The 87,238-nt window shown below is 30.0% G+C and carries 82 protein-coding genes and 6 pseudogenes; 42 read left to right on the forward strand and 46 right to left on the reverse strand.

Annotated features, from left to right (window positions below; translation table 11 throughout):
* The first annotated feature begins 448 nt into the window (after positions 1-448).
* The 4 genes from QZV12_RS10155 to QZV12_RS10170 all read left to right on the forward strand — a co-directional run bounded on the left by QZV12_RS10155 (position 449) and on the right by QZV12_RS10170 (position 3,009).
* Complete coding sequence (locus tag QZV12_RS10155; protein WP_295621452.1) at positions 449-997, forward strand: 50S ribosomal protein L15e; 549 nt, start codon at positions 449-451, stop codon at positions 995-997.
* Positions 998-1,116: 119 nt separating this feature from the next.
* Positions 1,117-1,554: an RNA-binding protein gene (locus QZV12_RS10160; RefSeq protein ID WP_295621222.1), complete on the forward strand. Its 438-nt coding sequence runs from the start codon at positions 1,117-1,119 to the stop codon at positions 1,552-1,554.
* Between the two features lie 163 nt (positions 1,555-1,717).
* The gene (gene rnp3 / locus QZV12_RS10165) at positions 1,718-2,632 is read left to right on the forward strand and encodes a ribonuclease P protein component 3 (RefSeq protein ID WP_295621225.1); all 915 of its coding nucleotides are present in this window, start codon (positions 1,718-1,720) and stop codon (positions 2,630-2,632) included.
* Positions 2,632-3,009: an Rpp14/Pop5 family protein gene (locus tag QZV12_RS10170; protein ID WP_295621228.1), complete on the forward strand. Its 378-nt coding sequence runs from the start codon at positions 2,632-2,634 to the stop codon at positions 3,007-3,009. The genes rnp3 and QZV12_RS10170 overlap by 1 nt, the downstream gene beginning before the upstream one ends.
* A gap of 294 nt (positions 3,010-3,303) precedes the next feature.
* Here the strand turns inward: QZV12_RS10170 and QZV12_RS10175 are convergent, their stop codons facing one another.
* Complete coding sequence (locus tag QZV12_RS10175) at positions 3,304-5,145, reverse strand: hypothetical protein (RefSeq protein ID WP_295621231.1); 1,842 nt, start codon at positions 5,143-5,145, stop codon at positions 3,304-3,306.
* Between the two features lie 972 nt (positions 5,146-6,117).
* Here QZV12_RS10175 and psmA point away from each other — a divergent pair.
* The 13 genes and pseudogenes from psmA (at position 6,118) to QZV12_RS10240 (ending at position 15,395) form a co-directional block, all read left to right on the forward strand.
* Positions 6,118-6,858, forward strand: a complete 741-nt coding sequence (gene psmA, locus QZV12_RS10180; protein WP_295621234.1) for an archaeal proteasome endopeptidase complex subunit alpha — start codon at positions 6,118-6,120, stop codon at positions 6,856-6,858.
* Between the two features lie 686 nt (positions 6,859-7,544).
* Positions 7,545-8,249 carry a ribosome assembly factor SBDS gene (locus QZV12_RS10185; RefSeq protein ID WP_295621237.1) on the forward strand — a complete coding sequence of 235 codons (705 nt, stop codon included), beginning with the start codon at positions 7,545-7,547 and terminating at the stop codon, positions 8,247-8,249.
* A 153-nt stretch (positions 8,250-8,402) separates the two neighbouring features.
* Positions 8,403-9,245 (forward strand): annotated as a pseudogene (gene rrp4 / locus QZV12_RS10190) (exosome complex RNA-binding protein Rrp4); the annotation flags it as partial.
* A gap of 388 nt (positions 9,246-9,633) precedes the next feature.
* Positions 9,634-10,344, forward strand: coding sequence for an exosome complex exonuclease Rrp41 (gene rrp41, locus QZV12_RS10195; protein ID WP_295621241.1), 711 nt, complete (start codon positions 9,634-9,636; stop codon positions 10,342-10,344).
* An 11-nt stretch (positions 10,345-10,355) separates the two neighbouring features.
* A pseudogene (gene rrp42 / locus QZV12_RS10200) lies at positions 10,356-11,082 on the forward strand (exosome complex protein Rrp42).
* A gap of 543 nt (positions 11,083-11,625) precedes the next feature.
* Positions 11,626-11,895 carry a 50S ribosomal protein L37Ae gene (gene rpl37A, locus QZV12_RS10205; RefSeq protein ID WP_295621244.1) on the forward strand — a complete coding sequence of 90 codons (270 nt, stop codon included), beginning with the start codon at positions 11,626-11,628 and terminating at the stop codon, positions 11,893-11,895.
* Positions 11,896-12,027 (forward strand): DNA-directed RNA polymerase subunit P, encoded by a 132-nt coding sequence (locus QZV12_RS10210; RefSeq protein ID WP_292777583.1) that lies wholly within the window; start codon positions 11,896-11,898, stop codon positions 12,025-12,027.
* Between the two features lie 284 nt (positions 12,028-12,311).
* On the forward strand, positions 12,312-12,803 hold the full coding sequence (locus tag QZV12_RS10215) for a Brix domain-containing protein (RefSeq protein WP_295621247.1): 492 nt from the start codon (positions 12,312-12,314) through the stop codon (positions 12,801-12,803).
* 308 nt (positions 12,804-13,111) lie between these two features.
* On the forward strand, positions 13,112-13,339 hold the full coding sequence (locus QZV12_RS10220; RefSeq protein WP_295621456.1) for a KEOPS complex subunit Pcc1: 228 nt from the start codon (positions 13,112-13,114) through the stop codon (positions 13,337-13,339).
* A 304-nt stretch (positions 13,340-13,643) separates the two neighbouring features.
* Positions 13,644-14,012 carry a prefoldin subunit beta gene (locus QZV12_RS10225; protein ID WP_295621250.1) on the forward strand — a complete coding sequence of 123 codons (369 nt, stop codon included), beginning with the start codon at positions 13,644-13,646 and terminating at the stop codon, positions 14,010-14,012.
* Between the two features lie 66 nt (positions 14,013-14,078).
* Complete coding sequence (locus tag QZV12_RS10230; protein ID WP_295621253.1) at positions 14,079-14,375, forward strand: DUF3194 domain-containing protein; 297 nt, start codon at positions 14,079-14,081, stop codon at positions 14,373-14,375.
* Between the two features lie 370 nt (positions 14,376-14,745).
* Positions 14,746-15,249: a 4Fe-4S binding protein gene (locus QZV12_RS10235; protein ID WP_295621256.1), complete on the forward strand. Its 504-nt coding sequence runs from the start codon at positions 14,746-14,748 to the stop codon at positions 15,247-15,249.
* A 2-nt stretch (positions 15,250-15,251) separates the two neighbouring features.
* Positions 15,252-15,395: a hypothetical protein gene (locus QZV12_RS10240; protein ID WP_295621459.1), complete on the forward strand. Its 144-nt coding sequence runs from the start codon at positions 15,252-15,254 to the stop codon at positions 15,393-15,395.
* Between the two features lie 329 nt (positions 15,396-15,724).
* Here the strand turns inward: QZV12_RS10240 and QZV12_RS10245 are convergent, their stop codons facing one another.
* Positions 15,725-17,104, reverse strand: a complete 1,380-nt coding sequence (locus QZV12_RS10245; protein WP_295621259.1) for a sodium-dependent transporter — start codon at positions 17,102-17,104, stop codon at positions 15,725-15,727.
* A gap of 511 nt (positions 17,105-17,615) precedes the next feature.
* Between QZV12_RS10245 and QZV12_RS10250 the strand changes: the two genes are divergently transcribed.
* From QZV12_RS10250 to QZV12_RS10270, 5 genes are all read left to right on the forward strand, one after another.
* Positions 17,616-18,233: a hypothetical protein gene (locus QZV12_RS10250; RefSeq protein WP_295621262.1), complete on the forward strand. Its 618-nt coding sequence runs from the start codon at positions 17,616-17,618 to the stop codon at positions 18,231-18,233.
* A 144-nt stretch (positions 18,234-18,377) separates the two neighbouring features.
* Positions 18,378-19,313 carry a hypothetical protein gene (locus QZV12_RS10255; RefSeq protein ID WP_295621265.1) on the forward strand — a complete coding sequence of 312 codons (936 nt, stop codon included), beginning with the start codon at positions 18,378-18,380 and terminating at the stop codon, positions 19,311-19,313.
* A 422-nt stretch (positions 19,314-19,735) separates the two neighbouring features.
* The gene (locus tag QZV12_RS10260; protein WP_295621268.1) at positions 19,736-19,996 is read left to right on the forward strand and encodes a hypothetical protein; all 261 of its coding nucleotides are present in this window, start codon (positions 19,736-19,738) and stop codon (positions 19,994-19,996) included.
* Between the two features lie 12 nt (positions 19,997-20,008).
* The gene (locus QZV12_RS10265) at positions 20,009-21,052 is read left to right on the forward strand and encodes an ATP-grasp domain-containing protein (protein ID WP_295621271.1); all 1,044 of its coding nucleotides are present in this window, start codon (positions 20,009-20,011) and stop codon (positions 21,050-21,052) included.
* A 20-nt stretch (positions 21,053-21,072) separates the two neighbouring features.
* Positions 21,073-21,426, forward strand: a complete 354-nt coding sequence (locus tag QZV12_RS10270) for a hypothetical protein (RefSeq protein ID WP_295621274.1) — start codon at positions 21,073-21,075, stop codon at positions 21,424-21,426.
* Positions 21,427-21,785: 359 nt separating this feature from the next.
* On the opposite strand, the pseudogene QZV12_RS10275 reads toward QZV12_RS10270, so the two are convergent.
* Together QZV12_RS10275 and QZV12_RS10280 are read right to left on the reverse strand one after the other, a co-directional pair.
* Positions 21,786-23,165 (reverse strand): annotated as a pseudogene (locus QZV12_RS10275) (MFS transporter).
* A 354-nt stretch (positions 23,166-23,519) separates the two neighbouring features.
* Complete coding sequence (locus QZV12_RS10280) at positions 23,520-24,008, reverse strand: hypothetical protein (protein WP_295621277.1); 489 nt, start codon at positions 24,006-24,008, stop codon at positions 23,520-23,522.
* 264 nt (positions 24,009-24,272) lie between these two features.
* Here QZV12_RS10280 and QZV12_RS10285 point away from each other — a divergent pair, with 264 nt between their 5' ends.
* From QZV12_RS10285 to QZV12_RS10335, 11 genes are all read left to right on the forward strand, one after another.
* Positions 24,273-24,863, forward strand: coding sequence for a TetR/AcrR family transcriptional regulator (locus QZV12_RS10285; protein WP_295621280.1), 591 nt, complete (start codon positions 24,273-24,275; stop codon positions 24,861-24,863).
* Between the two features lie 284 nt (positions 24,864-25,147).
* On the forward strand, positions 25,148-25,393 hold the full coding sequence (locus QZV12_RS10290; protein WP_295621283.1) for a hypothetical protein: 246 nt from the start codon (positions 25,148-25,150) through the stop codon (positions 25,391-25,393).
* On the forward strand, positions 25,362-26,057 hold the full coding sequence (locus QZV12_RS10295; protein ID WP_295621286.1) for an MFS transporter: 696 nt from the start codon (positions 25,362-25,364) through the stop codon (positions 26,055-26,057). The genes QZV12_RS10290 and QZV12_RS10295 overlap by 32 nt, the downstream gene beginning before the upstream one ends.
* A 93-nt stretch (positions 26,058-26,150) precedes the next feature.
* The gene (locus QZV12_RS10300) at positions 26,151-26,285 is read left to right on the forward strand and encodes a hypothetical protein (protein WP_295621289.1); all 135 of its coding nucleotides are present in this window, start codon (positions 26,151-26,153) and stop codon (positions 26,283-26,285) included.
* A 935-nt stretch (positions 26,286-27,220) separates the two neighbouring features.
* The gene (locus QZV12_RS10305; RefSeq protein WP_295621292.1) at positions 27,221-28,417 is read left to right on the forward strand and encodes a geranylgeranyl reductase family protein; all 1,197 of its coding nucleotides are present in this window, start codon (positions 27,221-27,223) and stop codon (positions 28,415-28,417) included.
* Between the two features lie 641 nt (positions 28,418-29,058).
* Positions 29,059-29,292 carry a FeoB small GTPase domain-containing protein gene (locus QZV12_RS10310; RefSeq protein ID WP_295621295.1) on the forward strand — a complete coding sequence of 78 codons (234 nt, stop codon included), beginning with the start codon at positions 29,059-29,061 and terminating at the stop codon, positions 29,290-29,292.
* A complete protein-coding gene (feoB, locus tag QZV12_RS10315; RefSeq protein ID WP_295621298.1) occupies positions 29,289-31,067 on the forward strand; it encodes a ferrous iron transport protein B in 1,779 nt (592 codons plus the stop codon). Before QZV12_RS10310 ends, feoB begins: the two co-directional genes overlap by 4 nt.
* A 118-nt stretch (positions 31,068-31,185) precedes the next feature.
* Positions 31,186-31,398, forward strand: coding sequence for a hypothetical protein (locus QZV12_RS10320; protein WP_295621301.1), 213 nt, complete (start codon positions 31,186-31,188; stop codon positions 31,396-31,398).
* 137 nt (positions 31,399-31,535) lie between these two features.
* Complete coding sequence (locus QZV12_RS10325; protein WP_295621304.1) at positions 31,536-32,156, forward strand: metal-dependent transcriptional regulator; 621 nt, start codon at positions 31,536-31,538, stop codon at positions 32,154-32,156.
* 116 nt (positions 32,157-32,272) lie between these two features.
* The gene (locus QZV12_RS10330) at positions 32,273-32,968 is read left to right on the forward strand and encodes a HisA/HisF family protein (protein ID WP_295621307.1); all 696 of its coding nucleotides are present in this window, start codon (positions 32,273-32,275) and stop codon (positions 32,966-32,968) included.
* Between the two features lie 112 nt (positions 32,969-33,080).
* Positions 33,081-33,260, forward strand: a complete 180-nt coding sequence (locus QZV12_RS10335; RefSeq protein WP_295621309.1) for a hypothetical protein — start codon at positions 33,081-33,083, stop codon at positions 33,258-33,260.
* Between the two features lie 212 nt (positions 33,261-33,472).
* On the opposite strand, the gene QZV12_RS10340 is transcribed toward QZV12_RS10335, so the two are convergent.
* From QZV12_RS10340 to QZV12_RS10360, 5 genes are all read right to left on the reverse strand, one after another.
* Entirely contained in the window at positions 33,473-33,958 is a 486-nt protein-coding gene (locus QZV12_RS10340; protein ID WP_295621312.1) for a RyR domain-containing protein, read from the reverse strand.
* 4 nt (positions 33,959-33,962) lie between these two features.
* Positions 33,963-34,682, reverse strand: a complete 720-nt coding sequence (locus QZV12_RS10345) for a hypothetical protein (RefSeq protein ID WP_295621315.1) — start codon at positions 34,680-34,682, stop codon at positions 33,963-33,965.
* On the reverse strand, positions 34,654-35,856 hold the full coding sequence (locus QZV12_RS10350) for a hypothetical protein (RefSeq protein WP_295621318.1): 1,203 nt from the start codon (positions 35,854-35,856) through the stop codon (positions 34,654-34,656). Before QZV12_RS10350 ends, QZV12_RS10345 begins: the two co-directional genes overlap by 29 nt.
* Before the next feature lie 288 nt (positions 35,857-36,144).
* On the reverse strand, positions 36,145-36,939 hold the full coding sequence (locus tag QZV12_RS10355; protein ID WP_295621321.1) for a metallophosphoesterase: 795 nt from the start codon (positions 36,937-36,939) through the stop codon (positions 36,145-36,147).
* 274 nt (positions 36,940-37,213) lie between these two features.
* Positions 37,214-38,041 carry a hypothetical protein gene (locus tag QZV12_RS10360; protein WP_295621324.1) on the reverse strand — a complete coding sequence of 276 codons (828 nt, stop codon included), beginning with the start codon at positions 38,039-38,041 and terminating at the stop codon, positions 37,214-37,216.
* A 473-nt stretch (positions 38,042-38,514) separates the two neighbouring features.
* Between QZV12_RS10360 and glmS the strand changes: the two are divergent.
* Positions 38,515-40,295, forward strand: a pseudogene (gene glmS / locus QZV12_RS10365) (glutamine--fructose-6-phosphate transaminase (isomerizing)).
* A 145-nt stretch (positions 40,296-40,440) separates the two neighbouring features.
* Here the strand turns inward: glmS and QZV12_RS10370 are convergent.
* The 12 genes and pseudogenes from QZV12_RS10370 to QZV12_RS10425 form a co-directional block, all read right to left on the reverse strand.
* Positions 40,441-40,662 (reverse strand): hypothetical protein, encoded by a 222-nt coding sequence (locus QZV12_RS10370; RefSeq protein WP_295621327.1) that lies wholly within the window; start codon positions 40,660-40,662, stop codon positions 40,441-40,443.
* 120 nt (positions 40,663-40,782) lie between these two features.
* Positions 40,783-41,193 carry a hypothetical protein gene (locus tag QZV12_RS10375; RefSeq protein ID WP_295621330.1) on the reverse strand — a complete coding sequence of 137 codons (411 nt, stop codon included), beginning with the start codon at positions 41,191-41,193 and terminating at the stop codon, positions 40,783-40,785.
* 37 nt (positions 41,194-41,230) lie between these two features.
* Entirely contained in the window at positions 41,231-41,542 is a 312-nt protein-coding gene (locus QZV12_RS10380) for a hypothetical protein (protein WP_295621333.1), read from the reverse strand.
* Positions 41,543-41,576: 34 nt separating this feature from the next.
* The gene (locus QZV12_RS10385) at positions 41,577-42,326 is read right to left on the reverse strand and encodes a HEAT repeat domain-containing protein (RefSeq protein ID WP_295621335.1); all 750 of its coding nucleotides are present in this window, start codon (positions 42,324-42,326) and stop codon (positions 41,577-41,579) included.
* Between the two features lie 13 nt (positions 42,327-42,339).
* The gene (locus QZV12_RS10390) at positions 42,340-42,561 is read right to left on the reverse strand and encodes a hypothetical protein (RefSeq protein ID WP_295621338.1); all 222 of its coding nucleotides are present in this window, start codon (positions 42,559-42,561) and stop codon (positions 42,340-42,342) included.
* 48 nt (positions 42,562-42,609) lie between these two features.
* Positions 42,610-43,062, reverse strand: a complete 453-nt coding sequence (locus tag QZV12_RS10395; protein ID WP_295621341.1) for a low molecular weight protein arginine phosphatase — start codon at positions 43,060-43,062, stop codon at positions 42,610-42,612.
* Between the two features lie 236 nt (positions 43,063-43,298).
* Positions 43,299-43,496 carry a hypothetical protein gene (locus tag QZV12_RS10400; protein ID WP_295621344.1) on the reverse strand — a complete coding sequence of 66 codons (198 nt, stop codon included), beginning with the start codon at positions 43,494-43,496 and terminating at the stop codon, positions 43,299-43,301.
* A 30-nt stretch (positions 43,497-43,526) separates the two neighbouring features.
* Complete coding sequence (locus QZV12_RS10405) at positions 43,527-43,688, reverse strand: hypothetical protein (protein WP_295621347.1); 162 nt, start codon at positions 43,686-43,688, stop codon at positions 43,527-43,529.
* A 155-nt stretch (positions 43,689-43,843) separates the two neighbouring features.
* Complete coding sequence (locus QZV12_RS10410; RefSeq protein WP_295621349.1) at positions 43,844-45,856, reverse strand: hypothetical protein; 2,013 nt, start codon at positions 45,854-45,856, stop codon at positions 43,844-43,846.
* 634 nt (positions 45,857-46,490) lie between these two features.
* Positions 46,491-48,686 (reverse strand): annotated as a pseudogene (locus tag QZV12_RS10415) (elongation factor EF-2).
* Positions 48,687-49,405: 719 nt separating this feature from the next.
* Positions 49,406-51,349 (reverse strand): HEAT repeat domain-containing protein, encoded by a 1,944-nt coding sequence (locus QZV12_RS10420; protein WP_295621352.1) that lies wholly within the window; start codon positions 51,347-51,349, stop codon positions 49,406-49,408.
* A gap of 22 nt (positions 51,350-51,371) precedes the next feature.
* Positions 51,372-51,854 (reverse strand): hypothetical protein, encoded by a 483-nt coding sequence (locus tag QZV12_RS10425; RefSeq protein ID WP_295621355.1) that lies wholly within the window; start codon positions 51,852-51,854, stop codon positions 51,372-51,374.
* Between the two features lie 357 nt (positions 51,855-52,211).
* On the opposite strand from QZV12_RS10425, the gene QZV12_RS10430 reads away from it, so the two are divergent.
* From QZV12_RS10430 to QZV12_RS13725, 3 genes and pseudogenes are all read left to right on the forward strand, one after another.
* On the forward strand, positions 52,212-54,137 hold the full coding sequence (locus QZV12_RS10430) for a pectate lyase-like adhesive domain-containing protein (RefSeq protein ID WP_295621360.1): 1,926 nt from the start codon (positions 52,212-52,214) through the stop codon (positions 54,135-54,137).
* Between the two features lie 31 nt (positions 54,138-54,168).
* Positions 54,169-54,579, forward strand: a pseudogene (locus QZV12_RS13720) (right-handed parallel beta-helix repeat-containing protein); the annotation flags it as partial.
* Complete coding sequence (locus QZV12_RS13725) at positions 54,574-54,936, forward strand: hypothetical protein (RefSeq protein WP_366925563.1); 363 nt, start codon at positions 54,574-54,576, stop codon at positions 54,934-54,936. The pseudogene QZV12_RS13720 and the gene QZV12_RS13725, both read left to right, overlap by 6 nt.
* 245 nt (positions 54,937-55,181) lie before the next feature.
* Here the strand turns inward: QZV12_RS13725 and QZV12_RS10440 are convergent, their stop codons facing one another.
* The 18 genes from QZV12_RS10440 to QZV12_RS10520 form a co-directional block, all read right to left on the reverse strand.
* On the reverse strand, positions 55,182-55,424 hold the full coding sequence (locus QZV12_RS10440; protein WP_295621364.1) for a hypothetical protein: 243 nt from the start codon (positions 55,422-55,424) through the stop codon (positions 55,182-55,184).
* Positions 55,425-55,462: 38 nt separating this feature from the next.
* A complete protein-coding gene (locus tag QZV12_RS10445; RefSeq protein WP_295621367.1) occupies positions 55,463-58,672 on the reverse strand; it encodes a hypothetical protein in 3,210 nt (1,069 codons plus the stop codon).
* A 5-nt stretch (positions 58,673-58,677) separates the two neighbouring features.
* A complete protein-coding gene (locus tag QZV12_RS10450; protein ID WP_295621370.1) occupies positions 58,678-59,133 on the reverse strand; it encodes a hypothetical protein in 456 nt (151 codons plus the stop codon).
* A 63-nt stretch (positions 59,134-59,196) separates the two neighbouring features.
* The gene (locus QZV12_RS10455) at positions 59,197-59,457 is read right to left on the reverse strand and encodes a DUF4062 domain-containing protein (protein WP_295621373.1); all 261 of its coding nucleotides are present in this window, start codon (positions 59,455-59,457) and stop codon (positions 59,197-59,199) included.
* A gap of 555 nt (positions 59,458-60,012) precedes the next feature.
* Positions 60,013-60,519: a hypothetical protein gene (locus QZV12_RS10460; protein ID WP_295621376.1), complete on the reverse strand. Its 507-nt coding sequence runs from the start codon at positions 60,517-60,519 to the stop codon at positions 60,013-60,015.
* 84 nt (positions 60,520-60,603) lie between these two features.
* A complete protein-coding gene (locus QZV12_RS10465) occupies positions 60,604-61,050 on the reverse strand; it encodes a hypothetical protein (RefSeq protein WP_295621379.1) in 447 nt (148 codons plus the stop codon).
* On the reverse strand, positions 61,016-62,215 hold the full coding sequence (locus tag QZV12_RS10470) for an Hsp70 family protein (protein ID WP_295621382.1): 1,200 nt from the start codon (positions 62,213-62,215) through the stop codon (positions 61,016-61,018). The genes QZV12_RS10465 and QZV12_RS10470 overlap by 35 nt, the downstream gene beginning before the upstream one ends.
* Before the next feature lie 120 nt (positions 62,216-62,335).
* A complete protein-coding gene (locus QZV12_RS10475; RefSeq protein ID WP_295621385.1) occupies positions 62,336-63,082 on the reverse strand; it encodes a hypothetical protein in 747 nt (248 codons plus the stop codon).
* The gene (locus QZV12_RS10480) at positions 63,082-63,405 is read right to left on the reverse strand and encodes a protein kinase (protein ID WP_295621388.1); all 324 of its coding nucleotides are present in this window, start codon (positions 63,403-63,405) and stop codon (positions 63,082-63,084) included. The genes QZV12_RS10475 and QZV12_RS10480 overlap by 1 nt, the downstream gene beginning before the upstream one ends.
* Positions 63,395-63,562, reverse strand: coding sequence for a hypothetical protein (locus tag QZV12_RS13730; RefSeq protein WP_366925562.1), 168 nt, complete (start codon positions 63,560-63,562; stop codon positions 63,395-63,397). Before QZV12_RS13730 ends, QZV12_RS10480 begins: the two co-directional genes overlap by 11 nt.
* 393 nt (positions 63,563-63,955) lie before the next feature.
* On the reverse strand, positions 63,956-64,870 hold the full coding sequence (locus QZV12_RS10485; RefSeq protein ID WP_295621391.1) for a hypothetical protein: 915 nt from the start codon (positions 64,868-64,870) through the stop codon (positions 63,956-63,958).
* Positions 64,871-65,262: 392 nt separating this feature from the next.
* Positions 65,263-65,562, reverse strand: coding sequence for a hypothetical protein (locus tag QZV12_RS10490; RefSeq protein ID WP_295621394.1), 300 nt, complete (start codon positions 65,560-65,562; stop codon positions 65,263-65,265).
* 171 nt (positions 65,563-65,733) lie between these two features.
* A complete protein-coding gene (locus QZV12_RS10495) occupies positions 65,734-66,543 on the reverse strand; it encodes an FHA domain-containing protein (RefSeq protein WP_295621397.1) in 810 nt (269 codons plus the stop codon).
* Between the two features lie 140 nt (positions 66,544-66,683).
* The gene (locus tag QZV12_RS10500) at positions 66,684-67,394 is read right to left on the reverse strand and encodes an SIS domain-containing protein (RefSeq protein WP_295621400.1); all 711 of its coding nucleotides are present in this window, start codon (positions 67,392-67,394) and stop codon (positions 66,684-66,686) included.
* Between the two features lie 63 nt (positions 67,395-67,457).
* Positions 67,458-67,607, reverse strand: coding sequence for a hypothetical protein (locus QZV12_RS10505; RefSeq protein WP_295621403.1), 150 nt, complete (start codon positions 67,605-67,607; stop codon positions 67,458-67,460).
* Positions 67,573-68,409, reverse strand: a complete 837-nt coding sequence (locus tag QZV12_RS10510; RefSeq protein ID WP_295621406.1) for an RtcB family protein — start codon at positions 68,407-68,409, stop codon at positions 67,573-67,575. The genes QZV12_RS10505 and QZV12_RS10510 overlap by 35 nt, the downstream gene beginning before the upstream one ends.
* The gene (locus QZV12_RS10515; protein WP_295621409.1) at positions 68,324-68,686 is read right to left on the reverse strand and encodes an RtcB family protein; all 363 of its coding nucleotides are present in this window, start codon (positions 68,684-68,686) and stop codon (positions 68,324-68,326) included. The genes QZV12_RS10510 and QZV12_RS10515 overlap by 86 nt, the downstream gene beginning before the upstream one ends.
* A gap of 150 nt (positions 68,687-68,836) precedes the next feature.
* A complete protein-coding gene (locus tag QZV12_RS10520; protein ID WP_295621411.1) occupies positions 68,837-69,559 on the reverse strand; it encodes a hypothetical protein in 723 nt (240 codons plus the stop codon).
* A gap of 672 nt (positions 69,560-70,231) precedes the next feature.
* On the opposite strand from QZV12_RS10520, the gene QZV12_RS10525 reads away from it, so the two are divergent.
* The 3 genes from QZV12_RS10525 (at position 70,232) to QZV12_RS10535 (ending at position 74,394) form a co-directional block, all read left to right on the forward strand.
* Positions 70,232-71,206 (forward strand): tetratricopeptide repeat protein, encoded by a 975-nt coding sequence (locus QZV12_RS10525; protein WP_295621414.1) that lies wholly within the window; start codon positions 70,232-70,234, stop codon positions 71,204-71,206.
* Positions 71,207-71,307: 101 nt separating this feature from the next.
* Positions 71,308-71,688: a helix-turn-helix transcriptional regulator gene (locus tag QZV12_RS10530; RefSeq protein ID WP_295621417.1), complete on the forward strand. Its 381-nt coding sequence runs from the start codon at positions 71,308-71,310 to the stop codon at positions 71,686-71,688.
* 54 nt (positions 71,689-71,742) lie between these two features.
* The gene (locus tag QZV12_RS10535) at positions 71,743-74,394 is read left to right on the forward strand and encodes a cation-translocating P-type ATPase (RefSeq protein ID WP_295621419.1); all 2,652 of its coding nucleotides are present in this window, start codon (positions 71,743-71,745) and stop codon (positions 74,392-74,394) included.
* A gap of 228 nt (positions 74,395-74,622) precedes the next feature.
* On the opposite strand, the gene QZV12_RS10540 is transcribed toward QZV12_RS10535, so the two are convergent.
* A complete protein-coding gene (locus QZV12_RS10540; protein ID WP_295621422.1) occupies positions 74,623-76,995 on the reverse strand; it encodes a hypothetical protein in 2,373 nt (790 codons plus the stop codon).
* 364 nt (positions 76,996-77,359) lie between these two features.
* On the opposite strand from QZV12_RS10540, the gene QZV12_RS10545 reads away from it, so the two are divergent.
* Positions 77,360-77,917, forward strand: coding sequence for a DUF2115 family protein (locus QZV12_RS10545; RefSeq protein WP_295621426.1), 558 nt, complete (start codon positions 77,360-77,362; stop codon positions 77,915-77,917).
* Positions 77,918-78,358: 441 nt separating this feature from the next.
* Here the strand turns inward: QZV12_RS10545 and QZV12_RS10550 are convergent, their stop codons facing one another.
* Together QZV12_RS10550 and QZV12_RS10555 are read right to left on the reverse strand one after the other, a co-directional pair.
* The gene (locus tag QZV12_RS10550; protein ID WP_295621429.1) at positions 78,359-80,416 is read right to left on the reverse strand and encodes a hypothetical protein; all 2,058 of its coding nucleotides are present in this window, start codon (positions 80,414-80,416) and stop codon (positions 78,359-78,361) included.
* Positions 80,391-82,913 carry a hypothetical protein gene (locus QZV12_RS10555; protein ID WP_295621432.1) on the reverse strand — a complete coding sequence of 841 codons (2,523 nt, stop codon included), beginning with the start codon at positions 82,911-82,913 and terminating at the stop codon, positions 80,391-80,393. The genes QZV12_RS10550 and QZV12_RS10555 overlap by 26 nt, the downstream gene beginning before the upstream one ends.
* Before the next feature lie 346 nt (positions 82,914-83,259).
* Between QZV12_RS10555 and QZV12_RS10560 the strand changes: the two genes are divergently transcribed.
* Positions 83,260-83,925 carry an alpha/beta hydrolase fold domain-containing protein gene (locus QZV12_RS10560; protein ID WP_295621435.1) on the forward strand — a complete coding sequence of 222 codons (666 nt, stop codon included), beginning with the start codon at positions 83,260-83,262 and terminating at the stop codon, positions 83,923-83,925.
* A 448-nt stretch (positions 83,926-84,373) separates the two neighbouring features.
* Here QZV12_RS10560 and QZV12_RS10565 read toward each other — a convergent pair whose 3' ends face one another.
* From QZV12_RS10565 to QZV12_RS10580, 4 genes are all read right to left on the reverse strand, one after another.
* Positions 84,374-84,808: a hypothetical protein gene (locus tag QZV12_RS10565; protein ID WP_295621439.1), complete on the reverse strand. Its 435-nt coding sequence runs from the start codon at positions 84,806-84,808 to the stop codon at positions 84,374-84,376.
* Positions 84,809-84,933: 125 nt separating this feature from the next.
* The gene (pnuC, locus tag QZV12_RS10570) at positions 84,934-85,617 is read right to left on the reverse strand and encodes a nicotinamide riboside transporter PnuC (protein WP_295621442.1); all 684 of its coding nucleotides are present in this window, start codon (positions 85,615-85,617) and stop codon (positions 84,934-84,936) included.
* A gap of 57 nt (positions 85,618-85,674) precedes the next feature.
* Complete coding sequence (locus QZV12_RS10575; RefSeq protein ID WP_295621445.1) at positions 85,675-86,121, reverse strand: cyclophilin-like fold protein; 447 nt, start codon at positions 86,119-86,121, stop codon at positions 85,675-85,677.
* 285 nt (positions 86,122-86,406) lie between these two features.
* Positions 86,407-87,051 (reverse strand): queuosine precursor transporter, encoded by a 645-nt coding sequence (locus QZV12_RS10580; protein WP_295621448.1) that lies wholly within the window; start codon positions 87,049-87,051, stop codon positions 86,407-86,409.
* Between the last annotated feature and the right edge of the window lie 187 nt (positions 87,052-87,238).

The raw sequence follows: 87,238 nt of genomic DNA on the forward strand, positions 1-87,238 counted from the left end.
ACTAGTTTTTTTTATTTTTTTATAGAATTAACTAGTTTTTTTTTATTTTTTTATAGAATTAACTAGTTTTTTTTTATTTTTTTATAGAATTAACTAGAGTTTTTTTTATTTTTTTATAGAATTAACTAGTATTTTATTTTTTCATATTTGATTTTGATTTATTCTAATAGTCTATCAATCTTCTCCCAATTCTAAAATATCTGTTTTTATACAAAAACTTTTTAAATGATTACTATTAAATATTATAATATGTTAGTATATTTGCTGTTTGATAGCAATTTTCTAACAAAAAAATTAAACTCTTATGGACTATAATATTTAGAATTTGATTAATAATTAAATAGCTATTCACTACTCTATTTAAACTAATACACTTAATCAAAAAAAAACCATTTTAAATATTGTCCTTTGGATGTGGCGAAAAGCTGAACAAGAGGTTATATAAATGATGTACAAATATATTAGAGATGCATGGAAAAATCCAGATGAGTCTTATGTAAGAGAACTTATGTGGCAAAGAGCTCCTGTATGGAGAAAACAACCTGCAATCACTAGAATCGACAGACCAACCAGAATTGATCGTGCAAGATCTTTAGGTTACAGAGCTAAAAAAGGTTTCGTGGTTGTAAGAGTAAAAGTTAGACGTGGTGGACGTAGGAAAACTCGTTTCAAACACGGTCGTAGACCAAAAAGAATGGGTGTAAACAAAATTACCATGGCTAAATCTATTCAAAGAATCGGTGAAGAACGTGTAGCTAAAAAATACCCTAACATGGAAGTATTAAACTCTTACTGGGTATGGGCTGACGGAAAATACAAATACTTTGAAGTAATTTTAGTAGACCCACAAAGTCCTTCTATTAAAAACGACCCTAAAATCAACTGGATTTGTGAAAGTCAGCACAGAAGCAGAGCTCTCAGAGGCTTAACCAGTGCTGGTAAAAAAGGCCGTGGCCGTAGAAATAGAGGAAAAGGTAGTGAAAAAAGATTAAAATAATCTTTTTTTAATTTTTCTTTTCTTTTTATTTTTTTATTTTTTAGCTATTTTTATAATAATTCACTTTTTTTACTTATTTTAAATATTTAGATTTATTTTATAATTTTAAAGGTTAAATCATGATTCACAATATTAGATATCGTGTCTTTATCTATGAAAACGAAGACAAAGATGAAATTTTAGAAGCTCTTTTAAATATCTTGCCTACTGCAGAACCAGAAGTGGAAGAGGCTGAAGGTCTTTTAGAAGAGAAAATGCTTATTTTAACTGGAACAATTTCTAAAAAAAGAGAGACCAAGGAATTCCTAAACAATCTCATATCCTCCATTGGAGAAGACCAATTAGTCAAATTGTATAATGACTTAGATAGGAAAATGGATGAAAAGGGAAATCTATTCTTAAGATTATCCAAGGAAAAAGCTGCAGAAGAGCAGTGGGAAATATTGGATGGTGGAGACAGCATTCATCTAAAGATTAAGATTGCTGCATATCCTGCTAAAAAAGAAGTGGCTATAAAAAAGATTTCTGAAATCTTTCCAGATGATATTAAAAACTAATTAATTTTAATTAGGATATTCTGCAAATATTTTGATTTTTTTGCTAATATTAATAAAATACCAAAAATCAATTCAAGTTAATTAAAATATTTTAATTAGTTCATATAAATTATTATATGTTATAGTGTGATTTTTTTTTAAATAATTGAATTAAGGTAATCAAATGAAATTTTATGACATGAATCTAAGAGGGCAGGATTTTGACAAAGATTTGGCTTTAGTTTTGGAAGCCAATAAATTTGGATGGGATTATCTTAATTTAAATTACTTTCCTGAAAATTTTGATAAAGCTATTCAATATAAGGATGATTTAATTGATGAATTGTCTTCTGTTGACTTTAATCAAACCTATAGAAACATAAAGACTAATTTTGAGCATGCCGAGCTTTCTATGGGAATAAATATTTTAAATGCTAATTCCAATGAGATTAGAAAGATAATCAACAAGTATCGCAATAAGTCTAATTACATCAGCTGTTTAGGTGGGGATTTAAAGATCAACCGCAGAGTTTGTGAAAACCATAGAATAGATGTTTTATCAAGGCCTTACTATAAAAGAAGAGATTCTGGAATGAATCATGTTCTTGCAAAAGAGGCTAAAAAGAATAATGTAGCTATTGAATTATGCTTTAAGGATATTTTAAACAATCATCTAAGATATAGGGCTAATGTAATAAGCAGCTTTAAGGAGATATTGATGTTTCATCGCAAATTTCAGTTCCCACTTATCTTAACAACAGATTCCAAAATCCTATATGATGTAAGGTCAACAAGGGATATTGCATGCTTCTTCAAATCAATAGGATTTAGTGATAAGGAGATTTATAATGGATTCTATTACTATCCTAAACAAATCATAGATTTCAATAAGGAAAGAAAGAATATGATCATTCGTGGAGTAAAGCTAATTGACAGTGATGACTTTACTGACACTTACGATAAATTGGAAAGTGATTTGGAAGAATTTGAAGGAATTGAAGGATTTGATGATGATTCACAGGATGAATTCATTTTAGATGATGCTGATGCTGATGATATTGGTGGGAAATATGAAAATGATTTAGGGGAGGAATTATAATGAAATTGAAGGTATTGCCTCCAACATTAAGGAAAAAACATCATTATCTGATTCTTGACATTAAGTCAGAAGTGGAAATCTCTAAAGAAGAGATGCTTCAGTATACAGGGGATGCTTGCATTAGGTACTGGGGAGAGAACCATTCAAGCAACTTTGATTTATGGGTCATGAGACACTATCTTATTGATAAAACCATTCAAAATAATGAAGCTATTTTTAATTATAAGACAGTCTTAAGATGTGGAAGATCTTACTGCAATGATGTAAGGGTAGCACTTTCTACATTAAGAAGATACAATAAGAATAAGGTGGCTATAAATACCATTGGAATTTCAGGAACTATTAAATCTGGAGTTTCCAAATTTATTGAAGAATAATGAATTAAATTTTTTCTTTTGAATTTTTATTTTTTATTGATGATTAGTGAAGGAATTTTTTTCTTTGGAGTTTAAAACTCATTTAAAAAATAAAAATGTTTTTTTTGGATTTTGTAATTTCATTAAAAAATAAAAAGAGATTATCTTATAATGAATATGAGATGATTTAAAGTATTTTAAAAATAAAAAAAGAGAATTATCTTATAATGAATATAAGATAATTTAAAGTGTTTTTTTTTTTCTAATTTTAACCATTTTAAAAAGGTTTTAACTATTTTTAAAAGATAATTTTAATTATTTTTTAACAACATTCACCCATCTGGTTATGGAGTCTACATTAGTATTGCTGATTACTGAACATATGATTGTATGATTTCCTATAGGCAAATCAATATGGACATATCCATTTTTAGATGTTGTTAGCTTGTATGTAGTATAACGGTTAGGGATTGTGTTGTCATATCCTATGCTTTTTCCTTTTTTAGCGTATTTTAGGAAATTATTCACTAACTCCTTTGCAGAGCTTCCATAAACATAGTCCACATGGGTCTTTTTGTTTAAGTATTTTCCTGTGAAGTACATTCCTTTAAAGCTTTTAGGACTGTAATCGTCATCATGAGCTCTTTTTAGCCAAGTTCTGTTAGCTAAATTAACGCTTGTTGTTGGTGAAAAGCATCCTAAAACGAATTGGTTATTATTTTTCTTAAGATAATGCTGATAATAGCTTGATGCCATATCAACAAACATGCCGCTGTCTATTCCTCCTACTAAACTGAATACGCAGACATTCTTGAAATTCTTAACGCTGTATACATGATAGCTAGGACCTATTCCATAGACAATGACCTTATATCCTTTTGCCCTAAGCAATTTAGCCATTTGGTTTAGGCGTTGTTTGTCAAGCTTTTTGTTATAGATATTATCTGAGCTTAATACAATGGTTTTCTTAGTGATTTTCCTTCCTGTTCCAGATGTGAAGTTATTGCATTTTGTCTTTAGCTTAATGCTTTCTCCAACAATTGGATTTCCATTTAGGTCTGTTAGCTTAATGAAATATCGAACAGTCTTTTTTCCATTAAGATTCATTACTCTGCTTTTTGCATTGAGTATTCCAGTATAATTAGGAAGTATTTCGATTTTTGCTGATCGATAGGATTTTATATATCCTTTAGTTCCGTTAAAATTAACTTTTATTTTATAAGTTCCTACAGTTTGGGTTAGTCTTATTTTAACTTTTCCCTCTTCATTTGTAGTTCTTTCATATTTCTTGTCAGCGAAATTTATTGTTAATTTCTTGTTGGCTAATGTCTTGTTATTGTGATAGTAAAGTATAATATGCAAGTATTTTCCTCTGACTATGCCTTTTGAATTGAATCCAATTTGTGTTTTGGCTTTATATGATATGATTGTAATTTCCTTGCTGGTCTTTATGTAAGATCCAGACCCCATATAAATCAGTTCTGTTTTATATTTGCATGGTTTGGCTTTGACATGCAATCTGAATCTGCCATCGCTATTGGTTTTCTTGACATATGTCTTGTTTCTATATTTTATGATTACATACTTTGAAGTAAGAGGATTTCCATTTTCATCATTAAGATATGCATAGAAATGATGTCCTCTTATTATTGCAGTTTTTGGAATTGTAAAATCGGTATTTAGCTTATAAACATTTAATGTAAATGTTTTATTGCATTTTGTATAGTTTTCATCACCTGCAAATTTAACCTTTACAGTATATTTTCCAACATCTGAGCTGATCTTTAGGATTACTCTTCCATATTTGTTAGTAATATTGGAATAGAGCTTTTTATTAAAGTATATGCTTATCTTTTTATTGGCTATTGCTTTGTTTTTTGAATCTAGCAATTGCAATACGAGATTTCTTTCCTTAAGAACTGATTCATTATTTACAATGATTTGTGAGATTTCAGGAATTGTCACATCATTGTTTATAGAATTAGAAACAGTTTGTGTATCAGTTGCTTGATTGGAATTCTCAGTAGTTCCTGTTGATGGAACTTCACTTTGGCTATTTGTATCGGTAGTTTCAGTTATGCTTTCCTCAGAGTTCAGCTCTTCTTCTTCATTTTCATTTATATTTAAGTAATTATTTTCCTTGTCGCAATTTTCCATTTGGTCAATATCTATTTGGCTAGCTGAAATAGTATTGATGCAAAGGATGGAAATAAATAATAAACTAATTATAAAAATTAATTTTTTTATTTAAAATGTTGTTTCCCCCATTTTTATAAATTTGAATGATATTTTTCAATCATAGAATTTTATAGTTTTTAAATTTTTTTAAAAGACATTTAAAAAACATATTTAAAAAGGCATTTAAAAAAATTTTTAATTTGTCGCATTTTCAAGTTTTGAAAAGTTTAATTCTTTTTTAGAATTATTTTTTTTCAAGTTTTTAAAAGTTTAATTCTTATTTATAATTATTATTTTTCAAGTTTTAGATTTAATTCTTTTTTAATAGAATTAATCAGATTTTCAAGTTCCATATATAAATTTATTTTTTATCTTATTTAAATATGGTTCATCAAATCTTTTGAATTTTCATTATTTTTTAAAATTCGACCAATTTTTCTTATTTTAATGAATAAAGCATAGTTCTTAAAAATGGAATTTTTTTCAATAGTCTCTTTTTTTGTTCAAAAATGGTTAAATTCATTGAAATTTTGAAAACATTTATAAATAACTTATATATAATATAATATTGAACAGAAATATCAATAAAATACATATTGCCAAATAACAGAATGTTTGGTTTATTTTTTTAGAATTAATTTAAATATTAGTGATAGATTATGGCTAAATTTTTATTTTTCTTTTTATAGCTGTAGTTTATGTTCAAATGATGAAAAATAATCAAAATGGGATTTAAGGTAAAAATATAATATTGATTTATGATTGGTCTTTTTATTCCAATATGATTATTTCTTAGGATTTGATGAGGCAAAAAAATTTAAGTTTCTAATAAACAGTAAAATGACTAAATTTAAAAATTTATTTGCTTTTTGCTAAAAAAATTAATTTTAAATTAAGATATGTAGTTTATGAATGATTATAGTAAAACTTTGAAAGAAATGGTGATATTAAATGCAACCTTTACAACAACAAAACGCAGGATATGACAGAGCAATTACTGTATTCAGCCCTGATGGAAGACTTTTCCAAGTAGAATATGCGAGAGAAGCTGTTAAAAGAGGAACCACATCTTTAGGTCTTAAATCAAAAGATGGTGTAGTTCTCATTGTAGATAAAAGAACTGTCAGCAGATTAGTTGAAGCAAAATCTATTGAAAAAATATTCCAAATTGATAACCACATTGGTGCTGCAACTTCTGGTCTTGTAGCTGACGCAAGAGCTTTAATCGAAAGAGCACGTATTGAATCTCAAATTAATAAAATAACTTACAATGAACCAATTCTTGTCGGAGGTCTCGCAAAGAAAATCTGTGACATGAAACAAATGTACACTCAAAATGGTGGTGTAAGACCTTTCGGTTCTGCATTGATCATTGGTGGAGTGAATGGTGAAGAAGTTAGATTATTCGAAACAGACCCAAGTGGAGCTTTAATTGAATACAAAGCTACAGCTATTGGATCTGGCGTACAAGCAGCTATGGATGTCTTTGAAGAAAGCTATGAAGATGATTTAAGCCTTGAAGATGCAATCAACTTAGGTTTAGATGCACTTTATGAAGCTACTGAAGGCAGAACAACTCCTCAAAGTGTTGAAATAGCTGTAATTGAAGTAGATACTCAAGCTTACAGAAAACTTTCTGACGATGAAGTATCTGAGTATGTTGAAGCTCTTCTTGAGAGAAATGCTGAATAAGAGGAAGAAGAATCCGAAGAAGAAGCTGAAGAAACTGCAGATGAATCTGAAGCTGAAACTAACGAAGCTGATGCTGAAGAAGAATTTGGAGAAGAAAGTTCTGATGAAGAATAATTTTAAATTATCTTTTCAATAGGATTCTCTTTAATGCTTATTGATGAAAATGTTTGTAAAAAAAGCAATTATCAAAAAAGTTATTAAGAGCAAAACTGTAAGGAAAAACTGCTAAATTCGGCATTAAGTTAATTCTTACAGAGAAATTCTTGAAAGAGCATAAGCATATTGGAAGAATCGTTAAATACATTTAACTGATTTTTCTAATGATTCTATGTTTTAATTTTTAATAGGGTTCTTTATAATTAAGAACTCTTTTATTTTACCTTTTTTAAGGTATTTAAAAGTTCATAATTACATTTTTATTATTTAAATGTATTTTAGGTTTATCTTACATTTTATTTATTAAAATGCATTGATCTATTGTATTATTTTATTGCATTGATTTATTCAATAATTTATTCAATATTTTATTCATTAATTTATTCAATATTTTATTCAATATTTTATACATTAATTTATTCATAAATTAATTCATTAATTAATCATAAAATTATTCATTGATTTATTGCATTATTTTTAAAATGTATTGATAGGCAGTTATCAAATTGTATTGGATTAGGTGAGTACGCATGGTAAATATAGATGATGTTATAATTGCAAGATATGAATCTTTTGGAGAAAAATTTGAAATTTTAGTTGATCCTGATTTAGCTGCAGACTTTAGAAATCCTGATTATGAAAAAGAGATTAACATTGAAGATATTTTAGCTGTTGAAGAAATATTTAAAGATTCCAAAAAAGGGGATAAGGCTTCTGAGGAATCTATGAAAAAGGTATTTGAAACAATTGATGTTTTGGAAGTGGCTGCTCAAATTCTTCAAAAAGGAAATGTTCAACTGACTGCTGAACAAAGAAGACAGATGCAAGAGGATAAAAGAAAACAGGTTATTGCTAAAATAGCCAGAGAGGGTATCAATCCTCAAAATGGTCTTCCACATCCTGCAGTCAGAATTGAAAATGCTATGAATGAGGCTAAAGTTAAAGTTGACCCATTTAAATCTGTGGATGAACAAGTTCAAACTGCTTTAAAAGCAATTAAAGTTTTAATTCCAATTAAATTTGAAAAAGTTAAAAGGGCTGTTAGATTGCCAAGCACAGCTGCAGGCAATGCTTATTCTGCAATTCGTCCATTTGGAAATATTATAAATGAAGAATGGCAACAAGATGGTTCTTGGATTGGAATTGTAGAGATGCCTGGTGGTCTTCAAGATGATTTTAATCATAAAATGGCTTCTATCTCAGGAGGAGAAGCTGAAACTAAATTAATCAATTAATTCTATAATTTATTTATTTGCAAATAAGAGGTTAATGAATAGATTAGGGTTTGTCTATAATAATTATGTCTTTTTATGGAAATCAGATTTAATGTTATAGCTGTTAATTTAGAGTGTTGTTGAATTTAATATACTCTTATGGGAAGTATATGTATGATATATGTGAATGAAAAAGATTTAGTTGTTCCTGGAGAATTATTAGCAGAAGATGATTATTATTCAGGAAGAGGGACCTTTGAAGATGATGGAAAAATATGTTCCAAACTCTTGGGTTTAGTTTCTTTAAGAAATAAGAAAATTAGTGTAATTCCTTTAAAAAGCAAATATCTTCCTAAAAAAGGTGATGTAGTTATCGGTAAAATTGACGATGTCAGATTTTCAATGTGGGGAGTAGACATTAACTCACCATACTCTGGTATCTTACCTGCATCAGAAGTATTTGGAAGAGAGAAAAAGGAATTGAGCAGAGTATTTGATATTGGTGATGTTCTTTTCTTAAGAATCGTCGATGTCGATGAAGTGAAAAAGGTTAAATTAGGATTAAAAGGCCGTGGAATGGGTAAATTCAAAGGTGGAGTTATTGTAGATATTGCTCCTACCAAAGTGCCTCGTTTAATTGGTAAAAAAGGTTCTATGATTAACATGATCAAGGATAAAACCGGCTGTAAGATTGTAGTCGGTCAAAATGGTCTTGTTTGGGTAAAAGGTAATGAAGACATGGAACAAATCGTTAAAAATGTTATCAAATTAATCGAAAAAGAAGCTCATACCTCTGGTTTAACTGACAGAATCAAAAACAAGCTTTGCTTACTTATTGATGGTGAATTGCCTCCAGAAGAAGAAGAGGAAGCAGAACCTGAAGTGGAAGAAGAAGCTTTTGAAGATGGCTTGAAAAAACCTGAACTTCAAGATTTCAGAGAAGAGGTTGAAAAGGAATTAGCTGAAGAAGGATTCTTGGAAGATGAAGCTGATGACTTTGAAGACATTGATGATGAAGACTCTGATGACGAAATGTTTGATGACTCTGAAGATGAGGATACTGAAGATGAAGATATCGAAGAATTCAACGATGATTCAGAAGATGAAGAAGGATTCGAAGACTTTGATGATGAATTAGAGGATGAAGAATCTGAGGAAGAAGATGATGAAGAGGCTGAAGATGATAAGGAAGACAAATCTAAAAAACCTAAATTTTTAGATACCTTTGAATACATAAATGAACAAAAAAAGAAAAATAAGTCTTCTTACGATTTTAGCCGTGCAGATAATTCTAAATCCCCTACTTTAAACATTTCACAAGGAAGAGGTATTTAAGCTGTTGAATTTTAAAATTTATTATTATTGATAATAATTTATATGACTATTAAAATGTGATGCAGAAGAGGTGTTTTTTATTATCTCAAATGACAAAGAATTAAGAGTTGACGGAAGAGCATACGATGAATTCCGTCCAATAAAAATTGAAGCTGGCGTTTTAAAAAGAGCAGACGGTTCTGCTTATTTGGAAGTTGGTGGAAATAAAATTTTAGCATCTGTTTATGGACCAAGAGAATCCTATATTAGACGTTTACTAAAACCTAATACTGGTGTAATTCGAGTAAGATATAACATGGCTCCATTTTCAGTAGATGACCGTAAAAGACCTGGCCCAGACAGAAGATCAACTGAAATTTCTAAAATTGCTGCTGATGCACTCAGACCTGCTTTAATGTTGGAATCTTTCCCAAGATCAATGGTGGATGTATCAATTGAAGTAATTGAAGCAGAAGGAGGAACCCGTTGTGCAGGAATTACTGCAGCTGCTGTAGCATTAGCTGATGCAGGAATTCCAATGAAGGATATTGTAGTAGGCTGTGCTGCAGGTAAAGTAAATGACCAAGTTGTATTAGACTTATCTGAAAAAGAGGATAAGGAAGGACAAGCTGATGTTCCTATAGCAATGATGCCAAGAACCGGTGAAATCACTTTACTTCAAGCAGACGGTAACTTAACTGAAGAAGAATTTGAAGAAGCTTTGGATTTAACTATGGAAGGATGCAGAAAAATTAGCCAACTCCAACATGAAGCTTTAAAAGCTAGGTATAGCTCTGAATAGGTTGTGAAAATATGGATATTGTACCAGAAATTACTAGAAGAAGTATTACAAGACTTATAAATGATGGTAAAAGAGCTGATGGAAGAGCTTGTAAAATTAGGTGACACCCAAGTTATTGTAGGTGTAAAGCCAACTATTGGTGAACCATTTGGTGACACTCCTAATTTAGGTGTATTAATGACCAATTGTGAACTCTTGCCAATGGCTGCTCCTGGATTTGAACCAGGTCCACCTAGTCCTGAATCAATTGAACTTGCACGTGTTGTAGATCGTGGAATTCGTGAAAGTGAACTAGTGGATTTAGAAAAGCTTTGTATTGAAGAAGGCAAAAAAGTTTGGATGCTTTTCATTGACTTGCATGTAATCGATTACGATGGAAATCTCTTTGACGCATCTAACCTTGCTGTAATGGCAGCTTTAATGAACACTAAATTGCCTGTTGCTGAATATATTGATGATGAAATTGTCTTATCTGAAGATGAAACAATGGACTTGCCAATAAGGGACAAATTAGCATTATCTACCTTTGTCAAAATCGGCAATGGATTAATTTTAGATCCTTCATTAGAAGAGGAAGAAATCTTGGATGCAAGAATCACTATCGGTGTAACCGATGAAGGAAATCATGTCTGTTCCATGCAAAAAGGTGGAGAAGCACCTTTAACCAGAGATGAAATCCTTGATGCTGTACATATGGCATTTACCACTAAAGACGATTTGCTTTCCTATTTGGATTAAATATAAAAAGTCAAGTTAATGGATCATTATCTTGACTAATTTTTTAATTTTTAAAATATTTTATATATTTTTTTTAATTCTTTTTTTACAAAATTGTTTTAATATAAATATTTATTGTAAAAAATACTTTAATTTTATATTTTAATTAGGAATTTAAAGATTTATTTTAAGTTAGAATACAAAATAGCTATTTTTTCTAATTAAATTATCTAAAAAACCATTAAGTTTATATACTTTTAATTACTATATTATATTATTAGTTAAATTTATAGCCTAAATGCTGTAATGGTTTTATAATTTTAACAAATATTCTCTTTATTTTAATTATTTTATGTTTCATAATTAGTAAAGCAGATTTTTTTATTTAATCTTATCAATTAAGACAAGAGTATGTCTTATTTACTATCATATTTATTGTTTATCGATTTAAGAAATTGAATCGAGATTATCGATGACAGATTAAATAATATATACGTTAAGCTTTGTAGGTGTTGAAGCTTAATGACTTATTTAATTAATTCAATTTTACTGGAGATATTTTAAATGGCAAGAACAAAAAAAGTTGGTATTACTGGCAGATTTGGTGCTAGATACGGAAGAAAAGCAAAAAGACAAGTTAAGAAAATTGAAGAAAACATGAAAAAGAAACATGTTTGTCCTAAATGTGACAGACCTTACGTAAAAAGAGTAAGTGCTGGAATTTGGGAATGTAAAAAATGCGGTACAGTATTTACTGGCGGTGCATACGTACCTCAAACTCCTATGGTAAAAGCTGCAACCCGTAACATTAAAAGAGTAGTTGGAGGAGAATAATTGTACAGATGTCCTGAATGTGGAACTGAAGTTGACCACAAAGGTTACATGGAAAATAAATGTCCTAAATGTAGATATAGGATTTTATTTAAAAAAGTTCCAGAAGTCAGAAAACTCGTAAAAGCAAGATAGTTATTAAATATTAGTTTTATGATTAATATTTTGAATGATGATTTCGATTGTTGTTCATGATTATCTTTTAATAACTATTTAGCTTAGTGGTTGAAGCCACAACATTTCTATTTTTAATATTTATAGCTATTTAGTTATTTTAGCTATTTTCTAATTTTAATATATTATATTAAAATTAGCATTTTCTTTATTTTAATGTGATTTTTATTTTTAACTGATTTTAACACTATCTATTTTCTAATTCCTGTTAAACAATAAATTAAAAAATATCAAAGAGGATTACTATGCTTATTTCTACTTCAAGAAAACCATCTCAGAAAACCAGAACTTTCTGTAAGAATTTCTCTCATGCTTTCGGCTTTGACTATACCAATAGAGGAAAGAGCAGTTTAAGGGATTTGCTTGTCAAAGCTAGTCAATTAGGTTATGATGGCCTTGTTTTAGTTTATCAGATAAAGGGAAACCCAAGCAAATTGACTTTTTATGATTTGGAAGCTAATGAGAAATTGGCATTGCTTATTTCTGTAAACACTACAAATGAACGTCTTCACATTAAGCCTGAAGACTTAAAGATCAGATCCAGCGTAAGGGAATTAGATATTTTAGCTGAAGTCTTAGGGATTGAAGTTACTACAGAACCTCAGGATTCAAATTACATAAGAATTTCCTATGCAGATTATGATGATGATAAGAACTTTGCAATAATCTATTTTGTCAATAAGAAAGGGGAACAAATAGATTTTCAGATTAATGTAAAAAAGATAGCGGATAATTAATTATTTGCCAGATTGATGTTTAAAAGATAGTTGATAATTAATTATTTGCCAGATTGATGTTTAAAAGATAGTTGATAATTAATTATTTGCTAATTATTTGCCAGATTGATGTTTAAAAGATAGTTGATAATTAATTATTTGCCAGATTGATGTTTAAAAGATAGTTGATAATTAATTATTTGCTAGATTAATGTTTAAAAGATAGTTGATAATTAATTATTGATAGAGAAATAAGAAAATTATTATTTTAAGGAGAGATTCACATTAGCCAAAGCGATATTCTAAAATCAATCAATAGTGATATTGTAATTGATTTTGATTCAGAAGAACAAGCCCAAATTGTTTATGACTCTATTTTGCTTGAATTTGAAACTTCTCCAGATTATAGGTCATCTATGGATTTGAAATTAGAGAACAATCAAATCATTATCACAATAGATGCAGAGGATGCTACTTCATTTAGAGCATCTATCAATTCAGCAATTAAATGGATTAAATTGGCTGTTGAGATTAATGAATTAACTGAGAATTTATGATTAATGGATTGTTTTGTCTCTTGAGATTATGGATTGATTGAGAATTCCTGATTAATGGATTGATTTGTCTTCTGAGATTTAATCTTTTGACTGAATATTGATTTTTTTTAATTTTTTCAATTTAAAGTCTCTTTGAAACAATAGTTTTAAATATAGAACTAATAATATATTATAATATAATGATTTATTAGCTAATGAAATGATAATTTCTAAAAATCAATTATTGTTTTCTAAATTTTTTAAGAATAAAAAATTAAACTAATATAATTATGCAATTATTATAAAAAAGAATTAAGGTGAAAATATGGAAATTCCACAAAATATACAACATCAATTAAACCAATTCCAACAATTACAACAACAAGCTCAAGCTGTTACTGTTCAAAAACAAAATGTTGACATTCAATTAAGAGAAACCGAAACTGCACTTGAAGAACTTAAAAAGACTCCAGAAGGAGCAGAAGTATTCAAATCTGCAGGAAACTTACTTATTAAAGTAGAACGTGACTCTACTTTAGAAGAGCTTGAAGACAAAGTTGAAACTCTTAAATTAAGACAACAAACCATGACCCGTCAAGAAGAAAGAGTCATGAAAAAACTTGAAGAAATGCAAGCAACCATCCAACAAGCTTTTTCTTTTTTTATTTCAAAAATTTTAATTCGTATATTATAAAATTATTTCAATAATCAGAGTTTTGGTTTTGAAAATTTTTTTTATCAAAAAATTTGGTGAGTGAATATGGTATCAAAACTTAAAAAATTATCACAAGAGGATCTTGATGATATTTCAGATTTCTTTTCAGATATTATTGAGAAGAAAATTTTTTCTTCAGTTGAATCTCAAAAAGAAATTTTGGCAATGGATATTAACATCAAAATTGATTATAATGATGAAAATAATGAGCTTGATATAGATGTTGATATTGATATTGACACAGATGAACTATCAAAGTTATCAGATGAAATAATCAATCAATTAATCGAAGAGTCTTACTTAGAACTTGATGAATACATTGATGAAAATTTCAGAGAATGAACACATTATTTTTTCTCAGATTTTAGTGTAAAAATTGTATTGTTTTTTTGAATTTTTTCACTTTTGTTTAAATGATATTTCATTGTATTTTTCATTTTCATTTATATTTTCCATCAATCATTTATCATTTTCATTTTTATTTTTTATTTTTTTAATAATATTATTTCAATAAAATTATTTTTATTTTAATTAGGTTTTTATTATAAAATAATTTTTATCATGATTTTTTATATTTTTATAATTTTAAAATTTCTTTAAAGGTGAGGATATGAAAGTAACAAATATATTTTTTAGTCCATCAGGAACTACAAAAAAAGTGCTTAATCAAATTGCAAGCAACTTTGATGAAGAAAATTAGATCTGTGATTTATTGTACTTTAATGATGCTAAGGAATTTGGCGCTGCTGATGTAGTTATCGTTGGAATGCCTGTCTTTGCAGGAAGAATTCCAAAAACAGCTTCAACAAGATTGTCTAAAATAACTGGTGACAATACAAAAGCCATTGCAGTTGTAAATTATGGAAATGCACATGTAACTGATGCACTGCTTGAATTGGTTGATTTGCTTAAGGAAAATAAGTTTGATGTAATTGCGGCAGCTTCCACTATTAGCCATCATTCAATCTTTGATGGTGTTGCAGTAGGAAGACCTGATGAATCAGATGTGGAAAAAATCAATGAATTTGCACAAAAGGCAATTGAAAAAATAGAAAATGGCGGTTCATTAGAAGCGGAAATCCCTGGAAACAGACCTTATGTTGATTATAAGAAACTTCCATTTGTTGTATCATGTGATGAAAAATGTGTATTCTGTTTAGAATGTGTAGGTGTTTGTCCAGAAAAGGCAATTCCTGATGATGACCCTTTGATGTAGACATTGACTTATGTTCAAGATGCACTTCATGCATAAGCATTTGTCCTGAAAATGCAAGAGGATTTATAGGAGAAGCATTTGAAGCTACTAAACCAGAATTTGAAAGTGCAAATGCAGAAAGAAAAGAGCCTGAATTCTATTTCTAAATCTTTTCTTTTAATATTTTTTTTTAAATAAGTTTGTTTATTATTTTTTTTTAATTTTAATAGGTTTTTTTTTAATTTTAATAGGTTTTTTTTTAATTTTAATAGGTTTTTTTTTAATTTTCTATTAATTTTTACTTTTTTTTAATTGGGTTTATTTTTTAATTTTCTATTAGTTTTAACTTTTTTTTATAGTTTTATTATTCTTATTTTCTATTAATTTTTACTTTTTTTAATAGGTTTATTTTTTAATTTTCTATTGGGTTTTTTGGTTTTAGCTTAAATAAAATGAATGCTACAACAAGGACAAGCACTGTTATGAATAGATAAATCTACATTTTAAAAATATCCATATCTCTCACTAAATCGTAGATTCCAACGATCCACATTACAATCAGCATTAATGGGAGCAAATATTTAAGGGTTAATTTCCATGTTTTTCCTACTTTAAACCTTGAATGCTTGTTTAAGATAGGAATCAGCTTTTCAAAGTCATAATACCATGTAAATATTATTGCTTGAATAGCTATCAGAATCAAAATTCCAAGTTCATTAACAAATGTATCTACAATCTCAACCAAATAACTGCTTATTCCAGTTGAAAACAATAAAGATCCACAGCATGCAATGATAACTAAAACACTGACTCCTTTTTTACGAGACCAGTTGAATTTTTCACAAACTGAATACAATAAAGGCTCAAATAGGGCTAATGATGATGTAAATCCTGCAAAAAGGATTGATAACATTAGTAATGGAGCTATTATTCTTCCAATAGGACCCATCACTTCAAAGACTTCTGGAAGAACTACAAAAATCAGGCTTGTTCCTTCAGTAATCAATTCGGTTATTGGAATTGAGCTTGTTACAGACATGTATCCTAAAATAGAGAATATTCCTATAGCAACGAAGATTTCGTATAAACAATTGGATACAACTACCATTAACACATTATCGATTAATTTAGACTCTTCAGACAAGTATGTTGCATAGGTATAAACCATCGCTTGGCCAATGCTTAATGAGAAGATTATTTGAGCAAATGCAGCAAGCCAAATGTCAATGTCTAAAAGCATTCCCCAATTCGGATTAAGCAGTGTGACCAATCCTAAATGGAAACCAGGTAATGTAAATGAATAAATCAGAATAAAAGACATGATAATGAAAAGCAAAGGCATAAGAATTCTGGATATTCTGCCGATACCCTTATCAACATCCCTATTTGAAACAAACCAGAATAATCCCCACAATATTATAATACTAATGAATGTAGGAATTATCAGATAATCGATTCCAGCTAAATCAGAGGATTCTCCAACATTTGCAGTAAAGAATGCTGCAGGGTTAGTTCCCCATCCAAATGTAAAGCTGTTTAATGGATATACAAAATCCCAACTTAGAATAACCATATAATATATTACAACTATAAAAACAAAGAGCACTAAAATCCAAGCTATTATCTCAAATTTTGGATTAATGTCATGCAACAACTTTGAAAAGCTCTTTTTTGAACTGAATCCCAAACCATATTCCAAGATTAAAAATGGTATTCCCATTACAAGAATTGGAATAAGATAAGGAATAAAGAATGATCCTCCACCATTGTTGTAGAAGACATAGCTAAAACGCCAAATATTCCCAATACCAATTGTTAAACCAACCATTGCAAGAATAAAAGTGCTTATTGAGCTCCAGTGTGATTTATCAGTCATTTGATTACTCCATGTTGATTAGATTTTTAAAATTTTCTAATATTATTTTTTATTTTTTCATTTAATAAGTTTTTGATAATTACATTGGATTCATTATTTTTCTTGGACAAGTGTCTATTAGTAAACTGTATGACTTTATTTTTTTTTTTAATCAGTTTTTTAGTCTATTAGTTAACTGTTATGACTAATTTTTTTAATTAAATTTTTAGTTTATTAGCTAATTGTTATGACTAATTTTTTTAATTAAATTTTTAGTCTATTAACTAATAGTTATGACTAATTTTTTTAATTAAATTTTTAGTCTATTAACTAATAGTTATGACTAATTTTTTTAATTAAATTTTTATTCTTTTGCATCATTTCATTCATTTACATTTAGATAACTTATCTTATTATCAAAATTTTTATATATCAATAAATATACATCTATTAATGTATATTATTTTTAATGAATTATCAGATACTTGAAAATAAAATTTATGCCTTTAAATATTTTATAAAGGGAGATAAAATGAGAAATATTATTGTTGTTGAATGTATATCTACTGGAATAAATTTTGTTGAAGATATTATCAATAGGGGATATAACCCTATTGCATTAGACTTGAAAGTTGCAGAAACTCCTGGTGGAAGAGATTTTGCAGAATTTGTCATTAATGATTATAAAAGAATTCCTTATGATATAGAAATGATTTATGAGCAGGAAACTTTTGAAGAAACCCTTGAGGAAGTCAAAAAATACGACCCTTTATTAATTGTTGCAGGTCATGAAAGAGGAATTATTTTAGCAACAAAATTATCTAAAGAGTTAGGTCTTTTAGGTAATGATGTTGAAAATCTTCCTGCAATGACTATGAAAGACCAAATGCAGGAAAGAATTGCTGAGCATGGTCTTCGTTCAATTAAGGGAAAACTTGTTCACTCTTTAAATGAAGCTATAGCATTTTATGATAATGAGGGTTTGGATGAGGTTGTAGTAAAACCTAATTATTGTGCAGGTTCAACAAATGTTCGTATCTGTTTAAATAGAGATGAGATGATTAATGCAGTAAATGCCTTGTTTAATGATATAAATCATTATGGTGATATGCTGGAAGACCTTTTGATTCAAGAGAGAATCAAAGGTTAAGAATATATTGTAAATACAGTATCTCATAAGGGCACTCATCGTGTAACAACTGTTTGGAAGTACAATAAGATAAGAACTTCCGAAGGAGCTCTTGCTTATGATTCATGTGAAACTGTTAATGAGTTAAGCCTTGGTGAAGCTGAAATGGTGGAATATGCCTATGCTGTTGCAAACGCATTAGGGCTTAAATATGGTCCAATTCATGGAGAATATATGATTGATGAGGATGGACCAGTTTTAATTGAAGTAAACTGTCGTCCATGTGGTGGTAATATGCCTGCAGAGTTCTTGGACAAGATTTCCGGTCAGCATGAAACCGACAGTATCCTTGATTCATACTTAAAGCCGGAACGTTTCAAAGAAAACTTAAAGAGAAAATATGAATTGTTTGCTCATGGTAATCTAAAATTCTTTATTGTTCCATCTGATATGATTGCTCGTTCATCTCCAATGGCAGGAATAAGTAATAGATTAAAGTCTTATCACAGCACTTCCTTAGACACTATTCGTGTCAATGGAATTTTTTATCCTAAAACTGAAGATGTGAATACCAGTGGAGGGGCAGTGTATTTAGTTCATGAAGATAAGACTGAAGTGGACAAAAACCTTAACTTCTTAAGGGCAGTTGAAAGAAATGCTTTTTCTTTAATCCTCAGTGATGAAGCATTGGAAATTCCTGAAAAGAGTGATGAGGAATATTTAAATGAAGTGTTCCCATTGGTTCAACAAACTGAAATGTATGGTACTGGCCTTTTTGTAACTGATCAATTTGTAGAAGGCATAGACATTTTACAGGTAACTGAGGATCAGCTTGACGAAATTTTAGGTAAGTTTGAATTTATCATCATCAACTTAAACAAAAGCTTGATTGGTAAAAAGTCTGATGAAAAGGTAAAGCTATTTTTAGATATCTTTTCAAAAACCAGAACTGGCGGATTCATTTTCATTCCAAAAAACACTTACCAATTAATGGATAATGGAAGAAAAGGTGTTGAAGCTTTAATCAAAGTAGTAGACTATAAGATTGAGCTTCCTCCATACAATGTTAAAGAGATTATTGTAGCTTCTAATCCGAAATAATCTTATTTTTTATTAAAGAGATTATTTTAATCAAAATAATCTTTCTTTAATTTTTTTATTTTTAATTAATTATTATTTCTTTTAATTTTAGAAGCATTATTTAAGTTTATTATATTTTTTTAACTAATAATTAATAGATTCAAAACCATAGTAAAATTTTCATTAACTATATAATTAATAGATTGAAAAGTGTAGTGAAAATTTTCATTAACTATATAATTAATAGATTGAAAAGTGTAGTGAAAATTTTTATTAACTATATACTTAATAGATTGAAAAGTGTAGTGAAAATTTTTATTAACTATATATTTAATAGATTGAAAACCAGTGAAAATTTATATTATACTATAGAATTAACGGATAAAAATATCACATAGTGATAATTTTATAAAATCTTTTTCAAATTAGGTTAGGCGAAAAAAATGAGAAATATTATAGTTGTAGATTGTATATCTACAGGAAAAAATTTTATAGAAGATATTATTAATAGAGGATATAATCCTATTGTATTGGAATTGCAAGTTGCAGATACTGATGATGGAAGGCAATATAATGAATATATTCATGAGGGATATAAGTTAATTAATCATGATTTTGAAATTATTTATGAAAAGGACACATTAGAGGAAAATATTGAGATGGTAAAAGAATATGATCCCCTTTTAATTGTTCCAGGAAGTTAAAGGGGAGTTGTTTTGACAACACAACTATCTCATGAACTAGGTCTTTTAGGCAATCCGATTGAAAATCTTCCAGCAATGACTAGGACGGATAAGATGCAGGAGAGGATTGCGGAATATGGTCTTCGTTCAATTAGGGGACATGTTGTTTATAGTTCAGAAGAGGCTTTGGAATTTTATGATAGCGAAGGATTTAAAGAAGTTGTTTTAAAGCCTACCTACAGTTCAGGTTCTGCAAATGTTCGTATTTGTAATGATAGGGATGATTTGATTGAAACACTCAATCTATTATTCCATGATGTTAATCGTTTTGGAGATCAAATCACTGAGCTTTTAGTTCAAGAATACATAAGCGGTGAAGAGTATATAGTTAATACAGTATCCCATAAGGGAATCCATCGTGTAACAACCGTTTGGAAGTACAATAAAATAAAGACTTCAGAAGGGGCAATGGTTTATGATTCCTGCAGGACTGTCAATGAATTAGACCTTGGTGAAGCTGAGATGGTGGAATATGCTTATCAGGTTGCAGATGCATTGGGAATTCAATATGGTGAGGTTCATGGAGAGTATATGATTGATGATAAGGGGCCTGTCTTAATTGAAGTTAACTGTCGTCCTATGGGTGGAAATATGCCTGCAGACTTTGTAGATAAAATTTCCGGTCAGCATGAAACCGATAGTATCTTAGACTCCTATTTAAAGCCAGAACGATTCGAAGAAAACTTAAAGAGAAAATATGAATTATATGCTCATGGAACATTGAAATTCTTTATTGTTCCATCTGATATGATTGCCCGTTCCTCTCCTATGGCAGAAATGAGCAATAGATTAAAGGCATATCACAGCACTTCATTATCCCCTAATTACGGGGCAAAGTTTTTCAGAAAAACAAAGGATGTAGGTACCAGTGATGGAACTGTCTTTTTTGTTCATGAGGATGCTGCTGAACTTGATAAGAATTTAAAATTCCTAAGGGCCGTTGAGAAAAATGCATTTTCATTAATTCTCTCTGAAGATGAAACTGAGGTTTTAGAAAAGGATGATGAGGATACTTAGATGAAATCAAGCCTTTAGTTATGGAAACTAATAAATATGGTACTGGACTTTTTGTAACTGACCAATTCGTAGAAAACGTTGATATGTTACAGATAAATGTTGACGAAATTGATAAGGCACAAGGAAATTTTGATTTCATTATTATTAACTTAAATAAGGGTTTAGTAGATAAAAATGCAGATGAAAGGGTAAAAATAATTTTAGAGATCTTTTCAAAAGTCAGAACCGGTGGAATCATATTCATTCCTGAAAACACATATCAAATTTTATACACTGGTAGAAGAGGTATGGAAGCTTTAATAGAAATTTTAGGCTATAAGATTGAACTTCCTCCATATAATGTCAAGGACATTATCATTGCTTCTAAACCATGATAATTAGCAGTTTTTAAAAAAGAGATTGATAGATTTATAGCTATCATTTAATTTTTTATTTTTATTTTTAAAAAAAGAATTTAAAATTTAATCTATTTTTTTTTATTATCTTTAGTGGTTTTTTTTATTAAAGAGTTTTATATTTAATCTATTTTTTTTTTATTATTTTTAGTAGTTTTTTAAAAAGAGTTTAAGATTTTATCTATTTTTTTTTATTATTTTTGTAGTTTTTTTATAAAAGAGTTTTATATTTAATCTATTTTTTCAAAAAAAAAGAGTTTGATAAGAAGTAGATCTTATCAATAATTATTTTCTATTTTTTATATTTTTTTAAAATTTAAATATTCTATGAGCTATTTTTATCTAGTAATTTTATGATCTGCTCTTATTCCAATAAATGAAGCGACTATAGATAGTATATTTGTGAAAACACATACTATGAAGATTATTTGTATAGCTCGTACAATTAAGCTTGCATATCCTAAACTAAATACTAAATCACCCATAATCCATGAGAACACTACAGTTAAAAGACCTAAACTCATTGCTTGACCAATAGCTCTGGTTGTTAATTGACCTGCAGATGCAAATGCTGCATCTTTCTCATCAACAGAACTTACAATAGCATTCATGTTTGGAGAGGAGAATAATCCTGTACCTAAAGCTTGCAATGCCATTGCAATTATAATAATATACATTGGAGTATTTTGGTCTAGGAATGATAAGAGTATCATGGAAATTGTAGCTATTGCCATACCAATTGCAGCAAGTTTTTGAGGATGTATCCTATCAGAGAGTCTTCCAGCAATTGGAGCTGTAATAGACATTACTACTGGACTAACAATCAATATAAAACCGGTTAGTTCTGGTCCAAAACCTTTTACATATTGGAAATAGTAATTTATTAGAGTTGTAAAGTTCATAGCAGCAAAGAATCCGAACATTCCAGCTACATTATATGAAGCAAAGGTTTTAATTTTGAATAATCTAACATCGAATACTGGAGATTCTTGTCTTAATTCAAATAAGACGTATATTATTCCTAAAATAATTCCTACAATAACGCATATTTGACCAATTTGTGTTATTAATGCAGAGAATCCATAGATGATTAAACCTATACTAATCATATATAATAGTGAGCCGATTTTATCAATCTTGTCATTTTCATTTGTTTTCCATTCAGGTTTGATTTTAGAGCTGATTAAGTATACACATAATGCTATGAAAATTATTGATACGAAAAATATGGATCTCCATCCAAAGTGCTCAACAAGGAAACCGCTTATAACAGGGGATGCTGAAGTACCTAAATAAACTCCAGTAACAACGAGCCCTAACGCTTTTCCTCTATTCTATTTACTGATTGCTAATGTAAGGATTGCAATTTCACATACATTTACAAATGATGTACCAACAGATTGTACAATTCTGGAAACTAAAAATGTTTCTGTTGAAAATGCAATGACTGATCCAATCAATCCGATTAAAAAGATTGAATTTGAAATAGCTAATGTTCTTTTAAAACCATATTTTCCTGCAATTTGCCCTGCTGGAATTGTAAGCATTGTTGCAATTAATGTATAAATGTTTAAAATCCAGTTTTGAGTAAGGTTATTCATTCCAAATTCTTGAGCAATTGTAGGAACTCCAATAACTACTCCATTTAATACAAATACAGTAAAGAATGATGATATAAATGTAATAATTATCATATATTTTTCTACTTGACTTTGCATGATTTATCCCGCATCCATAATTTATAAAGTATATTTATATATCTATTATATTTTATTTATAATTATTGATATAATTGAGCATATTATGTAAAAATAAGATTTAATAAATTCTTTAACTCATTTATTTTAATATTGTTTCAGTATTAGTTTGTTTATTTTTTGAGTTAATAATTAAAAATTAGTCTTTTTTATGTTGATTATTCTAAACTTAGTATTTTTTTGAGTAAATAATGTTAGAATTAGTTTTTTTTTTTTTTGATATTTTTAAAATTAGTTTTTTTGAGTTAATAATGTTAAAATTAGTTTTATAAATGTAAAAAAATTAAAAAAATAAAAAAAGGGGAAAAGTAAAGATTATACTAATTGTCCGCCTGTAACACCAAGTTTGGCTTGATCTTCATCAAAGGTAGAACCTATGAGATTTCCTGTTTTGGTATCATATTGACGGAAATTACCATCATTGTAGTTGATTTGGTAATAATAACCTTTATCTTCATGTGAATTTTTAACTACATGCCCTGCTGAAACGCCGCTTTCTGATTTTTCAGAGCCTACTGCAACATTAGTAACGGTATCTTTATCATTACTTGAAATAGAGTATGATGATTTGCCGTTATTATTGTTGGCATTGGCATTATTCGAATTAGAATTCGAATTAGAATTAGTTTTTGAAGAGCTAATAGTATAAGTCACATTTTGATTATTATTTGTAATATTTACACTTCCCCCATCTTTAAAATCGCTTACTTTATCTTCTATAACATCAGCTATAGTTGCATCGTCGACCACGTTTTTAGTTGGCTGATTAAAAAGTATTACCCCACAGCCTATGACGAGGATCAAAAAAAATGCACCTATAATGATTTTAAATACATCATCCAAGTTTTCACCTCATCTATTATTATCTTTTAGAAATTATATAAATGTATCTAATTTAGATATTTTTTAATATTTTATATTTCTTTACGAGAATTCTGATTTAGATATTTTTTAATATTTTATATTTCTTTACGAGAATTCTGATTTAGATATTTTTTAATATTTTATATTTCTTTACGAGAAAATTTTGTAAATAATTATATATGATGAATATTAATAATCAATATTATGTTAGGCGAAACTGAGAATACTGAAGAAAAAATTATTAAAGCGGCATTTAAAATTCTTCAAATTGAAGGAGCTGCAAAAGCTACAACTAAGAAAATAGCTGCTGAAGCAGGAGTTAATGAAGTAACTATTTTTAGAAAGTTTGATAATAAGAAGAATTTAGTGGAAGTTACTAAACAATTTTATATGGATAGACTTTTAGAAAAATTGGAAGATAACTTTTCATTTACTGAAGATGAAAGTATTGAAGATTATCTTAAGAGTTGTTTCTATGGAATGTTTAATTTCACAGATGACGATTTTAGTATTATAAAAGTTGCTATGCAAGAAGTGAGAGATGTTCCAGATCGAAAGCTCTTGATTTCACAGATCACAAGCACAATTCTTGGAAAATTAGAAGAATTCTTTAAATTGCAATTAGAGAAAGGTATAATTAAAGATATTAATTCTAAAGCAGTATCAATTATGTGTTTCAGTATAATTTTCCAATCTCTCGTGTTATGGCAAATATATGGTAGTTCCACTGGAATGGAATCAGATTATTATGCTAAAGACTTCTTAAATATTATATTTAATGGAATTAAACATTAATTATTATTTTTTCCATTAATCTAATTTTTATGAAAATAAGTCTTTACATTGGCAAAAATTGCATATCTTGAGTTATGGTTAGTCAGTATTAGGACTGTTTTGCCTATAATAATCTTTTTCTTATTTTTTTCATTTATTAATTATTTTTTTATATAATTTTTTTCATTTCTTCTTTTATTATTAGCTTTATTATTATGTGATTTTAATCTCTTTTTTCAATTTATAAATAAAGTTTTTTTTTAACAAAAAATATATAATATTTTAAAAACATACATTAAAATATTATGTCAAGAAAAATTATTTGGACATTATCAGCAGTATGTTTTTCAATGTCTACCTTATTGAGTTTAGTGGGAATCATTTCTGTAATTCAGATTTATTTCCATGTTTCCATTTATTATGCAAGCTTATATGCAAGCATATTTGCAGGAACATTAGGTGTTTCAAGCTTATTCGCCCCTGCATTATTCTCAAGGTTTGAAAAAAAAGAAAATGATAATGGTTATTTTATTGATTACAGCAGTATGTAATCTATTGGAGTTATTTATTACGGATTATTCAATTTGTCTGATTTTTAGAATAATACCTGCATTTTTCTATCCTATAGCTGTTAGTGCAGCATTAACAATAGTTGGAAAAATCAGTCCAAATGATACTAACAAGGTTGTTTTAGGTATTTCTGCAGGAAGTATATTAGGTCTTTCAATTACTTCCTATTTAGGATTAAGCTATGGATTCCAAGTTGCAATGTTATGGTATGGTTTGATAAATCTTGCATCATTAATATTGACATTTCTCTTTGTTCCTAATTTTGAAGGAAATAAAGAGCCAGTTGTCTTGCAAATTAGCCATGCAAAGTCTAGTAAGTTTTTATTTTCAATAATTTATGTTTTATTTACAGTTATTGGTATAAGCATCACATATAATTATATTTCAACTTACTTATGTACTGTAACTTTAATGAATCCTGAGTTTTTATTCTTCACTTTGCTGTTTATGGGATTAATATCAATGGTTGGAACAACTTTATCAGGATACTTGCTAAGCAAAAATGGAAATCTGACAGTTCTTTTCTATCCTATTGGCTTTGCAGTCATAACATTTATAATTGGATTGCTTGTTAAAATGCCTTTCTTGGAGTTCTGTGCTTTGATGGTCTTTTCAATATTTGACGGATCAGCATATACAGTTTAACAATATTGGGTTACTTCAGCTGTACCTGAGTCTCCTGAGTTTGCAAATGGTATTTTCCTGCTGATGTGTAACTTATCAATATTCATTGGAACAATGATTGGAGGATTTATCATTGATCAGATAAGCATAATGTATATTTTCATCGGTTCTGTTATCATGATGCTTTTAGCAGCTCCATTTGTTATTATTAGAATAAAAACCTCACCTGATGCATCTTCAGTGAATTAATTTTTTAATGCTTTTCACTCTTTTTATTCTTTTTTTATTTTTTCTATTGTTGCGTTTTTTCTAATTATTTTTATTTCAGTATATTATTTTTTTATTATTTTTATTTCAGTATATATTATTTTTTTATTCTTTTGCTTGCTAAAATTATTATTTTTTCCTATTTTATTTAAAAATAATTTTTAGTAATCCTTTTCCTATTTAAGATGCAAGTAAGTACTTACATTCGGAAATATTTAAATATGATTGGTTAGTAATATAGTATTGAAGTTGAATATTCATGATTAAAAAAACTCATTAGAATAAAATGAAAACAATACTTTACATAAATTCTAATATCAATTATTAATCCCGTTCAACGGTTGAATATTTTATTCAATTGTTGTTTTTATCCTCAACCTATAAATCCTTTTAGTTTGATGGGTTTTTTTAATAATGAATATCCTTCATCTAAGTTTTTACCTTTTACTATTTTTAATGAATTTTAACTATTTTTTTCTAAATTAATTATTTTAGTATTAAAATCTTTTTTGATTAATAATTTTAATTGATTTTTACTGTTTTTATTCAGTATTTTCTTTTTTAGATTTTATATGGTGTTTTTATTGTTTTTTTTTAAAATTCATAAGTAATTCTTATAATAATAATTAAAATTTATATACTTTTTTAAAGATAAGAAAATATATAAATTATTTATTATAGATATTTTTAAAAATTGAATTTCTATTATGATGATTTACTGTGTTGAAATTTGATATTGAATTTCTATTATGATGATTTACTATGTTGGAATCTGATATTGAATTGCTAATTTATGATTAAATAATTAGAAATCATTAGCATTCGATTTAATGATTAAATTATTAGAAAATAATTTGTATTTCTATTTAATGATATGATATTAAAATCTAATTGAATTTTTATTTAAAGATGATAATATGTTGGAAACTGATGTTTTAGTTATTGGTGCAGGTCCTGCAGGTTCTGCTGCTGCAAAACATGCAGCATTAGGTGGTGCAGATGTAATCCTGATTGATAAGAAATCTGAAATAGGAACTCCTAAAAGATGTGCAGAAGGAATTTATGACCATGGACTTAAATGGTTGGGAATTGATCCAGATCCTCAATGGGCTGTTCAGAGAATTAATGGAGGAGTCATCATTGCACCAGACAAGACTAGATTAACTCTTGATGAATCAATATTACCTGAAAAAGGATATATTATTGAAAGAAAGGTTTTTGATAAGTATATGGCTATGGATGCAGCAAGAGCCGGTGCTAAAATTATGGTTAAGACAAGGGCAAAGTCCATAACTAATGATGAAGATGCTAATGGCTCATTTTATCTTGTTGATTGTGAACAAATGGATGAAATGATTGAAATAAAGACTAGAATAATTATTGCTGCAGATGGTCCTGAATCTCGTATTGCAAAGGCATTAGGCATTAATTCAACAACAAAACCAGAGGATATGATGGCTGGTGTTCAATATGAGATGGTTGGAGTAAACTGTGAAAGGATGGATTTGGTGGAACTTCATTTAGGTGCCTTTACAAATGGAGGCTATGCTTGGGTATTTCCTAAAGGAGATGACATAGCAAATGTTGGAATAGGCATTAAAGCATCAAGTGAAAAGCTAGCCATTGATTTTTTAAATGAATTTATCCAATCCTATCCTCCATTGCATAATGCTAAAGCAGTAGAGCTAAATGTTGGAGGAGATCCTATTGGTGGAATGATTGAAAGAATCTATGATGATAATCTATTGATTTGTGGAGATGCAGCAGGTCAAGTGGATCCAATAACCTGTGGAGGAATCATTTTAGGAATTCTTGGTGGTATGACTGCAGGTCAAGTAGCTGCTAAAGCTATTATTGATAAGGATTATTCCCATGAAAGATTGAAAGAATATTCTATTAGATATGATGAAATTACACATGGAGCAATTCCTAAACTAAAAAAGGCCCATGATGTTTTTCGTTCATTAAGTGATGATGATCTTAATCAAATTGTCCATGCATTCTATGGTCTTGACTATAAAAATATGGATCCAAAGGATTTTATCAAAGTAGCTTTTAAATTGCCTATACGTCTCGCATTGAAATTAGGAACTATATTTAAAGCTATCTTTTAATTAATTTTTTATATTATTTAATTTTTTTAATTATTTTAATTTTTATATAATTTTTAATTTTTTTAATTTTTCTTAAAGTTTTTATATTTATTTTTTAATTTTCTTTTATTTATTCAATTTTATCTTTTTTTCATATGATAATTATAAGAATGTTATTTTTCACCTTTTCATTTTTTATTAATTTTTAAATTTCATTCCTATAAAAATCAAATAAATTCAAATAAAATTTATAATTTTTCAAGTAAACTTTATATACTATGAAGTATATAATATGTTTAAGGGTTCATTCTCTTTATTTTTAATCTTAGCTAGTATTTTTAAACACAATTGAATAAGAAAAGAGATGAATTCTCTTTTCTTTTCTCCCCATTTTTTTTAGATTGTTTCTCCAAACAATATTTTTTCTTTTTTTTCTTTATTCATTTTTTCAGTTTGTTTTATTAAATTATTCATTTTTTGTATTGTTTTTATAGAAATATTTATATAATCAATAATACAATAATAATTTAGGTATGCCTAATTGTTTATTTGGGGTCATAAATCTTAGTTTATTTATATATGCAATTATATGTGGGTTAAATAACAATTAGGTTTTATTAAAATATTTTATTTAATTTTTTATTAATTTCTGAGAAGATAAAATGAGTAATGAGAAGTCTAAACTTAATTTAAATCATCATGATGTTACTTTCTATAAAAATGTTCTTTTAATCGGAAGTCCTAATGTAGGAAAGAGTTTAACATTTAATAAATTAACTGGTTTAACTGCAATGGTTTCCAATTATCCTGGAACCACTGTAGACATTGATGAAGGTAATTTTACATATGAAATAAGACTGTTCATATTACAGACCCACCAGGACTTTACGATTTGAATACAATCACTGAAGAGGAAAGAGTAGCTAAATTATTGGTATTGGACAAGCGTTTCGATTTGATGGTTCATGTTGTAGATGCTAAAAACATTGAAAAGTCAATTGATCTTACATTGCAATTGATTGATGCAGGAAAGGAAGTCATTCTCGTTTTAAATATGATGGATGAGCTTGAAAAGATTGGAGCATCTGTTGATGCAAAGGTACTATCTCATGAGCTGGGAATTCCAATCGTTTTAACTGCGGCTGCAGAAAATAGGGGATTGGATGAGTTAAAACACACTATTGTCAATTATGATTCAATTGAAGATGAGATATTGAATGAATCAACATCATTGCTTGATGTTGACTATGGTAGGTCTATTGAAATAGCTATTTCTGAAATCAAAGATAATATTCATGGAGAATATCCTGTTTCTAAAAGATACTTGGCTGTTTCATTGCTTGAAGGAGATGAAGATACAGAAGAATTGGTAAGGAAAACTGAAGACTTTAGCCAATTATCTGAAATCATCGATAGGCAAAGGGCTAAATTTGATGAGCCAGTCAAATATTTGACAAAGCTTAAGCTTGCTGATTATGCCAAATACATAAAATCTACTTTTACAACAATAAATAGCGTAAATAATATTGATGAAGATAGCTTTGGCGAAAAATTAAGCAGAATTATGATTCATCCGATTTATGGATTTATTATTCTTGCTTTAGTACTATCCTTCGGTCTTTACCTTTTTGTAGGAGTGCTTGGAGCGGGAATTCTTGTAGACTTTTTACAGGATATTGTATTTGGAAAGTACATTAACCCAATTGTTATAAGTTTGGTGGTTAATAACATTCCGTGGGTTCCTATTCAAGAGCTTATTGTAGGTCCATATGGTATTGTCACTCTTGGTATAACCTATGGTTTTGGTATTATATTGCCGATTGTATCCCTTTTCTTCATTGTATTTTCAATACTTGAAGACAGTGGTTATCTCCCTAGACTTGTATTATTGGTGGATAATGGATTTAAGAGAATCGGTTTAAGCGGAAGAAGCGTTATTCCATTTGTTCTTGCTGTTGGATGTGGAAGTATGGCAACAATGGTTACAAGAACATTGGAAACCAGAAGGGAACGAAACATTGCTACAATGATTATGGCATTGACAATACCTTGCTCTGCACAGCTTGGAGTTATAATGGCACTATTGTCTGCCCATCCAAAGTCTGTCTTGATTTGGTTTGGAATGATTCTACTAAACTTTATAGTAGTTGGTATTCTTGCTAAAAAGTTTGTTCCAGGAGAACAACCAAGTTTCTTTATGGAATTGCCTCCTTTAAGATGGCCTAAGTTTTCTCACATTGCAAATAAGACTTGGACACGTCTTGTAATGTATATTAAAGAGCTAATTCCTATATTTATAGCAATCAGTGTTATTATATGGGCTCTTGATTTGGTAGGTATTTTTGAATTCATTATTGCTGCTGTTCGTCCTCTTGTAAATGCAATTGGTCTTCCTGATCAAACAAGCGCTTCATTTGTACTTGGATTTTTCAGAAGAGACTTTGGTGCTGCAGGATTAATGTCAATACATACTATGTTAACTGGTGTTCAATTGTTGGTTGCATCTATAACCTTAACATTGTTCCTACCTTGTGTAGCTCAATTCATTATTATGATTAAGGAAAGAGGATTTAAATTGGCTTTATTCAATGCATTATTAAGTATTGTCATAGCATTCACGACAGGATTCATTGTAAATTTAATTTTAACCAGTTTGAATGTAGTGTTATAGATGGTTCGGATTTAACTGTTAAGCATGTAAAATATAAAACTTTAGCTATTGATTGGTATTTGATCTGTTAAGCATGTAAAATATAAAACTTTAGCTATTGATAGTTTTGAGGGATAATATGGATGAACAAATAATTGGGAATCAAATAATCAAATGTGAATTCTGTGGATTCACCTTTCAAAGATGTGATGGGATTAACTGTGGTTCCTGCCCTATCAATTGCAAAACAGTTAAATGCCCTAACTGTGGCTATGAGATTTTGCCAGAGTATAAATCTTATAAATTCATGGAAGATGGCGTAAGGAAGATAAAAAATATGATTTTCAAATGATTTTTGATTAAATAATTAAATGGTTTATGTTTTAAAGGATTTTTAAATGGTTTATGTTTAAATGATTAAATGGTTTATGTTTAAATGATTTTCAAATGATTTATGATTTACTAATTTTTTAGGAGTGGAGTTTAAAAATGGATAAAAGCGAAATAGAGCATTATTTGCGTGACATTTGGGTTCGAGAGTTTGAAGATGAAGAGAAATTGCTTGCTGATGAATTCAATGCTGAAGATATTGAAAGGCTTTCCAAAAAGGAATATGTCAAAATAGAGGATGGCTTTGTTAACTTAACTGAAACTGGAGAATATATTGGAAGGTCTTTAGTTAGAAAACACAGAATTGCTGAAAAGGTAGTTGCAGACTTGTTTTTAGCTGATATGAATGAAATGGAAGAGTTAGCAGATCAAATTGAGCATGTCATGAGTCAAGAGGTGGAGGATAATATTTGCAGAATCTTAGGAAACCCTGAAAACTGTCCTCACAACAATCCTATTCCTCATGGGGAACATAATGGCGGATTAACTAATGACTATTCTGTGCCATTGGTGTCATGTCATAGCGGTGAATCCGGAGAAGTTTCTCATATTAAAACAGAAGATGCTCGTAAATTAAGAAAAATCATGAATTTAGGCCTTATTCCAGGTTCTAGAATTTGCCTAATCCAAAAGTTCCCTAATTTTGTATTCCAATTGGGAAACACTCAATTGGCAGTGGATAAGGAATTGGCTAACGAAATATTTATTAAATTAGACTAATAATTTATAATTAACAATCAGATTTGTTCAGTTTGATTAAATTGGACAATGGTCTAAATTTAAGCAATGAGATTTTATGAATTAGCTTTTATTTATTTTCTATTTAGGTGAAAGAAATGTTGGAAATCATTCCTGTTTTAGATTTAATGAACTCTGTTGCTGTATCTGGTAAAAGCGGCAATAGGCAAACATACACTCCTCTTCAAACCATTTATGCATCTTCATCAGATCCTGTTGAAATAGCCACTTCTCTAAAAAGAGTTGATGCAAAGGAAATGTATATAGCAGATTTGGATTTGATTGAAAGAAATGGAAATCATAACATTTACAAAATCAAGGAAGTCAATACCATTTTGCCTGTTATTGTAGATGTAGGTGTAGATAACTTGGAAACATTTGAATTCATGCTTGATTTTGCTTATAAGATTATTGTAGCTACTGAAACTCTTGAATCTGTAGAAGAGCTTGAAAAGATATTTGATAAGTATCCTAAGGAAAGAATCATTGTCAGCATAGATGTAAAGAACAATGAATTATACACTAAACATATGGATTTGGACTTGGAAGGATTTAAGGAAGTCTTAAGAAGAATAGATCCAAATGAAATCATATTGCTTGACATTTCATCAGTAGGTACAGAAGCAGGATTCAATAAGGAACTCCTTGAAAGATTCGATGAATTTAAGGATAAGATAATCTTAGGTGGAGGAATTACAAAAGATGAAATTCCTTTAATCAATGAAATTGGAATCAAGAAGGCTTTAGTTGGAACTGCTTTGCATAAGGGAGAAATAAGCATTAATAATTTTTAATCTTAAAATTTTTTCTATCAAATTTCCTTATTTTTCCTTAAATTTAAATATTAAGTTATATAAAATATTATATGTATAAAGAATTTGATTGAATTTTTATTAAGTGATATTAATGGCAAATGGATTTATTATTATATTTTCACATATTTTACCTTTAATCTTAGGATTTTTCAGTATTTTATTAATGATTAATGGAATAATGGATGAACAAAAACCTGTTACAGTAATAGGTGTCATATTATTCCTAGTTGCATCTTTAAGTCCATTTTTCGTATTACCTTTATTCTTATAATTATTTTGCTTTTTTTATTTTCTTTTTTTATTTCTGTATTTTACATATTTTTCCTATTTTTTTATATATACATTATTAAATTGAAATATCATATAAACATTATTATAATAATGAAGTAAAGCATTTTTAAAAAAATAAGTTAAAAAAATAATTAATAATCAGACATTTAAAAAAAATAGAAATTAAAAAAAAAAGAAATTAAAGATTATAAATTATTTTGTCTTTATAATCTTTAAACCTACTTCTTTGCAGCTAGCAGGCAATTGTTCCATAGTATTTAAGTTAGGATTTTGATAGTCTATATCTAATTCATCCCATGGAACTACCTTAGGGTTTTCTTTGTCTTTTTTCTCTTCACCATAAACATAACCTTCACTAAGTTTTCTTAAATACCAAGCGTTATGTTCTCTTTTAGCTAAATATTCTTTTTCTTTATCATCAAAATAGCTTATGCCCTCTCTTTTATCTTCAATATCAACCACTTCATATTTAAGTTCTTTCAAAAATTTAAGAATTAAGTGAGTTTGCTTATAATTGTTATGCTGAATCTCAAAATCCAATTCATTAAATTCTGGAACTATCAGCTCACCAGATACTGACTTCTTATAATTGTCATTAATCTTAACTGTCAGTTGCTTAATGGTATTGTCGACAATCTTTAATGGATTATTTTTTATCTTGCTTAAAATTAGACTCATGTCTTCAAAAAGGCCTTTTGTCTTTATTTTGAGAATCTGAATTCAATTCCTCATATGGAATTAGATTTGCATGAACATAGAAATTATTCTCCTCATCTTCAATCTTATTGTTTGTGCTGTCTGTACAACCTTCCTCATTTGTAGCCATTAATGCATCAAATTCGTCTTGACTTATTAATTTAGCCTCTAAAGCTTCATATGGAGATAACCATCCAGTATTTATCTTTTCATCCATCCAATCGTCATGTTCAATCTTTGCCAGATGCTCAATTTCCTCTATAGTCAATATGTGTTCATCTCTAGGATCATCCATTGGAACTATTTCACAACCGATTATATTCAATTTTCTCGGGTATTGCTTTATTTGTCTGACACTAGATAGTTTTTTCTTGGCATTCAATTTTTTATAAGGGGTAACCTTATTATTCTTTTTCTTTTCGATTTCATTATATCTTTTATGGCTTGCACGAGCAATCTCCTCTATATTTCTCAGTAGGATTGTAGGAGTTTCCGCTTCAGCTAATGAAATATCTTCCATTGGGCTATCTTGGTCTAAGTTTATATTAATCTTCACTCTCAAGCCCTCTGAAAAAATAGATTTGATATCTAAAAGCTTATTGATTAAATCTTCCTTTTCTTCAGAAAAATTAAGTCCTAATGCACTATTTTTAAGAATGTAACGAATAGTGATCTCGTCATGATCTATTTCTACATTTAATGTCATTTACATGGTTTTTGGCTTTGTCCTTAATTCCAATTGGCTTACGATTCCATTCCTGAAGCTCATCACATAAAATCAATAGGAATGCCAATGGATTTTGATTAGGCTTCATTTGGCCAAATTTAAATTCCTTGTTTTGCATAGTTCCCCTATAATAGTTATGTAATAAGATGGAAGTTGCACTGTTTGCAATAGGATAGAAGAAATAAGCGTACTTTTCAGGGCTTAAATCGTGATAACATTTTTGCATTAATGCAGCATAGGAATTCAAAACAAAAATAGATGAGAAATATCCATGGTCAATGAAATTGTTTTGAGCCATATAATCTACAAAATCATCCAAATGGATGATTAATTTCTTCAGATGTCCGCTTAAGGCATCAAAGTTATTTATTGCCTTTCCATTCTTTACATAGAAATCTGTAAATATTTGATGTGCCATAATGTCAGTTGGCTTATATAAGTCTATGAAATTGGTTTCAGGATAATCTTCTCTATAAACTACCGGAAACCTTGGATCAAGCCTTATGATATAATTCAATTCATTGAAGTTTTTAAAGTTTACAGAAGTATTGATTTTATACTTGTCAGATATGGATTGGCTTCCGTCATTTACAAATTTAGATAATTGTTTTCCGATTATCTCAACAGGATATCCGATGTCATGGAAAAGAGAGGCTATTCCCCAACGATATAAAAACTCCTCATTTGAAAACTTCCCATCTTTGGTTTTATAATATTTTTCATAAGGGCTTTTTATGATGTACCTTTGGAACACATCCCTATATTGTTTATTGCTTGAATAAATGGCTAAACCTAATATGAATACATTTACAGAATGAATAAAATGGTCTCTTTGCTTTTCAATCAAATCTCCAGTATTGTCTTCATAATCTTTCATTAAATTTATTAATTGCAATAATGCATTTGATTCACTTACATGCGTGCTTTTAGTCTTTTTTTCTTCAGATTTGTCTTCATCAGTGATTTGGTAAATCATGAAGAAGTTTTCATAAATTTCATATGCAGTGTATGTGCTTTCAAATTCCAAAAAGCTTTCAATGCTTGCATGTAAAAGGTCTTTATACATATGTCCATTTTTATAATCGTCATAGAGTTCCACTTCATTGAAGAAATTTTTTATGTATTTTATTAAATTATTGTCTCCTTTAGCCATTTAATCACCATGAAAAAATTTGGATGTTTTTTTTTAAAATATTTAATTATTTTAAGTGTATTATGTCTATTTTTCATTATAATCCTTTAAATATTTTTATAAAAAGGATTTTAAATTTAAAAATCTGCAATTTGTTTAAAAAAATAGATATAAAAAGTTGGATTTCTCATATTTAAAAACTAAAAAAGAAAAAGAAAAAAAGTTTAAAGTGATTTATTCTTTTGGATAATAATATGCAATTTCAATCCGAATACCTTATGCAATCAAGCAAATGATTCATATGTCAATTTAATCCGAATACCTTATGCAATCAAGCAAATGATTCATATGCAAAATGTCTTTAGATAAATCAATGTCTAAGTAAACCTTATTGTCAGTGTCAAAGCTTGAAGATATAATCAATTGGTTTCCTAATTTTTCATATCCATTTACTGGACTATGGCCTACAACCATGCATTTGGAACCAACAACATTGAGAAAACTGAATACGTCTCTTTCTGCATATTTTCCCTTGGTGAAAGATGCATTCTGACTTCTGTAAATGTTTCTGATTGGTCGATTCCATAAAAAGTCATTTAAGATTGGGTTGTTGTAGTCTCCATCAAATATGTCATTGAAATCATCACTTGTCTTTACTTTTTTGGAAGGTCCTGCATGAGATATGAAAAGGCCATTAGCAGTCTTTGCAAAGAATGGAAGTCTTTTGAAGAATTTTATGTATTCTGTTATAGTCGGTTCATGAATCCTTTTTTTATATGAAATCAAATGTTCAAAATCTTCCCTTTGATTGTCTCCTCCTTTAAAAATATCAGTATGTGTTATGTGGGCCCATTCATGATTTCCAAGCAAAACATGAAAATTAGGATATGATTTAGACTTTTCAATGACATCATCCAATATTTCTATTGATCTGTCATTAAAGTATGGAGAATGAATCAAATCACCTAAAAACAATATATGAAAATCCTGGTCTTTACTATCCCAAAGATTGATGTAAGCTTCATAGTCGTCATAATTGCCATGCAAATCACTGACAATAATCAAGTTTCCAAATTTTGGAAATTCAATTATCTTATCATTCATTCAACCACCTCTTCAAATATTCCTGATCTTGAAATTTAAATTTTGTGATATTGCATAAAAAAATCTAAAATTTTGATTGAATTTTAACTATAAAATAATTAAAAGTTTAACATATTAAATGGATAGTTTACAAAATAACTATTAATTTAATTAAAGCAATATCTAATTTAAATCAACCACATTTTAAATTTTAGATTTTGATATTTGCAAATCTACATACAGCAATATAAATCTTATATTTTTGCAAAAAAAAAATAAAAAAATAAAAAAAATTTTACTTATTTAACCTATCTTTAATGATTTCACGAATTTCCTTATTTTCAGCAAACAAATTCAAATCTTCAAGCTTATTTTTGCTTAATAGGTCATTGTTCCTAATCATTAAAAGAGGTCTATACCATTTTTCACATTCAAAAGCCAAATCGAAAATAAGTTCCTTATCTTCTATTCTTTCCAATGCAGCTATTCTAACATCCTTATCAAAAAGCTTTAATTCCAAACTTTTTTTATCATAAAAAATATCAACTGCAGCAGTGAAATAGTAGTAATTGAAATCATTTCTAATTATGTCCATCAATATTGATTTGTCCTTAATGTAATCCAAAGCAAATAATGAAAGCTTCTTATTCTTGCTGTAAAGAACAATCGCTGCTATAACATCCTCGTCATCAATATGTTCAATTGCACTTTTTTGAACTTCTTCGCTTGGATGTTCCAATACCCTTTTTGCAAATGGAGAATAATCCTTTCTATATTGGACAGGAATTTCCAAATCCTCTAATTCTTCTTTTGGCAAAATTCCTTTTTCAAAATCAAATTTAGAAAGGTCCATATGTTTTCTAGGATGGAGGGTCCTGTCAATGCGGTAGTTGATTTCCCCATCTTCAATAGGTTCGAAAATCCAAGTGGAATTTTCCAAAGCAATGTTTTCCACAAGGGTTCCAGTTAAGTTACCGCTTTTATCCTTTGGAACATTTATACGAATTCTGTTTCCAACAACTTCTGCTGATACAGTAATTCCATTTAAAGAAGTTTTAACATTTACTGTAAGTCTTTTAAATGGATCAAGGTACTTTTCTTTATTGTCTTCTTTAAATCCCATTTGGATTCCTCCTATTGTTTATTTTAAATATTAAAACAGCCTAGAAGATAAAAATTAAAGTTTTCACATTTTCTTGGCTAATAAAAGATATGTCTTAAAACTTATTTAACTTGTATAAAGTAAATGCTTTATTCGAGTTATTATATTCAAAAACTATATTATTAATAGGGTTCTGTTTTGAAAATTATATAAATTTTTATACAATATCCCCTATTTAAAAAAATTTATATGGGATGAATGCAATATTTTTAAAAACGAATGAATTGATAATAATTAAAAATTTATAATGTTTTCAGATGGAATAACTGAAAGATTTAAAGTTTTTAATGTTTTTTAGATGAAAGAACTAAAAAATTTAAAGGTTTTTATTCTTTTTTTAGATGGAATCACTAAGATTTGAAGTTTATATTTTTTTCATATGAAAGAACTAAAAAATTTAAAATAAGCAAAAAACCTCTAAAGGAGATGATAAAATGTGTGGAATTGTAGGATGTATACTTAAGGATAGTGAAAAGTCTGTAGCTCCTATTTTACTCGAATGTGTAGAAAATCTTGACTATAGAGGATATGATTCTGTAGGAATAGCTACAGTTGATGGGAAAATCCATGAAAAAAGGACAAGGGAAAGATCCCTGAAGTGGATGAAAAGTTTGATTTGGCAGATATGCCTGGAAACTTTGGAATCGCTCATGTAAGATGGCCTTCTACTGGAATTGCAAGCAAAATAAATGCACACCCTCATTTGGATGAAAATGATACAATTGCAGTTGTTCATAATGGAACCTTAAAAAACTATGATGAACTTAAAGGTGAACTAATTGCAGAGGGTTTCAAATTCAAATCCACTACAGATACTGAAGTCATTTCTCATTTAATCAGAAAATACATGAATGAAGGATTTGACTTGGAGCATGCATTCAGAAAAACAATAGAACGGCTTGAAGGTTCCTATGCAATTGTAGTAATTTCCAAAGAAGAGAACAATAAGATCTTTGCAACACGATATCAATCTCCATTGAAAATTGGAATTTCAGATGATGCATATTTTGTATCCTCAGATATTCCGGCGATTATAAATTACACTAGACAAATCATTCTTCCTGCTGAAGGGGAAATGATTATCCTGGATGAAAATGGAGTTAGGGTTCATGATGAAAATGATAATGAGCTTGAAAAGGAAATTGTTCTAATACCATGGACTGCTCAAATGGCAGAGAAAGGAGACTATCCTTACTATATGATTAAGGAAATATTGAAACAGCCAGATGCAGTTGAATTCACCTTAGGTGAAAGGGACAATATCCAAAAGATCATTGATGACCTTGGAAAGATTAAAAACATTTGCTTTGTAGCATGTGGAACTTCCTACCATGCTTCCCTAACTGGAAAATACCTGATTCAGCATTTGGCAAAGATAAAGACAGATGTTGTTCTTGCCTCTGAATTCAAATACACTGCTGACACTTTAGATGAAGACACTCTTGTTGTATTCATTTCACAATCTGGTGAAACTTTAGACAGCATGAATGCCTTAAGAATAGCTAAGGAAACTTCACCAACACTTGCGATTGTTAACAATATAGGCTCTTCAATGACAGAAGAGGCAAAATATACAATCATTACCCAAGCAGGACCTGAAAAGGGAGTGACTGCTACAAAAACATATATTGCTCAATTGACTGCAATCTATTTATTTGCAGGACTTTTGGCAAAAGATTATGAATTAGTCGATAGATTATACAATGTTCCAGATTATATTAGGGAAGTTTTAGATAAATCAAAGGAAATTGAAATCTTATCCCAAAGGTACAGCTTTGCCGATGATCTGTTCTATCTTGGAAGAGGATTTTCATATCCTATTGCATTGGAAGGAGCATTGAAATTAAAGGAAATCTCCCTTATTCATGCAGAAGGATATGCTTCCGGTGAATTGAAACATGGTCCTTTGGCTTTAATCAATTATACCATTCCAGTTATTGTAATATTGCCTCCAGGAAGTGATTATGAGGATACAATGGTTAATTTAGAGGAAGTCAAAGCTAGAAAAGCAATTATCCTATCTGTTTGTGCAGAAGGAGATGCAAAGGGAGAGTGTAAATCAAGGGATGTAATTACCATTAACCCTAAAGTTGATGAAATATTAGCGCCTCTTGTTTATACAGTTCCACTTCAATTGCTTGCTTATTATGTAACTTTAGAAAAAGGTCACAATCCAGATAAACCGGAGAATTTGGCTAAGGTAATTACTGTATAATTTAAAAATAGCATAAAAATAAATAAATTAAATAAATCATGTTTTTATTCATGATTTATTATTCTTTTTTTTTAAAATTATTTGATATTTGAATATTCTCTTTTTTTTTAAAATAGTATTTTAATCTTTAAATTTTTCTCTTTTTTTATGAAATTATTATTTGATATGGAAAATCTGCAAGATTTAGTTTATTAGAGTTATCATTTAAATCATCTAAATCATCTAAATCATCATCTAATTCTTCTAAATCTTTTAAATCTTCTAAGTCACTGTAATAATCGGGATCTTCATAATAATTATGATGCTGGTTTGGATTCATTAAACTCTTGATAAACCTTTCTAAATCCAGCATCTCATCAATGCTCATTTCTTCTCCAAAATCGATAGCAGCTATTAAAAACTCCTTATCATCATCGTCTTTTGGTAATGGGTTCGGTGCCTTAAATCCTAGTTCATTTAGTCTATCATTAACTAAATCTCTTTTTGGCTATAATTCCCCATAATAATTCTTAATGCAAGCTAGTTTTAATAGAATATACTTAAATTTTATCTTAGAAATGGCTTTTTTGTATATGTGATGATTTTTGCTTTTAACAAATATTTTAGCAAGGAGATCATTACGTTTTATTCCATCAAGAGCAGATAATCTAACATCAATGCTTTCATCATTGTTTGCAATGTCAAACAATAGATTTTCATCACTTATATAAGAAACGGCACATTCATGTACCTTTTCGTTTCTATCATTGCATGCCCTATCAACTAAAAGGTCCTGAAGAGTGTATGACTTCTCATCTTCATAAAGAAGGATTGAATTTGCATCAATATATTCATCATCCCCATCATCATTTGATTCAGAAAGGATTTCATTTTCCTGATTGTTAACAAGCCTTTCCAAATGTTTCCTTTTATTGAGATGGTATAAATACCTATCATCAGATTTTTTTATAAGCTAGAGTGATGAATTTGCCAACCACTCTTTCAATGCTATCTTTTCTAACTGTCCAATTATCATCATTTCTTGCTAAATCTGCTAATATTCGATTTTCTTTAAAATATATTATAGTCTCTTCATGTCTAAAATCAGATGATTCCTTTTTGCTCTTATCCAAATGGCTTTTATTTTGATTCCTCTTATTTTGTGATAAATTTGATATGTTTAATTCACCATCAATTATTGATTGTGCTCGATTTTGGATTGATTCCACTTTTGAATCAATAATGAGATTTTTTAAAAATTCATTCAATTCCTCTCCAGATAAGTCCTTTAAGGTTATGAGCCTATAAAATTGAATTTAAAACGTTATATTCGTTGAATTCTCCAGGATAATAGAGTTTTCCATGCTTAGGCTTTCTCAATTTGTCAAATCCATTTAATGCAATGTCATACAAATAATCAATGTCATTGATTCTATTTATTGCAACATAGCGTACAGACCATTCATTATGATAATTTGCTATTGACTTTAATATGTGCTGATTGTCTATTTTGCTTACTATCTCCTCATATGAATTTTTCTGGTCTGTGGAAATGACCAGTTCCCCATCCTCTATTGATATTTTTGATATAATCAATTTATCAAATCTTTTAAAGAGAATATCATCAATTCCAAAATCTTCATTAATGTCATCATAATTCAGTTTAAATTCAATTTCTATAGGAATTTCCCCAAAACAATCATTATTTAAGAGATTTGCTAAATATTCTTCTCCAAATAGGTAATATAAGGCAGCTATGCGAACAGTTGAATCTGGGTCATTTAGAAGAAAATCAATCCATACCTGAGGTTTATCCACCATTCCTAATGCAAATGAACGCACTATTGGATTGGAATGATTATATGCAATTTCAACTATGCTTGCATCCTCTAATTTCAAGGCAGATTCAAGGTAATCATAGTTGAAAAGTTTACCTTCCATATCCTGATTAAAATCAAATTCGCTATCATTTACCAATTTCTCTATTTCAGCTATTTCCCTTTGGTATTTATGTTCTATATAATCTTCAAGATTGTATGCTTTAAGAATCATTTGGTAAACTCTTTTATAAAATGAAGGAGAACGCATAAAAAAATGATAATGTTCTGATATCCTCTTTATCAAGACAGTTGAATTCTTCTGAAATTCTATTTAAAAAAAGATTATTCAAGTCACGATTATTCCTTATATCTTCCTTATTTAAAATAAAGATGTTAAGGTTTAACAATTCTTCATTATAAATGTCAATCAATCGAGATTTTATTGCTTTGGGATTATTTAAGTTCATTTTATCAAAATATTTAGTTAATTAGATTTAATTCCATATTAAAAAAAGTTAATTTTTAGAATCATATCTTAAAAGCTTATCCCTGTCTATCTTTTCCAATGATTCCTTGATTTCATTAAAAGTAGCTTCATAAACTTCTATATCATACATAAAGGGATCATCTATATCATAAATGTAATCAACATCATTAAATTCCTTTATTGTGTAAATTTCTAAATCAGGATATCTTTTTCTTAAGGTATTTCTATGTGATGTTTCCAATGTTAAAATCAAGTCCATTTCTTCAATATTGGAACTTTTAATACTTGTAGCCTTATGCTTTGATACGTCAAGTCCATGATTCTTGCAGACTTCAATAGTATTCTTTGAAGGAGATCTGCCATCAGTAGCAGCTATTCCTGCAGAACATATTTTCAGATTTTCCTTAATTATGGATTTAAATATATATTCTGCCATAACGCTTCTACATGTATTTGCTGTACAAACAAACATTAATTTCATGATTTCACTCCTTTAAAATATATTGGCTTCTTATTCTATAATTTAAACAATTAATTAAATATATTTATGCAAATCTTAAATTTTAATAAAAAAAATAAAAAAATAGTATATTTTTAAAGATTTTTAATTACTTAAAAAAGATAAAGAAAAGGAAAATATGAAAATTTAAAGATTTTTAATTACTTAAAAAAGATAAAGAAAAGGAAAAATATGAAAAAAGATTAGGGCATCAGAAACTAATCCTGTGCCAATTCATCATAGATTTTTCTCAATTCTTCAATTGATTTTTCACTTAATTCTTGATCTTGTTTGTTTTCGATGATTGCTAGGATTTTATCCCTTTGAGCCTTATTAGCCAAAGCAATCTTTGTCTTTTCAATTTCTGCTTCTTTCATTTCGAAAATGCTTTTTACAATGTTGATTTTAATTTCCAATTCTCTTTTTAATGGATTCTTACTTGCATCCTATAGTGATTCAACCTGCAAATCATTTTCATCTCTTTTCAGATTCTTGTAAATGTAATCCAAATCTACAAGTCTTAGATCGAATAGGTCTTCAAGATTGATTAGACCCTTAAATTCAAATCTATATTTTTTCTTTAATGCTTCAATCCAAATATTGTCCATAATCATCTCCTCGATAAATTTTTGGAAAAACTAATTTGATAAAGATTTTAGTCTAAAAATTCGTATAAAAGCTAATAATGAAAACATCCTAAAAATGTAAATATCTTGATAATGAAAACACCTAAAAAAAGGTATTTTGGATGTTATTGGATTATCTAAGCAATAACAACATTAAATACCCTTTCGATGTTTGCTGATTTCACCTTTAGGGTAACCCTATTTTTCTGAGTGAATGAAAAACCGATTCCGCTTAATTGTTCATCAGTTTTCTCTACCTTTGCAATGCTTGCTAAAGCTTCGGTAACCTTACGATGATCCCTTAGTTCGATTATCAAGTATTCATTGAACCATGGATTTGGTCTTCCATCATTCAAGCAGTCCTTTAGGATAAAGAATATATGCTTGTTTCCAACAGCATTGTCTCCCCAGTAGTTAGGGCTGTAGCAGATTAGGCTGACAGGTATAAAACTGTTGTACTGTAGATTCCACTCTTTGGTGCTTGAAACCTGTTCGTCCAAAAAGCTTTTTAAGGTGAAGTTTCCATCACTGTCCAAAGTAACCTTTGCAACATCAACATATTCATCTTGAACTAGCCTCATAGGGTAGTTGAAATTAAAGACCCTTCCATCAAATTCGATTTCTGCCTTGAATCCATCATTTCCACCACGGTAGGTGTATTGATGAACACGGAATAGGTAATCTCCAGGAATCATTTGGTCTTTTTCCTTGAATTGAATGTTTTCAATTGCAGGAACATTCTCTTCAGGATTGATGATGTCTATATCAAGCCATCCTCCTGTTTTTGAACTTTTCATATGTTTGTAGTAGATTTCTTCACCTTCTGGTGTGGTACAATGAGCATCCAAATCGTTTTTGTCCCATTCATTGTCGTTCCATTGAATGGTAAATCTCAAGTCTACATCAACATCTCCACCCATTGCCTTTACCCTTTCCTTCATTAGGCTATCTGCAATGTTGTTTTTGTATGCCCAACTGAATGGGTTGTCCCATTTGAACATTGTTGGAGCATCCTTGTTTTCTGGTCCAATCAATGACATGAAATTGTTGCTCAAGTCATATGATAGGTATAGTTCCACTTCAACTGCAGTTGGCAGGATGTTTTTTACAAAGTCCTGCAATGAGATTTCCTGGACTTTATCAAAGTTACGTGCCTTATTCACAGTCAAATTCCTTAGTTTGTCGAAGAAATTCTGATTGTTCTGGATTTCATTGGTGTAATCTCTGTTTGCAAACAATACGTCATTGATGCTTAGATCTGACATATTTGCATAGCGTCTGTAGATTGACTCTCCAAATCCTAATTCATTGATCTTTTCCTGTGCATCTTCCAGCATTCTTTTGGTGAAGATTGGCTTTGGTCTTTGATAATTGGTAGGTGCTACAATTCTTTCATATTTTGTAACAGCTTCATCCAATGGCACCTCTAGAGTTATGTCCTTCAACAGAACTCCAATACTGTGGTTTTTGATTCTAACAATAACGGAACCAAGTTCAATGCTTTTAATCCAGTAGAATACATTTTCATCCAGTTCATTTTCTTCATATTCCTTTAGGTATCTCTTAAAGATTTTCAAAACATCTTCCCACTGGTCTCCACGGTAAAGGCTGTTTGAAGCGATAAGTTCTAAAACGGTGTCAACCGCTTCCTCTGAGATTTGTTCGGTACTGTTTTCCAAAATAATCCTGTTGTCTCTGTACTCTGCCTTTTGACTTGAGTTACCTATGCATCTTTCTGGCACATCAGCGTAGAAGTGATACCAAGTATGCACATTTCCATCTTCCATCATTTCAGGGTTGCTTTCTAGACCGACCCTTTTGGTGTCACTTATGAATATGTCCTTGATTTTTGCTGACTTTACAGCTTCATCCAATTGTTTGAATATTTCCTTTTCCTCTTGGGTTTCACCTGCAAACAAAGTGACATATTCTCCGTTATCTTCGTCGATTGCTACAACATTTGCCATTCTTTTGAAAAAGCTGAGGCATGCACTGCAATCCAGTTCTCTTCTTTCACGAAAGATTGGGTTTAATTCTTTAGGAAATCCATCTAAATACATGTTCCATAGGAATTCCCAATCAATGTCTACAACAAATAATTTTCTTGGTGCCATATTTTCATTAAAATGATTGAATAATCTGTCACGCATATTTTTAAAATTGATACTTTCACCTCCCTTATTATCAATTAAAAATTTAAAAATTATTTATTCTGCAATTTTAATCAGTGATATTAATGAATATTTGAAAAGTTTCTATGTGCAAAAAGTTTTGTTTTTTGTATAATGATAATTGATCATTTGGATTATAAATGACTTAATCAGTTTAATCATGACATTGACTTAAATTTAACCGCTAAATATCCACTAATAAAACCAATTAAATTTTTTTAGCTAATATTGGATTGATTGAATTTTTTAAATCAATTTGAATATTAACAAATATATCTCTATTTTAAAAGCTATATAAGTCGTATAAAGTTTTTGCTTTAATTGAAAATTAATAAATAAAATTAGTTGGGGAATTAAATGAAAAACAGATAAAATAAAAGTAAAATAGATAAAAATAGGATAATAAATTAGAAAAAAATTTAAAAAGAAGAATAAAAATAAGTATTCTCTTAATGGAATAATAAGTTAGAATAATAAAAAATTTAAAATGAAGAATAAAAATAGTTTTTTTTTCTTATAATAGAATAATAAGTTAGAATAATAAAAAATTTTAAAAAGAAGAATAAAATGATTATTCTTCTTAAAATATACAGTTTTTAATTGGTTCATTACATTATGCAGAATAATGATCAGGACCATAAGGTTCTGGTGATAATCCTTTTCTCTCACGGATTTGCCTTACAATATCATCCTGCAGGTATATTGGCAAAACTTCAAATCCTTTCATTTCTGTTGAGAAGTCACCTTTACCTCCTGTAGCAGATCTTATGTCTCCTGCAAATCCGAACATTTTTGCAATAGGTACTTCAAAGTCCATTTCTGCAATTGTTCCCTTAATGTTCTGTTCAATGATTCTGCCTCTTCTGTTTTGAATGTCCTTGTTGCAGTTGCCCATATAATCAACAGGAGCTGAAATGAATACCTTTTGAATAGGTTCCAATAGGCATGGATTAGCAGACATTATTGAAGCATAAATCGCTTTTTTGATAGCTGGAAGTACTTGTGCAGGACCTCTGTGAATAGCATCCTCATGAAGCTTAGCATCTGAAAGCTTGAATTTCAATCCAACTACTTCTTCGCTTGCTAAAGGACCATCCTTTAGTGCAGATTCAAAACCTTCAAGCAACAGCTCCTTGACTTCATCTAAGTATTGGATACCTCTAGTCATATTGATGAACATTGACCTGTTGTGGATGTCCCAAACTCTACGAGCCTCTTCCTTGTCCATTCCAAGTGCAATAAATTCTTGGGCCGTTTCCTTGGTTTTTATTCTGCCTTCCTTCAAGTTGCCTTCTATCAATGCATTGTAGATTCCATTGTCTAAAAGTTCAACTTCAATATAGAATCTGTTGTGCTTGTTAGGGAATTTACCTTCAATGACTGGGGAATGTCCTGTAACGCTTTCCTTATATACGATAATAGGTTCTGATACAAGAATTTCCAAATTCTGGTCAGTCTTTATCCTATTGGTTACAACTTCCAAGTGAAGTTCTCCCATACCTGAAATCAATTGCTCACCAGTAGTGTCATTGATTTCCACCTTAATGGTTGGATCCTCTTTTGATACTTGCCTTAAGACTTCAATCAATTTAGGCAAGTCCTTAGTGTTCTTGGCTTCAACAGCTACTGTTACTACAGGTTCTGAGATATGGTCAATAGGTTCAAACTCTTCGATTTTGACATCAGGTGAACAGATTGTTTCTCCAGCGCTAGCTTCCTTAACACCTGTAATGTATGCAATGTTTCCTACATGAACCTTTTCGGTGTCAATTGTTTTTGCACCATTGAATACTCCTACCTGTTGGATTCTTGATTTAGTTTGAGAACCGACCAAATAGACTTCATTGGATTTTTCCAAAGTTCCACCATAAACTCTGCAGGTAGCTAAAACTCCCATATGCTTATCTACTGTTACATTTGTAATCATACCGGCTAAAGGACCATCAGGAGATGAATTCACCATGGTTTGGCCTGCTTTACTTTCAATCTCACCACCCCAAATCTTAGGAACTCTGTAGACTTGAGCCTTATCTGGAGAAGGCAAGTGCTTAACTACCATATTCAATAGGACTTCTGTAAGTGGCAAGAGCTTCTTTAATTCTTCCTCTTTGCCTGTATTGCAGTAATCGACAATATCCTTAAAGCTGAAACCTGTTTCCTACATCATAGGGACATTGATAGCCCAATTCTTAAATGCAGATCCGAAAGCTACACTTCCATCCTCTACATTTACCATCCATTCCGCCTTTTTGTCCTTAGGTGCCAAACTCTTGATAAGTTCATTCACTTCAACAATAATGCTTGTAAGTTGCTTCAATAGGTCTTCTGGAGTCAATTTCAATTCATTGATTAATCTGTCCACTTTTTTGATGAATAATACAGGCTTTACATTTTCCCTTAATGCCTGCTTAAGGACAGTTTCTGTTTGTGGCATAACTCCATCTACAGCACATACTACAACATCAGCACCATCTACAGCTCTCATTGCACGGGTTACGTCTCCACCAAAGTCTACGTGACCTGGAGTGTCAATCAGGTTGATTAGATATTGGTCTCCATCATATTCCTGAACCATGGAAGCATTAGCAGCATCAATGGTAATTCCACGGTCTTGTTCGTCCTGTTTGGTGTCCATACCTAAGGCTTCACCAGCTAATTCTTCTGAAATCAGGCCTGCACCAGCAAGTAAGTTGTCTGATAATGTTGTCTTTCCGTGATCAATGTGAGCACATATTCCTATATTTCTGATGTATTCAGGTTCGTACATCAATTCCTTAATCTTTGCAATCATTTTGTCTTGTCTTGACATAAATACACTCCTTATGTGTTTTAGTTAATATTAGAATTAAAATTATTAATTAAATTCCATTTAAAATTCTGAGAATTTTAATTCAAGTAAAACCATTTATGAAAGCCAAGATTTAATTAAAAATAAGTTTAATTAATTAAAAGTAAAACAAAAAAATAAAATTGAATTTGGTTTTTCTAAAAAAAAAGTAGTTTTATAATTCTAAAAGCATTATTATCTTAAAAGATCATCTGATTAAATTATTTAATAAGCCTAATATAATTCTTTATATTTATGATAAAAACTTATTAGCTGATATATTTTTCAATAATTTAACAAACATATAAACTTTGCAATGTTAATCATAGAACCATTTAATTTAGAATCAGCTTTCATAAAATTAAAATCTGTTTCGCTGTCTTCAAGTCCCATGGCTAACACCCCCAAACAATCTTGATTATTTATAATAATCATTAATTTATTTTTATTTCAATTGAATATATAAAATTTATGGAATATTTGTCTAATATCATATAAAATACTTAGACAAATAAACAATAAATCCAATATTTTTCCAAAATGGGAAAAACATTAAACAAATAATATTTTACTTAACTATACAATATTATATTTCAATTTGTCTATATATAAATCGAATAAAGGAAATCCTTTATTTCAAAAAGTAATTCTTATATTTTTTTTTATTAATTGATAAGTGACCGTAGTGAGCTTAAAGCTATTTATTTCCTAAACTTCTTGTTCATCAATCTATAATTGACAAACTGCTTTGCAAACTTATTCTCTGCATATGATGAAATATATGAGTCATGTTCAATACAGTATTCAATAACTTCAGGAGCTATCTTGAAATGATCATTGTCTAAAATGGATTTGCGCAATACCTCATTTTCCTCTTTTAAAAATGCTTCATTTAAAGCATCATTATCATTTGATTTGGAAAGATATAGATATTTTATTCTAAAGTCTTCACTATTTAAATAGACGTACTTTAAAATTACCTTTGATTCAATCCTTCCATATGCTGCATAACGAATACGTTCATCAGTTGCCTTCAAAGCAATATAAGCTAAAATTATTGGATTTGAAATCTTGTAGATGACAATATCCCTAAGTGCAAAGCTGTGAGTGTACTTTAATATGAAAATCAAATCGAAATAATTTTTTATCTTTTTAAACATGCAATATGGTAATGTGTCCTTATAGTAGGCTTCTGCAATTGCATCATAATAAACGGATTCCAATCTGTTGTCAAATAGGCGTTTGAAAAACTTTAAGTCATGAGAATAGAAATCATCAAATTTAAAATTATATCCTTGATCCATCAGATTTTCAAAAATGTAATCACATACCCAGTTATCATCATATAATTTAGGCTCTTGAATATCATGATCTATTCTATTTATGGCCATATCTGCTAAAAGGATGTTATCTGTCATTCTTTTTATTGCAGTTTTCATAATATCCATTGTTTGCCCTACTGTAGCAAAAAAGTTCAAAACTGTATTGTCGCTTATTGCTTCAAGTGCCAATTTCACTATTTCAGGATTTGAGTCATTATATGCCAATTCAATGAAATATGATTCTTCAATCATCTTTTCAGTGGATGATTCTTCAGAACTTTCCAAATCATCCATATCAATCTCTAATGATTTCAAATAATCTAAATAATATTTAAAATCCCCAATTCTACCATCATAGGCCAGTTGATATAAAACCAATTTTCGAATATCTCCATCTTGAAGTTTATATTTGTCATACAATTTCTTATTATATGAACCATCTTCCATTTTTCCCTCTTCAAATGGATTATATTTTTCAAAATAAAATAGGATTCTTTCAAAATATTCAATTAGATTGTCTCTCAATTTGTCATAATCTTCAAAAAGGGAACTTCTGAAAATACTATGCAGCAAGTCTAAATCCAAAATTATTCCTATATTTTCATCATTATGAAGCTCTTTCGGAATGTAATCCTCTTCCCATATAATCATATTTCTGCTGATTTTATCGAATTTCCTTTTGAAGCTATGCTTTTTGTTTGATTGTGGATAATAAAGGTTATATTTGAAAACCAGATTTTTTAAAGCGGATATACGGACAATATCCTCTTTATCCTCTTCAATTATCTTAGTTAAAACCTCAATATTTTGTGTGGAATAATTTGAGGCTGCAGCAGAGCGGACATACTTGTCCTCATCATTCAATGCAATCCTTTCCAAAAACTCTCTGTCATTTAGGGATTTATGCTTAGCGGCAGCAGAGCGCAATTTGGAATTTGATTCATTTTCAATGATTTGCTTCAATACCTCTTCATCATCTATAAATCTGTTTTCCAATGCCTTAAGGCGATAATCAACATCCTTATGATTTAAAGCTATTTGATTTAGGGGATGGCTAAAGTAGTATTTTTCTATGATGGCTAAAGCAAGCTCTTTTGGAACCTTGTCAATGTCAATTTCGTATAATGTGTTTTTACTTATTCCGAGGCAATCTAAGGCAGCTATTCGAATGTCAGTATCTTCATCCTCATCAAGAACCAATTCATCAAGAGGATAAGTAAAATCAAGTCTTCTTATAGAATAAAGCCTAGATTCCTTATCTGCATCCTTATTTAATGCAATTTCATATTCTTTATCCAAATCATAAATTATAGGAAAAGTCATTTTATTACCTTTTAGCTATTTTTTATATTTGATTTTTTTCAAATTTCTTTTGTGTTTTAATAATGTTTTCCAAAGCTTCCTTGATTTCAAAATAGCAGACAACATAGTCTCCTAAACCACCATCCGATGGGTCTTTAATATCCAAATCTTCGTATAATCCACTATATTCCTTAATGGTGTAGGCATTTAGATTTGGATAGAACTTTTTTATCTTTTCCCTATTGTCTACTGTTGCTATTAAAACCAAATCAACTGTATTGAAGTCAATGTCCCTTATATTGGTTGTTTTATAGTTGGATATGTCAATATCATGCTTTCTGCAAACAATTATGGCTTTTTCTTCTATTTCCTCTCCTGAATAAGTGGAAAATCCTGCTGATGAAATGTCAATCTTATCTTTTGAATCTGATAATGAAACACCATCTTCATTTATCATCTTTTTAAAGATAGCTTCTGCCATTGGACTTCTGCAAGTGTTTCCACTGCAAAGAAAAACTATTTTCATAATATCAACCATTAAATATAATTTAGATTTTTACTAAAATAAATTTTCTAATATTTCTAGATATAATTCTTTTTATTTTAAAAAGTATTTAAATTGTATAAATGAATTAATTTATCCCTTAAAAATGGTTAAGAAAAGTATTATTTTAATTGAATGTAGTCATATTAATTTTAATAGTTTTTGATTTACAATTTATTTTAAATAGTTAAATCTTTAAAATTATGAAACTCATTGGGAAATATTGAAAAAAGTAAATACTAAACATACATATCCTTAGGCAAATATGAAAAAATTATACAAAATATCATATAAAAACATTTTAACAAGTAATTTAATATCTATTATTAGGTGTTGAAGATGAGCCTCTTTAAAAAAATTAAATCCTTCCTTAAATCACAAGTGAATGAAAGCAGTTTTAGATATTTGTCTAATCTAATTCAAAATGAAAAGGAAATAAGTTTAAACAGAGATATTATTCTGGAGGATAATGAATTAGATGATTTCATAAAGGGAATCGAAATCAGTGGGGACAATATAACAATCGATGGAAATGGACATAGGATTGATGGGAGAGGAAAAGTCAGAATTTTTGAAATCAGTGGAAATAACATAACATTAAGAAATATTGTTTTTAAGGATGCTCAAGTACAATATATGTCTGGAGGAGCAATTCAAAACAGTTCTCAAGACTTAAGTATTTACAATTGCATATTTGAAAATAACTCCACACAGTGGGATGGGGGGAGTATTGAAAATCGTGGATCTGTATTGATAGAAAATTCTATTTTTAGAAACAATTCTGCTGCAAAAGGAGGGGGAGCTATTTCCAGCAGGGGCAAGGTGGAAATAATTGATTGTGAATTTGAATCAAACTATACTGAGTTCCATGGTGGAGTGATATATGCTCAAAAGATTGTAAACATTGTAAACAGTATTTTTAAAGATAATCAAGCCCAACATGGTGGAAGCATCTATATATACAATACAAGCACTGTTAGCATAAACCATTCAAGATTCATAAATTCCAATGATAACTATAATCAAATGGCCTGTGACCTATGTGATTTGACATTGACCAATTCTCATTTCCTAAATAATGGGCAAAGTGGAGGATTACATGCTCGTGAATCCAAATTAAAGATTGAAGATTGCCTGTTTAAAGAAAACTTTAAGGCAATTGCCACTACAGAATCCGATGTTACGTTAATCAATACCAAATTCAGAAACAATTCAGAAACAATTTTCAGTGATTCATACTTACACATCAGGGAATGTGAGTTTTTAGAGGAAAACAATAGCAGATTTACAATCAGACTGAAAGGAAATGAGGATTCAGTATCTAATATTGAAAACAATACCTTTGATTGTGAATCATTGAAACTAATCCATTTAACAGAAGGATACTGCATTTCCAAACACAATAGATATAATTTTAAGGACAATTATGTGATTTTTAATGAAAATGGGGTCTTTGAAAGTCAAAAGGACAAATTTTTAAATCCATCGTCAGGAATCCTATACAACAATAATATTTTAAAAACAGAAGATAATCTTGAAGACTTGATTGAAAATGGGCCGGATTCCCAATTGAAACATATTAAGCAAAAATTGCCTGAAAATATTAAAAGCTTTAGTCATCTTGAAGATTTAATCAATGAAAATGAAGAGATTAACTTAGAGTTTGATATCATATTGCATGAGGGAGAAAAGGATTTCTTTGAAGGTGGAATCGAAATAAGCAAAGATAATCTAAAAATCAATGGAAATGGACATGTAATTGATGCATGCGAGTTTTCAAGAATATTCTATATCACATCAAGAAATATCACATTGAAGAATATAATATTTAAGAATGGTAAATACTTCAAGGACAAGCTTGATAATGAGAGCCGTGGAGGTGGTGCAATTTGCCTTCTTCACGATATCTCCCTAAAGATAATCAATTGTAAATTCTTGAATAATGCCTCAAGGCAATCATCAGGAGCCATTAAAAGCAATGGTGATGAATTGACAATCATGGACTCAGAATTTAAAAACAACATTGCACATAATGGAAATTCAGGAGCCATATTCAATGAAAAAGGAGATTTGGTCCTTGAAAACTGTGAGTTCGAATGCAATTACTCTAAAGAAAGTGGAGGGGCTATCTATAATGAAAATGGAAAAGTAAAGATAGGTTCCTGTGGATTTAAAAACAATTATGTTGAGGAGGAATTTTTTGTAAAGCTTAGAGGGGGTGCAGTATATAATGAAAATGCAAATATCAACGAGCAAGACCATTAATGAGACTAATTAGAGGGGTGCAGTATATAATGAAAATGGAGAGCTATTTATAAGCAATTCAAACTTTGAAGAGAATAAATGTTTCAAAGGAGGGGCAGTCTTCAATGCAGGAGAGTCATTTAGAATAGAGGACAGTTACTTTAGCAAAAATCAGGCTGAAGAAGGAGCATCCATATACAATTTAAGCAATTCTAACTACACCATATCAAATTGTACCTTTGAAAACAATGAATCACAGGGTGCAGGAATCTACAATAAGGAAAGTGACTTATACTTGGAAAATTCTAGATTCAATGAAAATCTCTCAATACATAGTGGCGGTGCCCTATACAACGATAAGGGAGAAATCAATCTTAATGGCTGTGATTTTAAACATAACAGAGTAATTTGGGGAAAGTGTGGTGGAGCAATATCCTCATTCTATGGAAGTTCCAGATTGGAAAATTGCAGTTTCTCTAAGAATTCAGCAAGAAATGGGGGAGCTATTGACAACTATCATGGAAATTGGGTTATAAGTAACTGCAACTTCAATGAAAACAACTCTGAAATGAAAGGAGGATCAATTGTCAATAGGGAAAGTGGATTGATGAATATTTCCAATACCAATTTCAACAACAATGAATCCAAAGCAGCAACAGACATTTACAATATTGAAGGTAAAATGGACTTGTTTAGATGCCAATTTGAAAATAGGGATGAACTGATTATTATAAATAAAGATGAAATATCACTTAATGAATGTGAATTCGAAGATTTTCATAAAATGATGGATTTAAGCAATGATAATCAGACATTTTAAGATATTCTTTTTTTAAATTTTATAATAAATAGTGAAAAAAATTCCTATAGACAAATTGCTTTATGAGATTAATATAGATTTTTTAATAGATAAAATTGGAAGTTATATTGCTTTCATTTGAAAAAACTTTGATTTTCATTATCCACAAAAGATTCATCAAGAATTTAGGATTTATCATAAATCTATATTTTTTCGGATTCTAAAATATTTTTGATTTTATCAAAAAAGCCCAATTTCCCATCATTTTATAAATTATTAAATTCAAAGAATCTTACGTTTCCTAAAGTGTCTCCAACCGCAAGTTTATTGTCCTTAAGATTTATTGAAGTTGCAAAAATGTCCATGAAGTAAGTGTATTTGCATTCATCATTTTCCCAGAATTTGATTGTGTTGTCTTCACTAAGGCTGATTAATCTTGAATCTTCTAAATAAATATTTGTAATCTCTTTTTCATGTGCCTTGAAGTTGAATAAATTGTTTCCATTCAAATCGAATATCTCAATTGATCCATCTTCATATCCTGCAACTACCCTATCTCCACTAACTTTGATTTTAGTAACTGAACTGTTGGTTTAGAGTCAAATCTGTTTCCATTAGGATATTCTCCTATGTTTCCATCTTCAAATCCAACATAAGCGATATTTGAGTCGAATTTAGTGGCTAATGTTCTTGCAGATTTATCAAAATTTCGTTCAATTCCATCTATAGACAGCTTTTTCTCTTCAAGGAAGACTATTCCTGAACTGGTTTGAGCTATATCAATTATCGGATTGGAATTTATTGTATCATCCACTTCTAATTCAATGACCTTATCCTCTTCTTTATCTATATGATTCCACAGATTATCTGCATTGCATGTTGCAAGTTTATAAGTTTTTCTACCATCTTTTTCGGTCTTAACCCCAGCAAAGGCCAATTGGCTACTGTTGCTATTATATGAAATGGAATTAACCCTAAAGTCATTAGCAAATTGATTGATGCATTCCTCCTTATCCAAATCCCAAGTGAATATTTCACCATTGTCAGAAGCTGTAATCATATGATTTCCGTCAATCTTGATTGACAAAACAGATTCGCTATGTTTGGTTTCCTCATTTGCTTCAACTTTCTTATTCAAGTCAATTACACTGATGTCATTGTTTTCATTTCCTACAATAACCCATCTGTCATTTTCATCTGAATAATAGTCAATCGCTGTAGGTGACTTGATACCTGTTTGAATATCCATTGGAATTTCTGTTTCATTTATCTTTACAATTTCAAACTTAGGCTGTCTTGGCCTTGGAATGTCCCAAACTCTCAATACTCCCATATCTGAGATTGTAATGATTTGGTCTTCATCTTCTAAGGTTATAGCTTGAGCAAACTTGTCATGTGGACTGCATACTTGTGCTTCATCAATGCTTTCTCCACCACCTGAGTTTTTAAGGGTGTTCCAGAACTTCATCTGTCCGTTTTCAGAAATCAAGGTAAGGAACCTTTTGTTAAGGCCCATAAATCTTATTTCCTCTGATAAATCCAATTGTGTACCACTTTCTTCCCCTTCCGGATTTTGTTGATGCTGTCTGTTGTGTGCCTTTCTCATTTCATAGACATCCCCGCCGTCAACTTCCTTCTCATCACAAACAAGAATTGCCTCGTTTCTTCTTGGAACCAAGATCTGATTATAGTTCTTGTGTTCAATATCCTCTTTCCTCAGTTCATTTGTATCCAAATCAATGGTGAAGATTCCGCTGTGGGAAGATGCATAAATCTTATTGTAAGTCTTGGATAGGTAAATGTCAGTAATCTCTGCATCGATTTTAGGATATTCCTTAGACACTATCCTATTGTCAATATCCCACTCCTTGATAATTCCATTTGAATATGCTGCAAGCATTGATTTGTCCTCATCATTTAGGATTATCTTGATGATTTTGTAATCCTCTTCCTTAAAGGTATCCAAATCATTTGCATCGATATCAAAAATGTCTATCACACCATCCTCATTTGCCAAGATAATCCTTTTGTCATCTAAAATAGAAATGGCATTTGAGGATTTCTTACCTTCCGGCTTGATTCTTTTGATGATAGAACTTTTTGGAGAGTATAATGCAGTTTTTTTGGATTTTAGACAATTGCCCTCTGATTTTGAATCCAATTCATCAAGCATTGACTTGATTGCATCATTTTCAATTTCATTCATTCTGCCCCATAACTGAGGAGCCAATTGCTCCTTCTTGTCTTCAAGGATAGGTGCAGACAATTCAAGTGCCCTTCCAATTAATATGATTGGATGGTCTTCCTTTTCATTGAATTCATGGTCCTTAGAGAATTGATAGTCCAATACCAGATTATATATGTCTGACAATTTCAATTTGTTCTCTATAAATGAATATGAACTTAAAACCTTGGATAATTCTTCATTATCTCCAGATTGATTGATATGGTAAGGAAGTTCATTCAATGGCCTTAGTTTTTCACTGATTTCAGATTGGCTAAGTTCGTCTAAATCTTCAGATTCCTCTAAAACATTAAATGAATAGTTTCCATTTGGATCTGCCTTTTTCATAAAGTAATCAGCCATAAGCCTATTTGAGCTGGTCTTATCATCAGCATACTTTTCCTTTGCAGCAATTTCAAAGCTTTCGTAGAAAAAGTCATGACGACCTTCCTTTCTTGACATGAAAGGCCTTACCTGTCTTAGATTCAATCTTATATCATCTTGAATTTCCTTATTTGAAAGGCTTGTCTTGCTTTCGATAATGCCTATGATTTCCTCTTCTGACAATCCAACACGTGCATTTGCAAGTAGGGAGAAGAGCAATGGGACTATATTTTCTCCTTTCACATTTTGTTCATCCTCTTCCAATCTGTCTAAAACATGCTTGAATGCAGATACGGGGGAATCCCCAAATTGTTCTATCTTTTCCTTCAATTGGGTAAATGAACCGAATACTCTTATCTCAGCAAGGAGAATATTTAGGAATAGTGGATTTTTGGAACCTTCAAAATCACATATGATATCTATCTGTTCATCATCCAAACCTTTCAGGTAACTCTTAAGGTATTCTTTGATTAGATTCCTTTTACCTTCATCATCCAGTTCCATTATCTCAAATGTAGAGACATTATCCCTTTTCTTTATTTGTTCTAGAATAGAATTGAACCTCTCATTTGCCTTATCTTTCTTTATTGATGCAATCAGTTTGACATTTTCACGAATATCTCCTATCCATTTAAGCATGTTTATTCCATCATTCATCTGATTTACGGCATCAATGATAATAACTGATTCGCCTTTTTCCCCTATTGCCTCCAATATATCTGTGATGTTTCTTTTCAATTCATCCAGATTTTTTGGATAGAAGTTCTCTTGTGAGGATATTCCTGCCTCATCAATGATGGATTTCCATAGGGAATAAATGTTTGAACTTAAATCTGAGGCTCCGCAGAACCTTTTGTATAATTTTTTATTAGGATATTTTTCATAAAAATCAGTGGCAAATTTAGCAAGGAGCATTGTTTTACCATATCCTGCATTGGCAGTTACCAGACAGAGCTTATTGTCATAGGAACCTCCTATATACTCTTCTAATTTTTTGGTATATTTAGGTCTTGGAATGAAACCTTCACTGTTTAGGAAACAGAATATTTCCTGTTGATTAAGGTCCTTTTCAAGTTCTTTTTCATCAGGGTCAGGTATATTGTTAGGAAATGCAATGGTGATCTGTTCCTTAAGCTGTTCAATGATCACTTCCTTCAGTGATTTTCCTTCACATTCAAAGTCTTCAGTCTTCCTTGATTTTCACCGTTGTTGTAGCGCACACCATCTTCGGTAACTACAGGATTTAATTCAGGAAGTTTTAGGTCCTTATCCCAATGTCCCTTATAATCAGTAATCAATACATTTACCTTTGTTTCATCATCATCAGATTTTCCATCTTCCAAAACCTTTCTTTCTCTGATTTTTTCTTTGGTTTTTGCTAATTCTTCATCAGCAAGTTTTATCTTTTCTTCATCCACTTCAGATTCATTAGTATATATCAATCTTTGAGCATCGGTAATCTCTCCAATATATGAATCATCTCTAAAGAAGAAAATGGAATGTTTTGTAGGAGGGCAATCATAATCCTTACCTTTATTCTCTAAAAATAAATGAATAGGCTTAAGCAATGCATGCTCGATTTCCATTTCAGTTGCAGATCTTCCTTCCAATGTATCAATGTCAGTATATCTTTTCCTGGTATCATCTGTGATTTTCTCTTGGAAATTAGGAACCTAACCTCTACGCTGACCTAAAAAACATAAGAAAAATGGACGGCTTTTGTCAATGTGGCGAAGACATGTTTCAATGGTTCTATTGCTTTCAGATTCTTCCTCTGTCACACCCCATCTCAAGTCTATATCGGTCAATCGGATATGTCTTTCTTCACACCATTCTGTCAGTTCAGGGAAAACTTCCTTAATAAGATAATCCCTTTCCGCATGCATGTCGTTAAAAGTACTGCTGATGAATACAATTGCCTCTTCCCATTTCATATTTTCACCAAAGAATTAAATTATTAATAAAAAATTATTATATGATTAATATTTTAGTTAATATTGATATTAAATGTTTATATATTTTAGAATATTTTAGAAATATTCGTTTTCTAAAAGCAAAATTGTTATTAATATTTATTTTTTAAACAATAAAAGTGGAATAAATCAAATTATTTATTTAAAACAAGTAATTGTGAATTTTAAAAAAGAATTGAAAAAATGGATTGAATTTTTTTATTTTCTAAAAATTAAGTGAAAATAAATAAGAATTGAAAAAATGGATTGAATTTTTTTATTTTCTAAAAATTTTTTTATTTTCTAAAAATTAAGTGAAAATAAATAAGAATTGAAAAAATGGATTGAATTTATTTATTTTCTAAAAATTAAGTGAAAATAATTAAGAATTGAAAAAATGGATTGAATTTATTTATTTTCTAAAAATTAAGTGAAAATAATTAAGAATTGAAAAAATAGGTTGAATTTATTTATTTTCTAAAAATTAAATATGAAAATAAAAAAGAATATAAAAAATAGAAAGAACTAAATGGTAAATTAAAAATCGATATTAACATTGGCAAGACTGAAGAAGAACTTGCATTCATCTAAAACATCATTCAAATAGTTCAAATATTCTAAAGAAGGATAAACAGCTATTTTATCATACTTAGCCATATCAATTAAAACATCAAGATAACTGATGGTTTCCCTATCCTCAATCTCTTGTATGTTTTCAAAAACCCTCTCTAAACTATCATTAGGATTATTTTCATTTAATGTGAAATCCCTTATTTTATTGTATCTTTCAATGATTTCATCATATTTTGCCCTTAAATTGTCATAATTGTCAAGAAAATTATTATAGTTGCTGTAATTGTTAAAGCTGAATGAATTGGTAAAGCTTTGCCTTAAATAAGGAATAAATACTTCAAAATCAATTAGATTAGACTCATCTATACTAATATTTAATTCAATTTCAGAGCCTTTAGGCAAATCATCAATGATGTCATCACCATCAATGAGTATTTCACCTAAAAATGTATTGTAATTGGCTAAAATCAATTCTCCTGAATAAAATGATAATTTAATAAAGCTGTTTTCATTTCCATTTTCAATGGATTCTCTTGTAATGGCAATTTCTTTTCTCTATATTGGAATCTTTTCTCCCTTAAAGGCAATCACATGTGAAGAGTTGAATTTTCTGGAATAATCCTTTACAAATTCAATTTGAGATTCCAAATCAATTGATTCATCATTATTCTTTAAGGTCAATGAAGAGTCTTCATCTAAATAAAGGTTAATGGAAGATGGAAGAATATTGCATCCTGGATTAATTGCCCTTTTATAGCTTATTGAATTGGTGGAATTTTCATCTATTTCCACTAAATTGTGATTTTCATCAAAAACATTGATTAAAAATTCATTATAATCATCATTGACTTCCAAACTCAACTTAAAGTTGCCGTCAATATCCAATTCCTGTTTTTTAACTGTTTCATTGCTTTTGGCATTTACTGCTTCAATTGAATAGTCTAAAAATGAAAATTTGCTCTCAAGGCTAAATACCTTTCCTTCTATATATATTGTCTTCAAATCCGATTCTTTCATAATCTAAAATCAATGCAAACTTATGGTTTTGAGGCTCAATGAACTGTTTTTCTATTGTTCCTGCATAAATGGAAGCTCCCTCTGCAATAACTGTCAATGGGTTTATGCCATATTCCAATGGTCTGTTGAATTCATTTCTTAAAGTATCCCTTAATACAGAGCTTAGAGTAGATCCTCCCACCAAAATAATCCTTTCCACATCTTCGATAGATAAATAGCTCTCTTCCAATATTTCATAGCAATGATTATATGTGGTTTTTAAAAATGGCTTCATTACATCAATCAAATTATTTTTGCTTAAGCTGCATTTAAAGTCATAGGAATCAAACAGGTTTTCAATAGTCACTTCATATTCCTCAATGTCAGATAATGCTATTTTGGCTTTCTCTGCTTCATTTTTAAGTATTGAAAATGCCTTAAGGTATTTTGGATTGTCTCTTCTAAAATCAGAAAGATTTAAGTCCTCCATTATCTTTGGTGTGAAATAGTCATCAACAATCTTCCAGTCAAACAGCTTTCCTCCTAAATTGTCTTCTCCGCTTGTTGCAAGCTTTTCTATCTCATGGCCATTTGCCTTAACCAAAGACACATCAAATGTACCTCCACCTAAGTCATAAACCATCCAAATGCCATTATCCTGCTTTTTTGCCCTTAATCCATAGGCGATAGCTGCAGCAACAGGCTCTAAAATAAGGTAAACTGATTCAAATCCAGCAAGCTCTGCTGCTTCTTTAGTTGCTCTTGTCTTCAATGGGTTTGAATTTGCAGGAACAGTTATGACAATCTCTTTAATGTTCATCTTTGTCTCTTCATAAATGGATTTTTTCAAATCCTTTAATAGCTCTGATGAGAGCTGTTCTGGATACATCATTATATCAGATTTTTCAAAATGAAATGGAATGGGAAAGCCCATGTTAAGCTTGAATTCACTTACAGCATTTGATGGATCATTGATTACAGCATCCTTTGCCATTTTTCCCACATGAATTTCACCGGAATCATCTATAAATACAGCAGATGGAGTATGGTCTTCACCTGTCAAGTGATTTCTAATGATTTCAGGCTCTTGACCATTAAAGCAAGCTATTATTGAATCGCTTGTTCCTAAGTCAATAGCAAAATCAACTGTGTTTCGTCTTGTTTCATTCATAAAAATCACTTTCCCTAATTTAACGATTTAATATTTGAATAAATATAATTTTAATGATTTATTTTGAATAAATGTAAATTTTTACAATTTAATAATGTAGAAATATAAATTTTTGATAAGTTACATTCTCACGTCCTGTTTGTATAATGATAATTTATAAGCATAATCCTTTCTAATATCATCATCAGATACCACTAAAAACTCCAATAGCTTAGAAGAATCTACCAATTTATTCTTTTTTGACAAAGCAATGCTTTCCTCAAGTATGGTATTTTTATCACAAGTCCTTAAGATATCTATTGAATCCTTATAAATTTCATTTATCCTATCATCTCTTTCCATTAGTTTATCCAAAGCTTCGATTGATCCCTTTAAATCCTTATCTTTTTCCAAATCTATAAATAAATCACATAAATTGATAAAATGACCATAGCTTTCCTTCAATATTGGATTATATGCAAAGGCTTCGTTTAACAAGTCAATAGCCAATTTGTAATTTTCTTCCTTTAGTGTAACTGTAAATGCTTCTGAAATCAATTTGGCATCAGGATAATCTCCTTTCCATAACCTAAGGGTCTTGGCATAAGTTTTTCTTATTTCATAATCCTTTAAAACTTCCTTTTCAAGAATGGAACTGGCTTCATCCAATCCATCTTCCATTTTAGCCAATCTGAATGCTTCTAAAATATTGTCATTCAATATATAATCGTAATAGTATTTTTGCTCCTCTTTTGATTCCCTTTTATCACTCAAATAATCTTGATAATATGCATACTCCTTAAAAGTGTCAATTGCAATTTCCAAATCATATATAAATTCATTTGCATCCTTGTATCTTTTTTCAGGGTCTTTTTGTATGGATTTCATTACAATCTTGTCAATGAACTTGGAATGTTTTCATCAAAAAGGCTTGGCAGCTTTAGGATTTTGTTCCATGGCCTTCCTTCCACAATGTCTTCAACCTCATATTCATCAATCTTATATGGGAATGAAGCTGTTAAAAGCAAGTAAAATATCACTCCCACTGCATAGACATCACTTTCAGTAGAAAAGATTCCCTTAAAGCATTCCGGTGCCATATATGGCTTTGTTCCACCTACTTCAAAGTCTTCTGATTTTGAACTCAATTCCCTTGCAAAGCCAAAGTCAGAGATTTTGATGATGATGTCTTCATCATCATTATAATTCATAAGAATGTTTTTTTGTCTTCAAGTCCCTATGAATTATTGTCGGCTTTGATGAGTGGAGCGTATTCAATCCTAACAATATCTGTTTTATTATATTCAAACAAATATGGATTGGAATTGGCTCATGTTGATTGACATATGAATTTCCAAAGTTTTCCAAATCTCCGCCTGGAATGTACTCAAGTATAAAATAAGCAAAATCCCATATAATTCCTGCATCATATATATACTGATGATATTTTCTTGACGCAATTGTGATGCTATTCTCACTTCGTGAAATATGGGTTCGATATTTTTAGTGTTTTTTAGTGGTTCTTTGATTATTTTCATAGCCCTTTTGTCATTTAGGTAATTGTGTTTTACAAGGTAAACTTGAGCGTAAGATCATTCACATAAAAACTTAATGACCTCATATTGACCATTGAAAAATTCTTCAACTATCTCTTTAACCTTTTCAAAATTCAAAGTACCACCAAAAATTAAGATATCTTTTAAGATTCAAAATTTAAATTATGTTTGCTGTAATTAAAAAATAATTAAAGGGCTTTAAAATTTAAATTACAAGCCCAGGTTTATTATTGCTTTGATAAGCATACCATGTGCTGTTTTCATTAATGAATTCCCTTGCCAAATTCATAATTATCTCTTCAGTTTCTCCATGTGCGGATATTTCCATTTCATCCATTTCATATAATTCAATCATTCTTTTATGGTCGTTGATTTTATTAAATAATGACAATTTACCGTAATAGCTTTCTACAACTATTGTGACAACAGACATTAATCCTATTGCTATCTTTAATAATAGATAAATATTAGTGAAATCCACGCCTCCAATAAGATTGAAGAAAATTGCAAGATCAAAAAGTATTGCTACAATATAAATGAAAATGGGTATGTATAACACTCCTTTTGTGATATACTCATTTCTGCGATTTTGTTTTTCTGTTCTTACAAGGGCAGATTCGTGATATAGTCTTTGGTCAATTATCCAAAGATCCAATATTGATACCTTTTCATTGTAATAGTCTACAGGTAAAGTCAATAATAAATCAGTAATCCATGGAATACTCCTTTTGATTGACCATGGCAATAAATTGATTACATCTTCCTTAATTCCAGCACTTGAAATGTAGAATTGGAGACGAAGCGCCTCTGCTAATACTCTATATTCAAGGTACTTTTTATGATATTCCATGGTATTTGCCTTTCTATGTATAAGATAGATTGCAATTAACAGTAATCCACAAATAAATATTGTTCCATGAAAGTCAAATTCATCATATATAAGAAATGTGAGAGCGAGTAAACCTCCAACAATAGATAAATATAAAAGGGTATTATGGTATTTTTTAGCATTTTGTGCACTTAAGCCACTTGCAGCACCATAGATTTTATCTATTTCCAATAGTTGTGGGTCTTGGATTTCTTTAGTAATATGGGAAGAGCTGACTCCAAAATTTTCCATATCCTGAAAAAAATATATCTTTTGTTAGCATGTTATCACATTAGAATCAATTTAAAAAAGAATTAACGAATAATTATTTTTTAAAAATTTATTAGATAATTAGACTTTATTTAGATATCTATATAAATATATTTATTCTATTCTTTTGAATTAAAAAAGTTTAGAATTTATAATGAATGATTTTTAAGCATATGTATTATCTTAAAAATATAGAATTATTAAACTATTTTTTAGGGTGAAATTTAAAATAATAAAAAATAGAACTATTTGAATTTATAATAATAAAAAATAGGACTATTTGAATTTATAATAATAAAAAATAGGACTATTTAAATTTATAATAATAAAAATGAAAAAGAGAAAAGTTAAAAAATTTTATAAAAATTATATGTTTAAAGTTGACTTTTAGCCAAATCTAACATTTTTTGAGCATATTTTCTGTCGGAATCCTTCATTTCCTCGCTAAGCTCTTCATAAGGAACCCATAATTTTCCCCATCTTTCGAGTCTGGATTCCAGCTTTTGGACCAATTCAGCAGCTTCCTTATTTTCAGCACCATTATCTTCAAAGAATTGAATATCCTTTTTCATTACTTCTATTGCTTCATTCAATTCCTTAGAAATGTTTTTGCTCCAACTTACCCATTCATCATGACATATTTCACTCATTTCTTCCAATAATTGATTAGACATATTTATCGCCCCCTTTATTATAAATTATTAACTTATCATTTTAAAAGATTCATATAAAAGCTATTTTTCTTCTAAACTATTAAAAATCTACTTTGTTATTGGATAATAGATTGCTCTACTTTGTTATTGAATAATATATTACTTTACTTTGTAATTGAATAATAGATTGCTCTACTTTGTTATTGAATAATAGATTACTGCTCCACCTTCTCCTCTAGATAATTTTAAAAATGAATTCTTTCTTAATGGAGTCACTTTTCCAGGCATAATCTCATTGTTGCCGATGAATGTTCCATTAGTACTGCCTCCATCCACTACACACCAGTTTCCATCCTTATGGAATAGCTTCAAATGTGGCTTTCCTACATTGCTTACTGCTGTATAGCTGTTATCTAAGAGAATGGTAAATGAAGCAAGATCACCTGCGGAGAAATCTGCCTTTCTTCCTATCAAAACGGTTTCATCCTTATGGACCTTAAAGGTTTTCCCTTTATCAGCTCCATTGAAAATAGTTAATATGCAGTAATTTTCTTCATAGAACTTTTGATTGACCTTATATAAATCAAAGAAACTGAATAGTTCATCTGACAAGAAATTAACTTCTAAAAACAATTCTTCAAATGCATCAGCCTTTAAAATGTATCCATTAACATTTCTAGCTCCACTCTTATTTGGAACTTCCTTTTTAAGAGGAATCTCTTCAATCAAATCAGCAGCTAAAAGCTGTTTAATGTGTTGGCCAAACATTTGAATGGAAATGTCAATATCATATTTTTTAAAAAGGATATCATTGATTTCACGAGAGTAATAAGGCTCTTTTTTAAATGTATTGTCTTGATTCATATTAAGCTTTTGAAAATCCCTTAATATCTCAAGTATGGAAAATCGGACCTTATTGTTTATGGCTGCTAATTTCACTGAAATTAAATTTGAATCTTCAAAATCTATGATTTCTGTATAATTATTTTCATCTCCACTCATGAAAATCGCTCCTTTTAAAAAATAATTAGATAAAGTTAATTAAATGATAATCTCATTTCTTAATTATACTATTTTGCAATTATTATTTAAAATATTTTGTATAAATGTAAATTTTTTTTTAAAAAATTTATTTGCTTATTTCATGCCTCCTTAGGCCTGTTTATGTTCTCATGATTATTTTCCAAGTCCTTTTCACAAAGCCCAAGATTGTTCATTAGCTCTACAACCAAAGCATCAAGAATCAATAATGATGAGTCTTCAAATCCTGTGCCCATGATTACAAGCTCATTATGGTTGAAATTCAATGAATCAAGTCTTTCACATTCATTCATATCATTTATTCTGTCCCTTTTTGCTTCAATGACTATTTTAGCATCTGAATGAGTTGCTAAATAACAATCAAAGCTTCCGCAGATGGATAAGATCTTTACATTTTCAAAAATCATATTGTTTTTTGAAGGTGAGAGCTTGGATTTTCTAATGTTTTCAAGCTTACTGGATTCTATGGAATCTGTTACTGCATTTTCACCACCGGATTTTGAGATGAATAATATTATGTCTCCATCTCGAACTGGAGGAACCAATGTTTCTCCGAATACATATACATGAAATCCTAAATGCATCAATCTCATGGCAAAGAACTTTGCTACAAAACCAGATCTGCCTGAACCTGCCAAAAAGATTGTAGATTCATTTCCATTGTCAAAATGCCTATTGTTGCCACTTAGGATAATGTCTCTGAATTCTCTTATTTCCTCATATTGGCTTTGAAGAATATCTTCAGTTTTGTTTACGGTTCTCAATAGCTCATTTAAGCTTAAATCCATAAGATTCAATTCTAATTCCTTCATTTTCTACCCCCTTTAAAAAATAGATATTAAGCCTATTGTAGTAGGCTTAATAATGTGATGATTTTACTGATTTTCAAGCCTTGAAGTTGTATACTGGCTTAATGACATCAATGATTTCAACAGTGTTTTATGTAGAAGTTGTATGCTGACTTGATAATAACTATCATTTCCACAGCGTTTAAGCCTTGAAGTTGTATACTGGCTTAATGACATCAATGATTTCAACAGTATCTTGGATATTGTTTACAATTGATTCAATAGGTTTATAAGCCAGTGGAGACTCATCAATGGTTGATTGGTTAACTGAAGTTGTAAAGATTCCTTTCATTGTTGTTTCATATTCCTCTAAAGAAATCTTTTCTTTAGCTTCCCTACGGCTCATAAGCCTGCCAGCACCATGAGGAGCAGAGCAATTCCAATCCTTATTTCCTTTTCCTCTGCAAATCAATGATCCTTCCCTCATGTTAATTGGAATCAATAGCTTTTCACCATTATATGCTGAAACAGCACCTTTTCTCAATATCCTCTGATTATGGGCAGTGTCAATGTAGTTGTGAATGGTTGTAAAGCTATCTGTATAATCCATTCCATAATGGGTAAGAATGGTTTCTATAATTGCTTTTCTATTCCAGGAAGCGAATTCCTGCATTATTTTCATGTTATGAATATAGTCCTCAAACAATTTGCCTTCACAATAGATAAGGTCTTTATTGCTTGCTGTACTATGCATTCTCTTAAACATCTTCAATGCCTGATTCTGATAATATTCACAAACATCAGCACCTATTCTGCGACTTCCTGTATGAACTACCATGACAAAGTTTTCATCCTTGTCCTTTCCAATTTCAATGAAGTGATTTCCTCCACCAAGTGTTCCAAGAGCAAAATCTCCTTGTGACCCTGCTTCCAATTTAAAATAACAGTTCATTTCAGTCAATTTTGTTTTTTTTAATGAATTGGTGAGGTTTTTCCCTAATGTCATAGCCATATGGAACGTATTTTCGTATAATTTCATCTATGCGGTTGAAGTCTATTTCATCTGCATCAAGATAAACAGTTTCCATTCCACATCCTATGTCTGAACCTACAAGGTTTGGAACTGCCTTATCGGTTATTGTCATAGTGGTGCCAATAACACAATTAGATCCAGCATGGACATCAGGCATCAATCTGATTGTTTGGTTCTTGGCTATAGGCTGATTGAGAAATTGGATTATTTGGGAAATGCTGTCATTATCGATATTATCTGCAAATATCTTTGCAGTATTGTATTTTCCACTTAATTCAAACATCTTATCACTTCACACATGCTTATATAATATTTTAATCTATTCCAAATATAAATCGGATAAAGCATTTCCTTCATTGAAGAAAAATTAGCTATTTAAATATTTTAATTTTTATCTAAATATAAATGATAAGAATTTATTGAAGAAAAATAATTATTTTTCATTATTATTTAAATTACAATTTGAGTCGCTTAGGATAATATCCTTATTTTCTGTTATAATGTCGTATCCATCTCTATCAATATTATTATTAAAGATGGAATTCCTTACAATCAAGTCCTTTTCATTATATATTGTTCCACCATCAACTGCTGCATTTCTGTTAAAAATTGAGTCATTGACAATCAATTTTCCTTTATTATAGATGGCTCCTCCATCAAATTCACTGCAGTTTTCCTCAAAGAGGGAACCTTTTAGTTCAATATTTGAGTCTGAATCTATGTAAATTGCTCCTCCATAATCAGATCCATTAAACTTAAAGATGGACCTTTCTATGAATATGCTTGAATTAGGGGCATTATAGATGGCTCCTCCATATAAATCGCTGCAATTAACTGTTGCATTATCTATAAACTGGCAGTGATCTATCATCAAATCATTGGAATAATTGCTTAAGGCACCGCCAACATATTCAGAATAGCCATTTTTAAATATGATGTTTTTTAAAGTGACATTTGGAGCCTCTATATATAATATGGAAGCCATACCCTTTCCATCGATTGTATGGTTCTTTCCATCAATGATGAATCCTTCTGTGTTTATTTCAATTACATCCAAATATATTTCCTCTTCTCCTTCAGCTAATAGGACATCTTCATTTAAAGTAATCTCTTTTTGGCCACTTTTTATCAATTCTTCAAATTCCTTGAAATTCATATTCACCCTCCCTTATAATTTTAAGGTAAGATTTCTATCCATTTCTCAATTAATTCATTATCACGTTTTTAAACTAAAAATTATTCTTTTTCTATGTATTTCTTAAATAGTATTTTTATATATGGTTATATTTAATGATTAATTTTTTAAATAAATAAATTCTATATCCCATGAAAAATTATATTCAAATAAAAATTTAATGATTGAATAATATTCTATTTAAATGAGATATATAATTTTTATAAAGTTTTTCATTTATTCAATAATGTAGTGTGTTTAAAAGAAATAAACTAAAAACAAGTATTAAAAAATAGTTAAAATAGTATAATTAATAAGAATTATCAAAATTAGTCTATAATGAATAGGATCTAATCCATAAAATGGATTAAGATTCTAATCATCTTCAATATCTATATTGCAAGAATAAACTTACAACACATTCATTAGATATTGAAAAAATACAAGCATTAAAATGGAATTTAAAAATCCAAAAATGAACTTTTAAACTCTATTAATAAAATATTAAACAAATATTATATAATTTTTTTTTAATGTTTAAAAATTGTAGGATGATTAAAAATCATCTGATTCCATAAAGTTTTTCCTTTATTCCATTAATATTCTATAACTTATAAATTATAGATTGATTTTGCAATTTTTGGAAGTGATCTAATGGAAACGGAATCCCGAATTGAAGAGGCTTTGGAATATATTCTAAATGATACTCACCATGCATTGAAACTTTTTGATGAAATCCTAAAAGAGGAACAAAATAATATCAATGCCCTTAATGGCAAAGGGTCTGCATTGATGAAACTGCATAATAATACGGATGCCTTAAAGGTCTTTGAGTCTTCATTGGCCCTTGAAGAAAACTCTTCGGCATATTTGAATATAGGCATCATTTCCAAAAGCAATGGGGACTATAAAAATGCCTTGAAATGTTTTGACAAGGCTTTAGAATTTAATCCCGGATTATCTTCAATTGTAAGCATATTGAAAAATGAAATTTATGAAATGCTAAATCTTGAATCTGAAGATTTGGAAAGCATATATGATTATAGTCATGAAGCCAATTCTTTTATAAAGAAAGCTCTAAAACTTAAAAATCAAGGCAAGCTATGGGATTCACTAGACTATTTGGAAAATGCAATTGATGAAGACCCCAGTTGCAGAAATACTGTAAATGACTTGATTGGCAAAGTTGAAGAAGGAATTCTAAAAGAGTTTTTATATAATAAAACTGATTTAAAAGATAAAAATACATCACCAAATGTAAAAAGACTCACCAAATTAAAAAATTTAACATATCGGAGCATAACTGTTGAGAATAATCCTCATAAGTCATTATCCTTGATAAATAGAATATTTGAAATCAATCCAAATGATTTGGACGCCCTCAATTTTCAAGGCATCACTTATTTTAGTTTAAGACAATACAATAAATTCATTGAATCATTTGATAAGTGTTTAAGTAGGGATATTAATTTTGTTCCTGCATTGTTTAATAAAGGACTTGTTTTAAGAAGATCGGGATATCTAAATGAATCTTTAAAATGCTTTGAAAAGGTATTAGACGATTCTGATAATTATAAAAAAGTACAAGAATTTCGTAAAGATGTTTTAAACAAATTAAAGCAATATTAAATATTTATCCATTCTTTTTTTAAAAACATATCATAACATCATGATATGAAAACATTTAAATATGTTGATTTATACAGTATTATTATAAAAAGGTGTTCTAAATGAAAAATCAAAATTCACAAAACAAAAATGGTCATGATGATGTATGTGAAGTATTTCATCCCCATGAAGATTCAATTGAAAGGGCTAAAAAGCATATTTTAGCTGAAGAGGAATACACTGACTTGTCTGAATTCTTTAAGATATTTGCAAATCCTACAAGGCTTAAGATAATTTCATTACTAAGCTATGAGGACTTATGTGTTTGCGATATCTGCGAATCATTGGATTTGAATCAAAATGCAGTATCCAATCAATTGAGAATATTGAGGGCACATAATATTGTCAAATATGAAAAGGAAGGAAAATCAGCAAGATACTCATTAACCGATCTTCATGTAGAAATGATTTATAAAATGGGTTTGGAACACTTGAATGAATAATGAAATTCTGGATATTTTTCAATTAAACTATTAAAATTTATTTAAGGTGTCAATATGGTAGAAAATAGATGTTATGATCCTGATTGTAATGATGAGGAATGCTTCAATCCTGCACATTACAATTACATTTGCTTTGACCCTGACTGCAATGATGAAAAGTGCACTAATGAAAAGCATTATAATAAGCAGTTATTAAGGGATTATCAAAAAAGCGTTGATTTAAGTGTTTTTAATCATAGGGAAGAGATAGATTATGATGAGGATGTTGATATAAGCATTTGCGGTTGCCCAGATTGTGCAGATGACGATGATCATGACCATCATCATGACCATGGACATGACCATGAGCATGACCATCATCATGAGCATGAAGATGAGCATCATGAGGAGTCTTGTGGTTGTGGTTGTGATGAGGATGATTCTCACGATAATGAAGATGAGCATCATGAGGAGCATGACCATGAGCATAGTCATGAACATGAGCATGAAGATGAGCATCATGAGGAGTCTTGTGGTTGTGGTTGTGATGATGATTCTCATGAGCATGACCATCATGAAGAGCATAACCATGAGCATGAGCATGACCATCATTATGAACATGAACCTAAAGTGGTTGGAGATTCTTGTGAAGACCCTGATTGCGATTGTCATGACCATGAGCACGACCATCATGGACATGACCACGATCATGACCATCACCATCACGACCATGATGATGAGGATTTCTCACTTTGCGCATGCCCTGATTGTGCAGATGATGACCATGACCATGACCACGGACATGACCATGGCCATGGGGATGGAGACCTTATTGCAGAAGGAAAGCCTCTCTTATCAAACAGGCCTATTCAAATCATGGTCTCAAGCGGAATCCTATTTATAGTTGGACATATACTTGAATACTTGTCCTTTGACATGACCATTGTAACAATAATCTACATGCTTGCAGCTATTATAGCAGGTTATGAAATAGCCATTATGGCATATAATTCACTTGTAAAGCGTCATACCATTGGATCTGCACTTCTTGTGGTTATTGCATGTATAACTTCATTCATCATCGGTCATGGTGAAGAGGGTGCAGCAGTTGCCTTATTGTACTATATTGCTGAATTCTTAGAGGATTATGCAGAGCTTAGGGCAAAACGTTCCATCAAGTCCTTGGTTGAACTGGCTCCAGAAACTGCAAGAGTCAAGGTTGACGATGGAGAGGAAGTCCGTAATGTGGACCAAGTAAAGTTTGGGGAAATTGTGATTATAAGACCTGGTGATAAGGTTCCTTTAGATGGAAACATTGTTTATGGTACCTCTTCCATTAATCAAGCTTCCATTACCGGTGAAAGTCTTCCTGTAACAAAAACAGTCGGTGATGAAGTCTTTTCAGGTACTGTAAATGAAGATGGATACCTGGAAATGGTGGTTACCAAAGAAGCTAAGGATTCAGTTATTTCCAAGATTGTAACCCTTGTAAAAAGGTCTCAATTAAACAGATCCACTACAGAAACAATGGTGGAGCGCATTTCCAAATATTACACTCCTTTAATGATAGTAATTTCTGCCTGTGTAGCATTTATACCTCCACTCTTCTTTGGTCAGGACTTGGTGGATTGGATTTATAAGGCACTTTCAATTATGGTTATTTCCTGTCCTTGTGCATTTTTAATCTCCACTCCAATAGGAATGGTCTCAGCCATCACTTCAGCTACCAAAAAGGGAGTTCTCATCAAGGGAAGTACCTATGTGGAAGAAATGCGTAATGTTAAGGCTGTCATCTTCGATAAGACAGGAACTTTAACAGAAGGAAAGCTTGAATTAAGTGATATAAATGTTTTAAATGATGCTTACACCGAAGAAGAGATAATAAAAATAGCTGCTTCATTGGAACACAGTTCATCTCATCCAATTGCTCAGGCAATTGTTGATTATGCAAGCATTAATGAAATAAGCTTTGATGAGATTGAATATTTTAAAAACATTCCTGGTAAGGGAATTGTAGGTACTGTAGATGGAAAAGCATACTATGCTGCAAATGAATCCTTGATTGAAGGCAGTGAATTCAATGTTTCAATTGATGAAATCAATCAATACTCTGCAGAAGGAAAGACACTTGTCTTTATTGGTGATGAAAAGGGAGTCATTGCAGGATTGACTATAGTTGACAAAATCAGAGACAATGCTGCAGATGTAATCAAGGACTTGAGAAATCAAGGTGTCAAAACAATCATGCTTACCGGTGACAATAAGATGGCTGCAAATAAGGTTGCAAATGAAATTGGACTTGACTATGTTTACTCCAATTTGCTTCCTGAAGATAAGTTGAATATTCTTGATGCCATCAGAAACAAGTTTGGTGATGTGGCTATGGTTGGTGACGGCATCAACGATGCACCTGCATTGGCACGTGCAAACATTGGAATTGCAATGGGTGCAGCAGGTTCAGATGTTGCAATTGAAACCGCTGCTGTGGCTCTAATGCAGGATGACATTAGCAAGTTGCCCTACCTATTTAGTCTAAGCCAAAAGACAATGAATATAATTAAACAAAATATTTCACTATCCATTTTCGTAAAGGCTTTCTTTGTAATCCTTGCAATATTAGGTTTAATTACTTTAATGATGTCTGTTGGTATAGGTGACTTGGGCTTAACTTTAGTAGTTATACTAAATTCCTTCAGAATTGCTAGAGTAAAAGATCCATTATTCTAGAAAAATTTTGCTTAAGTTCAAAACTTAAGCTATTTTATATTTCTTTATATTTTCTTTTTTTTAAATTCTTAAGCTATTTTTTTTATATTTTCTTTTTTTTAAATTATTTATCCTATGATTACTAAGATTGATAAAGTATTTTTGTTCTTTTTAACCAGATTCACATTGGCATAATAACAGAAGATGAATCTAATCCACATTCCGCAATATCTCTAAGAACTAAACAGATTAGAATTCAAAAGGAATCTCAGGCCTTATAGCACCTTGAATAATTGTCTCATCATTTATAAAATTGATAATTTCAGGATTACCTACATCTACAGCAAAACGATCTGGAATAAAAGGTGTAGGAGATTTGCAGAAATATCCTCCCACAATTCCACCAAGCACACCTGCAGCTACACAAGAATAGGTCAGAGACAAAACAATAGTTAATCTGTTCAATCTTGCATCACATGAAGCTTCAATGATCATTGCTGAAGTACCAACCCCACACATTACACCAACTACACCGCCAACTACCGCTCCAATTACAGGATTAGCTACAGCAATTGTTGTTAAAAAACCGGCTGAAAAACTTAAAATCATGCCAAAAACACTTATAAGTGCTTTAAGTCCAGTGGAAATGGATTTTACACAAGTAACATAATAATTAGTATTGTTAACTTGTTCACCATCAAGTAATACTATTCCTCCATTAGCACTACAAACATTATCTCCTTTTCCATAGGCATCATTATTTTCAAAGGAACAATTATCAAGGACCAGATACCCCTGATTGAAGATTGCACCTCCGTTTTTAGCCCTATTGGATTCAAAATGACAATTATTGCAAATACAGACTCCAAGGTTAAATATTGCTGCACCATAGTCTCTGTCAATATAATATTCCATGCTGTTATTTTTGAAGCACACATTATTAAAAATACAGTATCCTTCCTTATTTTCAACCGCTGTGTTGAATCCCTCTATCGTTAAATTAGATATCATGTAGATTTGATCTTTTGCCGGTTTTATGAATTTGTATTCAGTTCTGTCCATGGATGTGCCTTGTATTTTTGCCCCGTTACCAATTATGTTGCCTATGTCAAATCCATTATCAGTATTCCATTTTTTGTTTGTTTTGAAAACTTTATTTTCTGGAAAAATTACATTTAATGCATATTTGAGGTCTATGAACTTGAGTGTGTCTTTTGAAATTATTGGTGTAATGTTATGAGGTAACTGGAACGAACCTCCTTGAAAAAAATCTGGTTTCGGTATGTCGAAGATAATGGATTTTTTTAAAAGTTCAGATAAGTCTGGGGCAATTAAGTCCATAACTGAAGAATTAAAAATAAGATCATCTACAGTACTTTTAGAGACATATTCATACATGTTCTCCATTTTGAGGGTCTGTTGATTTCTATTGATAAAACTGAATGTTAAATCGTTAATACAAAATGTCACATTCATGGTTTTGGTAATTAATATATCATTTTTGAAATCGTCCTTTAATGCTGATGTAAAAATATTGTTTATAGTAGTATTGGTGAAAAGATACTCCTTTTGATATTGAATATCATATTCTTCAAAGTTTCTGATTATTGTTAGTGTAAAGTCCCCGTTATCTAAGTATTGGCAAAAGCAACATAGCTTATCTTCAGGGATTGTGATGATTCCATTGATTATTGTCTGATATATTATTGGAATGAGATTTATTTGCTTGTCCCATACTAAGGAATAATGTGTTTTCATTAAATTATTAATATCAATATTGTATAATGCATTATTTGTCCAGAGTCTGTAACCGTTTGTTGTTGAGTTGATAATTTTTGTGTTGTTATGTTTGTCTAAAAAGATTGATTCTCCAGATAATTTGGAGGTGGAATTTATAAATAATGCTTTGTTGATTATATTGTTAACACCTGTCAGGTATATTGCCCCACCAACACAATCTGCAGTGTTGTTTATGAATTGGCAATTTTGAATTGTTCCGTTGTTTCCAATCCAGCTTAATGCACCGCCATTTACAGCTTTATTTTCATAAAACTTACAGTTGCAAAGCAGACCATTATTGCCATACCAGGAAACAGGACTGTCAACAAACTGATAATAATCAGCCTTTTTGTCAAATATTATTTTTTCATCATTATGGGAATCAATATCCTGAAATGTTGCATCTCCTTTAGGCTGGGAATTAATAAATGTCAAGTCAAATATTTTAACATTATCTCCGTTTACTTTAAATATGGAAAATCCTTCTGATGCACCGCCAGCATCAATAATATGGCCATTACCGTTAATAGTCACATTGCTACAATTAATCTCAATTACATAGTTATATAAAACAGTGTCATTTTTATTAAAAAAATAGTCTTTGCTTACTTCATAGGTATCTCCAGAATGGAGACCTTGAATATCATTATTCAAGTCGCAAAAAGTGCCGGCGTTATCCTTATCAATAGCACCTGAATAACTTGTTTCGTCAACAGAAAAAGAATTATCCGAATAATCGCTAAATATAATCTCATCGCTACCATGAGATACAAGAAGATTTCCTGAAGTTTCATTAAAATCTGCAATATCCTCACTAGCACAAACACTAGACAAGCATATCATAAAACTCAGCAAAAAAATAAATATAACTGCAATGTTCAAGTTAAACCTCATATTTCTATTTTTAGTAAGAATCATTAAATGCTCCTGCAATGCTATACTGGCAATGCTACCTTAACCCAATAATTTGCAATCACCTACATTACCATATCTTGCTACTACTAATCTATTGGAGTATGCAATATGGAATTAGATTTAATTAATCAAATAAGTAAGTAAGTGCTTGCTTTATTGAATTCTATATAAAAGAGGTTTAATAAATGTTTTCGAAAGCAAGTGCTTGCTTGCTTGTAAAAAATTTTATCCAAAAAAATGTACAGTTTTCAGTATAATAAATTTCATATGAAATGAAGTTCAAAATAGAAATATGGATGGTGAACATATAATAACAGATTTAAAGGAATTATGCAAAAATGATTCGCTCATCAAAAGTGAGCTATTGGATTTGCTTAAGAGATATGCCGAAACAATTTCTGTCTATGACCAGATGATGACTATCGCACGATTGAGAAAAGACGGGGAATTCATCACTGAAAGCTATAGTGACAAATATTTGAAAATATATATTGAAAACTTCATATTGCGAATAAAGGAATTTCTGATGAAAAACATCTCGGATGATGGTGAAATCAACATCAAATCTCTTAGGGATTCATTTCCACAGCTTCAGAGATGCTTTGAAAAAGAAGGTGCAAAGGATTTCAATGCTGAAGAGGACAAATTCCCTCTTATGCAGGTGATAATGTCATTATATACAACATTCATAGTTGAAGAATCCATCCATCCTGTAGGAAGCGAATTTCCAGGAAATCTGAAAATAGAAAAGAGAAATGGGAAATTCCTATGTCCTGTGAAGGACTATCAAAAGGATAATGAAAATGCAGTTTGTAACTTATGCATAGCCGAACAGGCTCCAAATCTATAAGATAAATTTAGAAAAAACTGATTTTGAAAATTTTTTATCTATTTTTTAGCTTAATTATTATCGTTTTTTTATTTTTATCTATTTTTTAGCTTAATTATTATCGTTTTTTAATTTTTATCTATTTTTAACTTAATCTAATTGTTTAAGAAATGGTCTTTGGATTATGGAATTTAGATTAAAAAAAAGTTTACAACGAAATTAAAAGAATGGTTGATATGGGTTTTTGTTGGATTTAATTTTTGATTTTAAAAATAGTTATTTGTTGGAGTTTTCTTGTTGGATTTAATTTTTAATTTTAAAAAATAGTTATTTCATTGGTTTTTTTTTCTGAATTTAAATTTTGATTAAAAAAAGTAATTAATAATAGTGAAATTCATTCCACTATTATTTTTTATATTTTTTTGATTTCTTTATTTTCTGAATTCTAAACTTATCAAATAATTATTCTGTAAGTTCAGGAACACTATTTGCCATAAACATGCTTAATATTTGTTTTAGGAATTCACTTATATCAATTCCGTTCATGTTAAACATGGCTAAAACTTCAGAAATGTCTATTCCAGGTATATTAATGCTGGTCAATAAAGCAGATACATCAAGTTCATCTACATCAAAACTGACTAGCATTCCAGACCAATTAATTTCTTCCCAGTCAAGATTGAATAAGTTTAATGCAGCTGAAATACCAGACTTGATGACATCAGAATTGGTTAAGAGATCCATAATCTCTGCCAAGCTGATTGCAGATAAGTCATAACCTGATAGGTCAATGCCGAAAGCAGTTAAGTCAATTTCTTCTGCATCAATCAATTCGGATAAATCAAGTTCAATTGCACCTAAACATGAATAATCGAAGTTTTCAAATATGCCTTCGAAATCGATATCCAAATTATTGAACATTTCCAAAATTCCGGAAATATCCAAGCCAGATAAGTCAAGGTTTCCGATTAAGCTGGACATGTCAAAGTTTTCTTCGTCAAAGCTTGCAATTAATCCGGATAAATCAAGTTCAGATATGTCAATGCCGAATAATTTCAATGCAGCAATAACCATGTTCATGTCAAATTTACACTTATTTAAGATATCAAGCATATCTGCCATGGTGATTGCAGTTAAATCATACTTGGAGAAGTCAATGCCTAATTCAGCTAAAGCAGATAAGTCAATATTTGATGACTCACTCAATCCAGTTAAGTTAAGTCCAATTGCATTTAAGCAGGAGTAATCAATGTTTTCAAATACTCCAGCTACACTTTCGAGTAAGCCTGCAACAGCAGAAAGGTCTAAGCCAGATAAGTCAAGGCTGCCGAATATGCTGTCTAAGTCAAAGCTTCCTTCGTCAAAGCTTGCAAGTAATCCGGATAAATCAAGTTCAGATATGTCAATGCCTAGTAAGTTCAATACAGCAGCAACAGTATTCATGTCTATATTAAAGTTGCCTACGATTGCCATGAGCTCTGTCACTTTGATTGCAGATAGGTCATAGTCTGATAGGTCAATGCCTAAATCTGCTAAGTCAATGCCTATTGAATCAAGGACACCAGTTAAGTTAAGCTCAATTGCAGCTAAGCATGAGAAGTCAGCGTTTTCAAATATGCTGTTTAAGTCAAGATCTGAGTTATTGAAGATTTCCATAATGCCTGAAATATCCTCAATGGATATGTTAAGGCTAGCTAATAGGCTGGAGATGTCAAAGTTTCCTTCATCAAAGCCGCTTATTAAACCAGACATGTCAATTTGCTCTAAGTCGAGGCCGAATAATTTTAATGCAGCTGAAATGGTATTCATGTCTAAATTAAAGTTGCTTAGGATACCCATAAGTTCTGTCACTTTGATTGCAGATAGGTCAAAGTCTGATAGGTCAATGCCTAAATCTGCTAAGTCAATGCCTATTGAATTAATCAATCCAGATAAATCAAGGACAATTGCATCCATGCATGAGAAGTCAGCGTTTTCAAATATGCTGGCGAAATCAATGTCTGATTCATTGAAATTATCTAAAATGCCGGAAATATCCTCAGGAGATAAGTCAAGGCTGTTTATGAAACCGGTCATATCAAAGTTTTCTTCGTCAAAGCTAGCAATTAGGCCAGACAAATCAATGCCGGATAAATCAAGGGCTGAATTTTTACAGTTTTCATTGTATTCTTCAACTTCTTTCTTGGATAATTTTCCATCATGCTTGTCTTTGTTATAGTATTTTATTTCTAAGCCTTGGTATTCCCATTTGCCAGTGTCTTCATTGAAATTGACATCTGCAACATTAGAGTCAACATGATAATATTTATCTGTGGCATCTGTTACTCCTTCACCAATGGTGATTGGCTCATCGCCACTCATAAGCATAGCTGCAATATCTTCCATGTTAATTTCAGAATTGCTTAAGATGCCCATAAGTTCTGTTGCTTTGATTGCAGATATGTCATAATCGGATAGATCAATGCCTAAAGCGGATAAGTCCATGTCTATTGACTCAATCAATCCAGTTAAATAGATCAATGCCTAAAGCGGATAAGTCCATGTCTATTGACTCAATCAATCCAGTTAAGTCAAGGACAATAGCATCTAAGAATGAGAAGTCAGCATTTTCAAATATGCCGTTTATGTCAAGGTCAGAATTATTGAAGATTTCCATAATGCCTGCAATGTCATCAGTGGATAAGTTAAGGCTGGCTAATAGGCTGGACATGTCAAAGTTTTCTTCATCGAAGACAGCTATTAGTCCAGATAAATCGATTTCCTCTAAGTCAAGACCTAATAATTTTAGCAATGCTGAAATGGTGTTCATGTCAAAGTCAAAGTTATTTAAGATGCCCATGAGGTCTGTCACTTTGATTGCAGATAAGTCATAGCCTGATAGGTCAATGTCTAAAGCAGATAGGTCAATGCCTATTGAATCAAGGACACCAGTCAAGTTAAGCTCAATTGCAGCTAAGCATGATAAGTCAATGTTTTCAAACATGCCGTTTAAGTCAAGGTCTGAGTTATTTAAGATTTCTAAAAGACCTGAAATATCTTCGATGGATAAGTTAAGGCTTGCTAATAGGGTGGATATGTCAAAGTTATCTAGATCAAATCCAGCTATTAAGTCGGATAAATAGATTTCCTCTAAGTCAATGTCAAATATTTTCAATACGGCTAAGATTGTGTTCAAGTCAATATTATAATTGCTGATGATTGCCAAAATGTCTGATATTTTCATTGAAGATAGGTCATAGTCTGATAGGTCAATGCCTAAAGCAGATAAGTCAATGCCTATTGAATCAATCAATCCGGTGAAATTAAGTGTAATGCCATCCAATAGTGAAACATCGAAGTTTTCGAATATTTTGCATAAGTCAAGGTCTGAATTTTCAAGGGCGTCTATAATGCCGGAAATATCCAATCCAGATATGTTAAGGCTTGCTAATAGGGTGGATATGTCAAAGTTCTCTACATCGAAGTTTGCTATTAAGCCAGATATGTCCATACCATCTAAGTCAACGTCGAATAATTTGAGCATTGCTGTAACGGTGGTCATGTCAATATCAAAATCACTGACGATGTCTATAAGTTCGGTCAATTTTATTTCAGATAGGTCATAATCTGATAGGTCAATGCCGAAGTCAGCTGGGTCAATGCCTATTGAATCAAGCAATCCAGATAAATTAAGCTTTATGGAACATAAGCATGAGAAGTCTCCGTTTTTGAAGATGCTTCCTAAATCAATGTCTGAGTCTTCGAGCATTTTTCCAATGGCTGACACATCTTCGCCAGATATATTGAGACTATCCAATAAGCTGCTGATGTCAAAGTTATCCAAGTCAAAGCTGATTAGACCAGACATGTCAAGATTTTCTGAGTCAAAACGCAATAAGTTAAATAGGGATTTGATGGTAGATAAGCTATAATCAGAATCGCTTATTGCACTAAAAATATCTGCTACGCTGATTGCAGATAAGTCATAGTCTGATAGCTCAATGCCGAAGTCAGCTAAATCAACATCTATTAAATCAAGCATATCAGCTAAATTAAGCACAATTGAGTCTAAGCTGGAATAATCAAAGTTTTCAAATATGCTGACTATATCTATTCCTAATAGCTCAAAGTCTGCAGATTGGTTATATAGGCTAGACATGTTTCTAGTGTAGGTCTCCATGTCAAATCCTGAACTTAAAAGTGCACCAAGGGTTAACATATCGATTTTAGTAACATCTAAAGGAGATATGTGTCCAGTCATTTTAATTGGCAATTCTGTATCATCAGTAGGATTTTTAATGTTTATTGTATCAATATTTAACATTGGGAACAATTCATTGAAAGTTATTCCTCTTACATCAAAACCATTCATGCCAATATCTATATCAAAACTGTTTGAATTTAAGATTGGTACAAGTGATACATTTATATCATCCATATAAAGAACAACATCATCAAAGTTTGTGTAATGGAAATCTGACATTGTTATGGATAAATCAAAATCAGCTAATTTTAAATCATGCAAGAAGAGATTTAGATTTAGGTCAGATAAGATTACTCTGTAGTCTTTGTTGATGATGCTTAATGTAGGTATATTTACAGATACTGCAAGCTTTTCTCCGTCTATTCCTATTTTCAAATCAAAATCAAGGTCTTCAAAGCTTAAAGTTGCATTATTGAAGTTAGGATATAGGAAGTTGCTTATAGCAATATTTATGTATACACCATCATTAGGGTAAGTTTTGGAATATAAGTTTAGGCCTTTTAAATTCACATAATCCCTATTGGTTATAATCTCCAAACTATCCATAAGTGCTGAAAGCTCAAGACTTTGTGGATCTGCACTAGGCAAAATGCCTAAATCAAGATTTTTAAATGTAAAGACAGTGCTTTCATAGTCTGTATAGGAAACTTCAGGAATGCTCATTTTCAAATCAAGGTTTGTAGAATCTGTAGAATCTATTGACATGGTGGAATCAGACATGATTAAACCATTTTGGGTAAATCCTTCAATCTTTAAAATAGATTTGTCTTCCATTATGCTTTCGTCTTTAATGGATAAATCCTGTAGTTTTATATTTTTTTTATTTTGTTCAATTTTTTTTTTAATAAAATGAAAAATCTTAAAAATTAATTATTTTTTTAAAATTACAGATAATTTTAAATATTTTTATTTTTTAATAGTATTTAAGTTTTTTTACTAAAAAATTTTGATGTATCGTGGCTTATTTTATAAAAAAAACAATTTTCATGAATTATTATGAGAGTATTTGATAGTATTAAAACGAACTTTAAACTCAGTTAATTATTAAGATTTTAAGTACAAAACAATTAAATAATACTTTAAAAAGAGTATAAATAACTAATAATTAAGGAGTGGAAAAATGTCTAAATCCTTCATGGCTAAAATGCTAGAAAAGGTTTTAAGTTCAACAAAAATGAAATATATGGATTCAAAAGAGGAAGCAGACAAATATATAGAAAATCCGCCAGAAACTAAAGTGCCTAAACGACCATTCAAAAGCAAGGATATGGATGGTGTTGAAGTTTTCACTTTTGGGGATGAAAACGCTGAAAATACTATTTTGTATGTTCATGGTGGGGCTTATATACTTGAAATAAACTTTTTCCAATTGTTGCACTGCAGAAAACTTGCAAAAAAGCTTAATGCTTATGTAGTTGCACCAGTTTATCCTCTTGCTCCATTAAATAGTGCAAATCAAAACTATGACCTTTTAACTCCATTATATGAAAAATTAAGTTCAAGAAATAATTTGATATTGATGGATGACTCTGCAGGAGGTGGATTTGTTTACTCATTTTGCCAATATATAAAAAACACTGATTTGCCTCACCCATATATGATCATAACCTATTCTCCATGGGTTGACTTTTCAATGTCAAACACTCCATACCCTAGCGAAGAGGATGCAACTTTAGGTGATGTTGGGCTTCGTGAATTCGGTAAGACATGGGCTGGAGATTGGGATACTCAAGACTATAGGGTAAGCCCTTTATTGGAGACAATACTGGTTTGCCTGATACCCTGATTTTTGTAGGAGGCGCAGAACTCTTTTATGATGATATTATAATTATGCCGAAAAACTAAAAAATGATGGTGTTGATGCAAAGATAAGTGTTGGTGAAGAAATGTTCCACATTTATCCTGTATTTCCTATTTCTGAATCAAATCAGGTTGTTAAAGAAATACAGGAATATTTAAAGGAATAAATATGTTCTTTGAAAATTTCTAAAATTATTGGATTACAATCCATTTAATGATGATGAACATATTTTTTATTGTAGATATGCATTGTTCAATTATGAAATTCCTCATAAAGACAGCTCTTTTGTTATTTTATTATAATTTATCTTGATAATTTTTAAGATATTATTCATTCTTCGTTTTCCTGAATTTAGAAAAGAATTAGAGAGAAATTATCTTTTTGAGGAATATTGGTTTTTTTTCAGTTAGATATATTTCTGAATGGAAATTCCTTAATCGGTTAAATTATCTATTTTTTCAAAAAGTTTCCCATAGCTTTCAAAAAGATCCTTCATTTCATCATCATTTTTAGACATTAAAACTACCTTAAGCTCTTGATCCTTTTTTAGGATTTCCACTTGGCTGGAGTTTTGATTGTCATCAAATGAATCAATGATCATTGATTTTATTTCATTATATTTATCTTCAGTTAAATTGTGCATTCTGCTATGGTTTAATATGTCCATTGCATGGATAAGTCCATTTTCCTGTCTGTCAATGCAAGTGGAGAACCTTATTTTGGTGTTCATGTAATAAGGGGCTTCTATTTTATCTCTTCGAAGCACAATTGAAATTCTTGATATTACATGGTCATCATTGCAGTTTTCATTTATGAATTTAAGCAATTGAAACTGTTTTATATTTGCATTATTGTTCATGAAAGTCATGGTAATATATTATTTTTAAAAATATTTAAGTTTAGTGAGTTAAGTTGCAATATTTATTAATTTCTTTTTACTTTATTAATTGGCTGTAACTTTATTTCTTGATTAAAAGTTTTTTTTTTACTTTTTTAATTAGCTATAGCCTCATTTCTCCATTTGAAATACATCAACACAGAATTGATCAGGTAAATAACGCACATTGCTAAAATTGCTACAGTTCCAGAACCGTTTAAGAAGGATTGAATCCATAGGAATACATTTATTACATTTACAATAATCCACAAAAGCCATTGTTCTGTATACATCCTTATAGAAATAATCAATGCAATAACAGATATGACTGTTCCTAATGCATCTACAAATGGCAGATTTCCATTCAATATCTGAAGGATGATGCCATATGCAATTGTCATTCCAAAGACAACTGCCAATAGGATAATGGTATCCCTTATGGAAAGGCTCTTTTTATATACTTCATTTGTTTTAGGGTTCATGTTTTTATTCCAAACATAAAATCCATAAAACTGCATTGGAAGGTAATATAAAACATTTAGCATCAAAAGGCTATAGTATTTGGCATTATAGCAGATAAAGGCATATGCAATAATGTGTATTATTGCAAAGAAATAGGTAAGCAATTTGCCTTTTCCAGCTAAAATTACACATATAATTCCTGTTACCGCAGCAACAAGCCCCAATAGATCTTCACCTAAGATTATTGTTATGGCTGTTATGGAGATTGTGGCAATGACAAGCCATGCACTTTCCCATAACTTCCAACCGGACAATTCTTTTTTTAAAAATTCATTCATAAAATTAGTATATTGCTTTAAATTAATATAGTTTTCAAATCAATCCTTATTTTAGCCTTATTCTAAACTAAAGACTAATTTAACATCTCCAGAACCTAAAACTTTTTTTAGCTTATTGGAGTCAACATCATCAATTTTTCCTAATTTTGTATAGCTCCATGAGTGAGAACCATAGAACAAGGATATTTTGTCTGATTGATACAATACGATATCTCCAGGTTCTGTATTGATGTTTTCATCATTTGCAGGAAGTGAAAATCCTAATTCTCCTACCTTTTCAAATCCTCCATATTCTGTTGCATTAACTGTAACATTTCCTTTTTTTAATTCTTTTATAAATTCCTGTGTAGCAGAATTATTTTCCAATTCGACATCTAAGACTTCATCATTGATTTTCACTGTAACTGTATTATCCATGTTATCATCTCCGCTAACTGCTGTACAAGCAATTAAACCTAAAATAACTATTATTAAAGCAATTATTTTTTTAACAATTTTAATCACCTTTATTAAATATAAGAGACTGTAAAATTTTATCTGCTTTTTTTTGGTCTGTAAATTTTATAGGCTAATTTAATTTTATTAGATTTCTTTATAATAAAAATTAGTATTATGATTTTAATCCTAAATTTTTTTACAAACTCTAATTTTTGAAAAATTCTAAAATTAAATATTTTTTTAAATATTTTATAAATTTTACAAATTATTAGCTTAATTAATATTTAAAATGCTTAGATTCAAATTTTCATGGACTTTTTGACATTAATTCATTTATCTGACGATTATGTTCTAGATTTGTCCTTTTAATTCTCCATCATCTAATGATTTGATATGGTGAATGACTTTTCTTGTTACAGGATAGCTGATTAATTCATATAAGACTTTAAAGACCACTTGACAACAGATCATGCTTAAAATCACATCATTTGGGAAAACTCCATAGAATGCAACTGTAATGAAAATCATGGAATCAATCGCTTCACCAACTAATGTACTGGTTATGCATCGTACAAATAATAAATCATAGTATTTTTCTTTCAGTTTAACCATTATTTGAGCATTTACGATATTACTGAACATATATGAACAAAGTCCAGCAAAGAATAGTCTTGGAGTGGTTCCTAAAATTGTTGCAAAGGCATCTGCATTTGGGCTGTTTGAAGGTAAAGCCATTGCTATTGAATAGAGAATAACAGCTAAGATATTTAAAAGAAAACCTAGATAAATAACATTTCTTGTCATATTGTACCCATATATTTCAGACAAAATATCGTTGATGATAAACAATGCTGGAAAAGTCAGGATAGAACAAGGCAATACTATAAATTCTATTTGCAATGTTTTAGTGCCTAAAATATTTGACATGATGATTAAAGCACAAAACATTCCTACTAATAATGCATACATTTTAGTTTTTGTAAAATTAGTTAACATTAAAATCCCCAATTAGTATATAATTTGTTAATAATATATGAGAGGGTGTCACAAATTTTGAAAAAAAATCTAATTCATGATCCCAATTTTTTTTTTTTTAATTTTTTCCAAAATCCAAAAAATTCTTTTTTTTTTCTTATGAATTGGATCTTTTGTTCATTTTCATTGAATATTCTTTTAAAATTGT

The organism is uncultured Methanobrevibacter sp. (assembly GCF_902769175.1).
Taxonomy (GTDB): Archaea; Methanobacteriota; Methanobacteria; order Methanobacteriales; family Methanobacteriaceae; genus Methanobrevibacter.

Excerpts from the sequence above, each read along its gene's own strand:
- QZV12_RS10270 (WP_295621274.1), top strand. The coding sequence starts at position 21,073 with ATGGAAACTAATAAATATGGTACTGGACTTTTTGTAACTGACCAATTC.
- QZV12_RS10455 (WP_295621373.1), bottom strand. The coding sequence starts at position 59,457 with ATGAAATGGGAAGAGGCAATTGTATTCATCAGCAGTACTTTTAACGAC.
- QZV12_RS10370 (WP_295621327.1), bottom strand. The coding sequence starts at position 40,662 with ATGAGCATTGATGAGATGCTGGATTTAGAAAGGTTTATCAAGAGTTTA.
- QZV12_RS10355 (WP_295621321.1), bottom strand. The coding sequence starts at position 36,939 with ATGAATGATAAGATAATTGAATTTCCAAAATTTGGAAACTTGATTATT.
- QZV12_RS10155 (WP_295621452.1), top strand. The coding sequence starts at position 449 with ATGTACAAATATATTAGAGATGCATGGAAAAATCCAGATGAGTCTTAT.
- QZV12_RS10420 (WP_295621352.1), bottom strand. The coding sequence starts at position 51,349 with ATGACTTTTCCTATAATTTATGATTTGGATAAAGAATATGAAATTGCA.
- QZV12_RS10515 (WP_295621409.1), bottom strand. The coding sequence starts at position 68,686 with ATGTTTGAATTAAGTGGAAAATACAATACTGCAAAGATATTTGCAGAT.
- QZV12_RS10290 (WP_295621283.1), top strand. The coding sequence starts at position 25,148 with ATGTCAAGAAAAATTATTTGGACATTATCAGCAGTATGTTTTTCAATG.
- QZV12_RS10340 (WP_295621312.1), bottom strand. The coding sequence starts at position 33,958 with ATGAGTCTAATTTTAAGCAAGATAAAAAATAATCCATTAAAGATTGTC.
- QZV12_RS10345 (WP_295621315.1), bottom strand. The coding sequence starts at position 34,682 with ATGACATTAAATGTAGAAATAGATCATGACGAGATCACTATTCGTTAC.
- QZV12_RS10470 (WP_295621382.1), bottom strand. The coding sequence starts at position 62,215 with ATGAATGAAACAAGACGAAACACAGTTGATTTTGCTATTGACTTAGGA.
- rpl37A (WP_295621244.1), top strand. The coding sequence starts at position 11,626 with ATGGCAAGAACAAAAAAAGTTGGTATTACTGGCAGATTTGGTGCTAGA.
- QZV12_RS10505 (WP_295621403.1), bottom strand. The coding sequence starts at position 67,607 with ATGTCATTAAGCCAGTATACAACTTCAAGGCTTAAACGCTGTGGAAAT.
- rnp3 (WP_295621225.1), top strand. The coding sequence starts at position 1,718 with ATGAAATTTTATGACATGAATCTAAGAGGGCAGGATTTTGACAAAGAT.
- QZV12_RS10535 (WP_295621419.1), top strand. The coding sequence starts at position 71,743 with ATGGTAGAAAATAGATGTTATGATCCTGATTGTAATGATGAGGAATGC.
- QZV12_RS10360 (WP_295621324.1), bottom strand. The coding sequence starts at position 38,041 with ATGGGATTTAAAGAAGACAATAAAGAAAAGTACCTTGATCCATTTAAA.
- QZV12_RS10430 (WP_295621360.1), top strand. The coding sequence starts at position 52,212 with ATGAGCCTCTTTAAAAAAATTAAATCCTTCCTTAAATCACAAGTGAAT.
- QZV12_RS10580 (WP_295621448.1), bottom strand. The coding sequence starts at position 87,051 with ATGTTAACTAATTTTACAAAAACTAAAATGTATGCATTATTAGTAGGA.
- QZV12_RS10490 (WP_295621394.1), bottom strand. The coding sequence starts at position 65,562 with ATGTCTAATCAATTATTGGAAGAAATGAGTGAAATATGTCATGATGAA.
- QZV12_RS10500 (WP_295621400.1), bottom strand. The coding sequence starts at position 67,394 with ATGAAGGAATTAGAATTGAATCTTATGGATTTAAGCTTAAATGAGCTA.
- QZV12_RS10350 (WP_295621318.1), bottom strand. The coding sequence starts at position 35,856 with ATGGCTAAAGGAGACAATAATTTAATAAAATACATAAAAAATTTCTTC.
- QZV12_RS10185 (WP_295621237.1), top strand. The coding sequence starts at position 7,545 with ATGGTAAATATAGATGATGTTATAATTGCAAGATATGAATCTTTTGGA.
- QZV12_RS10565 (WP_295621439.1), bottom strand. The coding sequence starts at position 84,808 with ATGACTTTCATGAACAATAATGCAAATATAAAACAGTTTCAATTGCTT.
- QZV12_RS10480 (WP_295621388.1), bottom strand. The coding sequence starts at position 63,405 with ATGAATTATAATGATGATGAAGACATCATCATCAAAATCTCTGACTTT.
- QZV12_RS10405 (WP_295621347.1), bottom strand. The coding sequence starts at position 43,688 with ATGGACAATATTTGGATTGAAGCATTAAAGAAAAAATATAGATTTGAA.
- psmA (WP_295621234.1), top strand. The coding sequence starts at position 6,118 with ATGCAACCTTTACAACAACAAAACGCAGGATATGACAGAGCAATTACT.
- QZV12_RS10170 (WP_295621228.1), top strand. The coding sequence starts at position 2,632 with ATGAAATTGAAGGTATTGCCTCCAACATTAAGGAAAAAACATCATTAT.
- QZV12_RS10390 (WP_295621338.1), bottom strand. The coding sequence starts at position 42,561 with ATGAACTTAAATAATCCCAAAGCAATAAAATCTCGATTGATTGACATT.
- QZV12_RS10520 (WP_295621411.1), bottom strand. The coding sequence starts at position 69,559 with ATGAATTTCAAGGAATTTGAAGAATTGATAAAAAGTGGCCAAAAAGAG.
- QZV12_RS10325 (WP_295621304.1), top strand. The coding sequence starts at position 31,536 with ATGGATAAAAGCGAAATAGAGCATTATTTGCGTGACATTTGGGTTCGA.
- QZV12_RS10305 (WP_295621292.1), top strand. The coding sequence starts at position 27,221 with ATGTTGGAAACTGATGTTTTAGTTATTGGTGCAGGTCCTGCAGGTTCT.
- QZV12_RS10300 (WP_295621289.1), top strand. The coding sequence starts at position 26,151 with ATGATTGGAGGATTTATCATTGATCAGATAAGCATAATGTATATTTTC.
- QZV12_RS10530 (WP_295621417.1), top strand. The coding sequence starts at position 71,308 with ATGAAAAATCAAAATTCACAAAACAAAAATGGTCATGATGATGTATGT.
- QZV12_RS10475 (WP_295621385.1), bottom strand. The coding sequence starts at position 63,082 with ATGAAATCCATACAAAAAGACCCTGAAAAAAGATACAAGGATGCAAAT.
- QZV12_RS10255 (WP_295621265.1), top strand. The coding sequence starts at position 18,378 with ATGGTGGAATATGCCTATGCTGTTGCAAACGCATTAGGGCTTAAATAT.
- QZV12_RS10285 (WP_295621280.1), top strand. The coding sequence starts at position 24,273 with ATGTTAGGCGAAACTGAGAATACTGAAGAAAAAATTATTAAAGCGGCA.
- QZV12_RS10260 (WP_295621268.1), top strand. The coding sequence starts at position 19,736 with ATGAGAAATATTATAGTTGTAGATTGTATATCTACAGGAAAAAATTTT.
- QZV12_RS10330 (WP_295621307.1), top strand. The coding sequence starts at position 32,273 with ATGTTGGAAATCATTCCTGTTTTAGATTTAATGAACTCTGTTGCTGTA.
- QZV12_RS10540 (WP_295621422.1), bottom strand. The coding sequence starts at position 76,995 with ATGATATGCTTGTCTAGTGTTTGTGCTAGTGAGGATATTGCAGATTTT.
- QZV12_RS10230 (WP_295621253.1), top strand. The coding sequence starts at position 14,079 with ATGGTATCAAAACTTAAAAAATTATCACAAGAGGATCTTGATGATATT.
- QZV12_RS10410 (WP_295621349.1), bottom strand. The coding sequence starts at position 45,856 with ATGCGTGACAGATTATTCAATCATTTTAATGAAAATATGGCACCAAGA.
- QZV12_RS10385 (WP_295621335.1), bottom strand. The coding sequence starts at position 42,326 with ATGATTCTTAAAGCATACAATCTTGAAGATTATATAGAACATAAATAC.
- QZV12_RS10160 (WP_295621222.1), top strand. The coding sequence starts at position 1,117 with ATGATTCACAATATTAGATATCGTGTCTTTATCTATGAAAACGAAGAC.
- QZV12_RS10320 (WP_295621301.1), top strand. The coding sequence starts at position 31,186 with ATGGATGAACAAATAATTGGGAATCAAATAATCAAATGTGAATTCTGT.
- QZV12_RS10225 (WP_295621250.1), top strand. The coding sequence starts at position 13,644 with ATGGAAATTCCACAAAATATACAACATCAATTAAACCAATTCCAACAA.
- QZV12_RS10215 (WP_295621247.1), top strand. The coding sequence starts at position 12,312 with ATGCTTATTTCTACTTCAAGAAAACCATCTCAGAAAACCAGAACTTTC.
- QZV12_RS10495 (WP_295621397.1), bottom strand. The coding sequence starts at position 66,543 with ATGAGTGGAGATGAAAATAATTATACAGAAATCATAGATTTTGAAGAT.
- QZV12_RS10555 (WP_295621432.1), bottom strand. The coding sequence starts at position 82,913 with ATGGAAGACAAATCTATTTTAAAGATTGAAGGATTTACCCAAAATGGT.
- QZV12_RS10545 (WP_295621426.1), top strand. The coding sequence starts at position 77,360 with ATGGATGGTGAACATATAATAACAGATTTAAAGGAATTATGCAAAAAT.
- QZV12_RS10525 (WP_295621414.1), top strand. The coding sequence starts at position 70,232 with ATGGAAACGGAATCCCGAATTGAAGAGGCTTTGGAATATATTCTAAAT.
- QZV12_RS10250 (WP_295621262.1), top strand. The coding sequence starts at position 17,616 with ATGAGAAATATTATTGTTGTTGAATGTATATCTACTGGAATAAATTTT.
- QZV12_RS10395 (WP_295621341.1), bottom strand. The coding sequence starts at position 43,062 with ATGAAATTAATGTTTGTTTGTACAGCAAATACATGTAGAAGCGTTATG.
- pnuC (WP_295621442.1), bottom strand. The coding sequence starts at position 85,617 with ATGAATGAATTTTTAAAAAAAGAATTGTCCGGTTGGAAGTTATGGGAA.
- QZV12_RS10175 (WP_295621231.1), bottom strand. The coding sequence starts at position 5,145 with ATGGAAAATTGCGACAAGGAAAATAATTACTTAAATATAAATGAAAAT.
- QZV12_RS10295 (WP_295621286.1), top strand. The coding sequence starts at position 25,362 with ATGGTTATTTTATTGATTACAGCAGTATGTAATCTATTGGAGTTATTT.
- QZV12_RS10335 (WP_295621309.1), top strand. The coding sequence starts at position 33,081 with ATGGCAAATGGATTTATTATTATATTTTCACATATTTTACCTTTAATC.
- QZV12_RS10560 (WP_295621435.1), top strand. The coding sequence starts at position 83,260 with ATGTCTAAATCCTTCATGGCTAAAATGCTAGAAAAGGTTTTAAGTTCA.
- QZV12_RS10485 (WP_295621391.1), bottom strand. The coding sequence starts at position 64,870 with ATGGAAAATTTTGGAGTCAGCTCTTCCCATATTACTAAAGAAATCCAA.
- QZV12_RS10425 (WP_295621355.1), bottom strand. The coding sequence starts at position 51,854 with ATGAAAATAGTTTTTCTTTGCAGTGGAAACACTTGCAGAAGTCCAATG.
- QZV12_RS10310 (WP_295621295.1), top strand. The coding sequence starts at position 29,059 with ATGAGTAATGAGAAGTCTAAACTTAATTTAAATCATCATGATGTTACT.
- QZV12_RS10245 (WP_295621259.1), bottom strand. The coding sequence starts at position 17,104 with ATGACTGATAAATCACACTGGAGCTCAATAAGCACTTTTATTCTTGCA.
- QZV12_RS10510 (WP_295621406.1), bottom strand. The coding sequence starts at position 68,409 with ATGAAATTATACGAAAATACGTTCCATATGGCTATGACATTAGGGAAA.